The following is an 86,346-nucleotide window of genomic DNA, read 5'->3' on the forward strand; positions in this document are numbered from 1 at the left end:
CGATTATGAAGTAAATAAAAGCCTGATTTCTCCTTTAAATGTTGAGAAATTAGGCTTTTATTTAATTCCTCTTTAAATTTCAAATTCACCTAATGCTACCACTTAGAATAAAAAATTTATGATGAAAAATGATCGCTTGTAATACAATCCATCATTTTCTCCTGGTGACAGCTGCTCTGGAACTATCCAGAGATTCACTCCTTACGACAAATAATCTTGAAAATAATACGCCATTTATCACTAAAATTCACAGAATGCACTTATCAAATGCCAGGGAAAGTGTCTAAAACGTATCGTACTGATGGAAATAATACTTTTTACATTATATTGTGGTGATGGAGGAAGTTTGAAATAATGGATAAGAAGTATTAGAGTAGCTGTAGTTATGAAAGTGTCATCATGTAGAAGATGAGTTCTAAACTAAGAACTGAAGTATCAATCGAAGGAGTTTAAATAGCAATGATAGTTCCTATTCTTTATGAGGATAATCATTTACTTTTTGTCGAAAAGCCAGTGAATATACCAGTTCAAGAGGACCGTTCCAAAGATAAGGATTTACTCACTTTCTTGAAAGAAGATTTGAAAGTTCGTTATCAGAAACCGGGAAATGTTTATCTTGCACTGGTGCATCGTTTGGATCGTCCCGTCGGTGGAGCGATGGTGTTTGCAAAAACGTCAAAAGCAGCCTCTCGGTTATCTGATGCAATTCGAAGGAATGCTATTCAAAAGAATTATTTGGCTGTGGTACGAGGAAAACCACCGAAAAATCGTGATGTAATAGAAGATTACTTAATCAAGGACCGTCGGAAAAATAAAGTAAGTACTGCCCCTCCTCATCATAAAAACGCAAAAAAATCGGTATTGGAATATGAAATGATCGATAGCAGGAAAGATGTAAGTCTCCTCTCTATTCGGCTTCATACAGGAAGACCTCATCAAATACGTGTCCAGCTTGCTTCGCGCGGCTGCCCTCTTTACGGTGACCAAAAATATGGTAAAGACGTGAATCAGCCAGGCCAGCAAATCGCTTTATGGTCTCATACACTCGCTATAGAGCATCCGACAAAAAAAGAAGAAATAAAAATACATTCCAATCCGCCAAACGAATATCCATGGAACTTTTGACAGGGAAGGAAGTAAAGAAAAGACCTTAAAGTGGTACAGTTCACAGGTTCAGGGTCTTTTCTTTTTTTAACGGATTTCCAAAGGAAGCCCCCGCTTCAAACGCAGCGAAGCGGGGGGAGTTCACACAAGTGAGATGCTGCTATGTTCACCCAGGCCTTCATGCAGAAATTCCTATGGACAGCATGGTTCTAAGAGATGATAGGGTTGTGTTATTATGGGGAAAATAAGGAATCATCCTTATCGTAAAAGCGATGGATGATTTCTTTTTTTACGCTCTAATATCGTTTTTCTTAAACATGCATCAGAAAGGAGTAAGGTCATGAAAAACACTATCTATATCATTATCGGCACGCTGCTGTTTGCTATCGCTGTGACCCAGCTTGCGATGCCAAACTCTATTGCTGAAGGCGGCATTGTGGGCATAGCTTTACTTATTTACTACGGTATGGATATTTCACCCAGCATTTCCACTCCGATTATCTTTGTGCTGCTTTTGAGTATTGGTATACGCTACTTGCCGCGGCATATGGTGTATAAAACCATTTTTAACGTCGTGTTGTTTTCTGTATTTATTAGCATTTTTGAAGGGATGTATGCCCAGCCGATAGAAGATACGCTGCTTGCAGCGATTTTTGCCGGATTGATTACCGGAGTCGGCTTCGGATTTATTTATCAAGCGGGAAGTTCCGTTGGCGGGACGTCTATTGTAGCCCGTGTCTTTAACCAGCAGCTGGGCTGGGACTTAACCGGAACAACGCTTGTACTTGATGCAATCATCGTCATTGCCGGGATTTTCATTATCGGACCTGTGTACACGATGTATACACTAATTACATTGTACGTCGGCAAAGTTGTCACTGATTTTGTGCTTGGCGGCTTTGATTCAAAAAAGGCACTAAATGTCGTTTCACCGTACTCAGAAGAGATTTCCCAGCGGATTACAAGTGAACTTGCCTCTAGTGCGACTGTGTTTTACGGACGGGGAGAATACATGAAAGAGCGGCGTCGTGTTTTGTATATTGTGATTCATTCGCACCGTCTGCTGCGGCTGAAGCGGGTGATTAAAGAAGTGGACCCTGATGCGTTTATTGTGGTGCACAATGTCAAAGACGTTTCGGGCGGTTTTATCTCCGGTCCAACGCTAAAGTGACTGCTAAACGTTTACAAAATCTTTGTGATGGATGATTTTTATTTTGGGTTGGCTCGAATTACCTGCAGTAAAAAGCAATTATTGAAAGCAGAGGGAAGAAACGTGGAGAGATGCCTGACAAAGGGGATTTGACATGTCTTTTTGTTATATTTCCTCTATAAATGAAATGAAGAGAAAAAAACCAGTTGTTTCATGAGACGGTGATGGAAACAACTGGTTTTTTCTTTAGGTTACAATGTTTAAGGCAAATTCTAAATCTGCTTCTAGGTGCGCTTTCATTAAGTCGCCGGCTTTTTCAGGATTGTGATCAGCAATAGCCTGGCATATTTGTTCATGTTCTTCTACAAGAAATGGCCGTTTGTGGCTGACCACAGCTCGGCTGAACAAATAGATAATGGCTTGCATATGCTCTACGTTTTCAATCATGAGCGGGTTTCTGGATTCTTTCACGATAAGGTCATGAAACCTTTTATTTTGATAGATAATTTCTTCTGTGTCCGTGCTTGTTTTTGCTTGGTGCACACAGTCGCGCAGTTGTGAAATTTGCTCGTCAATCATGTAACGAGCTGCTTTTTTTGCCGAATAGCTTTCAATTAATATCCTCATTTCAAAGAGATAACGCATGTCCGTTTCAGTCGGCTTAAAAACTTTTTTGTTTTTAATTAAACCTTCTTGTTCCAGCCTCCGAATTGCTTCTCGCACCGGCGTCCGGCTTATCCCCATACTTTCAGCCAAATTCACTTCGGTTAGTTTAGTCCCGCCTTCGTACTCGCCATTTAGAATTTTGTCTCTGATTTGCGTATAAGCATGAAGCTGCGACGTCTTTTTTCCATTTTTGTTCATCCTCATTCTCCTGACTACCCGTGTATTTTTGTTTTTATTATACACAAAATTCACTGTCATCGTACAATCTATAAAATAATGTATGCAATTTGATATAAAAATGTATACAAAATCGCCATTTTGTATTAAAATATGAGTCAGAAAGCGTTAACAACTCAAGAAAAGGAGTTATGATTATGCAAATAGGTTTTATTGGTTTAGGTATTATGGGTAAGCCGATGGCATTAAATATTTTGCAAGCAGGCTATTCTTTGAAAGCGTTTGATATAAATGAAGCGGCAGCAAAAGCAGTCCAAGAGGCAGGAGCTGTGATGACTCATTCTAATGAAGAAACAGTAGAAGGCAGTGATGTCATTTTTACGATGCTGCCCACTGCCGCTATTATTGAAGATGTGTTGTTAAATCAACTTTTACCAGCAGTAAAAGAGGGAGCTATTGTTGTCGATATGAGTTCTGTTTCACCTGTTGATTCAAAGCGGTGGGCCGATGCATTAGCTGAAAAGCAAGTGGAATTTATCGATGCACCAGTCAGCGGAGGCGAACCAAAAGCAATTGACGGAACACTTTCTATCATGGCGGGTGGAAAGGAAGAAGCTTTTGAAAAAGTTCTTCCAGTATTAAAGACTGTAGGGGAAGATGTTGTTCGTGTAGGAGAAGCGGGAGCCGGTTCTACAACAAAGCTTGCTAATCAAATTCTTGTAAACGTTACAATGGCTGCGATGTCTGAAGCGGTGCTTCTTGCATCAAAAGCAGGCGTGGATATTGAAAAAATGTACGAGGCCATCCGTGGCGGGCTTGCTGGAAGCACTGTGCTGGATGCAAAAATACCGAAGATTCTTGAGCGTGATTTTGAAGCAGGCGGCCGTATCGATATTAATTTGAAAGATTTACGAAACGTATTATCGACTGGAAAAGAAATCGGTATGCCGCTGCCGTTAACTTCAGACGTAGCAGAAATGTTTGAGTCACTTGCTGCACATGGCAGACAAACCGATGACCACAGCGGTGTGCTGCAATACTATGAAACATTATCCAACTATCAAGTACCAAAAGGTGGGAAATCAGAATGACAAATGTAAAAGATTATATTCAGTCTTTGCCACAATACAACAAAGAAGAAGTGGATAAGCATTTTCAGGAACGATTCGACTCTTTTCGGCATAAGGTGATTGCTTTGGATGATGATCCGACTGGTGTACAAACCGTGCATAACATCCCGGTTTTTACAGATTGGTCGGAAGACACTATCGAGCAGGCTTTTGATGACCCAAGGCAGTTAGTGTTTATTTTGACAAATTCACGCTCTTTTTCAGAAGCAGAGACAAAACAAGTTCACCAAGATATAGCTGAGAGAATAGCTCGTATATCGCAAAAAAAGGACATGCCTTTTCTGCTTATCAGCCGTGGAGACTCTACGCTGCGCGGACATTATCCACTAGAGACCGAAGTATTGAAAGACACGTTAGAACAAAATCTAGATGAGGCAATAGACGGCGAAATTATCATGCCATTTTTCCGCCAAGGCGGCCGGCTGACGGTTCAAGATGTGCACTATATTCAGCAGGGAGATACGTTTACACCAGTAGGTGAATCGGAGTTTGCAAAAGATCGTATGTTTGGATTTCAAAGCAGCAGTTTGCCTGCTTATATTGAAGAAAAAACAAATGGTAGTTTTCCGAAAGAACAAGTAGAATGCGTAACATTAGAGGAATTACGAAACCTTGATATCGATGCCATTGAAGAAAAACTCCTTGGTTTAACAAACTTTCAGAAGCTAGTGGTGAACGCAATAGAAGATGAAGATATTCGAGTCTTTTGTATCGCTTTATATGGTGCATTGGCGAAAGGAAAGAACTTTTTATATCGGACAGCTGCTACATTCACGAAAGAAGTAGCTGATATTTCGGCCAAGCCGTATTTAAAAGCGGATACATTGTACCAAAAGTCAACAGAGCATGGCGGATTGATTGTAGTGGGGTCACACGTACAAAAGTCAACTGATCAACTGCACGTACTGCAGGAAAACAAACACATTCATTTTATCGAATTTAACTGTTTGACAGCCCAAGACAAAGAAGCATTTCAGCAAGAAAAAGAACGTGTGCAGCAAGAATTGGATCAACATATTGCAGATGGAACGACGGTATGTGTGTACACGTCTAGAGAACGTCTTGATTTAGGAGACGACCGCCGTGAGGAAGAATTAAAATTATCGGTGGACATTTCTAAAGCAGTAACAGAGTTTGTCAAGAAAAGTAAGTATGAGCCGAAATTTGTCATCGCAAAAGGCGGTATTACGTCAAGTGATGTTGGTACAAATGGCCTTGGTGTAACCAAAGCAGAAGTGCTAGGACAAATAGCTCCTGGTATTCCTGTATGGAAAACAGGAGAAGACAGCCGGTTTACTGGCATTCCATATATTATTTTTCCAGGCAACGTCGGCAGTGAAGATACATTAAAAGAAGTGGTTGAGATTTTAGACAACTAATTATAAGGAGGTTATTACAATGATGGAAGGGAATTTGCTCATATTTATTTTTATATTGTCTCTTGCAGCACTCTTTTTTCTCATTCTAAAGCTAAAAATAGATCCCTTTATTTCTCTGATTGTTGTGGCGTTTCTCACAGCGCTTGTCATCGGGTTTGCACCATCTGAAATACCAGTACTCATCACCGAAGGGTTTGGCAGTACACTCGTAGGTGTTGGGATATTAATCGGGCTTGGTGTGATTTTTGGTCAGCTTCTTGGTGCATCAGGAGCGATAGAAAAAATAGCCGAAGCTGTCTTGAAAGTATTTGGGATTAAGCGGTCCCCGGCTGGTTTATCCATCACAGGGGTCGCTGTCTCCATCCCCGTCTTTTTTGATGCCGCCTTCGTTATTTTGAGCGGGCTCGTAAAAAGTTTAACGAAGAAAACAGGTATTTCAATTGTGTCATTTGTAACCGCTTTAGGAGTAGGGTTGATTGTAGCGCATAGTATGATTGCTCCGACTCCCGGGCCAATGATTGTAGCGGAAAATACGGGAGCCGACCTTGGTTTGTTTATTGTTTACGGTTTGATTTGTGCGATTCCAGCGACACTTGTTGGCGGTTATATTTACGGGATGGCGATTGGAAAGAAAATTAAGCCTTCGATAGAAGACATTGAAGCACAGCTTCCTGAAAAACTAGATAAACCGAAAAAGGAAATTTCTACTGGATTATCATTTTTCTTGTTAGCGCTGCCAATTGCTTTAATTTTACTCAATACGATTAGCGGTTTATGGATTGCAGAAGGGTCGACAGCAGCGAGTATTCTTGGGTTTATTGGGGATAAAAACGTTGCGCTCCTCATAAGTGTACTCACCGCAATTGTTGTACTTCGGCCGTATATCAGCACACCTTATTCTCAACTGTATTCTGAAGCCATCAGTTCAGGCGGTATGATTATTCTTGTAACAGGTGCAGGTGGTGCATTTGGTGCTGTTATTAACGAAAGTGGAATTGGCGACTATCTTGTGGAGACGATGCAAAGCTGGAGTATTCCGGTTGTATTGTTAGTATTTATCTTCTCGCAAATTTTACGTGCGTCGTTAGGTTCTGCAACGGTAGCTCTTGTTACAACATCTACAATTATGGGACCGATGGCTGCTGACCTTGGTATTTCTCCAGTGCTTATGGGACTTGCGATTTGTGCCGGTGCGATTGGTCTTTCTCTTCCAAATGACTCTGGATTCTGGGTTGTTAACAAATTTGGAAGGCTGACCATCCCGCAAACCATTCAAGCATGGACGATTGGTGGTTTCATAGCTGGTTTAACTGCTCTTGCCATGGTATTAGTGCTCAGCCTCTTTAGCGGCATCCTCCCAGGTTTGTAATATGATAAGACAAGCGCAAGCGCCTTGAAAGAGGAACGTTCGGCTGTGGTGAAAGAACTTCTGTCAGGTGCTTGCGTTAAACCATGAAAAAGCCAAACTTTTATCCTTTCCTGCCTGATAAAAAAAACGAACCCGAACATCGTCTGATGTCACCCGGGTTCGTTTTTTTAGATTTTAAAAAGTGCAGCGCTGCGAAACGAACAAAATCTCACAAACTCGGCGGCGAGCCGAGTTTGTGAGAAGTTTTTAGTTATTAGCATGGTGATCTTCAATTTGTTTACGGATACGCTCTTCTTCTTGGCGTTTGCGAGTAGCTTTGTAATCGCGGCGTATCGTTTTTAATAAAGAAACAGCTGCAACGAAAAGAACAATGGAGAAAGGCAAGGCTCCTATTAATGACGCCGTTTGCAAACCGTCTAAGCCCGCGCTTATCATTAGTACAACTGCCAGTGATGCAATCAATGTTCCCCAGATGATTTTGACAATCAATGAAGGATTCGTATCTCCTTTAGACGTCATCATGCCTAACACGAACGTTGCGGAGTCAGCAGATGTTACCAGAAATGTAAACAGCAAGCCAATAGACAAAATCGATAAAATCGTTCCTAACGGAATATTTTCAAGCATGGAAAAGAGAGCGGTCGTCGTATCTTCCGCTACTGCACCAGCGATATTTGTTCCTTGGAAAAGGTCTAGGTGTACCGCTGTTCCGCCAAAAATGCCGATCCATATAATCCCGATAAATGGAGGCGATACCATGACCCCCAGGACAAATTCCCGCACCGTCCGGCCTCGAGAAATTCGCGCGACAAACATCCCGACAAACGGAGACCATGCAATCGTCCACGCCCAGTAATAAATCGGCCAGTCTTGGACCCAAGTTGTTTGCGTATAGTGATCCATCCGCAAACTTGCTTGGAAAAAGTTTTGCAAGTAGTCTCCGATTCCCATTGTAATAGTTTCTAATAGAAAGCCGGTAGGCCCGATAATAAGCACGGCAATCATAAGTATTAGTGCAAGCCCGAGGTTGATGTTACTTAAATATTTAATCCCGCGGTCAAGCCCGGATAACGTAGACACCATAAAGAAAAGAAACATGGCAATAACAATGAGTATTTGTGTACCTGTACCAGATGAGAAATCAAAAACAAAACCAAGACCGCCGCTGATTTGCAAAACGCTTAAACCGAGTGTTGTTGCAACCCCCATGACAGTCGCAATGACTGCGATGATGTCAACAGCGTTTCGCAGTGGTTTTTTCCCCGTATCACCGATGACATAGTTCATCGTGTCACTCATTAAACTGCGCTCTTCTTGTCGGTAAATAAAATAAGAGATGGCTAAACCGACAAAAGTAAAGGATGCCCATTGGTGAATACCGTTGTTAAAAAACGCACTCCACATCGCTTCACGAGCTGCTTCGGCTGTACCTGCTTGAATGTCTCCTTCAAACGGTGGAGGAGATCCAAAGTGGGTCATTGGTTCTGCCACACCCCAAAAGACAATGCTGACCCCAAAACCACAGCTGAACAGCATAGCCAGCCAGGTGAATAAAGAATACTTGGGCTTTGTGTTATCACCGCCAAGCCGGATACTTCCGTACTTGCTGAATGCTAGATAAAAGTTGAAAACAATAAGTGCTAACACAAATACAAGGTAAAACCACCCAAACGTGCTGGCAATAGATCCATAAATCGTATTTGCTTGTGTCGCAAGCGCTTCTGGAGCCAGTGCTCCCCATAAGGCGAACACAAAAATGATAATAAACGAAATCCAAAAAACGCTGTTCATAAATTTCAGCTTTTTTTTCTTATTTTCCATCATGTACCGTCTCCCTTAACCCGAAAGATAAATTCTGGCGTTTTAACTATTAGTATGTATACCCAGAATAAAGAAAATGAATGTTAAGATTTGTCTTAAATGAAAATTTTTATGTAATGGATTGTAGCATATAAATAAAAGAAAGGAAAAGGTAATGATAAAAGATGAGAGGTAGATAAGTGCTGTATTATTGTTTGTGTTTTGAATCAAAAATATCTATCATATTTTAATAAAGAGCGTTGATACACCCAGCACTTTCCGTGAACTGTGCTTTCGGGCTGCTTTGCAAGATCGTCATGCAGGTGTTTATGTGTGTCAACGATTTTACATTCCCCCTATATAAGTGAAAATAATCATGAAGCCAAGGCGTAAAAAAGCTGCCAAAAGGGGGTTCACCCCTTTTGGCAGCTTTTTGCATTTAGTTCAAATTTTCTAGAATGTTTTCAATAACATGGCTGGAGTTTTGAGCAGCTTCTTCGACGAAATTTTCTTGAATGTCTGCTGCTTCTTCTCCGGCATCATCAGAGGCGGAACGGATGACAACGTATGGAATGTCATTTAAATAAGCGATTTGTCCAACAGCTGCGCCTTCCATTTCAACAACATAAGCATCAAAGGTGTCACGAATCCATTGTGATTTTTCTTCACTATGGATAAATTGATCACCGGTGGCTACGTTTTCTGTAAAAACATCAACATAATCAGGAAGGCCAGTGGTACCTTCTTCAGCAAGAGAAATCAATTCCTCATCTGCTTTAAAATATAAGACATCCATATCAGGGATTTGTCCTGGCTCGTAGCCTTTCGCTGTTTCATCCATATCGTGATGAACCGTTTGGGTAGAAATAACAATATCTCCAAGTCCTACATCAGGATGGATGCTGCCGGCAACGCCGGAATTAATTAATGTATCGACATTAAATTCACTGATAAGTGCTTGTGCTGCAACAGATGCATTTACTTTACCAATGCCAGATTGTACCAAAACAATGTTCTGATCTTTTAACGTCCCTTCGTAAAACGTCAAACCAGCAATATCATGCTCTTTCTCAATATCCATATTAGAGCGCAGTATATCAATTTCTACTTCCATTGGACCAATGATGCCTACTTTGCTTTCATCAGCAGCTTCTGCCTCGGTGTCTGTTTCTTCCCCAACGACTTGTTCCGGATCTTGGCTGCAGCCCGCCATGAAAAGAACAGCTGCAACAATGAGTAACCCCTGTTTCCAAAAAAATGAAATGTTCACTTTTTATCCCCCTTCAATGATGTAGTTCATCAAAATTTGCTTATTGCAAATTTAAATGCGAACATTTTTGATTTTTATTAATATAATGTCCGTTTTTAATTTTACATTAATCGCATGAAAATGCAACCTTCATTCGTTAATTTTTAGTGGATCAATAGAAATGTGGCTGAATGAGGATACATCAAACAATCCAGTATCGGTTAATTTGAGCGCTGGGATCACAGGAAGCGTTAAAAATGACAAAGTAAGGATAGGATCAAACGCATTAGAACAACCGATCACGGTGAGAGCATCATTCACCTCCCGAAGGTGCTTTCCAACCACTGCGCTGTCCGTTTCACTGGACATCAGCCCTGCTAACGGCAATGGAAGAGCAGCCAGCGTTTTTCCGCCTTGAACAACAGCTAATCCACCTTGCATGCCGCCTAGTACACGAACGGCTGTAATCATATCGTAATCATTCGTTCCGGCAGTCACTACATTGTGGGAGTCATGGGCAATGGTAGAGGCAATCGCACCATGTTGAATACCGAATCCCTTGACGATGCCAAGGCCAATATTGCCAGTGCCGGTGTGCCTTTCTAATACCGCTATCTTGAGTTGATCGCGCTCTATAGAAGGCGAAAAAGTTTGGTTTTGTACAGTGACGGTTTCAGTCACTTTGTTGGTAATTAAACGATTCGGATTTACTTCAATAATATGAGCGCGCTCTCCTGATAGTGGAATCGATAAATCTTGTTCTGTTAATGCTGGCACATGAACCGTTTGAGTTAGAGAAGACGGCGGCGTGACAGCTGCCAGCGGTTTCCCTGCATAGGTGCCGTTTTCTGCCTGCAGCTCGCCGGAGATATAGACCGCACGAATAGATACTTGTTCAAGATTATCCAGCAGCAAAAAATCAGCTTCATAACCTGGTGCAATCGCTCCTTTTGTTTTCAAGCCGTAGCACTCAGCTGCATTCAGTGAAGCCATTTGAACAGCTGTTAAAGGAGAGAGTCCATGTTCGATGGAAAGCCGTACATGGTGATCAATACTTCCATTTTCCTGCAAGTCATCTAAATGCTTGTCATCCGTACAGAACAAAAAACGACGGGCATTATGATCGTTTACTAATGGAAGAATGGAAGTGAGGTCTTTTGCTGCGGATCCTTCTCGCATCATGACGTACATGCCGAGGCGTAAGCGTTCACGTGCTTCATGAACAGTGCTGCATTCATGGTCCGTTTTAATGCCAGCGCTGCCGTATACATTCAGTGCATCATAGGATAGACCAGCAGCATGTCCATCAATATAATCACTGTTTGCTTGAGCCATCGTTAATTTATTCATCATAGATTCTTCCGTGTGTAAAACGGAAGGGTAATCCATAACTTCAGCAAGCCCATGAACCTGAGGATTATTAAAAAAAGGCTCTAAATCTTCAGCGTGTAAGGCAGCACCGTTGTGTTCAAATGGGGTTGCTGGCACACAGGAAGGCAGCATAAGGCGGATATCAAGTGGTGTATTTTTTGCGTCATCCAGCATAAACTGAATACCGCTTGTTCCTGCAACATTGGCAATTTCATGCGGGTCTGTAATAATGGTTGTAACACCGTGAGGGAGTACTGTTTGTGCAAAGACGGATGGAGCCACCATCGACGATTCAATGTGTACATGACCATCAATAAAAGAAGGGCAAAGGTAGCGGTTGTTGGCATCAATTCGTTTTGTACCATCGTATTTGCCTATGCCGGCAATGTATCCATCAGCTATGGCAACATCTTCGCCTTCTATGATGTCGTGATTAAAAACATCGATGATTCGGGCATTTTTGATAACGACGTCTGCTTGGACTCGTCCCGAAGCAACATCGATTCGTTTTTTTAATATCTCTTTTTGTGTTGGCATGTTCTCTCTCTCCTCCTTGTTCGTTATAAAAAAAACTCCAGGCCGGCCTGGAGTTTGACATACGAAGAGAGAAAGACTTGCTATATATGATATACGTGTGGTGTCTTTCTCTCTCGTAGTCAAACTATTTACGGTAGTTTGGTAGAAACTTATGGACCATATTTCCAAGATTATACGAGAGGGTTTTGTTTGAACTTGTATAAAAGATGTTTTTATATTTTAAATATAACGTAAAACATGTGTCAATAAGCAGTTTTGGAATTTGTCGAATTAAAACTAATTGTGTCTATATAATGGTATATAAAAATAAAAGTGATAAAAACGGAAAATAAAGTATATATTTAAGAGGTGCTTACAAAATCAGTAATATTTAATCATGTTTTGTGACAGCAGTACATAAGGAATAGAAGTGTTATCAGGAAGGAAGAAGGCAATGAATAATGCAGAGTTGAACCATTTATTAGAAGAGGTTTGCATACCGGTGTCTTCATGTGAAAGGATTGTTATTTGATACGCTGTTGATTACGTATAAGGGTGCAAACGATGCTCCGGCTTGACGAAAATAGAGAAGGCACCGGCAAAAATAAATTTTTTCCACGGCGTCGTACGGCCTCATGGCTATGCTGAGTACTATGCGGGGTGGATTCCTTATAATTAATAGGCGCGCATGTTTGGGGGTTATTTTGTATAGCGGTTTGCATACGAGGAAGCAACGAACGAATCAGGTTTCACACGTGCTTTCATTCCATGCACTTTTAAGCGTGCCATCATTTCTTCGACATATACGCGTGTTTTATTGCGTTTTCCTTTTCCAACATCTAAATGTCCTTCCATTGTGAATGAACTTCCTTCATCTATATAAGGTAAAATAAGGTTGTACAATCTTTCTTGCTTTTCTGGTGTAAACAGCTGGGCCACTTCTTCTGTTAACCACGTTTCCATGGATACTTTCTCGTGGAGATGTTCAAATCTTCTTTTTACATCATGTTTTTTCAAGCAGGCCCACACCCCGTGGCCTTCCCGCCGAATCACAATACCTGTCACAAAACGTGTTGATTTGCGGTGAACTTGTGAATCGGTGCCTATCATTAACCGGTATTGTGCCTGTGGATTTTGTTTGATAAAGGATTCAATACGTTCAAACACCTCGGTAAATGACATGTTTTTCTTTGATAAATTATGAAACCTCAAATTTGCGTTCATACATTTGTCCCCCTTTTATATAGATATAGAAAAAGATGTGAAACAGACCATGATTTTTATACTTGTACCAATATATGCATAGCCGGTTATTAGAGAAACGGCTTGTTTACAGGGATTGGGAAGATATTGACATGAGAAAAGTGATATGTAAAATAGAAGTAGAGAAATTAGCACTTGCTTGCATGGAGTGCTAAAAACGATAAAAGCAAAAGAAGGAAGGGGCTGTACCGTCATGGCAACAAAGCAGTTTCAAGCAGAGTCGAAGCGTTTGCTCGAAATGATGATTAATTCGATATATTCTCAAAAAGAAATTTTTCTTCGGGAATTAATTTCCAATGCGAGTGATGCAATTGATAAGATGTATTATAAAGCACTCACGGACGATTCCATCACATTTAATCAAGAGGACTACTACATAAAAGTGCACGCAGATAAGGACGATCGAACACTCACTATAGAAGATACGGGAATTGGAATGACGGAAGAGGAGTTAGAAAATAACCTTGGAGTCATTGCGAAAAGCGGTTCTCTGGCGTTTAAAAATGAAAATGAAATCAAAGATGGCCATGATATTATTGGCCAATTCGGGGTTGGGTTTTACTCGGCATTCATGGTAGCGGATATTGTGACGGTATACACCAAGTCTGCAGACAGCACGCAGGCATATAAATGGCAGTCAAATGGTGCGGACGGATATACGATTGAACCGGCTGAAAAAGCAGCAGCTGGTACGGAAGTCATTATTAAACTTCGCGAAAACACAGAAGATGAGAATTATGATGAGTTTTTGGAAGAACATCGGTTAAAGTCCATTGTCAAAAAGTATTCGGATTATATTCGTTACCCAATTAAAATGGATGTGACTGTACAAAAGCCAAAAGATGAAGAGGAAAAAGAGTTTGAAGACGTTCAAGAAGAACAAACTATCAACAGCATGGTTCCTATCTGGAGAAAGAACAAAAGCGAGCTGGAAACAGAAGATTATGAAGCGTTTTACGCAGAAAAGCATTACGGTTTTGACAAGCCATTAACTCATGTTCATTTAAGCGTAGACGGAGCGGTTCGCTATCAAGCGATTCTGTTTATCCCGGAAAACACGCCATTTGATTATTATACGAGAGAATATGAAAAGGGGCTGGAGCTTTACTCCAATGGCGTACTGATTATGGAAAAATGTGCAGACCTTCTGCCGGATTATTTCAGCTTCGTCAAAGGAATTGTTGACTCTGAAGATTTATCTCTGAATATTTCCAGAGAAATGCTGCAGCATGACCGGCAACTGAAAATGATCGCCAAAAACATTAAAAATAAAATTAAAAGCCAGTTGAAAACACTGTTAAAAGAGGACCGGGAAAAATACGAAACGTTTTTCAAGGCATTTGGCCGCCAGTTAAAATTCGGGGTGCAGATGGATTTTGGGAGCCATAAAGACGATTTGAAAGACTTGTTGCTATTCTACTCTTCAAAAGAAAAGAAACTGGTCACTTTATCAGAATATGTGTCGAGAATGCCGGAAGAGCAGCAGTATATTTACTATGCAACTGGTGAATCGTACGACCGTATTGAAAAGCTTCCACAAACAGAAATGGTGCTGGACAAAGGATATGAAATTTTATATCTTAATGAAGACATTGATGAATTTGCGATAAAGACATTAATGAGCTATGATGACAAGCCGTTTAAATCTGTTGCAAGCGGTGATTTAGGCATTGAATCTGATGAGGACCAAGAAAAGGAGAAAGAAGAACAGCAAGACAACAAAGAGTTGTTTGAAGAAATTAAAAACCTCTTATCGGATAAAGTGAAGGACGTACGTGCTTCGAAACGTTTAAAAACCCATCCGGTTTGCTTAGCAGCAGACGGAGAAGTTTCGATAGAAATGGAAAAAGTATTACAGCAAATGCCGGATAACCAGAGCATTAAAGCAGATAAAATTTTAGAAATTAACGTTAACCACGATATTTACGAGTCTCTAAAAAACGCGTATAACAGTGACAAGGACAAACTAAAGCTTTACACGAATCTTTTATACAATCAGGCACTTCTTATTGAAGGACTGCCTGTTGAAGACCCGGTAGCATTCACAAATGATATGTGTAAAGTGATGGCGTAAAAAGGCAGAAGAGACTATCTTTTAATAGGAAGAAAGCCAACTGTGACTGGGGAAAAGTCGCAGTTGGCTTCTTTTGTTTGCAGGCAGACATGATAGAAAGGCTGACAGGTGCTGTCGACGGATGCGGCGACCTTAGCTGGCTGCTTTTAGACTGTTTGTGAAAATGAATCAATATGGTGGGTTTATTTATTCCTTTAAAACCAGTTAATAGGCTCAGGTGCGGTGTTTTCAAACACATGTTTGACTTCCGTATATTCTTCAAGTCCTTGTTTACCCAGCTCTCTTCCAATACCAGAGGATTTGTAACCTCCCCATGGTGCTTGGGCAAAGTATGGGTGAAAGTCATTGATCCATACTGTTCCCATTCGCAGTTTACCCGATACTCGTTCAGCTTTTCTAATATCTGTCGTCCATACTGCTCCAGCGAGGCCATATTTGGAATCGTTCGCCAGATGAACTGCCTCTTCTTCCGTGTTGAAGCGCTCAATGGTTAATAATGGACCAAATGTTTCTTCCTGTACAATCCGCATGGATGTATCACAGTCTGCAAAAATGGTCGGTTCAAAGAAGAACCCGTCCTGCAGTTCATCTGCTTCTGGACGTTTGCCGCCGATAAGGAGATTCGCTCCTTCTTCGAGACCAATTTCTACATAGTTTTCTACTTTTTCACGGTGTTCTTTTGAGATAAGGGGACCGGATTGGGTAGACTCATCAAATCCGTTACCAAGTTTAATTTTTTTCGTTCGCTCCACCAATGCCTGAACAAAAGCATCATGAATCGTGTCTTGTACGATTAAGCGCGCTCCTGCAGAACATACTTGTCCGGCATGGAAAAATACAGCATTTAATGCCTGGTCTACGGCTGTATCAAAGTCAGCGTCACCAAATACAACATTCGGATTTTTGCCGCCCAGCTCAAGCGCGATCTTTTTAAAGTTTCCTGCGGCGGCTGTCATAATTTTGCGTCCTGTTTCGACACCGCCTGTGAAAGAAATAAGGTCAACCGCATGGCTTTCTGCTAAGAGCTGTCCAGTTTTTGGACCAGCGCCCAAAATTAAGTTAACTACTCCGGCAGGGATGCCTGCTTCTTCCATCAGTTCGGTTACTTTAATAGTAGTTAATGGGGTGATTTCACTCGGTTTTACAATGATCGTATTTCCAGCAGCCAAAGCTGGGGCTATTTTCCATGCTGCCTGTAAAAGCGGATAATTCCACGGCGTGATTTGTCCGCAGACGCCGACAGGCTCTCGCACGACTTTGCTGTTGGAAGCTGGAATAGGCGATTCAATAACTTCTCCGCCGTCTTTATCAGCCAGGCCACCGTAATAGCGGAAGACTTCCGCGATGTCGGACATGTCTTCAAGGCTTTCGGTAAGAGTCTTACCTGTGTCGAGCGTTTCAAGTTCCGCTAACTCCTGTTTGTCACGTTCAATTAATTCTGCGATTTTTAAAACGAATTTCCCGCGCTCGGCCGCTGGAGTGTGCGGCCATGTTCCTTCATCGAAGGCTTTTCTAGCTGCCTCGATTGCAGACTGCGTATCCGTCTCATCGCCTTCTGGTACTTCTGCAACTGTTTCTTGGTTAAATGGATTAATAATGGTACGCGTTTGGCCGCTGGCTGCAGCAACCCATTCTCCGTTTATAAACATTGTTTTTGGGCTCATGATATCCCTCTTTCCTTTGCAAAAAATTTAACTAAAAACGCTGGTGCTGTGAGGAGGCTGAACTTTGGTGTTAGGGTCGATATAATGTTTCGCCTGGCTGATTGCAGTTGGAGCTTCCCCGAATCCCGTGGCGATAAGCTTTACTTTTCCTTCGTAAGTGGCAATGTCACCAGCAGCGTAAATTCCTGGAATACTCGTTTCCATCTTCTGGTTTACCAAAATCGAATTCTTTTCAAGTTCAAGCCCCCATTCTTTAATTGCACCAAGGCTCGAGAGAAAGCCGTGGTTAACAATGAGGGAATCTACCTCTAAATTTTCGGACGCTTCACCTTTGTTTTCTTTTAATACAATGGATTGAATAAAGTCATTTTCCCCAACTAATTCATCAATGACCACTGGCGTTTTCACGTTAACCGTTGAGTCTTTCAATTGATTAACACTGTGTTCATGAGCTCTAAATTTATCTCTGCGGTGAACAAGGGTTACTTCATCCGCAATTCCTTCAAGCATAAGCGCCCAGTCTACCGCAGAATCTCCTCCGCCTGATACGCAAACGCGCTGGCCTTTAAACGATTGCAGATCGGTAATGGAGTAGAACAGGTTATTTCCTTCGAACCTTTGCGCTGTTTCATCTTTAAGGCGCCGAGGTTGGAAAGCTCCTGCTCCGCCTGTAATTAAAATAGTCTTAGCATAGTGAACAGCTTTTGTCGTTGTTACTTTGAAAAGCTGTTCTTCAAGTTTTTCAACATATTGAACGTTTTCTTCCAAGCATATTTCAGGATCAAATTGCTTTGCTTGTTCTTCGAGGTTATCTACCAAGTCTTTTGCTAATACTTTAGGGAAGCCGGCCACATCATAAATATATTTTTCAGGATAAAGAGCTGCCAGCTGTCCGCCGACCTGCGGCAGGCTGTCAATCAGTTTCACTGACATTTGGCGCATGCCGCCGTAAAAAGCAGCAAATAACCCGGTCGGGCCTCCTCCGACAATAATAGTGTCAACAACATTATCAGAATGGTTCACTACTCATCACCTTCTTGTCCTTTACTTGTATACAATAACGTCTTCGTTTTCTACTCGTACTTTAAAGCTGGCGAGCTTTTTGTTTGGATTAGCCAGCATTCTTCCTTCGTTTTTCATATCGAATTCTCTTCCGTGCCAAGGACAGCGGAGGATTTCGTCTTGGTGGCAGTAATGATAATCGCCAGGATTGCTCTCGTCTGTCGTTGCTCCGCAAAGAAGCCCTTTGCCAAGAGGAGCCCCTTGGTGGATACATTGATTCATAAAAGCATAAAAGTTATCATTTTGTGTTCGGCAGATGACAATATTCTGTTTGCCAAAATACGCTTCCCGTATTTCCCCAGGCTGTAACTCAGATGTCTTACAAACAACTTGTTCCTGCATGGTTATTCCTCCCTTTTATCAGGCAATTTTGGGTAAAACGCTCTTGCATTTTCAGAAAATATCTTCTCTTTAAGCTCAGGTTCCATATTAGGAAGAGCCCGGTAAGGAGAGTCATAGTCCCAATGAGGATAATCCGTTGAGAAACAGAGCATTTCATCCGTGCCCATTTGATCGATGAGTGACATAAATTCCTTTTTCGTCAATTCTTCAGCAGGCTGGGTCGTAATTCGTACGTGCTCTTTCATGATTTCACTTGGTTTTCGTGTAAGCCACGGCACTTCATGACGCAAGTCCCGAAACTGCTGATCCATCTTCCACATCAAATGAGGAATGTGGGTAAAACCGCCTTCTATCATCATCAGTCCGAGTTTGGGAAACTTCTCAAACACCCCGTTATAGATCATATTGGCGATTATTTTCATATGAGCAGTAGAGATTAATGTATGCCACTCAATAAAATATCTCGGCCATTTGCCATAATAGACAGGCGGCTCATTGTGATGCATGCCAATCATTAAATTGTGTTTCTCAGCTGCTTCAAAAATCGGGTGATAGTACGGATCTCCCCACATAATGTCATCAATCGGGAGTAAAATTTGCACCATTTTCGGATGAGATCCTACGCGTTCAATCTCTTTTACGGCTTCCTCACGATCCTGTGCTGCAATATGAACGGATCCATATAAACGTTCGTCTTTTTCGAGCCAATGCTCAATTTGCCAGTCATTATAAGCTGTTGCAAGGGCAGCTGCCATTTCGTACCAGCCGTGCATAGACGAAGGGGAAGGATCTAGGGCGCCAGTTAAAATGCCAAACTCATGACCGACATCATCTAACAGCTGTTCTTGCATAAATGCTAAGTCCGACCCGGCAGGGCGGCCGTCTGGGAGAATAGCGTCTGCACGGTCTACACCTGCTGTCGCCGGCTGCGTGTACGGCATGTGTTTTTCTTGAATCCAATGACAATTTTTCATGTAGTGTTTGAACGGCTCATCCAGATACTCAAGGATATCTTTATATTGAACTCTTTCGTGAATATCTGTATCTATTAGCGGAATTTGTTTCTTAGCCAATGAAAAATCCTCCTTCTCGTTTGTTCGCGACTAGTTAAAATCCTAACAAGATGTAAAAATAGCGCCAAATCCACTGAGAACGATTGAATATAAATTAGATTACTCAGTGAAGCTCAGTGAAACTCAGTGAAGCTCAGTGATAGATTTATAAAAAATGAATAAAAAAAATTTTATAAGATTTATATAGAGGATGAACGAACAGAAGGAGAAGGTTGGTGTGCCAAGGGATCAGTCTGTATGAAGCAAACGAGTTATCTGTTTTATGAGGTAATTTTTCTATCAGAAAAGTTTGCAATTCATTATTATCATATGTAAGATAAGAAACTGTTGCAAAAATCCATCTGTTAATCACTGCTGCTTCTAAAGAAAAATCATTTAGACGAGAGGTGAGGATATGAAAAACGCAACGGTCGTTTTTTGGTACAGTATAGTTATTTGTGGATTAGTTGTGTTGTGGGGAGGAGTAGCTCCGCAGCATCTTGAGAATGTTACGACGAACGTAACTGGTTTTATATCAACTCGGTTTGGCTGGTATTATTTATTAATCATCACCCTAATGCTCGGGTTTTGTGTTTACTTAATATTTTCACGGTTTAGTAAAATAAAATTAGGGGCAGATGGTGATAAACCAGAGTTTAGTCTTCCGACTTGGTTTGCGATGTTATTTAGTGCTGGAATGGGGATAGGGTTAATTTTTTGGACAACCGCCGAACCAATTTCTCATGCATTTATAAGCAGTCCTAATGCAGAAGAAGGCACGTCACAGGCTGTTAAAGAATCTCTCGAGTTTTCATTTTTCCACTGGGGGGTCCATGCATGGGCCGTATATGCTCTTGTCGCGCTGGCACTAGCTTATTTTAAATTCCATAAGGGATACCCAGGTTTGGTTAGTTCAACGCTCATTCCTTTATTTGGTGAAAAACGGATGAACGGGGGCGCTGGAAAATTAATAGACATCTTGGCTGTTTGTGCAACAGTTGTAGGTGTCGCTGCGACGCTTGGTTTTGGTTCAGCCCAAATCAATGAAGGACTGGCCTTTTTATTCAATACCCCTAGTAATTATGGATTTCAATTGCTCATTCTCATTATTGCTACGGTTTTATTTATCATTTCCGCTTGGTCAGGTCTCAGCAGAGGAATTAAGTATTTGAGTAATGTTAATATGATTCTAGGATTCGTACTAATGATTCTGCTGCTGGCTGTAGGGCCTACATTGTTAATTTTAAATATGTTTACAAATTCGGTAGGCGGCTACATTACAAACTTTTTCGAGATGAGTTTTCGAATGGAACCGTTAAACGAAGATAACAGAACGTGGATTGACAATTGGACCATTTTTTATTGGGCATGGTGGATTTCCTGGTCGCCGTTTGTCGGTATTTTTATTGCACGAATTTCAAGAGGACGTACTGTTAAAGAATTTATGCTCGGCGTCTTATTTGTTCCAGCTGTCGTGTGTTTTATCTTTTTTGCCGTATTTGGTGTATCGGCACTGGATGTTCAGCAGCAGGGACTTGCGAATTTGACACAATACTCGATGGAAACGACAACCTTTGCTATGCTTGAACATTATCCACTTGGTGTGATGTTGTCATTAATCACTATCGTTGTTATTGCTATATTCTTTATAACTTCTGCTGACTCAGCGACGTTTGTGTTAGGGATGCTGTCTACTTCAGGTTCATTAAACCCATCAAAAGCAGTGAAGATTATTTGGGGACTTTCTTTATCAGCGATGGCTGCTATTATCGTTTATTTTGGTGGAACAAGCGGTCTGCAAAATATGCTTATTGTTGCAGCATTTCCATTCTCGGTCGTCGTATTATTAATGGGCTATTCGTTTTATAAAGCGGCAAATCAGGAAATTGCAGCTGTGAAGAAGAAAAAAAGAAAACGAGAAGCCAAAAAAGCCAGCTAAATAGAGAAGAACGCCTCGTACTAGAATATTTGCAGATTTAGTACGAGGCGTTTTTTGCATTGATAAGAAAGAACAGAGTGTTGGTTCCATAAAACTTGTTGAAGGTTATCATCCTTTTTTCCTTCTGTCTGGAAATGAAGCGGATGTCGCTGGCTTGTTTCTCCGCTGCTGTTATAAAAAAAACAGTAACACAGGTCATGGCTGTAATCTGCGTTACGAAACTTGACATGTTTTGGTTATATTAACAATATCGTGTTAATACTTCCGAGGAATTTGTCTTTTGTTGTGTGTTAAAAATCGAGCTCTTGGGGAGAATCACCTTTGCGGTTCATGAGGCGGATGCTGTCTGGTTTAATTTCAAGCACAACATAATCAGGATCATTCGGTCCATCGAGCCAACGATTCATTGAATCATGCCATATTTTTTCTTTTAAGTAATCGTCCTCTCGAATAGCTGCTTTTCCAATAACCTCTACGTATGCGTCTCCAAAACCTTCACCATCATAGCCCAGGAGTACATGAACATGTGGATTTTCTTCAATGTCTTCGGCTTTAGGAGTTTCTTTATTCGTTGGTGTATAAAGAATGAAATTGTCATTAAAAAAAGTCATATAGCGTGAGCGCGGTTGATTTTGTTCAACCGTTGCTAATACACCGATTTTATGATTATCAAGCAAATCAATCACTTTTTCCTTAACATCAGGCTGATTCATATTGCACTCCTCCATTCTGTAGATAAACATAGCCTATTGGTAAGTATGCCCGCTTACAGCTAATAATAATAAGTGAATAACTGAAGAAAAGACCGGGCAAACTAAGAAATCCATGGGAATAAAAAGGAGGAGAGGCAAAGGTGGCAAAAAATAAAAAAAATAAAAATCACCAGTTCAAAGAGAATAAACATCATGGGGAACATCGCAACGGGCGGTTGAGCCAGTTTAAAAACCACAGTGTCCATGGCGGTGACGTACCAAACGAATATATAAATAAATAATGACAAATAAGCGGTGTGCATAATTTATGCACACCGCTCGTATATATACGTTTATTTAGACACCTTGTTCTACCATTGCGTCAGCAACTTTGAGAAAGCCGGCAATATTGGCTCCCAACACTAAATTGTCAGGTTCACCGTATTCTTCTGCAGCTTTGACACTGTTGCGGTAAATGGTTGTCATAATGTCTTTTAATTTTGCATCTACTTCAGCAAATGTCCAGGATAAACGCATGCTGTTTTGAGACATTTCAAGCGCCGATACAGCAACACCGCCAGCATTTACCGCTTTAGCAGGACCAAATAATACACCTTTGTCTTGGAAAATAGAAATGGCTTCTAGTGTACAAGGCATATTAGCACCTTCTCCAACTGCTTTCACGTCATTAGCCACTAGAATTTTGGCAGCATTTGCATCAATTTCATTTTGTGTTGCACAAGGCAAGGCAATATCACATGGAATCATCCAAATGTCTGTACAATTTTCATGATATTCAGCGTCTGGATGTTCTTCTACGTATTCTGAGATGCGTTTTCTTTCGACTTCTTTTAAACGACGAACCGTATCAATATCGATTCCGTTTTTGTCATAAATATAGCCATTTGAATCACTACATGCAACGACAGTTGCGCCTAATTCAGAAGCTTTTTCTATAGCGTAAATAGAGACGTTGCCGGACCCGGAAACCACAACAGTGCTTCCGTTAAACGTAAGGTTTTTGTCTTTTAGCATTTCCTCGACAAAATAAACCGTACCATAGCCTGTTGCCTCTTTTCGCGTGAGACTGCCGCCATAGTCAAGACCTTTTCCGGTTAACACGCCAGCTTCAAATCCTTTTTGCATTTTTTTGTACTGGCCGAACATATAACCTATTTCCCTTGGGCCAACACCAATATCGCCTGCTGGAACATCAATATCTGGGCCGATGTGCTTGGCGAGTTCAGTCATAAAGCTTTGTGTAAACCGCATAACTTCACCGTCGGATTTTCCTTTTGGATCAAAGTCAGATCCGCCTTTTCCACCGCCAATAGGAAGACCGGTAAGTGAGTTTTTGAAAATTTGTTCAAATCCTAAAAATTTGATAATGCTGGCATTTACAGATGGATGAAAACGCAATCCACCTTTGTATGGACCAATTGCACTATTAAATTGCACGCGAAAACCACGATTTACTTGTACTTTTCCTTCATCATCAACCCAAGGTACTTGAAACGAAATAACACGTTCTGGTTCTGCCATTCTTTCAAGAATACCGTGTTCCATGTATTTTGGGTTTTTGGCAAATACTGGAACTAATGAATCAAAAATTTCTTTTACTGCCTGGTGAAATTCCGTTTCATTGGGATTGCGTTGTTTAATCGTTTCAAACACTTGACTTATGTAGTTTTCAGCTGCTTGTGTATCTGTCTTTGTTTGGTTCACTACCATTGCCATCGTTTCTCCTATCCCTCCACAACGTTACTCATCTGTCTCTCACAGACTCAAATCAATTTATAAAATTATTAAAAAATTTGTTATGGAATATTCTATAATTCATTGCGGAAAAGAAACAATATAAATAATAGATGAATTTTATGCATTTTTGAGATGAGTCTAAAAAGAGGAACGGAGGGAAGGGGGGAGAAACTATTTAACTTTAGCTGAATAGTAGGCAGATGAGAATGCGCGGAAACGATATTTTTTATTGATTTCCTGTATGCGTTTTTGTCTGTTTTTTTCTGCAATATCAGGGTCTACATATTCTTCGCGCAACACTTGTTTTTGCCAGGAGTTCCAGTTTTTTTTAGACATAATGACCACCTTATTTGAATCTTTCTAATATTCTTGATATTACTGTGAGAGAGTAAATAACGTTTTGGATTTATTTAAGAATAACTTTAAAACTATTTAAGAGTAACGATGGCACGTTGTGTATTAATTGATTTACGTGTATTTTATTATGTAGCCAATCATCTAATCAATATGGATTACAGATAATATCAATAGCACAATGAGATGATTAAAAGGAGAGAAAAGAACGTTGGAATTGAGGCAGTTGAAATACTTTATGGAAGTAGCGAAACGAGAACATATGACAGAAGCAGCAGATAATTTGCATGTTGCTCAATCGGCTGTCAGCCGGCAAATTTATAATTTAGAAGCGGAGCTTGGAGTTGATTTATTTGTAAGACAAGGGCGGAGGGTTCGCCTGACGCCCATTGGAAGAATGTTTTTGGAAAGTTCACAGCAAGCGCTGAAAATGCTGGAAAGTGCTAAGCGTGAAGTGAAAGAACATTTGGACCCTACTAGAGGTACAATACGTATTACCTATCCAATTAGTATGGCAGCTTACACGCTGCCGACGGCAATATCATCGTTTCGGGAAGAATATCCGGATGCCAGATTTCAATTGAAACAAAATATTTATTTTGATGTAATCGATGAAGTTGCAAATGGAGAATTTAATATAGGATTGCTAGCTCCTGTTCCAGAAGATGACAAGAATATAAAAGGGTATACGCTGTTTACTGAAAATGTGATTGCACTGCTGCCGCAAAATCATAAGTATGCAAATAAAAAGAGTTTAAGGTTAACAGATCTAGCAGATGAACCTTTTATTGTACTGCCTGAAGGGGCATATTTTCGTGAACTTGTGATTGATGAATGCAAAAAACAAGGATTTACTCCAGAAATTGCTTTTGAAGGTGATGATGTTGATGCATTAAAAGGTTTAGTGTCTGCCGGGCTAGGCGTGGCTTTAATACCAGAAGTAACGCTAGTAGATACAACCCCTCGTTTTACAGTGAAAAAAATGATTGAAAATCCAGAAGTAACACGTACGATAGGGGTTATTACTCCTCAGGAGAGGCAGCTGCTTCCAACAGAACGTTTATTTTTTGAGTTTTTACAGTCGTTCTTTTCCAATATGGGAGGATATTAACTGTTTGTCGTGCTAATAAAATTATATATATATAATTTCTGTTGGTATATAAGAAAAATTTATGCACGTGCTGCTGTCATAATAGAACGTTGTCATGAATACATTGTTTGGGAACGCCTTCTCTGTTTTTGCTTTGCCGAGACGGACTAGCTGTTTTATGAACATGAAGTCTGCTAATAAATGGTATTGATTTTCTAATGAGCAGGAGGGACTTCCTTGGACTTTCGTTATTCTGATGAACAAATGATGGTTCGAAAAATGCTGAGGCAGTTTGTGGACAAAGAAATCATTCCACATATGAAAGAATGGGATGAAAAAGGCCATTTTGAAGCCTCTATTTTCACACGTTTGAAAGAGTTAGGCATGATGGGAATATGCATTCCTGAACAATACGGTGGAAGCGGCATGGATTATAATACGCTTGCGATTGCTTGTGAAGAATTAGAGCGAGGGGATACTGCTTACCGAACAGCAATATCCGTGCACACAGGCTTAAACAGCATGACACTCCTGCAGTGGGGCAGTGAGGAGCAGAAGCAGCGTTTTCTCATTCCGCAGGCAAAAGGTGAAAAAATCGGCGCTTTTGGCTTGACCGAGCCGAATGCTGGGTCAGATGTAGCGGCTATTCAAACGACAGCAGAAAAACAGGGTGACTTTTATGTTTTAAATGGAGCGAAAACGTGGATATCGCTTTGTGATTATGCGGATCATTTTCTTATCTTTGCCCACACTGATAAAGCAAAAAAGCACCGCGGCATCTCCGCATTTGTTGTAGAGCGGGACCGTGCTGGGTTTTCTTCAAAAGCCTTAAAAGGAAAGCTCGGAATAAGAGGCGGTAATACTGGAGAGATCTTTCTTGATGGAGTGAAAATCCCAAAAGAAAATCGCATCGGTAACGAAGGTGAAGGATTTAAAATTGCTATGTCCGCACTTGACAATGGCCGTTTTACCGTAGCTGCCGGGGCGTGTGGATTAATTATGGCTTGTTTAGAAGCAAGCGTGAACTATTGTCGTGAACGCAAAACATTTGGAAAAGAAATCGGAAAGCATCAGCTTGTCCAGCAAATGATTGCCAAAATGGAAGCGGGATTAGAGATGAGTCGTTTGCTTGTATATAAAGCGGGGGAGCTAAAAAATACCGGCAAACGAAACACAAAAGAAACGTCACTGGCGAAATGGCAGGCTTGTGATTTTGCTAATGAAGCTGCAAACGACGCTGTCCAAATCCATGGGGCGTATGGTTATTCCAATGAATATCCAGTGGAACGCTATTTACGAAATTCCAAAGCTCCGGTCATTTATGAGGGAACTCGTGAAATTCATACAATTATGCAGGCACGGTATGTGCTCGGATATAATCAAGACAAACCATTACGCAAAACGCTTCCAGCTTGGCCGTTTACAGATAAATGATTACAAACTGCTTTCAGGAGGGACGTTCTTTGATGCTGCCGTTAGATGGGATAAAAGTGCTGGATTTGTCACGTGTGCTTGCAGGGCCGCTTGGGTCGATGCAGCTGGCAGACCTCGGAGCAGAGGTGATTCGTATCGAAGCGCCAGCAGGCAAAGATGATATTCGACACTGGTGGCCGTTTGTTGGAGACGAAAGCACGTATTACCTTTTAGCTAATCGAAATAAAAAATCGGTTACTATAAACTTAAAATCAGATGAAGGCAAAGCATTGTTTAAGCAGTTAGCCAAAGATGCGGATGTTATTATTGAAAACTTTAAAACAGGAACGCTCAATCGGCTGGGCTTTGGTTACGACACGCTGCAAAAGTTAAAAAAGGACATCATTTTATGCTCTATCACTGGATATGGACAAACAGGTCCTTATAAACAGCTGCCAGGTTATGATCCGGTCATACAAGCGGCAGGGGGTCTGATGGATGTGACGGGCCAGCCCGATGGAGAAGCTACGAGAGTAGGTATTCCTGTAGTTGATATTATGACGTCGCATTACGTGGCAATTAGTGTTTTAGCGTCTTTGCGAAAGCGTGACTTGACGGGGGAAGGCGAGCATATTGACTTATCCCTTTTGGATGTGCAGGTAGCTTCGCTTGCAAATGTGGCAAGCAGTTATTTGCTTAAAGGCCATGTGTCCACACGAGTTGGCAACACCCATCACAATATTACGCCTTATGAAACATTTGATTGTGCAGATAGACCCATTATGGTAGCAGTCGGGAATGACCGTATGTTTCAGCAGTTGGCGCAAGTAATGGGGCATCCGGAATGGAAAGAAGATTCTCGCTTTCAAACGAATGAACAACGTATTGCCCATCGCAAAGAGCTTCGTGAATGCCTGGTGGAAGTGTTTGCAGAAAAAAGTGCAGCAGAGTGGGAAACAAGGTTATCATCTGCAATGATTCCGTGTGGACAAGTGAACAATGTCGAACAAGTATTCCAACACCCGCAAGTAAAAGCACGAGAAATGGTAGAGACGACAGTACATCCTAAACTCGGTGAAATCAACATCGTAAAAAATCCCATTCGTTTTAAGCATGCAAAACTGAAAGCCAGAATGCATCCGCCCTTATTAGGCGAGCAAACAGAAGCGGTGTTAAAAGATTACGGTGTATCAGAAGAAGCAATTGCGGAGCTGCAAGACAAAGGCGTCATATAATTATGTGAAGCGGCGTCCTTAGCTGGACAATAAAGAAAATACGGCTAGACTGGTGCTCATTCCTTCATGCAGGCGATATTTTCTGGTACGAGTGACGTATATAGGGCTTTTCAACGTGTTGAGAATGCCGGTCGTTCATCCATTCCAACACTTGATATTTTTCTAGTATAAAAAAACCGTCCTATTCGATAGGACGGTAAGGCGGTAATTACTTCCAAATATCCGCAGCAATGGAGACAACGTGACGAAGTTTCTCCCATTGTTCTTCTTCTGTAAGCAAGTTGCCTTCTTCTGTGGATGCAAAGCCGCACTGCGGGCTGACGTTCAGCTGCTCCAGCGGGACATATGTAGAAGCTTCTTCGATGCGGCGTTTTACGTCGTCGGCATTTTCTAATTCACCAGACTTGGATGTGATGAGCCCTAGTACAATTTGCAAATCTTTTCGTTTTACAAAACGAAGCGGCTCAAACCCACCGGCACGGTCGCTGTCATATTCTAAGAAAAAGCCATCAACATTCAGACCGTCAAACAAAATTTCAGCTACGGGCTCATAACCCCCTGATGAAATCCAGGTAGAGCGGAAATTGCCGCGGCAGATGTGCATAGTAATCTTCATGTCTGCTGGTTTGTTCTCAAGAGCTGTGTTGATAGTATATTGATACCATTTCTTTAGCTTTTCTGGATCCTGCCCTTTTTCTCGTATTTTTTCTAGCTGCTCATCGGAACAAAAATAAGCCCAAGATGTATCATCAAGCTGCAAATAACGGCAGCCCGCATCATAAAAAGCTTTTATTGCTTGCTGGTAAGCTTTAGCTAAGTCAGTAAAGAAAGCTTCTTCATTGTCTTGATACATATCAGCCTCCATTTCACCGCGAAAATGCAGCATGCTTGGGCTCGGAATAGTCATTTTAGCAGTGTAATCTCCTGCTGCTTTTTGTAAAAAGGAAAAATCTTCTAACATTGGGTGATTGCTAAAGCCAAGCTTCCCAGTAATTTTAATAGAATGAGATTTTGTTTTGGTTGCTTGGAACTGAATACCGCTGTCTGTGTCGTATCCTTGTACGCCATCTAAGTTTTCCAAGAAGTCAAAATGCCACCAGCTCCGGCGGAATTCTCCGTCTGTGACGGCTTGCAAGCCAACTTCTTTTTGTTTTCCTACAATTCGTGTGATTTCTTCATTTTCTATGTCACGCAGCTGCTGTCTGGTGATTTGCTGCTTCTCATACTGACCGCGTGCTTCTTTAATGCGATTAGAACGCAGCAAACTGCCAACGTGATCAGCGCGATAAGGCGGTTGAAGATTGTCTGTCATGAAATATTCCTTCTTTCTACATCGTGATGTGAAAAGAGTAACAAAATATCCAGTACATGTAAAACGCTGCACTTTCCATCATTCTTTTTACCTAAAAAGTGGTAAGATAACCTTTTTATAGGTTTTATTTTCTAGAAAGCTGTACTGCCATACATCACTTTGGACAAGGAAAGATTAAATGAATATGCCTATGAAACAAATACAACAAAATAACCCCCATCCCGCCTTTTGCGGCGAAATGGGGGAAGATGGTTGAACAGGGGGACTGTGGAGGCATAATTTGTTTTATTGCAGGGCCTCTACGACTTTTTCTGCTGTACTTCTGCTTGACTGTGGATTTTGACCAGTGACGAGGCGACCATCAGCTACGGAGTAGTCTGTCCATTTCTCTCCTTGTTGGAAGTCAGCCCCTTTTTCACGCAGAGTAGATTCGAGCATGAATGGCATGTGCGTATCAAGCTGCATTTCTTTTTCTTCTTCATCGGTGAAAGCAGCTACTTTTTTACCGTCAACAATTGATGTGCCGTCTTGGTATGTTGCGTTGACGAAGCCGGCAGGACCGTGGCAAACAGCGCTAATCACCTTATTATTTTCCGCAAAGTGCTGCAGCACGTTTTGCAGCGTTTTATTTTCTGGGAAATCAAACATCGTTCCGTGGCCGCCCGGAAGGAAAATGGCGTCAAAGCCGTCCTTATCATCTTCGCTTAATGTTGCTGTGTCTTGTAATTCAGCTTCAGCACCTTTCCATTCAGCTTTGTCTTCTATACTGTTAGGATCAAGCGGTACTTCGCCGCCTTCGATGCTCGTTACTTTTACATCAAAGCCATTTTCTTTAAAAACGTTATATGGAACAGCAAATTCCTCGAGCCATAAACCGGTTTTGTGATCATCAGTAATCGTGGTGTGGTTCGTTACGACCATAAGAATACGTTTAGTCATGTTGCATGCCTCCTTTTCTTTTTGCAGAAACCATTTTATTATGATGTACAAATCGTTGTAAAAGATTCTGCTTCATAATGTGAAAAAGGAGGGACTGTCGGTGAAAGTAATTATTGTATCGGATACACATATCCCAAAAAAAGCCAAAGTGCTGCCCAATCGGCTGCTTCAGGAGTTAGAAGAAGCGGACTGTATCATTCATGCTGGAGACTGGCAGGCAAAAGAGGTATTTCATGAGCTGCAGCAATACGGCAAACTGTATGGTGTGTCTGGAAACGTAGACGGTGAAGACATCAAACAATTGATGCCGGAAAAACAAGTGGTAGAAGCTAACGGATGGAAAATCGGTATTGTGCATGGGCACGGAGATAAGAAAACGACAGAGAAACGCGCAGTTGAAGCATTTAACGAACATGTAGACATCATTGTCTTTGGCCACTCGCACTTGCCTGTATTGAAATTTACGGGCAAAACAATGTTATTTAATCCGGGATCTGTGACCGATAAGCGGAAATTGCCGTATTATTCATTTGGAAAGCTGATTTTAGACGACGAGATACATGCAGAGCATGTTTTCTTTAAAAATTAAAACGAAAACGTAAGCAGTAAACCTATCATTTAGTCTGCTTTCTTTCAGCGTGTGTTCATCATTGTTATTGTAGTATAAAAAACGGGGCTTCCATAATTAGCGCCCCGTTTTTGAAGAAGTATTTCCTGCTTATTAGTTTGATTCGCTAACAACGGTGAAACGTTCATTGATATGCTCTTCGTTTTCGATTTCATCGACAACCGCAATGGCATAATCGGCATAACTGATATAACTTTTTCCTTCATTATTTGTGATAAGGTGATCTTTGCCTTTTTTATACCTGCCGCTTCGCTGTCCTTCCGGGTCAAATTCAGCAGCAGGGCTTAAAAATGTCCAGCGGATAGAGGAAGTATTTTGCAAGGCTTCGAGGTTGCGCCCTTGTCCATTAGCTGTTGGTTTAATCGCATCAGGAAATGCAGGAGTGTCAATTAAGCGAGTGGTTTTTTCTTCATCTACATATAAGCTGCCAGCACCACCTACGACAAACAATCTTGTGTCGGTGCCTTGCAGGGCATCAATGAGCGTGTGGCCGGCATCCACATGTGGCTGCTCTTCTCCCAGCGGTGCGCCGAAACTATTAACCACTGCATCAAAACCAGCTATATCATCCGTACGAATATGAAAAATGTCTCGTTCGATAACAGGTATACTTTCCCTCACTTTCGCTGCGTCACGAACAATGGCGGTGACATCATGACCGCGGTTAAGGGCCTCTCTTACAATAAGTTGTCCTGCTTTTCCAGTTGCGCCAACAACTCCTATTTTCATTGTTATTCCTCCTATATCTTTGTTGTAACTGAAATTGTTACAAGTGAAGCGTGAAGAGACACCTTCTTTTAAGAAAAAAGGTGTTCTGTAATATCCTGCAGCGATTGATTGGCTAATTCGGTTTTCATTGCTTCTTCGACACGCACAAATGTATCATCTAATGTTTCTTGTATCCGCTTGCCTACAGGACAATTTGGATTAGGGTTTTCGTGAACAGAAAACAATGCATTGTCTGAAAAGACAGCTTCATATATATCCAGTAAACGGATAGAATCCGGCGGTCTGGCAATAACGGCACCTGCAGTTCCGGGTCTGGTATGAATGAGTCCTTTTTTTCTAAGTAACCCTGAAATTCGCCGGACAACGACCGGATTAGTGTTCACGCTTTGTGCGATAAATTCAGATGTTAATCTTTCGTGCGGATAAGCGGCAAGAAGCGATAAAATATGAATAGCTACACTTAAACGGCTGTTTATCATGATTGTTCCCCACCTTGTAACAAAAACAGTTACATTTTATACGATACAGAAAGCCATAATTATTGTCAAACGAATATGCAAAAAGCCAGCACCTGCGCTGGTGCCGGCTTACCATTACTATTTAGTGATATCTGCGACAATTTCATATGAACGCAGGCGTTTTTGATGCTCATATACTTGTGTATTAATCATGATTTCATCGGCTTGCGTGTCATGTAAAAATGTTTGCATTTTTTCTGCGACGGTATCAGGGCCGCCAAAAATGGAAGCGGAAAAACGCTGTTGAATGAGCATCTTTTCGTATTCTGTCGCAATGTCATCCATGTTTTCAATCGGCGGCTGCAACGGTTCTTCAACATTTCGCATTTGGTTTAATATACGCTGTTGATGGGTAGTGCTTAAGTATTCTGCTTCTTCATCTGTTTCTGCCGCGATAACATTTAGTCCAACCATAGCATATGGTTCTTCCAAAACATCAGATGGTGTAAAGGAGCGGCGGTACAAGTCGAGGGCAGGCAATGTATTTTCCGGTGAAAAGTGGCTGGCAAATGCAAATGGAAGTCCGAGCTGCCCGGCTAGTTGAGCGCTAAATCCACTTGAACCTAAGAGCCATACCGGTATGTCCAATCCTTGTCCCGGAATAGCACGCACCCGTTTCATCTTTTGGTTAGATAAAGGTTGTAAATAACTGCGCAATTCATCTAGAAGCTGAGGAAAATCACTTCCATCACTCCCTGTATGCCTGCGCAGGGCATGAGCAGTGAATTGATCGGTACCTGGTGCACGTCCTAAACCTAAGTCAATCCGTCCAGGATACAGCGTCTCAAGCGTTCCGAATTGTTCAGCAATGAGAAGGGGGGCATGATTTGGGAGCATAATGCCACCTGAGCCGACACGAATCGTAGAGGTATTCTCAGCAATATGTCCAATAAGCACGGACGTGGCAGAACTTCCGATAAACGGCATATTATGGTGTTCAGCCAGCCAATAGCGGCGGTATCCCCATTTTTCCGCATGCTGGGCTAAATCGCGCGTGTGATTGTAAGAGTCTCGGATGGTGTGTCCTGTCAAAATAGGAGATAAGTCTAAGACAGACAATGTTACGTCCTGCAATGTTTTATGGTTTGGCATCATTTCAACTTCCTTTTTATCGTTGTCTGTCGTTTATTCTAACAAGTGTTATGGATTTTCCAAAGCCATATGAATGGAAAAATGCGGAGAAGGTAGAGAAAAGCTCATACAATGATGTGAGAACGGTCATCAGCTGCAGTCCGTTGATAACCGTTCACAGCTATGATGAAAGAGCGAACGAAACAGGTTACGAAGAAAGTAATGAAAAAAGGTTTAAGAAGAGCTTGGCATGTTCGTTAATCGTTTTCGATATACGATTCGGCTAATCATAATGCTTATTTCATATAAACCTAATAAAGGAATAATAACTAGCACGTCGGACATAAAGTCAGGCGGAGTAATTAATACAGACAAAGCAACGAGTGCTAAATACGAGTATTTTCTTGCTTTTGCTAATTTGACTGGGTCGATAATACCCAGTTTTGTTAAAAACATAATAACCGCAGGCATTTCAAACAGAAAGCCAAATGGAACGGTAAGATGGAGCATAAATGTAAAGTATTTTTCGACTGTAAAGAAGGTAGCAAAATCATTACCGGCCAGTCCTTCTAAAAAAGAAACAACGAGAGGAAACAAAATAAAATATCCAAAACCAATACCTGCAAGAAACAAAAAAAACAAGGCAGGAATAAAACCAAGTGTCGTTTTTTGTTCGGTTTTTGTCAGTGCCGGCTGCACAAATTTCCATACTTGCAGTGCAGCAATAGGGAGGGTCACGGCGAGCGCAGAAGTGCCTGCAATCATCATGTATACCCACAAGATATCGGCTGGCCCAAGTAAAGCCAGCTGATCTTCTAAGTCTTTCACAAGAAAAAGATAGATATCACGTACAAAAATAAATGATACAACAAAGGCAATAAGAAAAGAGAACAACGTAATAAGTATTCTTTTGCGCAGTTCGCCTATATGGTCAACGATGTTCATTTCTTCAGACATAGTATGTAAAACTCCTTTCTGTGGTACATGCAAAAATGTAAGCAGGTAGAACCTGCCTACATTTTTTTACATTAACTTCCTGTTTTTTCTTCATTTTTTTCTACTGCCTGAAGGTTTCTTTCGGATGTTTTATTTTGTTCATCTCCATTGACAAGATCATTCGTTGCTTTCTTAAACTCTTTTAATGTACTTCCAAAAGCACGTCCAATTTCAGGAAGTTTTGACGGGCCAAAAATAATAAGCGCAATAACAAGTACGAGAATTAATCCGGGTATACCAATATTGGAAAGCATCGGTTTCCCTCCTTTTGTTTAATAGATGAGTATCGTTATGCAGCTCAACGCAGCAGTCCCTGTGCCATCTTTTTACACATGTCTGGTGTCTTTAAGTCATTTGCGTTGTACTAAAGAATAGGCATTCCATGGCGGTGGAAAGCAGCTGCTTCTAAAGCAGACAGACCTTTTCTTTCTGCGTATTCAGCTAATTTGTCGTCTATTTGAGGTGCATAAGCAGCAGGTGGTGCCGCATGTCCCATTTGACGTTGACGGCCTGCATTTCTGCGTCCAAACGGTCCCCAAATTGCAAACGTAATACCAGGGCTTTGGATATTTACAAAGAAAGTTCGTCCATCTGTGGAGAACGTAGGTCCGGCAAGTTCAGAACTATTCAGGCGGTTTTCTGCGAATGTATAGACTTCACCTTCTGGAGTCATACCAACGATACGGTCTGTACCGCCGCCATCTTCAGCAATCCACAAGTCTCCCCATGGTGTAATACAAATATTATCCGGCATTTCCAAGTCATTGCTGCTTGTGGACTCATAGAACAACTCTAATGTATTTGTAGCCGGGATGTAACGGTATACGCGGCCAAGGTTTTTATCCCCAGCAGATGTATCATCGAACCAGAATACACCGCCTGCGAAATAAGCTCCTTCTAAGCGGCTGAATTGAATACAGTCTTTTGCGATAGCATCATCACTTGGTTTTTCAGGATCCAAGTCTTTCCATACAATAGAAAAGTTTTGTCCGCTCTCAAAGTCTCCTGCAGAGGTAGAAGATGTTTCTTCGAGTGCAGCAGCTTGCAATCTTCCGCCTTTTTGCAGGGCACCAACCTTTTGACTGCGGTCGTTTGGAATAAAACGGTAAAAGAAGCTTGGGCTTGAATCTTCGGTTAAGTATACAATGCCTGTTTCCGGGTCAATAGCTGTTGCTTCATGAGAGAATGCACCCATGTCTCTAATTGGTGTTTTTGAAAGCTTTCCTTCTGGGTCATCCGGGTCCACTTCGAACACATAACCATGCCCGCGGTTGAGTGTTTCTTCACAAGTGAGCCACGTTCCCCAAGGCGTCGCACCGCCAGCGCAGTTTCGAATCGTTCCGGCAGATGTTACGTATTCTTCTTCAATTTTGCGGTTTGGTCCAACAACAAGTGCCGTAGTTCCCCCAGTTGCATCCTTATTATATGGATTTTTCCCTTCGACAGGGTGAGCATGGTTGCCGCTTAACTCATGGTTTCTTACAAGAACGGTCGAATTATGTTTGCCGGGGAAGGCTGCCATCCCATCGAACATTGCCGGAACAGGACGCCCATCACGGAGCTTGCCGCCTTCTTCGGAAATGATACGATACTGAAATCCCTTGGGAAGGTCTAAAATTCCGCCTGGGTCTTTTTGCAGCGGTCCAAATCCAGCTGTTGAAGCAATGTTGTTAGGAGCAGCAAGTGATGTTTGTTTTCCTCCAAACGAAAACAAGCCGGTTGTTCCTAGTGTGACTGCGAGCGTACTCATCCCGCCTGCTTTAATAAAATCACGACGATTCATGTGTTTATTCACGACAATAATTCCTCCCAAAATTGATTTTAGAGTGCCATCACTAAAGCAGCTCCAACTAAAAAATTACTAGATTAATGTTGATATATAGTGTAATGAATGTAAAAAATACTTAAATAGGTAATATAGGAAAAAAGATATAGGTATTCATGGAGGAAGGAAGGGGAGAAAGAGTATTTTGTAAAATAATAGATCTAAGAGATTGGGTAAAAAATAAATGAGTAGGTGGCAGGTAAGAGGACAATGGTTCAAATGTTATAAAGAGTATAAATTTTTTGTTTTCATTATGTGTATAAATCTTTATATTTTTCATGTCTTATTTACATATTCTTAAAACAGGAATATATGAAACGTGAAAAGACTTATTGGTGTGATAAGTGAAATTAGTAAACAAAAACGTAAAAGATATAAAGATGAAGGTAAATCCAAGACAGGTTGTTTAAAAACCATAGGGGATGAGCGTATACGGAAGCTCCGGCAAAAGTCCTTTCAGGGGCAGCCACATTTAATTGTTCGTTTGCTTGGTAAGGAATGTTAGCAGCTGCAGGCTGTCGACTGGGTACACTTATTAAATCTTTGGAGAATGTTTCATTTATCTGTTTTTCCGCTTATTGCAAGGACACCTGCGGTATGAATGACATTTGCTTAAACGAGAAGTGGACTTCGTTATTCGTTGAAAATGAGAGAATAATAGAAGCCTGCCTATACTACTTCGTTTTAAACACATAATCTATAAATAGAAAAGGAGGTGAATAGATTGAGTTATTATGGCAGGCGCGGTGACGTCTATAGTAGAAATGATAACGATAACTTCCTGAAAAGCGACAGCCGGTCAAAAAGTGAGAATGAAAACTTTTTAAAAGATAAAAACTATAACAATAATGAAGCGCGTGCAGTTATTGATAAGAGTGGTAATGCAAACGTTGATGTCCACGTAGACGCTGAGTCTTTCTCAAAAAGCCGTAACAAGGCACAGGCAGATGCTGATGCAGACCGAGGCGGTGGACGCAGAAAACGCTGCTGCTATTAAATAGTGTTTATAAGGGGGTGTGGTAATGAGAGAAGACAAAAGGGTGCACAGCATATCGCGTGTGGATAAAAGCGGCAATTCTGACGTTGATGTCACGGTAAACATCGATACGTCAGCACTGGCATATGCTTATGCGTGTATGATGTATGCAGAAGGGAAGCTGAATAAACGCCAGTTTGACCATATGGTAAGAGAAATGGACCAATTATATGACCGTAAGGAATACACGCGGCGCTTTCAAAAAGAAGAAACACGCAAGCCGGTACCGTGGTTATTTACGTAGACAGTGTCCGCCAGAAAACAGCTGCCCCCACAAGAGCAAGTAAATAAACCGGACGAACAACACTTGTTTTTCCCCTTATAAAATGAACGGTTAAAAACGAATGTTTTGATGAAAAAGTCCGCCCTCTCCGTTAAATAAATGAATCGGTTGTCAGCTTATATTTTACAGTACGTGCGCAGTTAGAAAAGAAAATATCCCCCATAGTATTCCCCTCCGTTAGAAGGAAAACTTCAAGCAACTGTTTTTAACGTTTGCTTGAAGTTTTTTGTTGCGTTTTATCATTATTTGGAACTGTTTTAAACGCTTTTATCTCTTTTAGAAGCCTTTGGTTGTGAATTGTTTGCTTTTCCATGTTTTTCCCTTCAAAATAATACATACCTTCTAACGAGAATGATATACCTTATATACTATTGTAAATACAAGGCACAGTATTTTTACTGCAATAGATAGCCAATGTTGCTTTGTATGAGGGGGGATGGCAGTGAAAGGTAAATATGTAATTCGTACAGTTGAAAATGCCATGCAAATACTGAGGCTGTTTACTTCGGAAAAACGAGAATGGACGTTGACAGAAATTGCGAAGAAAAAAGAAATGAATATTGCTAGTGCACAGCGCCTTGTAAAAACATTAGAAAATTATAAATATATAGAACGTTCATCTGAATCTAAAAAGTACAGGCTGGGATTATCAATCTTGCGATTATCAGGAATTGTAACGAGCACGATGGAAATTCATCAAGAAGCAAGGCCAATCGCTGAAGCGTTAGTAGAACAATTAGGAGAAGCAGTACACATAGGTGTGCTAGAGGGAAGTGAAACAGTTTATTTGGAAAAGATAGAAAGTCTTCATCCGGTTCGGCTTGCTTCTTACACCGGCAAGCAAAACCCTGGCTATTGTACGGGATGTGGAAAAGTGGTTTTAGCATATAAGGATGTTCGTGAACAAGAACGGATGATGCATGAGATGTCACAAAAGGGGTTCTATCCCTATGCATCCAACACCGTTACAACTATTAATCAATTATCAGAAGATTTGAAAGAAATTAAACGCCAAGGGCATGCCGTGTGTGTCAATGAATTTAGTGAAGGAATTACCAGTATTGCTGCACCTATCTATGATCATCGTGAAACAGTCATTGCAGCAATTAGTGTAACTGGTCCGCATAATCGTATAAATATTGCTGAAAGCATCAAAGAAGTCGTAAAGGCCGGAGAGCGTATATCAAAAAATTTAGGTTATATATTTTGATGCTGTGATTGGTAAGAACAAAATATTTGTAAAAGGGAGATGATAAGATGAAACAACAGCGGTACTCTTCACTGGAGAATGCATTGCGCCTTCTGGAACTATTTCGGGTTGAAGAATCAGAACTAGCGCTAAAAGTCATTGCCGATAAGCTTTCAATTGCTGAAAGTACAGCTCACCGGCTGCTTACTACACTAAAAGAAGAAGGTTTTGTTGCAAAAGATGATGTATACAATAATTATCGACTCGGGGTTTCTATTAGGGCACTAGAAGCTGTACTGATTAAGGATATAGAATTATACAATCAATCGCTGCCAATATTAAACGCATTAGCAGATAAAACAGGAGAAAACGCTTCAGTTTGTATCATATTTCGCGGCGAAACTTTGTATATAAACACAGTGGAATCACCTAATACTGTTTATGAAAATCTAACCTATCCAGGAAAATCTCAGTCTGTCCTGGATACAAGTGCAGGGAAAATCCTTATTTGCGAGTACAATGAATCACATATAAAAAAGGTGTTGAAGAATGTATCCCTGGAAAGTTATACGCAATATATATCAGAACAACCTGTGATTTGTGAACAAGGATATGCAGTTAGCTATAACAATTTTTCATCGGGATTAACATCGGTTGCTGTACCAGTAAAAAACCTTGAAGGCACTATTACAGCAGCTGTTGAACTGATTGGATTAGAACAACGTTTTAGCAGGGAAAAAATCCATTCCTATGTATTGAACGCAAAAGAAGCAGCTGTACAATTAAAAAAACAATTATTTCAAAAGAACAAACAGTCTTTTTTTATCGATAGAAAAATATAAAAATTCAAATAAAACATCGATGTCGTCAATATGCCGTGGATATTTACGTAAATGCAGTGAAGCAATTACCTGTGCTATCAGACTAGGGTAGCGCCAGGTTTTTTTCTGAAATTTTTTAAATTATCACATAGAAGAATTTAGTGTTTCCAGATGAAAAATAATGGTGTTAATATTTAGATAATTTAAAAAATAAATGCTGACATTCGGGAGGGAGAAAGCATGTTGTCGGAAAAAGCCAAAAAAGTTTTCGAAGAGCCTCAACTGCATGTAGAAGACATCCAGGCTGATAAGTTTCAGCAGCAAATCGATTATATATTTCAGCACTCTGAATTCTACCGCGAAAAGTTTCAAAAAGCAGGAATTGAGCGAGAAAATATTCAATCGCTTAACGACTTAAAAAAGCTTCCATTTACGTATAAAGACGAAATTAGAGCAAGCCAAAAAAAGGCACCTCCTCTGGGAACACACGCTGCAGCGGACATGGAAGATATTGTCCGTATCCATTCATCATCTGGAACAACGGGGCGTCCAACTTATACTGGTATTACAAGACAGGATTACGATGTTTGGACAGAAATGCTGGCAAGAGTTTGTTACACACATGGGATTCGGCAAGACAGTAAAGTTGTTTTTGCTATGGGTCTGTCGTTTTTTGTTGGAAGTGCAATGAAAGATGGAATTGAACGTCTTGGTGCCACCTTTATTCCTATTGGAACTGGGGCGTCGGACCGTGTTGTACGAAGCATTATCGATTTTCAAGCCGATGTATTATTTTGTACCCCGTCTTATGCAACATACTTAGCGGAGTTTGTGAAAAAGAATTACGGCATGCATCCGTCCGAGTTAGGTCTGAAGCTTATGTCTGTTGGTGGTGAGCCAGGTGGGGGACTTCCGGAAGTACGGAGAAAAATTGAATCAGAGTGGAATTGTAAAGTGATGGAGGCAATGGGAAATGCTGATATGGCACCAGTCTTGTTTAGTGAGTGTCCAGAACAGAAAGGGATGCATTTTATCGGGGCTGATAACGTTATTTGCGAAATCATTGATCCTGAAACTGGCGAAATTGTTCCTGAGAGTGACCACATGGAAGGAGAATTGGTATATACGGCAATTAATCGTGAATGTGTACCGCTGATCCGCTTTAGAACAAGAGACCTTGTTCAGGTAGATACCACACCATGTGCATGTGGAAAGAAGAGTTTTCGCCTGCGCTGTATCGGGCGGACTGATGATATGCTGATTATACGCGGGGTCAACGTGTTCCCATCTGCTATTAAAGACGTGGTGAACAGTTTTCGGCCAAAAACGACAGGAGAAATCAGGATTTTGCTTAAGGAAAAGCCGCCGTTGGTAAACCCGCCTCTGCCATTAAAAGTAGAAATTGCGAATGGTTTGTCGGAACGAGAACAAGAAGCTCTCCAAAAAGACGTCCAGGCAGCACTAAGATTCAAGCTATTTTTTACAGCTGAGGTGGAGCTGGTTTCAGAGGGTTCTCTGCCACGGTTTGAAATGAAAGCAAAACTAACAGAAAGGCTCTATTAAATACATGGTGATAGAAGGAGGATCTATATGGGAATAAAATTTGTTGACACAACGTTTCGAGATGGTTCACAAAGTCTCTGGGCCGCAGGGATGCCTCCAGGTATGATGGAAGCTATAGCAGAAGATGTGGGCAAGGCGGGATTTGATGTAGTAGAAGTGCCAGTCATGCCTATTAATTTCAAAAAAATTATACGAGATTTAAAGGAAGATCCTTGGGACATGGTTCATATGCTGGCGGAAAAAATGCCTGACGTAACCAAATCATTTATGGGGGAACCAGCTATATTTCCCTTTGAAATTATTGGAGCACCGAAAGAGGTAGTGAAATTATTTTATGAAAAAATTGTATCAACTGGTGTTTTAAATCGTGTACAAATTATGGCGAATATATTCGGCAATGTAGACAAGCTGTATCCATGGTATTTGCCATTTTTACGAAGCCAGGGGCTGCAAATTGCATTGGCATTGTCTTATACTATATCCCCGAGACACACCGATGAATATTATGCAGAAAAAACACGAGAATTAAGGGCAATGAAACCGGATGTCATTTATTTAAAAGATCAGGGTGGATTATTGACTGTTGACCGTTTACGCACATTGATGCCCGTCATTTTAGAAAATGCTGGCGGCATTCCGGTTGAAATTCATTCCCACGGAACCACTGGACTGGCAGAAGTCGTTTATTTAGAAGCTCTTCAAATGGGAGTGAAAATGGTCCACACAGGCATTCCACCCTTGGCTGATGGATCTGCGCAGCCGTCTGTATTGAGCGTAGCACAAAATGCAACGTATCTCGGTTATGAAAACAATCTTGATTTAGAGCGCATTCAAAGAGCTTCTGAGAGACTTTTGGAGATGGCAAAACAAGACGGCATGCCAATTGGTGCACCGCTAGGTTATGATTATTCACAATATGTTTATCAAATTCCAGGCGGCGTTATTTCAAATTTAAAACATCAATTAAAAGAACTCAAATTAGAAAATCGCTTGGATGAAGTATTAGAGGAAACTGTTCAAGTGCGTGAAGATCTTGGATATCCTGTAATGATTACACCATATTCTCAATTTGTTGTCAGCCAGGCGGCAATTAACGTAGCAACAGGAGAGCGTTATAAAGTTGTTATTGATGAAGTCATTCAATTTGCTAACGGTGTTTTCAGCGAAGATTCTGGTTACACGTGGATGGACCAAAATTTAAAAGATAAGATATTAGCTTCTCCTCGTGCAAAGGAATTGTCCACGGCGCATCAAGATGACACACCGCTTTCTAAAATCAGAGAACAGTTTGGCGGGCCGGATTTATCAGATGAAGAGTTTTTGCTTCGCTATATTATGAAAGGTACACAAGAAATAGAAGCGATGCGCCAAGCTGGCCCAGGAAGAAAATATTTGTCGGCATCAACGCCGTTAGTAACGCTGCTAGATCAATTACAGAAACAGCCAAGCATTACAAATATTCATGTGGTGAAAGAAAATAGCAAGTTGGTTCTTCGATAATTAATTATAGATATCCAAAGGAGGAAATATAAGATGAGCAATGATATTTTCAACACATTTAGTGAACATGATATCAATAGCCTAGCAGAAGTGATAGAGAAGTTAGAAAAGTCTCAGTTTGATTACTTGGAACTTGAAAACGATGGCATGAAAATTGTCATCGGTAAGAATAAATCCGCAAACAACGTTATGGATTTATCAGAAGTATCTGATAAGCAAGCGGTGGCAACTGTAGCGAAAGAAGAACAGAAAGAAACGGAACATCCGGCAGAAACTGTACAAAAAACAAGCTCGGCTTCATCTTCTGCAGCAGAAGAAAATTCGTTTGATGTAAAAGCAAAAGAAGACGAAGCATTAATCACAGCAAATACAGCCGGCCTTTTCTATGCGCAACCGGAACCTGGTGCACCACCTTATGTTCAAGTTGGTGATATGGTCGAAGAAGATTCTACGGTTGGCTTAGTGGAAATCATGAAAGTATACAGTGCGATTACAGCAGGGGTTTCTGGAGAAATCACTAAAATCCATGTAGAAAACCAAGAGCTCATTGAATATGGACAACCATTATTTACTGTAAAAACACATTAATCAGGGAGGCAATTGTATGGGGATTTCCCGACTCTTTATAGTCAATCGTGGAGAAATTGCTTTACGAATTATTCGCACGTGCCGTGTGATGGGGATTGAAGCCGTGTTGGCTGTTTCCGAAGCGGATAAAGACAGTTTGCCGGCAAGACTTGCCGATCGAACCGTAAGGGTTGGACCTGCCAGTGCTTCGGAAAGCTACTTGAATATCCCCGTGATTGTCACAACAGCGAAGGCAGTTGGGGCAGACGCAGTTCATCCGGGCTACGGTTTTTTATCCGAAGTACCTGAACTGGCGGAAAAATGTGAAGAGAACGGACTGATTTATGTCGGACCGCACCATGACCACATCAGAAAAATGGGGAATAAATTGGTTGCGCGTTCCCTTGCGATAGAGTGTGGTGTACCTGTCCTTCCGGGTTCAGAAAAAGTATCGAGTTTTGAAGAAGCGGAAACGGTTGTCGATGATATTGGATTACCGGTGATGCTGAAGGCTGCATCTGGTGGCGGTGGCCGCGGAATGAAAATCGTAACCAAAAAAGAAGAGGTAAAGAGCTTATTCGACTCAGCAGCTGCTGAAGCCCAGGCCGCATTTGGAGACGGCACTCTTTACGTCGAAAAATATATCGCTAATGCCCGCCACATTGAAGTGCAGGTCCTTGGCGATAAATATGGAAACGCCATCCATTTAGGAGAAAGAGATTGTTCCACCCAGCGCCGGCATCAGAAATTAGTGGAAGAAGCAATGGCTCCAAACATTTCGGAAGACCTGCGTCAGGACATTCGCAATTCGGCCGTTGCTTTGACAGAAAATATTTCCTATGAAAGTGTCGGCACCGTGGAATTTATCGTTGATCAAGACGAGGGAACGTTTTATTTCTTAGAAATGAACACAAGAATTCAGGTCGAGCATCCCGTGACAGAAATGGTGACTGGGATTGATTTGATTCAAGAACAGATTAAAGTAGCAAATGGGGAAAAGTTGTCTTTTTTACAGGAAGACATCGCCTTTCTTGGTCATGCTATTGAGTGCCGGGTCAATGCTGAATCTCCAGAAGAAGGATTCCGACCAACACCCGGATTGATTTCAGAATGGAACATCCCGCAAGGACCTGGGATAAGAGTAGATTCGCACTGCTATCAAGGATATATGGTACCTGTGTTTTATGATTCACTGATTGCAAAAGTAATCGTCTGCGGAAAAGACAGGCAAGATGCTATTTATCGTATGCTTGCTGCTTTAGAAGAATTCACCGTGGAGGGGGTTCAAACGACAATACCGTTTATAAAACAAATATTGCAAAGCAAAGATTTTTTAAGCGGGCATGTACACACTAGGATTTTAGAAACATTGGCTCTTGTTAAATAATTATACAAACGTACATGCTTAAGCTTTTTCCATACAATGAAACCTTCCTCCATGTCACCCCATCGGGTTAACAGTGGTAGCGGATGAATACAAAAATATCCATTGTTGTCCGTCAATACAGGTAGTAGATAAAAAGGAGCGGCAAACGATAAATCATACTTATCTTGCCGGCTCCTCTTTTATTTTTGCATAGATTAAATGGCGCAGCGATTAGGACCGACTTCCATTTCCCTGCGTTCATCCTGGTCTGGATCTATTTGTCCCATGTTAGTCTGTCGAATTTTTTCATGGCTGTTCGGCTGCGGCGGCAAGTTGTCTGTAACCAGATGTCGGAATTCTTTTTCGTCTTTTACTTGCAAGCGGTCATTTTTTTCATATAATGCACCGAGCTTTGCCTGAACGGTTCCATCTTCATTCATTTCCTGCATTTCCCCAAAATGAGCAGGGAGTACAATCAAGTCTTGAGCTAAATCTGGGTAACGCTCATAAAGAGTTTGGCGCAAGTCATCTACCCAATCCTCGGCTTTACCAGCGAGATCAGGCCGGCCAATCGAGTCAATAAAGAGAATGTCACCAGTCAATAAATATTGGCTGTCTACCAAAAAGCTGGTACTTCCTTTGGTGTGGCCAGGGGAATATACGGTAGAAATCGTTATATTATCTCCCACTGTAACCGTTGTATCATCTTCTAAAGGCTGATAATGAAATGTTAACCCTTCGTCATCTTTAGAAGGGAAAAAATAATTGGCTCCAGTCTTTTCCGCCAGTGCTTTTCCCCCTGAAATATGGTCAGCATGAAGATGTGTATCCAGCACATCAGTGATTACAGCTTGGTGTTGATCAGCGAATGTTTGAAAGATATCCGTCATTCTGGTTGGGTCAATGACTGCAGCTTCCTTGCCAGAAATAATCATATAGGAAAGGCAGCCTTTTCCAATACGAATAAATTGATACAACTCTCCGTTTTCACTAAGGTCTCCTACTTTTACTGGTTCAAGATGTTCACTCCAGGCTGTCATGCCGCCTTTGAGATAAGTAATGTCTGTGACACCAGCCTCTTTGAGTAAATTGACTGCTTTTTGTGAGGAAACCCCTTTGGCACATACAACGTACACAGGCTTATCATTTGGAAGTTGTGCTTTCACGTCCTCAACACCATTTTCCAATTGTTTAAATGGAATATTCAGGCTCTCTACGTTCCTTCCTTCAATCGACCAGTCGGTATAATCTTCTTCCTTGCGGATATCCAGCAAAAATACGTGTTCACCTCGAAGTATTATTTGTGCCAGCTCTTTCACGGTTAACGGCTGCATATTATCCCTCCGAATGTAAAAAGTGTCATTACCTGAGCTATAGTTTTCCCATTGTTTCTTCTTTCATGAGCTGTATCATGCTGTTATACACATACCCGCCTCCCTATGCCGTGAAACGTAAATAACTTGTAAGTAAACAAGACAGGTTGTCTCATAAGTATATAAATCCATTTGACGAATCTGCGATGCTGGAGCCATTTTAGGACGATGTTTGTTTTTTATCTGTCATAAAAGGTGAGAATATCAGTAAAAAGATGGTTTTGACATACGAACTTCGCACAAGCCACGCTTCTCTTATTTTTATCATGATGGTGGTATAGATGACTGGAAGGTTTGCGAAAAAATCACACACTTGACATATACCATATAGGGGTATATTGTGAAGGTGAAGGTAATAAGCAGTGGCTTTGGAGAAAAGTATGCTGTGTCCACATATACCTCTGGATCATGGAGTGATAAATAGTTCCGCCCATCTTTTGCAGAAGAGTTTGGACAGAGAGAAAGCGTGAAAAATAATAGATAACAAAACGAAAAGCTGACAAAGGAGGTAAAAGCAATGAGTGAAAAACAACAACATTCCACGCTTGGAATTACGGGGATGACATGTGCGGCTTGTTCGAATCGCATCGAAAAAGTATTAAATAAGATGGACGGAGTGAACGCACAAGTTAACTTAACAACGGAAAAAGCAAGTGTGGAATATAATTCAGAAGAAGCCTCCTTGGATGATATTACAGAAAAAATTGAAAAGCTGGGATACGGTGTGCAGACGGAAAAGACAGAGTTTGACGTCTCTGGCATGACGTGTGCAGCTTGTTCAAATCGTATTGAAAAAGTACTCAGCAAGCAGGAAGGCGTAAAAACGGCCAGTGTAAACTTAACGACAGAAAGTGCGGCAATTGAATATACCCCGGGGTTAATAGAAGAGAATGATCTTATCGGCAAAATTCAAAAGCTTGGTTATGACGCTAAGCCAAAAGCCGATAAAGAAACACAGCGAAACCAAAAAGAAAGACAACTGCAGCAAATGAAAACCAAACTAATGACATCAGCTGTTTTAACGGCTCCGTTGTTAGTGACTATGCTTGTTCATTTATTTGGCATGGAAATTCCAGCAATATTTATGAATCCGTGGTTTCAATTAGTGCTGGCTACTCCTGTTCAATTTATTATCGGCTGGCAGTTTTATGTTGGAGCTTATAAAAATTTGCGAAACAAAAGTGCCAATATGGATGTATTAGTCGCTTTAGGAACAAGCGCTGCTTACTTTTACAGCTTGTATGAGACGATACAAACAATTGGAAATCCAACCTATGTTCCGCATCTGTATTTTGAAACAAGTGCTGTTATTATTACGTTAATCTTATTCGGAAAGTATTTAGAGACTCGGGCAAAAAGCAGGACAACCGCAGCAATTTCCAAGCTGCTGCAAATGCAGGCAAAACAAGCACGTGTTATTCGTGACGGCAAGGAAGTGATGGTGCCGGTTGAAGAAGTCAAAGAAGGAGATGGCCTTGTCGTTAAACCTGGGGAAAAGATACCAGTTGACGGTGTTGTTGTAAAAGGTAAAACATCGGTGGATGAATCCATGATTACCGGAGAGTCGATTCCTATTGAGAAAGAAAAGGAAGCAAATGTGATTGGTGCTACCATGAATAAAAACGGGACGATTGAAATAAAAGCTACCAAAGTCGGTAAAGATACCGCTTTAGCCTCTATCGTGCAAGCGGTAGAAGATGCCCAAGGGTCGAAAGCTCCAATTCAGCGTATGACTGATGTCATTTCTGGTTATTTTGTTCCCATTGTTGTCGGCATTGCCGCGGCTACGTTTATGGTATGGATTGCTTTAGTATCTCCTGGCAATATGGAGGCTGCTCTCGTTGCAGCGATTGCAGTTCTTGTGATTGCCTGCCCATGTGCATTGGGACTGGCAACACCGACATCGATTATGGTGGGAACGGGAAAATCAGCAGAGAACGGTATTTTATTTAAAGGCGGAGAACATTTAGAGCGTACTCATCAACTCGATGCTGTCATCTTGGATAAAACGGGGACTCTTACCAAAGGGAAACCAGAAGTGACTGATTTTATAGGAGATGATACGTCCTTGCAGCTGCTTGCCAGTGCGGAAAAAGGTTCAGAACATCCTTTAGCAGAAGCGATTGCTGCGTACGCAACAGAAAAGCAGGTAGAGATTTTAGAGAACAACGACTTTCAGGCAGTACCCGGCCAAGGTATTATCGCATCCATTGAAGGAAAAGAAGTACTTGTTGGGAATCGAACATTAATGAAAGAAAAAAATGTGGACACAAAAGGAAAAGAAGCGGAATTAGCAGGCTATGAGGCGCAAGGAAAAACCGCAATGTTCATTGCCGTTAATGGAGAATATCACGGAATGGTCGCAGCAGCAGATACGTTAAAAGAAACAGCCAAAGAAGCCATTGAAGAGTTGAAAGAACAAGGGTTGGAAGTGATGATGTTAACCGGTGATAACGAACGAACGGCTCGTGCAATTGCAGAGCAGGCCGGCATCGACCAAGTATTTGCTGAAGTGCTTCCAGAAGAGAAAGCAGCTAAAGTGAAAGAAGTGCAAGAACAAGGCAAGAAAGTAGCCATGATTGGTGACGGGGTCAATGATGCTCCGGCTCTAGCGACGGCAGATATTGGCATGGCCATCGGGACAGGTACGGAAGTGGCCATCGAAGCAGCAGATGTCACTATTCTTGGCGGTGAGCTGCTGCTCATTCCAAAAGCGGTTAAACTAAGTAAATCCACCATCCGAAATATCCGCCAAAACTTGTTCTGGGCTTTTGCATATAACAGTGCAGGCATACCGATTGCCGCAGCCGGCCTCTTGGCACCATGGATTGCAGGTGCAGCGATGGCCTTTAGTTCGGTTAGTGTAGTTACAAACTCGCTGCGTTTAAAACGAGTGAAAGTATAAATGTACAGCTCCGTATAGCGTATAACGACCAGGCATAGCTGGTCTCCTTAAACACGGGAGACCGGCTTTTTTGCACGGGTGAAAAATAAAAACGGTCATTTTGCTTAGCTTGTACAAGGTTACCAGCACACCACGTGTGTTCGCTCAGCATTGCTGCAGGTTAAGGATGTCGTGATTTCTGTGGTACAGCACAAGTACCTTATAGAAGTTTCTTAACCTGAACCAAAGTTTTTTAGCTGGCTATACTAGTGTTCTTAGAATCTCCTATTGCAAACAAGTCGCAAGGTTATTAAGCCGGCGCCGTTCAAATGAATGAATATCAAGTATGTAACAGCTTGAAAGAGCAAAAGAATAGTAAGTCGTGAGGTGTCTCTAAAACAAGCATACTTTTGAAGCGTTATTGACATTGTATAAGAAAAAAGCTAGACTGAAAATTACTTGGGAGATGTTGGAATTATTTTTATCATTTGTGTCATCAATGTCAATTAAATACTGAATGAAAATAGGTGCAAGAGACAGCGAAATCCGCTGGATCTGCTGAAAAGGGAAGTCGGTGAGAATCCGGCACGGACCCGCCACTGTATTGGGTGTCAGCTGTTGTTAGTGACTCCTTTCAAGAACACCACTGGGCGCTTTGCCTGGGAAGGTTTGAAAAGGATGTGACCCTAAGTCAGGAGACCTGCCTATTTTAACATCACTGCTAGACCTACGGGATGATAGGGAGGTGGTCAGAATGCGTCAGTACGGCGTTTGTTGAGAAACGTGTATTTGTTAATGAATGAGAGATTCGTTATAAATGACAAGCATTTCTGTCCTCCTGTGTAGGAGGATGGAAATGCTTTTTTGTTTGTCTGGCATGACATAGAAATGATAAAGCATGATTGTCAACGGATGGCAGTGATGTATCAGGGGAAATCGCAGACATCGTTGAAGAATGGAATGTCAGCCAGTTGAAGCATCCATATTCGAGTTTACTAATAGAAACCGTGGAAGAAAAAAACTCGCTCTAAAAAGCTAAAAGATGCGGGTTAATGATTAAACAGAAAAGGAGAGGTTTACATTGAGTATTATAGAAGGACTGTATGCAAGGCGAGCTATTCGAAACTTTGATCATCGGGAAGTGGAACAAGAAAAAATTGAACGGCTGCTAGAAGTCGCAACTTTGGCTCCGAATGACCGGATGAGAGAGCCGTGGAGTTTTTATGTTATACGAGGAGAAGCCAAAGAAAAGTATGAACAAGTTGTATATGAATACTTACAAGAACGTTTTCCAACAAAACCAAAACTAATTGAAGGCTCCATGAAGTCTATCAAACAGACACCAGTCCTCCTTATTGTGACGTCTGATATTGCCTCTACAGAAGAAGATACAAAAGACAATGAATATGCTACTTGTTGTGCGATTCATTCCATGTGGCTGGCTGCCCAGGAATTAAACCTTGGATTTGTATGGAGAACAAGAGGAGTAGGACTTGTTCATGATAAGCGGTCTTATGAGTTTATCGGTGCTCCTGAAGGCAAAAAGATCATTGGCACCATTTGCTTAGGTTATCCGGATGCAGATCATTTGAATGACCAAAAAGAGAAGAAAAGGACTTCATTTCAAGAAAAAACCGTATGGTTGTAGGATCAGCATAGTTTATGGAAAAAATATTGATGGTAAAAAAACGAAAATATGAGTGACAGAAGAAATGGTCTTATGAGCATGTCAGGATCAAGTTATAAGAGAAGGTCAGCCAGCAGTTTACTGGTTGACCATTTTTTTATGGTTTCATATTCATTCTGTTTTAGGTTTAATCCAGGCTCCCGTTTTTTATGCTGCTGGTCTTTATTTTTTAAATACAATCTTCAGGTTGTTAATATTTGTGAAAAGATATTGAAAAGAAACAAAAAACATCACCTTTATGCTATGATGCGGTAATGTAAGGACTTTGTTAATAACTGAAAAGGGAAAGGTGATTCCAAGTGAAACGTTTTTTATTAAGCTGTGTTGTTGGCTTAGTTGCTTTTCCAACTGCAGCAGGAGCTCATACCCATCTTGAAAGTGCTGATCCTGAAGAAGGATCTATATTAGAAGAAACGACTACTATTACTCTTTCCTTTGACTCTATGGTTCAAGAAACGAACACTATGGTATTAATAGATGAAAGTGGAAACGAACTGGAATTAGATGAAATAAGACATAACCCTGAAGACACAATTGATGTTCAACTCCCCGAAGCTATGAATGAGGGAGAGTATACTCTGTTTTATAGTATTGTTGGAGAAGACGGCCATGTCATGGAAGACGAGCTGTCTTACACATATGAGGCTTCTGAAGAAGAATCTGAAAGTGGATCTGAATCAGAACGGGAGGAATCCATTTCATCGGAAGAAGCATCTCCTGAGGAAGAAGAGCAAGTCACTCAGCCAGAGGAAGCAGAGGATAATGGCAACGGAGTACTTTTGCCGGCTACCATAGGACTTATCGTCATAGCAGCAGGTTTTATCATTTTTTTCTCTAGGAAAAAACGTTCATGATTTTCGCGGTAAGTAATGGTTTATTGTACGTATGCTTTGCACTAGTTATTGGTCATTGTATACTCTCTATGCTTCCCGAGGACAAAAAACCTAGAGTCGTTGTACCAAAAAAATGGCAGGTTGGAAGCGTGCTGCTTATTCCAATGTTATCTCTTCCTCCAGTGCTGCATGTAACGTTAAACATGAATGAATACCGGGAAGAATCGTTTATTTCTAGTTTTATCTACGTGTTAATGGAAATAGAACTAGGCAGAGCTTGGACAGCGTTGCTGTTGTTGGTTATCATCTTTGCAGCTTTAATGTGGTTGCTGCCTAAAAGACGGGATGATTCATATGTGAACCTAGCAGGTCTGCTGCTCGTATTTGGAATGATTGTGACGCAGGGAGTAGTCGGTCATTCCGCTAACATGGCAAGTTATCCAGGTGCCACATCCCATATCCTGCATTTAATGGCTGTTAGTACGTGGGTTGGAATTTTAATGATTGTCAGTTGGTTTGCCGTAAATGATGAGAATTGGGAAGGATTTGTTGATTGGTTCACTCCAATTGCTGTTATATGTGTCATTGTTGTCAGTTTTTCAGGTGTGTTTATGACCTTTTTTCTTACGGAGAATATAATGAACTCTTGGATGCTGACATACGGGCAAGCGTTATTATTTAAACACTTACTGTTTATCCCATTGATGGTATACGCGTGTATAAATGGATTTTTGATGAGAAGAAAAGTAAAAAACACGCCAACTGTGTCCCCGCGCAGCTGGTGGCGGGCTGAAAGCTTGATTATAATGGCCGTATTTGTCATAACTGGTTTTATGAGTGAACAAGAACCACCACAAAATATAGCTCAAACATTAAATAGAGAAGGTTCTTCCATTTTATTCCAATCGTTAGTCACCTTTCCGGTCAATTCCGATACGGAACTGTTTTTTCACCTTCATTGGTTTAGCCTTTTGTTTTTTTTAATAGGAATTGTGTTTTTACTTCTAGTTATCTATGTTTTTTATAAGAATGATACGATTACAGGATCCATAGTGTTTGGGGTGCTGGCAGTTATTAGCATTTACTTTGGTATAATCAGCGGTGTAGAGGCGGCAACATACGTAGAAGAGACATCAGTAACTTCTTTGTTAAATAGTGGTTGGTAGTTACAGTGTTAGCTTTGCGGAATATAAACTGAAGCAAAAAACTAGAAATTAAGAAGCGTATATCAATTGACAGAAGAATGAGGAAAAGGGGATAAACTCATTAAAAGAAAAGAATAATGTTCGTCATCAGGCTTGTGTATGTAAGTAACCCTTCAACTAAAAAATGTAGTTGAAGGGTTTTTTACCTTTTTAAATGCCTTGTTAAAGGGGAGGGTGTTCATGCAAACATATGAAATGTGTAACAAGTGATAGACGGCGATGTCTGCGGGAAAAGCACGATCCAGCAATCACACGAGGATGGGCGGTTTATTACGTTTTGGGAAGGCAAGGCTGCGTTTGCCGCAAGCATCTACCGATAGTGCAGAAACAACAATAGAATGTAATAGAGTTTTTTAATAAAAAATTAATATAACGTTATTATAATGATTTTGATTGAGCGGAAAGGAGTTTACTGTGGAAGATATTTGGCAAATTGGTTCATTCATTATTCATAAGGAATGGGTTGCTGCTGGAGTTTCGCTGCTTTTAGCATTTGGGGTGCTGCGCTATATTGGCTGCTTTGCTAAAGATGATCATCGGAAAAAAGACGTGATTGGCAATATGTTATTTGTTTTTATTCTTGTTTATCAGTTATCATCGTTTCTTTTTCAAACATCGCTGGCGTTTCGTTATCCCATATCTGTATTAGCTTCACCTGGGACATGGAAAGAATGGACAGCTGGTTGGATTGCGGCAGGTATTTATTTAGCTGTTGCGTCAAGGAGTGAGAAAAAATTATATTTTGAAGCAGCTCTGTATTCGGTTCTTATCTATATATTAACGGAATTTTTCTTTTTGAGTTATCAAATATACAGTCAGACTGCGTCAGCCGCACTTGTGATGCATATGACGGCGGCGGGTCTTGTATTTTTAGCATTTTTGTTTCTCAAAAACAAATTGTCTTACGAATATCTTCTGTATATCCTTTTGTTTTTCTATGGGATGGTCATGAGCGCATACAGTTTCATCTTTCCGGCAAAAGCATTGTTCCTATATATGCCGGCGTGGTTTTTTGTTTGTGTGGCCTCAGTTGGAACAGCAGGCTTTCTGTCGGCTTGGATTAGAAGGGGAAAGGCGGTGGATAAAAAATGATGGAAACAGGAGACGTAACGATATGGCTGGCTTTTTGGGCTGGAGTTATTTCCTTTATATCACCTTGTACTTTGCCTTTGTTTCCTGCTTATCTTTCTTATATTACGGGGATAGGAGTAAAAGACTTACAAACACACCAAACAAAAGAGATACGGTTCAAAGTTCTGAGTCATTCCCTGTTTTTCTTAGGAGGTATTTCGCTCGTTTTTATTGGGCTTGGATTAGGAGCTTCTTATGCAGGCCAGTTTATTAATGATTTCCTGCGAGGAGACAGCGGCCAGCTCATTCAGCGAATCAGTGGTGTATTTATTGTTGTGATGGGTCTTTATATTATGGGATGGCTGAATATAAAGGCATTTGCGAAAGAAAAACGGTTTCGGTTTGCGAAAAAGCCGGCTGGTTATGCAGGAACAACACTGGTAGGAGTTGGTTTTGCGGCTGGATGGACCCCGTGTATCGGGCCAATTTTTGCTTCAATTTTGCTGCTTGCTGCTTCTAATCCATCTTCTGGCCTGTGGTATACCGGTTTTTATGTGATAGGCTTTTCTCTTCCTTTTATAACGTTAGGTTTTTTTGCAGGCACAACGAAATGGATTTTGAAATACTCGTCTGTGATGATGAAAGTGGGCGGAGGCATCTTAATTATCATGGGAATTTTATTGTACACTGGTGAATTAACGCGTTTATCGATTTATTTATTGAGGCTCGTAGAAGGTACATGGTTCGGACAATTAGGATAATAATAGAGGAGGTTCAGTAAGATGAGAACGGCTATTATTGGTGTTATACTAATAGCAATGTTAGGATGGGCGTTTTATGAAGCGCTCGTGACTGAAGAACAAGAGGGCGGGGCAACGTCTGAAACAACAGAGGAAGGAACAGGTCCTTCAGCGAATGAATTCGATATACAACAGGAAGATACAGAAGCTGATTCTCAAGGAGACTGGTTAAAAACAGGTGAAAAAGCGCCGGATTTTACCTTACAAACATTAGATGGAAAAGAAGTATCACTGTCTGATTACCGAGGGGAAAGGGTATTAATAAATTTTTGGGCAACCTGGTGCCCGCCGTGTCGTGCAGAAATGCCGGACATGCAAAAATTATACGAAGAGCATGATGTAAATATACTAGCTGTTAATTTAACGGAAACAGAACCTGGTGTTCAAAGTGTCGAAACGTTTGCGGAAGATTTTGAACTGACGTTTCCACTGCTGTTAGATGAAGAGATAGCGGTTGCAAACGCTTATGGTGTACAGCCGATTCCTTCCTCCTTTTTTATTGATCGTGAAGGAATAGTAAGACAAATTAGTTTAGGAGCCATGACGTATGATTATATGGTAAATGAGTGGAACGCTATGGATTAAGAGGTTGGTGTTGATAATGGGGGGAAGCATATGCAGCATACCGTACTAGTCGTAGAAGATGACCCGATGATCCGGGACTTAGTAAAAATATATTTGGAAAATGCGGGTTATCACGTAGTGACAGCCACAGACGGAGAAGAAGCGTTACAAATTATTCCCCGCTCCGATCCGTGCTTCATTATCTTGGACTTGATGCTTCCTAAGAAATCCGGCGAGGAAGTATGTCAATGGGTACGCGAACAAGGACTGGAGGTGGCGGTCTTAATGCTGACTGCCAAAGTAAGCAGCCGGGAAAAAATTGCAGGCTTAAAAATGGGCGCAGATGATTATGTCACGAAGCCATTTAGTCCAGAAGAATTGGTTGTTCGTGTAGAGACGATTCTTCGAAGAACCGGACATGCCTGCCAGAAAGTAACACATAATGGTTTAACTATTAAACCGAGAAAAGGAGAAGTAGAACTTTATGGTTCTGTTCTTTCTCTTACCAAAATTGAATTTACTCTGCTGTATCATTTTATGCGCCATCCCCACACCCTTTTTTCAAGGGAACAGTTATTGGAGCAAATTTATCCTTTGACAGAAAATATCGTACAAGATCGAACGATAGATGTTCACATTAAACATTTGCGTGAAAAAATAGAAGATGATCCGTCATCTCCTAAGAGGATTATAACGGTACGAGGAATGGGGTATAAGTTTGTCGTCTAAAAAATTATCTCTCGTCAGCCGGTTGACGCTTGGAAATATTCTTATCGTTAGTATAGTGCTTGGTTTAAGTGGATTTACGATGTACCAATTTGCCTGCCAGCTTGTTGGCGACATGAATGGAGTGAATCAAGCACAGCAGCAGTCCTTTAATCAGACGTTGTTTGGCTTTGTTGTTATGATTTTATTCTTTTCCATTATTTTTGGGGGGCTGTTTTATTTTTATTTTGTGAAAAAAGTCGTTACTCCCATTCAACGTCTTGCTGACTCAACAGAAGAGTTAATAAAAGGGGAATTTCCCACGATTCCAACAGAGAAGCACAACAATGAAATCAGCCGCTTAACGAGAAATTTTCAACGTTTATCCGACAAACTAAAAACATTGGAAGAGTCACGAGCACAAATTGTATCGACGACAGCACATGAGCTCAGAACACCTTTATCTAACATTAACGGCTATCTCGAAGGGTTAAAAAAAGGGGTAATAACCGGAAACGAGGCTTTGTATGATGCCTTACATAAAGAATCGGTCCGCCTCATTCATATGGTAGATGAGTTATATAAATTGTCAGAATGGGAAATTGAATCCACAGGCGGTTTGCAAAAAGAAAAGCTGAATATGAAGAGACTGATGGAGCAAGTCATCATCTTATTTCAATGGGAGCTCGAGGAGAAAGGGATTCATGTGGCAATGAATATGGAAACTGAACAGGTTTGGGGAGATCGAGAGCAGCTGCAGCAAGTACTGATCAACTTCATACAAAACGCAGTAGAGCACCAGCAAACCCCCTCCCCTATTTCCATTCAAGGCGTGAGAGAAGCTCACTATTACACTGTCTACGTAGAAGTAGAAGGAAAACCGATTTCCTCTCATGAGAAAAATAAAATTTTTGAACGTTATTTTTATAAAAAAGGAAAAAAACAAGCATCTTCTAGGGAGAAAGGAATCGGCCTTGCGATTGTAAAAGAAGTGATAGAAAAACACGGCGGTTTATTCGGGTTAGAAACCGATGGAACAAGCCATCAGTTCTGGTTTTCCCTTCCCATCACGAACGAATCATAAAAAGTCTGCATAGAGATGGCCAACAAGGCGGATCGTCTTGCGCTACGAGGTGTTTACATTGACATACATGCAGGCGTGCGGGGGAATCGGCTAAAAAAGAATCCCTGTAAAAATCACACACGTCCGGTATATGATGAAGAAGCCGCTGCATGTTGCACTCAGTATCAGTGTTCGTTAAAGGAATGGCTGGATGTTTACAAGAAGCGGCTTTTGCTCATGAAAAAGCTAAATGATTGACCGTTGAAAGCAGCGGATACGCCCCCTGTCCTTGTCCCTTTTTGGGGCAGCGTTCTAAACATGAGGAAAATTTTTAGCGGAGAGGGTTGACAAAATACTATAGGGGGTATAGTATAAAGACTGTAATTAAAAACAACAATATTTCGCATTGCTATAAATAAATAAAACGAAAAGGAGGGGAAGAGATGGAGTTTGATGAGCAAGTGAAGAATAGGATGAAACGGATTGAAGGACAAGTGAGAGGACTATCAAAAATGATAGAAGAGGAAAAAGAGTGCCGCGACATTGTTAATCAAGTAACAGCGGTAAGAAATGCATTGGATCGCACGGCTGCACTTATGGTCGGCCAAAATCTTGAGCATTGTATTCGAGAGCAGCAGGAAAACGGAGAAAACTCTGAGCAGCTTATTAAAGAAGCGGTGGATCTTTTAGTGAAAAGCCGGTAATAATATATTTTTTAATTATTTTAATACCATTACGGGTATATGTAATAATAGAGAGGAGAAGCTGATATGGCGGAAAACAAAAAAACAACCATTATTTTATTTAGTGGTGATTATGATAAAGCAATGGCTGCTTATATTATCGCTAATGGAGCAGCAGCCTATGGACATGACGTAACAATTTTCCATACTTTTTGGGGACTGAATGCATTGCGAAAAGAAAATCAAGTTCCTGTAAAAAAAGGATTCATGGAGAAAATGTTTGGGAAAATGATGCCTAGAGGCGTTGATAAAATGGGGCTTTCAAAGATGAACTATTTGGGAATGGGTCCTAAAATGATAAAGAAAGTGATGAAACAGCATAATGCTATGCCTCTTCCTCAATTGGTTGAAATGGCTCAAGAGCAGGATGTCAGTTTACTGGCGTGTACGATGACAATGGATTTGCTTGGGCTTAGAAAAGAGGAACTGATTGACGGTTTAGATTACGGAGGAGTAGCTGCCTATATTGGAGAATCGGAAGAAGCCAACATCACTTTGTTTATCTAATAATTTTTCGATATTTATATACCCTTACATGTATATGTATGGTAATAAAGGTTTCAAATGAGGGAAAGATAACCAAAAACGAGGAGGATGGATATTCATGAAAGAGATTCACACGAAAGAATTAGCAGAGAAAGTCAAACAAGGAGAAGACGTTAACGTAGTGGACGTTCGTGAAGATAATGAAGTCGCACAAGGGAAAATTCCTGGCGCCAAGCACATTCCGCTTGGAGAAGTCGAAGACCGGTTTCATGAGCTCGATCAAGACAAACATTATTATATGGTCTGCCGCTCTGGAGGGCGAAGCGGTAAAGCAAGTGAGTTCTTGATTGAAAAAGGCTATAACGTCACGAATGTCGATGGCGGCATGCTTGAGTGGGAAGATGAAGTAGAGAAATAGGAGGGATTTTTATGGATATCACAGCAAATGAAACGTTAGACGCAAAAGGATTGGCTTGTCCGATGCCAATTGTAAAGACAAAAAAAGCAATGACTGATTTAGAACCTGGCCAAGTGATGGAAGTGCAGGCGACAGATAAAGGATCAACTGCCGATTTGAAAGCTTGGGCGGAGAGTACCGGCCATCAATACCTTGGAACCGTAGAAGAAGGGGACGTCCTTAAACATTACGTTCGAAAAGCCAGCGAAGAGGAAGCAAAAGAAGACACTAAACATGAAGATGTGATTGACTTGGAAGAGCTTCGAAAAAAAATCGCCGGCAATGAAGATATTACGGTTCTTGATGTCCGGGAACCAGCAGAATATGCATTTGGCCATATTCCAGGGGCTGTTAATATCCCGCTTGGTGAATTGGATAACAGAATGGATGAAATCAACCAAGAGAATGATCTTCATGTTGTGTGCAGGACAGGAAATCGAAGTGACTTAGCATCTCAGAAGCTATCGGAAAAAGGCTTTAAAAACGTAAAGAATGTTGTCCCTGGTATGACTAAGTGGGATGGACCAACGGAAAAAAATCGTTAAAAATATGATCAGTACACAGGAGGAATTATAGATGGCAAATACAAAAGTAGCGGTTATTGCGGCAAATGGATCTTTATTTGATGCGTACAAGGTGTTTAATATCGCAAGCGCTGCTGCAGCGTCCGATGCAGAAGTAGGTATTTTCTTCACATTTGAAGGGTTGAATCTCATTCATAAAGAAGCCCACAAAGATCTTCCGCTTCCAGAAGGGAAAGAACATTTTCAAGAAGGATTTAAACAAGCAAACGTACCATCCATTGAAGAATTAGTGAGCATGGCTAAGGAAATGAATGTGAAGTTAATTGGCTGTCAAATGACGATGGATGTGATGAATTTAGAAAAAGAAGACTTTATTGAAGGGATTGAAGTTGGCGGTGCAGCTACATTTATGGAGTATGCAAAAGACGCCAATATCACATTGTCATTCTAAATAAGGAGGGAAACCGGAATGTCTAAAACGCTAAGTACAAAAGAGTTAGCAAAAAAGATTATCAATGATGAACAAACACTTATTTTAGATGTCCGCAATACCGATGAGTTTGATGACTGGAAAATCGAAGGCGGAAACGTAGAAGTTATCAATGAACCGTATTTTAACTTGCTGGATAGTGTGGATCCTGTTTCTGGTAAATTGCAAAAAGATCAAGAAGTGATCGTTGTATGCGCGAAAGGCGGATCTTCCGAAATGATTGCTGACATGCTGGAAGAAGACGGTTTTACAGATGTCTACAACTTAGAAGGCGGCATGAAAGCCTGGAGTGAACATTTAGAGCCAGTAAAAATTGGTGACTTAAGCGATGGCGGAAGCATTTATCAATTTATTCGTTTAGGAAAAGGCTGCTTGTCTTACTTCATTGAATCCAATGGAGAAGCTGCCGTTGTGGATGCCAATCGGATGACAGATGTATATGAGAAGTTTGCAGAAGAAAAAGGTGTTCAAATTAAATACGCTATTGACACACACTTGCATGCTGATCACATTTCCGGCGGACGGGAACTTGCCGAAAGAACAGGGGGGGTCTATTACCTTCCTGAAAAAGACGCGGCAGAGGTGACGTTTGAATATGCGGCTTTACAAGAAGGCAGTGATATCCATGTTGGAAACACATCCATTAACGTGCAGCCGCTGTATTCTCCAGGCCATACACTCGGAAGCACATCCTTAATTGTAGATAATCAGTATCTTTTAACAGGCGATATTTTGTTTGTAAAGTCAATCGGACGTCCGGATCTTGCCGGAAAAGCAGAGGACTGGGTAGGAGATCTGCGTGATACACTATACAGCCGTTACAAAGAACTTTCTGATGATTTGATTGTTCTGCCGGCCCACTACTCGTTTGCAGAAGAACTGGGAAAAGGCGGAAGTGTCTCTGCCCGTTTAGGAGATCTCTATCAGAGAAATGCTGGACTCAAAGTAGAAGATGAAAATGAATTTAGAAAAATGGTAACGGAAAATCTGCCGCCGCAGCCAAATGCATATGAAGATATTCGCAAAACAAACATGGGGAAAATCACCCCTGAAACAGAAGAACAAAAAGAAATGGAAATTGGACCAAACCGCTGTGCGGTGGAAGGATAATACATTTTAAGAGGAGGAATCATCATGGATGCAGCAAAAGTATTAGATGCGAAAGGATTGGCTTGTCCTATGCCAATTGTGAAGACGAAAAAAGCAATGGAAGAACTAAATATAGGAGACGTTCTAGAGGTTCATGCAACGGATAAGGGCGCAAAAAGTGATCTTGCTGCTTGGACAAAATCTAGTGGACATGAGCTACTGAAAGATACAGAGGAAGATGACGTACTAAAATTTTGGATTAAAAAAGCGTAAAGGAAGGCCCATGTTATATGGGCCCCTTTTCATGAAGGAGATAATTTGTTATGGAATACAGCATCTTATTTATTATCGTTCTTTTTCTTATCGGTTTTATTGGTTCTTTTATCTCCGGCATGGTAGGCATCGGCGGGTCTATTGTTAAATATCCAATGCTTTTATATATCCCGCCAATGTTTGGGCTGTCTGCTTTTACAGCTCACGAAGTATCTGGAATCAGTGCTGTACAGGTTCTGTTTGCAACGGTAGGCGGTGTATGGGCTTACCGCAAAGGTGGATATTTAAATAAAACACTGATTGCTTACATGGGAACAGCGATTTTATTAGGAAGTTTTATTGGTGGGTACGGTTCTGAACTCATGACAGAAAGTGCCATTAATGTAGTGTATGGCGTATTAGCTACCATTGCTGCTGTCATGATGTTTGTTCCGAAAAAAGGGCTGGATGATGTGTCTTTGCATCAAGTGACCTTTAATAAATGGCTGGCTGCTTTACTTGCCTTTATTGTCGGGATTGGAGCAGGAGTTGTTGGTGCTGCAGGAGCATTTATTTTGGTCCCTATTATGCTTGTGGTCCTTAAGATTCCAACGCGGATGACGATTGCATCCTCGCTTGCTGTCACCTTTATCTCATCGATTGGTGCAACAACAGGAAAATTGTTAACAGGACAAGTATTGTTCATTCCAGCTATCGTCATGATTGTGGCAAGTATCATTGCTTCGTCACTAGGAGCAAAGGCAGGTCAAAAAGTAAATACGAAACTTTTACAAGCCATACTGGCTGTTTTGATTTTAGGAACAGCGATTAATATTTGGATGGATGTGCTTGGATAACCAGTCAGAGCATATACGTGCAAGGAGAGGAGAAAACAATGGATATCATCCTGCAAGGAATCTTTATAGCGCTAATGCTGTGGTTTATCATAAGCCGGTTCGTCCCTGTTAAAGGGATAACTAATATTAATCCGGCAGAAGCCAAGAAACAGTTGAAAGGTAATAATACCCAAGGGATTGATGTTAGAACACCTGCTGAATATCAATCGCATCACAGTAAGTTGTTTCAAAACATTCCGCTTTCTAACTTATCCAGTAAATCAAAAGAGTTAGACCCAGAAAAAGAAATTATTGTGATTTGTCAAAGCGGAATGAGAAGTATGAAAGCTGCTAAGATGCTTAAAAAACAGGGATTTAAGCATATATACAATGTAAAAGGCGGAATGAGTGCCTGGCGGTAAAATTTTTAATATGTTTTATACCCTGGTGTGTATTTGTGGAGCCGCCAGGCTAAAGGAGGAGAAAAAATGTCGGAGAAACGATTCAACCCGGATAAAGCAGAATTGCTGTTGAGTGATGATAGAAAAGAACGTTTACGGCCGGATCACTTCGTGGACATGCATTTTCAACAAGAAGACGCCATTGCTGATGTAGGAGCTGGAAATGGTTTTTTTACATTGCCATTAGCGAAAAAAACAAATAACACAGTGTATGCGGTTGATATTGCACAGCAAATGCTTGATATGTTGAAAGAACGTGCCGGTCAAGAAGGGTGCAGCAATATTCAATATGTTATCAGTGATTTAGAAAACATCCGCTTAGAACAAAACTTGGTAAACAAGGTTCTAGCAGCATTTGTCATTCATGAAGTGGAAAGCATTGCTCAGGCACTTGCTGAAATGAAGCGTATTGTAAAACCTGGCGGAGAAATTGTGCTGATCGAATGGGAAGCAGTGGAAACCGAAGCAGGTCCTCCTCTTCATGAGCGTATTTCTTCTGCAAAAATGAAAGAAATACTGCAAGAAAATAATTTCGATGCCGAAATTATTCAAATCAACGAAGAGAATTATGCAGTGAAAGCCCGCCCGCTGTCCTAAAGAAAATGTTTCCTTGCCAAATCGATGAGGATGATAAGAAAGTCAATGAAAGACAAAAACCCGGCTGAGATGATCAGCTGGGTTTTTTATTAATGGAAAAATTTGATTCAGGTCATGGATTCTGTGTTCTCCTGATTTTTGTTGGTTTGTACACGAGGTTCTTGTATTCCAGGACGACCATTTTCTACGGTAAAACTAGCGAGTTTTTGAACTGGTGCACCTTTTTCGGTTACATAGGGAACAATAAGGTAATCCGTTGTCCATTGCTCCGGAGTGATAGAGCAACGAACATATCCGCGATGAGCATTGTAGAGTTTGACGTGTTCGTTATTTAGCCAGATAGGGGTGTAACCGTCTGTTTCAGATCCATCCATTCCTGAGGTGATGGAGCTGGTAACAAACTCTGCTCCTATATTAGGGGAATCAGGATGATGAAAGTTCTCTTTTAGGTTAGCAGCGACATGTCGGTGAACGTCTCCTGATAATACGATTGGATTTTTAACATTATGTTCCTTAATCGTTGAGAATATACGATTGCGGTTTGCAACAAAACCGTCCCACTGGTCCATGCTGAATTCTTTTCCAGGTCCTGTATTTCTATCAATTTGTGTCATCACTACTTGCTGGGCAAGAACATTCCATGTTGTTTGAGAATGTTTTAAGCTATTATACAACCACTGTTCTTGTTTTTCTCCGAGTATGGTTCTCTCTGGATCTAAGCGTTTCTTGGCATCGGGTCCGGAGACAAAAACGTTTGTATAATCATCTCGGTATTGGCGTGTGTCTAGCACGTGAAAGTTTGCCAGGTTTCCATAGGTTAGCTGTCGATACAGCTTCATGTCCGGCCCATTAGGCATTGAAGTGCTTCGAAGCGGCAAATTCTCATAGTAAGCTTGATAAGCGGCAGCACGCTGTTCAAGAAATTGTTGTTCGGCAGCCCCATATTGGGAATTTTCATCTGCATAATTGTTTTCTACCTCGTGGTCGTCCCAAGTCATGACCCACGGGAAAGCGGCATGAGCAGACTGCAGATCGGGGTCAGTTTTAAAGAGAGCATAACGAAGTCTGTATTGATCAAGTGTTACCACTTTAGCATTATGAGCATTGGACAGCTCTACAGGACGTACGAGATTATCGGAGTTGATAGCATACTCATAAATATAATCACCTAAAAAGAAGACAAGATCAAAATTCTCTTCTGCCATATGTTGATAGGCCGTGTAGTATCCGTGGTACCATGCTTGACAAGATGCTAAAGCAATGGAAAGAGAAGAAATAGGTGTTTTATCAGCGGGGGCTGTTTTTGTTCGGCCAATAGAGCTGATTTGTGGCCCGGCTTTAAACCGATAATAATAATGGCGCCATGGTTCCAGCCCATCTACTTCTACATGCACAGAATGGGCTAATTCTGGTAAAGCCAAGGCAGTGCCCTTTTTCACTACATGATGAAAGTTTTGATCCTTTGCGACTTCCCATTGAACAGGAACTTTTCTGTTAGGCATACCTCCTCGTCCATCTTCAGCTAATGGCTCTGGTGCTAACCTTGTCCATAATACGACACCATCGGGCAAGGGGTCTCCTGAGGCTACGCCTAGTGTAAACGGATTATTCTTAAATGGGGGAGTTTCACTGGGGTTGGCTAATATTTTTTCAGCCGGCATCAACCCCATGGCAATTAGAGATGCAAGAGAAAGACCAGATGTTTTAATAAAATCACGTCTACTTTGGTTTTGATAATCATACGTCATAACATTATCTCCTTTTCTATATTTGCAAGGATAAGAGGGGGTTATGCTGCTGCGCCAGGAAGAGAAGAATGTTCATTCGCTGCTTTTTAAAGACATGTCTCTAAGAAAAGATTCCCGCTGCCACTACAAATACTATTGAATACAATTGTCCCTCTTTGCTCTCAGTTAAAACTGTAAAGGAATTATATAAAGAGAAAATAAACAAAATTTAAAAATATTGTGATGCTAACGTAAATAATGTCAAGAAACAGGAGGAAAGAACAACATCTAACAGGAGGAAAGAGAAGATTTCTGTCAAAATATACAAGAAATAGTTAGGAAAAGTGGAAAAGACTCAGGTCTAAAGTTCCGTTAATAGTTGAAGAACGAGAATAGAAGAAGCTCGTTATCTAGCTGTTGGTTACAATACGTATAGAAAGAACGGAAATATACCAGGCTGTGCATAATCATAGGTATCTATTGCAAAGAAGCTGTTATAATGAAACAAAAAGGACGGAGAAGCGTGAAAAAACAAACAGAAACCATCAAACGGCGCTACAATCGCATTTCTAGTGTGTTTGATGTGATGGACCGAATGATTCGTGATAAATGGAGAAAAGAGTTGCTGCAGCAGGCCCGCGGCAAAATGTTAGAAGTGGGAGTAGGCACAGGTATTAACTTAAAATATTACCCAGATGACGTTCAAGTCACAGCGATTGACTTTAGTCCGGCTATGCTGCAAAAGGCACGTGACAAAGCCATGCACCTGCCGCAATCTATTCATCTGAAGGAAATGGATATCGAACAGCTCGCTTTTGATGACAACACATTTGATACAGTTGTTTCTACATGCGTATTTTGTTCGGTCCCCCAGCCGATTCAAGGGTTCAAAGAAATACGGAGGGTATTAAAGCCTGACGGAACAGCGATAATGCTTGAACACATGCGCAGTGATAATCAAATAGTCGGAAAAGTAATGGATCTTTTGAACCCTATCGGATTACACATTGTCGGGGCTAATATCAACCGTAAAACGATAGCAAACATAGAAAAGTCCGGGATGAACGTAGAAAAGCAGGAATTTTTAATGAGTTCGATCATGAGAAAGCTTGTCTTATCGCCAAACAAAGGGGAATAGTCTTTTTAATCCCCTTTGTTGCACCCTTGTTATACTGGAGACGCTATAAGAACTTTAATGAAACAGAATTGGGATATCCTTGTCATGGGATGTGGTGAGTCCTTTTTTTATGTTTTGTTTTTGAGTTAACTCTATCGTCTCTTGTAGGCACTTAGCAACTCTTAATAGTTTTATCAGTTAATCAAACGGAATAGTATGCTTGTTTTTTATTAAATCCATATGTATTTTTACTATTTCTGAATATTGGCTTAAATGCAGCATGTCAAAAACAGAAACTGCCCGAGATAGTTTTTGTAAGGCTTCTTCTTGTTTCCCTAGTCGGTGAAGGGATTCACCAAGCTGATAGTATAGTTCTCCAGCCAAATAAAAGTGCTCTTTATATATTGATAAGTTGAGCCCTTTGTTTGCATAATAAATAGATTCTTTATAATGCCCAGTATGATGAAAAGTCTTTGCTAGATTATAGTAGACACGTAAAAGAAGAGTAACGTTTTGGTCTCCTATTTTGTCTTTTATTAGAAGAAGAACATCATTTAATAGGCTTATACTTTCGGAATATGCCCTGTTCTCAGCATGTAATATAGCCAAACTAACAATAATACTCAGCTCTTGATCTGAAGCACTTCGCTTAGTAGAGTAGTTCGTGTATTCCAGTGCTGTGTCAATGAAAGATTTAGCCTCTTCTAGTTTGTCTTCTAAATAATATAAGCATAAGGCTTGATGCCAAATGAGAAATTGTTTTAATACGGGGGACGAGTTGAAAATTGGGTTATGCCTTTGTTGATTTATAATTTTTTGGACTTGTTGGTAGTCATCTATTCGTACAGCTTTGCGAATATCTTCTTTTATCCATTTAATCCCCTCATCTACTGGACTTTCTCCTTCATCAAAAAAGGCATGTAATGGAACCCCTAGCTTTTGAGCTAATTTAACATAAATATGTGTTGTTGCCTCGGTTTCTCCTTTTTCTATCCGGCTTAACATCGATTGCGAACAAATCCCAGAAGCCAAATCCACTTGACTGTATCCTTTCATTTGCCGTATTTCTTTTAATCTACTACCTGCCTTATTTGATTTCATTTACTTCCTCCCATATGAATATATTCATATGTAACTGTGCTACATAAAAAAGTATACATTATTTTCCATGGTTCGTAGTTTTACATATATATAACAGTATTTATGAAGGGTGCATGATTTCTATTTATTGCATAAAATTCAGATAGTTGTTGAAGGAGGTAATTCAATGAATAAAACAAAGTTAGCATTCTTTTTTCATACTGTTCGTTTTAATTCCTTGATTTTATCTAACTTTCCACAATCGTTTGCTTTTGGACACTTATCTGAAGGTGTAGTAGTGAAAGGCTTACCTTTTAAACATTAAATGTGTTGAATTCTTCTTCACTGTTATTTACTTCCAATTAATAAGCTAAAGAATGTAAACGAGTTTGTTAACTATATGAAGGAGGTGATACATATGGCACTTAAAGTAAAAGTTAAAAAGCTTGATAAGAAACCTGCTTTTGCAACTGCAGCTGTGAATACAACAATGTGCGGCTAATCTAAAGACGTTCACCTAGCTTTGCTAGGTGAACGCAAAAAATATTTAGGAGGCTTTACATATGAGCACATTCACCACTTCAGTTAAGTATCCTAGGTTGAGACATTGCACATTAATTGAAAAAGAAGACACAAACAGCATATTAATGATTGTAGGATCCAATTATTTTGAAATAGATGAAGAAATGGGGTCACGGGAGAAGTTTCTTGAGGTCAAAAGTTATTTTGACGGCAGGCATTCTATCAAAGAAATAAGCAATTTAACCGAGGTCTCGGAGGAAGACCTGATTTCTATTGTTACTGAATTTGAAGAAATGGGTCTCTTAAGATCAGAAGAATCTGTGCATCTAATAAAAAAAGAAGATTTTATTAATCAAATTGAAGAAAGTTGTATAATGTGGGCCCAACAAATTGGATACCATCGTTTGTTCGGTCAAATAGAAAGTGGTGAAGCCAGAAAAGAGGTTTTTCAAGGGTATATACTTGAAACATATCACTATGTAAAATCCGCAAGGAAACACATTTCTACGGCTTTGGCACATTGTACAAATGATCATCATGAAGAACTTTTAACAGATTTTTTTAATGATGAATACAATCATTATCCGTTAATGCTTGAGTCTCTAGAAAGAATGGGAATACCTAAGGATCGCGTTGAAAGTGCTCATCCTATTATTGGAACGATGTCTTTAATTAACATGTTATGTGAAATTGGAAGACAAAGTACATTGGCTTATATTGCCTGTACATCTTTATTTGAAGCAAGAGAAGAAGATTTTGAACAATCTAAAACGTCATTAGAACGATTAGCAGAAGCTGCAGGCTTTAAAGCATCTGATGTGGCTCCAGTCATTGAGCATATGCGAGGAGATGTGGAAGCTGATCATAATAGTTTATTAGAAGAAGCTTTAGCAGACATTGAATATATAAATGCAGAAGAAGCCCATTTTGCGGTTAATTGTCTTCATGATTTGAAACATTCTTTTGACCAGTTTCATGATCAAATTCTAGAGTATTACTCGGACATATCCAACTATATTCCACGGTTAAAAGTCGATTATTTCTCTCTATGAATAAAACAGATAACTCTACATCAATTTTTCTTCACTTGATGTAGAGTTCTTTATATTTTCAAGGAGCGCTTGTATATGCGTAATTTTTTATTGCTTTTTCACTCAACGATTTGGAATAAGAGCAACTTTATTAAGCTTTGGTTGGCACAGACCATCAGCTATTTGGGAGATCAAATATATTTACTGGCATTGCCATGGTTGGTCTACAATATTACGGGTTCTTCCAGTCATATGGCTATTGTTTATGGAATTGAAATGCTGCCGTATTTATTATTTAGTATTGTCGGCGGGGTTATTTCAGATCAATGGAATAAGAAATATTCATTAGTGATAGGTAATTTATGTGCTATTGTTCCACTAATTGCTGTATTCTTGCTTTATACCCAAGGTTTTTTGCAAATGTGGCACATATATATTGCAAGTTTTATATTATCCAGCTTAGTAGCTTTTACACTTCCTGCATTTGAATCTTTAATACCTGCACTGCTGAAAAAAGATGAATTGGTGCCAGCGAACTCATTAAGTGAACTAAGCTTATCTGGTTCTAGAATTGTTGGACCATTTATTTCAGGCGGTCTTATAGCTATGGTTGGAGTTGAAGCTGCACTTTTATTAAACGCTTTCTCCTATTTCGTTGCAGGTTGTTTAATATGTTTTGTTTCTTTCACTGTTAAAAACACCAGAAAGAACATAGAAGGAAATAAACTAAAAGAAACCCTGTCTCAATTGGTAGAAGGAATTATTTATGTTCCTAGGCATCATGTACTACGTTGGGGGATTATCATGAGTACTTGCGGCAACCTGATGTTTGGGGCATATGCTTCTGTTTTGATTTATTACATGCGTGATGAGTTAACGTTGAATTCCACAGCGGTAGGTACGGTGTTAACTTTTTCAAGTGTTATTTCTTTGCTGGCTGCAGGGTTATTATCTACTCTGGTGGGGAAGCACTTACCTAATGGGCTAGTCATGATACTATCTTTAGGATTACAGGGCGTCGGAGTCATATTTGTAAGTTTATCTAGTAACCTTTTGTTTTTATTGATGTCACAGGGGGTTTATACTGCTGCAGTTACTCTTTATACCATTAACTGGCGGACACTCCGACAGGCAATTACTCCAGAATCCAAGATCGGCAGAGTGTCCGGTGTATGCCGGGGAATAGCCTTTCTAGGCGCAAGTGCAGGTGGTTTTTTAACAGGCATTGTATTGACCATTCTTACGCCAAGCACACTTTTTCTTATTGAAGGTATATGTGTAATTGGATTAGCGTTCATAATCTTTGTGTCTTCAAAGGCGTTTAAAAGGGCTGGTCAGCCAGAAAAAAATATCAACCAATATACAGCTGTTAATTGATAGAAAAATATAAAAAAGATTGTTGTGCCGCACAAATGGCTTGCTGACTGTAACAAAAGAGTGGTGAGCCGACAAATATATGAAAGAACCATATGAAAAACTGGGTTTTGTCTTTATGAAAAAACAAGTCGGAAGCATATATATAAGGATGAAATAAATATCAAACGTGACAGGGAACGTAAAAGTTCAGGATAGAAAGGAGAGAGGAAATGGGAGTAATGAGCAGGCCGTCATCATTTAGAGCACTGATCAGTGCCAATTAAACATTAAGCAGATAATGACACGTCATGGTACTTTATTCCATCTTCGATTGATGATATATTTAATGGAAAACAATATTTTTGTTTTAAAACCATAAGCAGAAAAACGTATTAGGTTAAGAGTGGCATAATTATGACGTATTCGTCTTACAATATACAAACATCGTTTTTAGATAATTACACCAATTGTGATATTTGATGCCTGCATTTTTTCATGTCACCAATTTTTGTTTTGTATTCCTTTCACTTCAACGTTGTGTTGTGAATGGAAGATACAAGTTACTAGTATATACTCATGCAGGTGTTTTATGTAGGGAAATCGTTATTGGAGTTATTTTGTTGTCTCTCCTGCAACTGAATGGATAACTAGATAAGATAGCGATCAAATAAGTTGTGTCACATGATGTGAACCTTCAACCGCGTTTGGTAATTAACTGCAATCGAAGGAGGGACAAGATATGAAAGATGTTCGCCTAAAAGATCAATATGAGCGGCCGCTTCGTGATTTACGTATATCTGTGATTGACCAATGTAATTTTCGGTGTTCTTACTGTATGCCCAAGGAAATTTTTGGAGATGACTACCCGTTCATGAGTGAAGGGGAACTGCTTTCTTTTCAGGAAATTGTTGCCCTTGCCAAACAGTTTACAAAGCTGGGCGTGGAAAAAATACGAATAACGGGCGGAGAGCCTTTAATGAGAAAAAATGTCTCTCAATTAGTAGAACAACTGGCTGACCTAAAAGGTATTCATGACATTGGTATGACAACCAACGGTGTTTATCTCGTAAAACATGCTCAAGCCCTGAAGGAAGCAGGACTTAAAAGAGTAAATGTAAGTCTTGATGCGCTAAGTAATGCGGTGTTTCAAGAGATGACAGGAAGAAATACGAAGGTAGACGCAGTCTTGCGAGGAATAGACGCTGCCATACGAGCTGATTTAGAAGTGAAAGTAAACATGGTGGTAAAAAAAGGTGTAAATGACAATGAAATTACTCCTTTGGCAGCGTACTGCAAGAAAAAAGGAATCACTCTCCGTTTTATTGAATTTATGGATGTCGGCCAGACAAATGGCTGGAATTTTTCCAAAGTTGTCACTAAAAAAGAGATTTATGAACAACTGCAGCATATTGCGCCGCTTGTACCAATGGAAAAAGCCTATTTCGGGGAAGTCGCCTCGAGGTACCGTTATCAAGGGTCAAATGTAGAAGTGGGGTTTATTTCATCCATTTCTGAGACATTTTGTTCGAGCTGCACACGAGCAAGAATCTCAGCAGATGGAAAACTATTCACTTGTTTATTTGCTGAAACAGGATATGACTTAAGAAAATTGATACGTTCTACAGCATCGATGGATGATATCGGCAAGCATATAGAAGATATATGGAAGAGACGGACAGATCGTTACTCAGAGGAAAGAACAGAAGAAACAGCCAGAAACAGACGAAAAATTGAAATGTCCTATATTGGCGGATGAAGGAGAGGTGGCAGATGGAAGACAGATATGCCAGGCAGCAGCTTTTCTCCGGGATTGGAAAGGAAGGACAGAAGCACATTCGTGAGAAAAGTGTCTTGATTATTGGAGCCGGTGCATTGGGTGGTGCCAATGCAGAAATGCTTGTACGGGCAGGTGTCAGGAAAGTCACAATTGTAGACCGTGATTATGTGGATGCAAGCAATTTACATAGACAGCAGCTGTATACAGAACAAGATGCTAAAGATAACATTCCGAAAGCTATTGCAGCTGAACAGCGTCTGCGTGCTGTTAATACCGATACGGAAATAAAAGGGATTGCAATGGATGCAAAAGCAGATAATGTGGAAAGTCTGCTGGAAGATGTAGATCTTATCGTGGATGGCAGTGACAATTATGAAATACGTTTCATTATCAATGATTTGTCTCAAAAGCATCATATCCCGTGGATCATGGGGGCTTGCGCTGGAAGTAATGGAATGAGTTATACATTTCTCCCTGGGGAAACACCATGCCTTCAATGTGTTCTTCCTTCTATGCCCGATGTTGGAATGAGTTGTGAAACCTCAGGAATTATTGCACCTGCTGTTCAGATAACCGCATCGATACAAACAACAGAAGCTTTAAAGCTATTAGCAGGCCGTTGGAATGATTTGCGGAAGAAGCTGCTGCTGTTTGATGTATGGCAGGGGCAGCCGCTTTCTATCAATATGTTCCATGCTAAAAAGGCGGACTGTCCTTCCTGCGGAGAACAAAGAGATTATCCTTCTCTTCGTTATTCATTCGAAACAAAGCTCGAAGTCTTGTGTGGAAGAGACACCGTTCAAATTAGACCTTCCCATAAAAAGGAGTATGACTTTTCTTCCTTAGAAGGTGTATTGGAAAAACACGGCAAAGTCCGCCGTAATCCGTATGTGCTTACTTGCCTGTTACATGATTATCGTCTTGCTGTCTTTCAAGACGGCAGGGTGCTTGTGCATGGAACAAACGAGGTAGAAAAGGCGAAAACAATCTACCACCAGTTGTTAAGTTAAGAGAAAGGGAGCTGTCACATGGTTGAGAAAAGAACCCCCATCCCAGTAGAAGAAGCTGTACAAAAAGTGATGGAATCAGAGATTGTGCCAAAAACCAAATGGGTTTCTATTGAAAAAGCATACGGCCGCTACTTAGCAGAAGATGTAAAAGCAGATCATGATGTTCCTCCGTTTGATAAGTCGCCTTATGACGGGTTTGCCCTCAAAGCAGAGAATACCAAACAAGCCACAAGAGAACATCCGGTAACATTTGAAGTGGTCGGTGAAATAGGAGCAGGTTCGGTATTTGAAGGAGAAGTAGAGGATTTTCAAGCGGTGCGGATTATGACTGGTGCAAAAATTCCTGATGGTTGTGATTGTGTCATTATGCTGGAGCTGACAAAAGAAAAACGAAAAAACAATCAAGTATATATGGAAATAACACGGTCGTTAAAAAAAGGTGATAATATTTCCTTGCAAGGTGAAGATACGAAAAAAGGAAATTCATTAGTAAAAAAAGGAACGTTTATTAACCCAGGTGTTAGCGCGCTGCTCGCAACGTTTGGCTACAGCGACGTCCCGGTAGCTAAAAAGCCGGTTATCGGCCTGCTTGCCACGGGCAGTGAACTTCTTGATGTGTCTGAACCTCTTGAGCCGGGCAAAATACGTAACAGCAATGCATACATGGTTCTTGCCCAAATAGAAAAGGCGGGAGGAGAAGCTAAATATTTTGGAAAGTTCAGTGATGATTTTGAAGATTGTCTAGAAGCGGTAGAAAATGCTTTATCAGAAGTAGATATTTTAATTACAACAGGCGGCGTCTCCGTCGGGGATTACGATTACGTGCCAAAGATTTTAGAAAAACTAGGGGCTTCCGTGCTGTTTAATAAAATTGGAATGCGGCCTGGCAGCGTAACAACGGTGGCTCGTTTAGGAAACAAGCTCTACTATGGACTTTCGGGAAATCCTTCGGCATGCTATGTTGGATTTGAATTATTTGTACGTCCTGTTATTCAAAAAAGCCTGTTTCATCCAAGACCGCACTTACGAAAAACGAAGGCTGTATTAGGTGCAGATTTTCCTAAGCCGAACCCGTTCACACGTTTTGTGAGGGCGAAATTAGAAGAACACAATGGTCGCTATACAGTGATTCCTTCAGGTCTGGATAAGTCAGGAGTTGTTACATCTTTAGCAGATGCTTCGGCTTTTATTGTCCTTGCCGGGGGAACGCGGGGATATGAAAAGGGTATGGAAGTGGATGTCCTTCTATTAGAAGACTGGATAGGCAGTGAATGGCCATGGAACAATATTGTCCCGTCATACAGGTAGTAGGCTGCAAAAACAGCGGGAAGACGACACTGATGAATCAATTAATTGCCCGAAGTGCTGCGAATGGGTATAAAACGGCAGCTATTAAACACCATGGCCATGGAGGGAAGCCGGCTGAAGAAGTGGCTGAAAAAGACAGCAGGCAGCACCTTGGGGCAGGTGCAGCAGCTGCAGCAGTAGAAGGGGAAGGATCAGTGCAAATACAAATCAATCAGGCGGGCTGGACATTAGAAGATACTATCGCTTTGTATCAGTTTTTCTCGCCTGACATGATTTTTGTAGAAGGATATAAACACGCTGGTTATCCGAAAGTGGTCCTATTGCGTGGACAAAGAGATGCAGCGCTTTTAAAAGAATTATCAAATATTTTTTGTGCGGTGACGTGGGAACCAATCGAAAAGGAAGATGCTTTTTCGATTCCTGTCTATACATTCTACGGTGAAGACGACTATGTAAAAAATATATGGAAAAAGGTGAAAGCGTATTATGGCAGATGATTTATTTGCAGTCACAGATAAGCCTGTATCCATCGGAGAAATAACACAAAAAGTGATACGACCTGAGTGCGGAGCCGTCACGACTTTTACAGGCACTGTACGTGAATTAACAAATGGCAAACGAACGTTGAGTTTGGAGTATCACGCGTATAAAAGCATGGCAGTGAAAATGCTTGAGCAGATTGGGCAAGAGATACAAGAAAAATGGCCGGATACGCTGGCAGCAATCACTCATAGAACCGGTCATCTTCAGATTTCTGATATTGCCGTTGTCATCGCTGTGTCCTCGCCGCACAGAAAAGCAGCTTATGAGGCCAATCAATATGCCATCGAACGAATTAAAGAGATTGTTCCTATATGGAAAAAGGAACATTGGGCAGATGGTACAAAGTGGGTTGGCGATCAATTAGAAACGACCGCTTATCCACAAGGGAAACCACCGAAAGGAGATGCCTTATGATAAAAGTTTTATTTTTTGCCCGTTTACAGGAAGAGATAGGAAAAGAGTCAATGGAAGTGGAAAAGGCAGGGGTGAGTGTTTCCGATTTGAAAAAATGGCTGGCAGCCACTCATCACCTGCCCCATATGACACAAACGATGGCGGCTATTAATGAAAACTACGCAAACGATGATGATATTGTAAATGAAGGCGACACTATTGCTTTTATTCCTCCAGTCAGCGGAGGATAGTTACAGACTGAGGTTCACCAGGGATATTATTCATGGATGAGCTGTGCCTGTTGCAGAAAAGAAACAAAAACACTCGTTACCCAGGCTGATAAGAAAGAAAGCCATGGACTTTTTGCAAAGAAACTTTTATTCAATGTTCAGAGAAGAAAGAGCATAAAATATGGCTGCCTGTAGAACAAAAGCTGCAGGCATTCCCATATGTAACGAAAGAGGTGTATAATAATTGAAAATATCTGGGATAGTCCTGGCAGGAGGGAAGTCTTCCCGGTATGGCAAGCCAAAAATGTTTGAGCGCTACAAGGGGAAACAATTATATGAATATAGTGTCGACGCTCTGCTTTGTAACGGCATTAAACCGGTTTATATTCTCACCAATGAAAATCTAGTCAATCATTTTCATAAAAAAGATATTCGTTTGTATGTGGACCCCAGGAAGTACGAAGGCCCGCTTGCAGCCCTTTATTATGGAATAAAAGAAATCAGGAGTACGTGGTTTTTTGTATTAGCAGCGGACATGCCGTTTGTAACAGCAGAATTTGTTCATGAATGGAAAGTAATGGCAGAAAAGATGGATACAGAATACGAAGCTGTAATTCCGGTTGCAAATAGAAAGCAGCCCCTTGCGGCTCTTTACCATAAAAGCTCTGTGCCGAAAATGAAAGAAGTTTTACAAGAAGGTCATCGCAGTATGTATCATTTGCTAAAAAAATTAAAAGTCGAAGAGAAACCGTTTGAAAAAAAAGTGTTTACTAATATTAACCGGCCATCTGACTGGAAAAGCCCAGTGGGAGAGAGCAAAAGAAAACAACCTTTTGTATTGGATTAAAAAGACTGCCGCATGTTTTATCTTCTACAGAGTCCAGCTGTGCAGAGAACGTGAATGAAAGCAGCAGGCAGTGTCACAGCCATGGATGTGCGGAATGCATGCATTGACTGTGACGGCGCTCTGCCTCTTTCCGTCATTTCCATGAAAACGTGCTTATTGCACTAAAGTTTTTTCACACAGCTTATTTCCCGGGTAAAGCATGATGTATAAGAAGCATTAATTAGTGTCTGTAATTCTATGCCAGTGGGAATAGATATTAAACGAATCTCCACGGATAAAACCAACAGCAGTAATATGAAGGTCTTCAGCGAGTTTAACCGCAAGGTCAGTGGGGGCAGATTTGGATAAAACAATTCCTACACCTATTTTTGAAGCTTTCGTTAATATTTCTGAAGACAGCCTTCCACTGAATACGAGCACTTTGTCTTTTACGGGGACATTATTTAACAGGCAATGACCATACAGTTTATCAAGCGCGTTATGTCTTCCTATATCTGCACGGTCTACGATAATATCTTGTGGTGAACAGATGGCTGCATTGTGCACCCCGCCTGTCCCTTTAAACGTCAGGCTGTTGTCTTGCATTTTTTTTATTAGGCGAATACATTGTTCTGTGGTCAGGGTAACATTGGTCATAGATGTTTTCGTCGTCCGGACATCATTTTGAAAATAAAACTGCCTGCTCTTCCCGCAGCAAGAACCAATAAACCGCTTCGAGTAATAAGATGGAGACTGCATTCGATTACTGCGGACTTGAACATAAGCAAAACCATTATCTGCATCAATATCTAGAGCTTCGATTTCTTCTTTAAATAAAATAATTCCTTCCGAGGCAAGAAACCCTACCACCAATTCTTCATAGTGACGAGGAGAACATACCATCGTAGCAAATTCTTCTTGATTAATATATATCGTTAGAGGATGTTCCGATACAATATCATCTTCCATCTCTTGAAAGTCCCCATGCTGAAAGGAAATCATTGACTTTCTCACGCTGATTTTTCGTTCCATATAGTCACTTCCTCTTTCCAGGTAATTGAAAAAAGCATAATGTTTTTTCGTTGAAAAAAATAAAAACATAATGTATATTTTAACAAGAAATCAAAAGAATTTAAATATTAATGAAAGTAAGTTGTTCGCTGTGCATTGCTTAATAAAGGAGTGAAAAAAATGGGGAAAACAAAACATACTGGACCAATAAAACTGGATAAAAAACCTGCTCCAAAACTATGGGCTGGGAAAACACCAATGGGACTGGGAAAAATAAAACCCCATCATATACGAGATACGATGAAAGTAGCTTGGGAAAATAAAGATAATGCCCTTTATGCTTACCGTATTTTAACACAAGGGGTATGTGATGGGTGTGCACTTGGTGTGTCCGGGCTACGTGATCAGACATTGGATGGACCTCACTTGTGCACGACACGTTTGAACGTTTTACGACTCAATACGCAGCCTGCAATGGACCCGAAATGGCTGGAAGATGTGGAGAAACTAAGAGAGATGAGCAGCACAGAACTTCGTCAGCTTGGACGTATTCCTTATCCTTTATCACGAAAAAAAGGAGAAAATAAGTTTACTAGAATCTCTTGGGATGATGCACTGAATCGTATTGCAGAGAAAATAAAAGATATCAGCCCACAACAATTAGCGTTTTATTTAACAGCGCGGGGCATTACGAATGAAGTCTATTATACTGCAGCAAAGACGGCTCGTTTTTTAGGAACAAACAATATCGACAACGCATCACGCATTTGCCATTCCCCTAGTAAAACGGCTTTAAAGAGATCACTTGGCATCGGCGCTTCTAGTTGTAATTATAAAGACTGGATTGGAAGTGATGTCCTCGTTTTTTGGGGAAGTGTTGCTGCTAATAACCAGCCTGTTTCAACGAAGTATATGTATGCTGCGAAAAAGGCCGGCACGAAAATTATTATGATCAATCCGTACCGCGAGCCGTCGATGGAAAAATACTGGATACCGTCTATCCCGGAAAGTGCGGTGTTTGGTACACAGATTGTAGATGATGTGTACCAGGTAAATATTGGTGGAGACATCGCCTTTATGAATGGCATCATGAAGCATTGGTTTGAGATGGAAGAACAAGAACCGGGATGCGCGATTGATCATGATTTTGTTAAGGAACACACAAATGGATTTGCTTCTCTCAAAAAGCATATCGCACAACAAAATTGGCAAGATCTCGAGCAGTCTTCTGGACTTTCTAAACAGCGCATGTATGAATTTGCAGAGCTGCTGGCACAATCGAAATCTGGCGTGTTTATCTGGAGCATGGGGCTCACTCAGCATCGGTTTGGGACAGATAATATCTCCCAAGTAGCAAATCTCGCTATGCTGCGCGGATTTATTGGAAGAGAGCATTGCGGTTTGATGCCGATTCGCGGCCACAGCGGTGTGCAAGGATCAGGAGAAATGGGGGCGGACCCGTTTGTTCTTCCTGGAGGCGACTTTACAGAAGAGAACGCCCAACGCTTGGAAGATATTTGGAACTTTGATATCCCGCGCTGGCAAGGAGATACCGTCGGGCAAACACTAGAAAATAGTTTGCTTCCTGAAGACCATGAGCGGAAATTAAAATTATTCTACACGAGTGGCGGCAACTTCCTTGAAACGATGCCTGATCCGGATTTCATTCAAAACGTGTTGGAAAATATTGATTTACGTGTGCATCAGGATATTATTTTTAACACGTCAACGCTGGCTGACGCCAAAGAAGAAGTCATCGTCCTGCCTGCCATGACCAGGTATGAGCAGGCGGGTGGGGGAACATCGACTAGCACAGAAAGAATGGTCTATTTTAGTCCGGAAATTAAAGGTCCTAGAATAGAAGAAGCTCGTTGTGAATGGGAAATATATATCGACTTAGCCGCACGTGTCTATCCGGATAGAAAACATCTCATAGAGTGGGAAGATGCCGAGCAAATAAGAGACGAAATTGCTGTTAGTAATCCTAACTATGATGGTATTCAGCATTTAAAAGAAAAAGGCGACGTGTTTCAATGGGGAGGCGCTTGGCTTTGTGAAAACGGGGAGTGTCCTACTCCTGATGGAAAAGGCAACCTTCTCAGCATTGATATACCAGAAAACCGCCGCACAGAAGGCAAATTCTATGTGACTTCAAGACGGGGAAAGCAATTTAATTCAATGATTTATAGTGAAAAAGATCCCTTTAATGCGGCACAACGATACGATATTTTTATCAGTGAACAAGATGCTGATACGTTAGGTATTCAAGAAGGAGAATCCATTGTTGCCTACAATCAATTCGGAACCTATCAAGGAACAGCAAAATTTGAAGATATCTCTGCAGGCAATATTGCTGTCTACTGGCCGGAAGGTAATATTCTCCTGCCGAAAGGGGTCTATGAAGACCACGCGCAAATTCCTGAATACAACACCGCTGTTATTGTGGAAAAAGCTGAAACCTTTCATGCTCAAAAAGACCAATCTTACGTGGAGAAAAGAGTAGAAGAATTGGAAATGAGTGTTGAATAGACTGTATATGAAGTGAAAACAAGCACTGCAAAGATAAAAGCAGTGCTTGTTTTTTTGATTCGAAGATAGGAAAGGATAAAAGTTTGGCGTTTTCATCGTCCAGCACAAGCGCCTGCTCTTTTCTTTGTATGTTAAATGCGGAGGCAGAAATTGTTATTGTGCTTCTTTTTACAGCCGTTTTGTTATTTTTGTATGTAAACAGCATAAAAAAAATAGCGGCTGCTTAAAGACTGGCAAGAGAACAAGATGATTATGCTTTCAAGCAGATTTTCACAATAAAAAAACGCCCTCGAACGATATAATCAAAATGTTAACCATGTTGACTTATGTGGTTAACGGTTGTAGAATATTTGTTAACTTTAATAATTAAATGGTTTACAAAAGGGGAGAGGTGAAAAATGCAGGCACAAACCTATTTTAGCGTGCGAATGAGAGCGTCTCAGAACGGATCTCATGAAGAAGAAGGAAAGCACATCTCTGGCGGGGAATGCATGGCAACATATCACGATATACCAAAAAAAGCTGATGCTTTGCTAGACAAAGCATTACATCATGCCAGGGGAAATCCAGATTTTATGCAGATTACAGTTGAAAAGATTTCTAGTTCTATTGAACAAACAGAACCCCTGTCCATATCGACACACGAAGCAGCCACAGCAGAAGAAGGGCAGTTATTGGCAAAAGAATTATTAAAAAGAGAGGGCGTACCGGTGGAGGTGATAGACAACGCATATAAACAAATGGCTGAAAATTCAGTTATTAGAGGGGCGATGCTGTTTGACATATGCACCGGTCAGCGTGTCGATGCTGGAAACGATAGAGGGATCCGTGTTTCTCGAATGGACTGGAATACGGATAACTTTGAAAAGTGGGCACAACATCACAAGCTGCCTAATAGTCCGAGGGTGCAAGAAGCTCTGACTCTTGCAACAAAAGTCAGCCAGCATCCCGGTTCGGTTGCTGAATTATGCTGGTCTGATGACCCTGACTATGTAACTGGGTATGTGGCTGGAAAAAAGGGTGGTTATCAACGGATTACAAAGCTTAAACAGGCTGGAGATGAAACAGGCTGTCGCGTCTTTTTTGTGAATGGAGAAGAACTGCATTCTTATGTTCACTACTTAGAAAAACAACCGATGTTTATTCAATGGAGGGACAATCAATGACACATGAGTTGGTGGAAAAAAGTAAAAAGTATCTTTGGTTACCTTTTACACAAATGAAGGATTATGACAAAGATCCTCTTATCATTGAAAGCGGGAACGGTACGAAAGTGAAAGACAGTGCCGGAAAAGAATATTACGATGGATTTTCATCGGTGTGGCTTAATGTTCATGGTCATCGAAAAAAAGAGCTGGATGAAGCGATAAAAAACCAACTGGAAAAAATCGCTCACTCTACTTTACTGGGAATGACAAATGTTCCAGCAACTGAACTGGCTGAAAAGCTGGTGCAGCTAACACCTGAAAAGCTGACGCGGGTCTTTTATTCAGACAGTGGTGCAGAAGCGATGGAGATTGCGCTGAAAATGGCATTTCAATATTGGCAAAACAAAGGCAAGACGAAGAAACAAAGCTTTATTGCGATGCACAACGGTTATCACGGAGATACGATTGGTGCAGTAAGTGTAGGTTCTGTTGATCTTTTCCACGATATATATGGTCCGCTCATGTTTAAAAGTTTGAAAGCACCTATACCTAATGTCTATCGTTCCGAAAGCGAAGATCCGATTCAATGCCGAGACGAATGCTTACATATTCTTGAGGATCTTCTAAAGGAAAAGCATGAAGAAATAGCCGCGCTTTCTATCGAATCGATGATTCAAGGAGCAGCTGGTATGGTCGTATACCCAGATGGGTTCTTAAAAGGTGTACGGGAACTTTGCAGCAAATATGATGTCTTAATGATTGTAGACGAAGTGGCAGCGGGATTTGGGCGTACGGGAAAAATGTTTGCTTGTGAACACGAAAATGTCCAGCCGGACTTAATGGCAGCAGGAAAAGGTATCACGGGAGGGTATTTACCTATTGCTGTCACGTTTACTACAGAAGAAATGTATGAAGCTTTTTATGATGACTATGAAAAATTGAAAACGTTCTTTCACGGGCATTCCTATACAGGAAATCAGCTGGGCTGTGCGGTAGCTCTGGAAAATTTACGCTTATTTGAGTCCGAAAACATTGTCGGACAAGCTGCTGAAAAAGCTGATTATCTTCGGGATATCTTACAGGAGTTATATTCGTTAGCTCATGTAGGTGACGTCAGACAGCTTGGGATGATGTGCGGAATTGAACTTGTTGCTTCTAAGGAAACGAAAGAACCGTTTCCATTTGAAAAGCGCGTCGGTTACCATGTGTCGTTGAAAATGAGAGAACTTGGCATGCTGACACGGCCTATGGGAGATGTCATCGTATTTATGCCGCCGCTTGTCAGTACAAAAGAGGAGCTGGCTGATATGACAGCTATTATGAAAGAAGCAATTACAGAGGTGACGGCTGTTGTTGTTTGATCAATGGCTGCGAGGAAGGCTTTATCAAACGAAAAGAGCCGGCTTGTATCGAACGATGCGAACAATGCACACAGCACCCGGATCTTCAGTGATAATAAATGGCCAGCAAAAGCTTGTATTTTCATCCAATGATTATGCAGGGCTGGCTAATCATAAAAAATTGATTGATGCCTCAAAAGAGGTGCTTAATGAATGTGGTTGTGGAAGCAGCGGTTCCCGTCTTATTACAGGAAATACTGCGTGGCATGAAAGGCTGGAAGATAAATTAGCAGCTTTCAAGAAAACGGAGGCAGCACTTCTGTTTTCAAGCGGATACTTAGCAAATATAGGTGTCTTGTCTTCGATACCGGAAAAAGGAGACGTTCTCTTAAGTGATGCGCTCAATCACGCCAGTATCATTGACGGCTGCCGTCTTTCGTCAGCAGAAACGGTCATTTATAACCATATAGACATGGATGACTTGGAAGAAAAACTAAAAGAAACACAATCGTACCGGCGTCGTTTTATCGTGACGGATGGTGTGTTTAGTATGGATGGCACCATTGCCCCGCTTGATCAAATGATGAAACTAGCGAAGCGTTATCAAGCATTCGTTATTGTCGATGATGCCCATGCCACAGGTGTGTTGGGAGAAAACGGCAGAGGAACGAGTGAATATTTTCATGTTGTGCCTGACGTTATGATGGGAACGCTCAGTAAAGCTTTGGGGAGCGAAGGCGGTTTTGTTGCTGGGTCACAGGAGTTGATTGAATTTCTGCTTAATCATGCAAGAACGTTCATTTTTCAAACTGCCCTGCCTCCAGCGAATTGTGCAGCATCGGTGGCTGCTATAGACCTTATCGAAACACAAACAGAACGGCGAAAGAAACTATTGTCTCATGTAAAAGAGATAAAAAGCTGTCTGTCACATATGGGATATACCGTTATCGGAGATCATACGCCGATTATTCCGGTCATTATCGGGGATGCACAAGACGCCGTTGTATTTGCAGACGAACTCATGGAAAAAGGTATTTATGCACCGGCCATTCGCCCGCCGACTGTAGCACCGAAAGAAAGCCGTATCCGCCTTACAGTGACAGCCAATCACCATTGGAGTGATATCCATTACTTAATAGACTGTTTTCGCCGCATTGGGAAGGAGTTGAATGTTATATCGTGAAAGGCTTTTTTATCACAGGAACAGATACAGACGTCGGAAAAACGATAATAGCCGGAGGGCTGGCAGCGGCTCTTTCAGCCAAAGAAGTGGATGTTGGGGTGTTTAAGCCAATGTTAAGCGGAATAGCAAGAGAAGCTTTGGAAAGTGATACATCTTTTTTAAAAGCTATGTCTAAAACATTTCTCTCTTTAGAGGAAATTACTCCATTTGTTTTTACAGAACCTGCTTCGCCGTATGTAGCAGCTAAACAAGAAGAGATAAGTGTGCGTCTAGAAGACGTGCTTAAGCATTGGGAAGCCATGAAAGACAAACATGATTGTTTCATTGTTGAAGGTGCAGGCGGTATTTCTGTGCCAATGGGCGAGAATTTCTTAGTCAGTGACATCATACATGCATTGCAATTACCTGTTATTATCGTCGCGCGCCCGGATCTTGGCACCATCAATCACACGTTTTTAACGGTTCACTATGCCAAAAGTATAGGCGCTAGAATAGCTGGAATTGTGATAAATGGAAAAAGAGAAGGGGCAGGACTTGCTGAACGTACCAACCCGACATTGATAGAAAAACTAACCGGGGTACCAGTTATCGGCATCACCCCGCAACAAAACGAAATAACGAAAGAGAATGTGCGTGACATGGTCATTGAACATGTTGATATCCCCTTTTTACTAAATGAGATGGAGGCGAATGTGTATGAATAAGTGGATGGAATATGCAAACCGCGTATTAGCTGGAGAAAAATTAACCAATACAGAGGCTCATGCGATTTTGGAATGTCCGGATGATGAGGTATTACTGTTGATGCATGCGGCTTTTCAAATCAGAAAACAATATTACGGCAAAAAAGTAAAGTTAAATATGATTATGAATGCAAAATCGGGGTTGTGTCCAGAAAATTGCGGCTATTGCGCACAGTCTTCGATTTCGACTGCACCCATAGATTCATACAGAATGGTAGAAAAGGACACCTTGTTAGAAGGCGCAAAGCGTGCACATGACTTGAACATCGGAACTTATTGTATTGTGGCCAGCGGCAGAGGCCCTTCGAATAAAGACGTTGATCATGTAGTAGATGCGGTAAAAGAGATCAAAGACAGCTATGGACTGAAAATCTGTGCTTGTCTCGGCTTGTTAAAACCAGACCAGGCTGAGCGGCTGAAAGAGGCTGGTGTGGACCGCTACAATCACAATGTAAATACATCAGCAAGTAATCATGACAATATCACGACATCCCATACGTATGATGACCGGATTGATACAGTACAAACCGTAAAAGACAAAGGAATGTCCCCGTGCTCTGGTGTGATTGTAGGAATGAAAGAGACAAAACAAGATGTTGTTGATATGGCAAACAGTTTAAAAGCACTGGATGCTGATTCGATTCCGGTGAATTTTTTACATGCGATTGACGGAACGCCTTTAGAAGGAGTTCGTGAATTAAATCCGCTTTATTGTTTGAAAGTGCTGGCACTGTTTCGCTTTATGAACCCAACAAAAGAAATTCGCATCTCCGGCGGACGAGAAGTGAACCTTCGTTCTTTGCAGCCGCTGGGACTTTATGCAGCAAACTCTATTTTCGTCGGGGATTATTTAACAACTGATGGACAAGAAGAAAGTGACGATCACAAAATGCTCGTTGATTTAGGATTTGAAATAGAGACGGTAGAGGAAATGAAAGAAAGCATGGCAGCAGAAAACCATTAAGAGAGGAGAATACAGCGTTGGTGAAAGCAACTGCAATTTCTTTGGCGTCACAGACGTTTGCAGAAAATCCGTATATGTTTTATGAACAGCTGCGCTCTACCCACCCGGTCACTTGGAATAATACTTTTCGCTACCCAGGTTGGTACGTAACAGGATATGAAGAGGCAAAAATCATTCTTAAAGACGCCCGCTTTAAAAATCGGATTCCTCTGCCGCAGTCATCAAAGAAATACGAAAGGTTAAAGAACGTTCAAAATGATATGATGTTGTTTCAAAATAACATGAATCATCAGCGGCTGCGCGGAATTGTAAGCAAGGTGTTTACACCTAAAGCGGCGGCATCTTGCCGTCCTTTAATCCAAGAGACGGCAGCAGATCTCTTGAATCAAGTGAAACAACAAAAACACATGGATATTATATCTGATTTTGCCTTTCCATTACCGAGCCTTGTTATCGCAAACATACTAGGAGTGCCGACCGAAGACCGCAGCCTGTTTAAAGAATGGACCAAACCTTTAATTGAATCGATTGATTTTACACGCTCTAAAAATGTATTAACTAACGGGAACGAAACAACCAAGCATGTATTGGATTATTTTCAAGACATGATTCAGCACAGAAAACGCCGGCCAAAAGATGACCTTATCAGTATGTTAATCAACGAGGAACAAGACGGGGAAAAGCTGACTGATAACGAACTGCTTGCTACCTGTATACTGCTGATGGCAGCAGGCCATGAAACCACAGTGAACCTAATCAGCAATACCATTCTTTGTTTCCTGCAACATCCTTTTCAACGAACAAAACTAATGGAAAATCCAGCCCTGTTGGAAACAGCAGTTGAAGAAAGTTTACGCTTGGAAAGCCCAACCCAGATGATTGCTCGTGTAGCATCAGAAGACATTGAAATAAGCGGAAGTCATATCCAATCAGGAGAACATGTCTATATTCTGCTCGGCGCTGTTAACAGGGATCCACGTGTATTTGAAAATCCGGATGCTTTTGATATTACCCGGCATCCTAACCCGCACCTTGCTTTTGGGTATGGCAGCCATTTTTGTTTGGGAGCACCACTTGCTCGATTGGAAGCGCAAATCGCTGTGAAGAGCCTGCTTGCGACATTCCCAGATTTGCGATTAGAAACAGAAAACGTCAGATGGCGAAAACTTGCTGGATTTCGCTCTCTGCAAGACCTTCCAGTGATATGGAATAAAATCGAAAATCATACTGCACGCAAGCAGTGACGATGCCATCATGAATATTATTTGTCGTTTAAATGAAGGAGGAAAAGACATTGGAATAGTGGCTGAAGAACCCTCAATGTCCTCCTGCAGCATATGATAAAGCAGTACGGCCATACTGAATGCAACAAAGGGTTTATTGCTGTTAAGGAAGCTGTCCATCCGCAAATAAGATATGTTCATATAAAGACTGTGTGATGACAGGATTCAAACATGATCGAGTTTGGTGTGTGATTGTTTTGTGTATGGCAACAAGAACAGGGGAACGTTTCTCCTAGATGAGGCATGAATAATTATATTGAGAAAAACTGTTGACATATTTTCTAAAGAATAGCTTGATTCTGATAGTTTGACGCGATTTACCTGGCATTGCGAATAAATTGCCCTGACATAATACTGTTTATTCTGCAATAATGAGTGTATAGCATATAAACATATCGATTCAGGGGTGATAAGATGGCTGAGATGGTAGAAGCCAACATGAATAGGAAAAGCCAAACAGAGAATAAGCCAATTCAAACAAATCTTGCAAAGCGTAAGGTGGCAGATTTACAAGGAATAGTGGAGTTTTTAAGACAGGAAAATATGCTTGTGCGCACGAAGTCTCCTGTTGATATAAAACATGAAATGGCTGGAATAGCAAACAACTATGAAGGGGGAAAAGCCGTATTTTTTGAAAACATCAATGAGTCAGAAGTTCCCTTGCTCACTGGCTTGTACTGGAATCGAAAACTATTAGCCAAAATACTGGATGTAACAGAAAAGAAGCTTCCTTTTCTCACAGCGCAAGCAATAGAACAATGGAGTAAACATCCTGTGGATCCTGTCGTCGTTGATCAAGGCCCTGCCAATGAAGTAGTGGTGGAAGATAAGGAGGATTTGCTGCGTGACATTCCCATTCCAACCCACGGATTAAAGGATGGAGGTCCATATTTGGATTCTTCTGTGTTAATCG

83 protein-coding genes and 2 riboswitches are annotated in these 86,346 nt (G+C 40.9%); of the genes, 59 read left to right on the top strand and 24 right to left on the bottom strand.

What is annotated here, in order from left to right:
• Window positions 1–459: 459 nt before the first annotated feature.
• The gene (locus BLT18_RS10910) at window positions 460–1,125 is read left to right on the top strand and encodes an RluA family pseudouridine synthase (RefSeq protein WP_091273878.1); all 666 of its coding nucleotides are present in this window, start codon (window positions 460–462) and stop codon (window positions 1,123–1,125) included.
• 319 nt (window positions 1,126–1,444) lie between these two features.
• The gene (locus tag BLT18_RS10915) at window positions 1,445–2,275 is read left to right on the top strand and encodes a YitT family protein (protein WP_091273879.1); all 831 of its coding nucleotides are present in this window, start codon (window positions 1,445–1,447) and stop codon (window positions 2,273–2,275) included.
• A 225-nt stretch (window positions 2,276–2,500) separates the two neighbouring features.
• Here BLT18_RS10915 and BLT18_RS10920 read toward each other — a convergent pair whose 3' ends face one another.
• Window positions 2,501–3,118 carry a GntR family transcriptional regulator gene (locus tag BLT18_RS10920; protein WP_091273880.1) on the bottom strand — a complete coding sequence of 206 codons (618 nt, stop codon included), beginning with the start codon at window positions 3,116–3,118 and terminating at the stop codon, window positions 2,501–2,503.
• 170 nt (window positions 3,119–3,288) lie between these two features.
• On the opposite strand from BLT18_RS10920, the gene garR reads away from it, so the two are divergent.
• Genes garR through BLT18_RS10935 form a run of 3 tightly spaced genes read left to right on the top strand, consistent with a single transcriptional unit; the run spans window position 3,289 to window position 6,975 of the window.
• Complete coding sequence (gene garR, locus BLT18_RS10925) at window positions 3,289–4,188, top strand: 2-hydroxy-3-oxopropionate reductase (RefSeq protein ID WP_091273882.1); 900 nt, start codon at window positions 3,289–3,291, stop codon at window positions 4,186–4,188.
• A complete protein-coding gene (locus BLT18_RS10930) occupies window positions 4,185–5,606 on the top strand; it encodes a four-carbon acid sugar kinase family protein (protein ID WP_091273884.1) in 1,422 nt (473 codons plus the stop codon). The genes garR and BLT18_RS10930 overlap by 4 nt, the downstream gene beginning before the upstream one ends.
• Window positions 5,607–5,625: 19 nt before the next feature.
• On the top strand, window positions 5,626–6,975 hold the full coding sequence (locus BLT18_RS10935; RefSeq protein ID WP_091273886.1) for a GntP family permease: 1,350 nt from the start codon (window positions 5,626–5,628) through the stop codon (window positions 6,973–6,975).
• 246 nt (window positions 6,976–7,221) lie between these two features.
• Here the strand turns inward: BLT18_RS10935 and BLT18_RS10940 are convergent, their stop codons facing one another.
• The 4 genes from BLT18_RS10940 to BLT18_RS10955 all read right to left on the bottom strand — a co-directional run bounded on the left by BLT18_RS10940 (window position 7,222) and on the right by BLT18_RS10955 (window position 13,135).
• Window positions 7,222–8,796 (bottom strand): BCCT family transporter, encoded by a 1,575-nt coding sequence (locus tag BLT18_RS10940; RefSeq protein ID WP_091274003.1) that lies wholly within the window; start codon window positions 8,794–8,796, stop codon window positions 7,222–7,224.
• Window positions 8,797–9,214: 418 nt separating this feature from the next.
• Entirely contained in the window at window positions 9,215–10,045 is an 831-nt protein-coding gene (locus BLT18_RS10945; RefSeq protein WP_245705247.1) for a 5'-methylthioadenosine/adenosylhomocysteine nucleosidase, read from the bottom strand.
• A 129-nt stretch (window positions 10,046–10,174) separates the two neighbouring features.
• Entirely contained in the window at window positions 10,175–11,932 is a 1,758-nt protein-coding gene (gene ade, locus BLT18_RS10950) for an adenine deaminase (RefSeq protein ID WP_091273888.1), read from the bottom strand.
• Window positions 11,933–12,028: 96 nt separating this feature from the next.
• Window positions 12,029–12,130: riboswitch (purine riboswitch) on the bottom strand.
• 480 nt (window positions 12,131–12,610) lie between these two features.
• The gene (locus BLT18_RS10955) at window positions 12,611–13,135 is read right to left on the bottom strand and encodes a ribonuclease H-like YkuK family protein (RefSeq protein WP_091273889.1); all 525 of its coding nucleotides are present in this window, start codon (window positions 13,133–13,135) and stop codon (window positions 12,611–12,613) included.
• A 232-nt stretch (window positions 13,136–13,367) separates the two neighbouring features.
• On the opposite strand from BLT18_RS10955, the gene htpG reads away from it, so the two are divergent.
• Window positions 13,368–15,248: a molecular chaperone HtpG gene (gene htpG, locus BLT18_RS10960; protein ID WP_091273891.1), complete on the top strand. Its 1,881-nt coding sequence runs from the start codon at window positions 13,368–13,370 to the stop codon at window positions 15,246–15,248.
• A 194-nt stretch (window positions 15,249–15,442) separates the two neighbouring features.
• Here the strand turns inward: htpG and betB are convergent, their stop codons facing one another.
• From betB to BLT18_RS10980, 4 genes are read right to left on the bottom strand one after another with little or no spacing between them, the layout of a single operon-like run.
• Window positions 15,443–16,912: a betaine-aldehyde dehydrogenase gene (gene betB, locus BLT18_RS10965; protein ID WP_091273893.1), complete on the bottom strand. Its 1,470-nt coding sequence runs from the start codon at window positions 16,910–16,912 to the stop codon at window positions 15,443–15,445.
• Between the two features lie 27 nt (window positions 16,913–16,939).
• On the bottom strand, window positions 16,940–17,935 hold the full coding sequence (locus BLT18_RS10970) for an NAD(P)/FAD-dependent oxidoreductase (protein WP_091273895.1): 996 nt from the start codon (window positions 17,933–17,935) through the stop codon (window positions 16,940–16,942).
• A 21-nt stretch (window positions 17,936–17,956) separates the two neighbouring features.
• Window positions 17,957–18,316, bottom strand: a complete 360-nt coding sequence (locus BLT18_RS10975) for a Rieske (2Fe-2S) protein (protein ID WP_091273897.1) — start codon at window positions 18,314–18,316, stop codon at window positions 17,957–17,959.
• Window positions 18,317–18,318: 2 nt separating this feature from the next.
• Complete coding sequence (locus tag BLT18_RS10980) at window positions 18,319–19,389, bottom strand: amidohydrolase family protein (protein WP_091273899.1); 1,071 nt, start codon at window positions 19,387–19,389, stop codon at window positions 18,319–18,321.
• A gap of 394 nt (window positions 19,390–19,783) precedes the next feature.
• Between BLT18_RS10980 and BLT18_RS10985 the strand changes: the two genes are divergently transcribed.
• Window positions 19,784–21,307 carry a BCCT family transporter gene (locus tag BLT18_RS10985; protein ID WP_091273901.1) on the top strand — a complete coding sequence of 508 codons (1,524 nt, stop codon included), beginning with the start codon at window positions 19,784–19,786 and terminating at the stop codon, window positions 21,305–21,307.
• Window positions 21,308–21,597: 290 nt separating this feature from the next.
• Here BLT18_RS10985 and BLT18_RS10990 read toward each other — a convergent pair whose 3' ends face one another.
• Entirely contained in the window at window positions 21,598–22,020 is a 423-nt protein-coding gene (locus BLT18_RS10990) for a pyridoxamine 5'-phosphate oxidase family protein (RefSeq protein ID WP_091273903.1), read from the bottom strand.
• Between the two features lie 140 nt (window positions 22,021–22,160).
• On the opposite strand from BLT18_RS10990, the gene BLT18_RS18220 reads away from it, so the two are divergent.
• A complete protein-coding gene (locus BLT18_RS18220) occupies window positions 22,161–22,301 on the top strand; it encodes a hypothetical protein (RefSeq protein WP_175487475.1) in 141 nt (46 codons plus the stop codon).
• A gap of 55 nt (window positions 22,302–22,356) precedes the next feature.
• Here the strand turns inward: BLT18_RS18220 and gdhA are convergent, their stop codons facing one another.
• A complete protein-coding gene (gene gdhA, locus BLT18_RS10995) occupies window positions 22,357–23,736 on the bottom strand; it encodes an NADP-specific glutamate dehydrogenase (protein WP_245705248.1) in 1,380 nt (459 codons plus the stop codon).
• 192 nt (window positions 23,737–23,928) lie between these two features.
• Complete coding sequence (locus BLT18_RS18225) at window positions 23,929–24,093, bottom strand: hypothetical protein (RefSeq protein WP_175487476.1); 165 nt, start codon at window positions 24,091–24,093, stop codon at window positions 23,929–23,931.
• A 229-nt stretch (window positions 24,094–24,322) separates the two neighbouring features.
• On the opposite strand from BLT18_RS18225, the gene BLT18_RS11000 reads away from it, so the two are divergent.
• The 3 genes from BLT18_RS11000 (at window position 24,323) to BLT18_RS11010 (ending at window position 27,849) form a co-directional block, all read left to right on the top strand.
• The gene (locus tag BLT18_RS11000; protein WP_091273906.1) at window positions 24,323–25,222 is read left to right on the top strand and encodes a LysR family transcriptional regulator; all 900 of its coding nucleotides are present in this window, start codon (window positions 24,323–24,325) and stop codon (window positions 25,220–25,222) included.
• Between the two features lie 243 nt (window positions 25,223–25,465).
• Complete coding sequence (locus tag BLT18_RS11005; RefSeq protein WP_407639929.1) at window positions 25,466–26,635, top strand: acyl-CoA dehydrogenase family protein; 1,170 nt, start codon at window positions 25,466–25,468, stop codon at window positions 26,633–26,635.
• 32 nt (window positions 26,636–26,667) lie between these two features.
• Entirely contained in the window at window positions 26,668–27,849 is a 1,182-nt protein-coding gene (locus BLT18_RS11010; RefSeq protein ID WP_091274007.1) for a CaiB/BaiF CoA transferase family protein, read from the top strand.
• Window positions 27,850–28,057: 208 nt separating this feature from the next.
• Here BLT18_RS11010 and BLT18_RS11015 read toward each other — a convergent pair whose 3' ends face one another.
• The gene (locus BLT18_RS11015) at window positions 28,058–29,161 is read right to left on the bottom strand and encodes a 5-methyltetrahydropteroyltriglutamate--homocysteine S-methyltransferase (protein WP_091273910.1); all 1,104 of its coding nucleotides are present in this window, start codon (window positions 29,159–29,161) and stop codon (window positions 28,058–28,060) included.
• A 285-nt stretch (window positions 29,162–29,446) separates the two neighbouring features.
• Complete coding sequence (locus BLT18_RS11020; protein ID WP_091273912.1) at window positions 29,447–30,100, bottom strand: type 1 glutamine amidotransferase domain-containing protein; 654 nt, start codon at window positions 30,098–30,100, stop codon at window positions 29,447–29,449.
• Between the two features lie 100 nt (window positions 30,101–30,200).
• Here BLT18_RS11020 and BLT18_RS11025 point away from each other — a divergent pair, with 100 nt between their 5' ends.
• Window positions 30,201–30,689 carry a metallophosphoesterase family protein gene (locus BLT18_RS11025; RefSeq protein ID WP_091273914.1) on the top strand — a complete coding sequence of 163 codons (489 nt, stop codon included), beginning with the start codon at window positions 30,201–30,203 and terminating at the stop codon, window positions 30,687–30,689.
• A 132-nt stretch (window positions 30,690–30,821) separates the two neighbouring features.
• Here the strand turns inward: BLT18_RS11025 and BLT18_RS11030 are convergent, their stop codons facing one another.
• The 6 genes from BLT18_RS11030 to BLT18_RS11055 form a co-directional block, all read right to left on the bottom strand.
• The gene (locus tag BLT18_RS11030; protein WP_091273916.1) at window positions 30,822–31,457 is read right to left on the bottom strand and encodes an NAD(P)-dependent oxidoreductase; all 636 of its coding nucleotides are present in this window, start codon (window positions 31,455–31,457) and stop codon (window positions 30,822–30,824) included.
• Between the two features lie 68 nt (window positions 31,458–31,525).
• Window positions 31,526–31,936 carry an Rrf2 family transcriptional regulator gene (locus BLT18_RS11035; protein WP_091273918.1) on the bottom strand — a complete coding sequence of 137 codons (411 nt, stop codon included), beginning with the start codon at window positions 31,934–31,936 and terminating at the stop codon, window positions 31,526–31,528.
• A gap of 117 nt (window positions 31,937–32,053) precedes the next feature.
• A complete protein-coding gene (locus tag BLT18_RS11040) occupies window positions 32,054–33,067 on the bottom strand; it encodes an LLM class flavin-dependent oxidoreductase (RefSeq protein WP_407639928.1) in 1,014 nt (337 codons plus the stop codon).
• Window positions 33,068–33,280: 213 nt separating this feature from the next.
• Window positions 33,281–34,003 carry a twin-arginine translocase subunit TatC gene (gene tatC / locus BLT18_RS11045; RefSeq protein ID WP_091273922.1) on the bottom strand — a complete coding sequence of 241 codons (723 nt, stop codon included), beginning with the start codon at window positions 34,001–34,003 and terminating at the stop codon, window positions 33,281–33,283.
• A gap of 71 nt (window positions 34,004–34,074) precedes the next feature.
• Window positions 34,075–34,296: a twin-arginine translocase TatA/TatE family subunit gene (locus tag BLT18_RS11050; protein ID WP_091273924.1), complete on the bottom strand. Its 222-nt coding sequence runs from the start codon at window positions 34,294–34,296 to the stop codon at window positions 34,075–34,077.
• A gap of 110 nt (window positions 34,297–34,406) precedes the next feature.
• On the bottom strand, window positions 34,407–35,837 hold the full coding sequence (locus tag BLT18_RS11055) for an alkaline phosphatase PhoX (protein ID WP_245705249.1): 1,431 nt from the start codon (window positions 35,835–35,837) through the stop codon (window positions 34,407–34,409).
• A 754-nt stretch (window positions 35,838–36,591) separates the two neighbouring features.
• Here BLT18_RS11055 and BLT18_RS11065 point away from each other — a divergent pair.
• The 8 genes from BLT18_RS11065 (at window position 36,592) to BLT18_RS11100 (ending at window position 44,213) form a co-directional block, all read left to right on the top strand.
• A complete protein-coding gene (locus tag BLT18_RS11065; RefSeq protein WP_091273927.1) occupies window positions 36,592–36,864 on the top strand; it encodes a hypothetical protein in 273 nt (90 codons plus the stop codon).
• 25 nt (window positions 36,865–36,889) lie between these two features.
• Window positions 36,890–37,147 carry a hypothetical protein gene (locus tag BLT18_RS11070; RefSeq protein WP_091273929.1) on the top strand — a complete coding sequence of 86 codons (258 nt, stop codon included), beginning with the start codon at window positions 36,890–36,892 and terminating at the stop codon, window positions 37,145–37,147.
• Window positions 37,148–37,628: 481 nt separating this feature from the next.
• The gene (locus BLT18_RS11075; protein WP_175487478.1) at window positions 37,629–38,396 is read left to right on the top strand and encodes an IclR family transcriptional regulator; all 768 of its coding nucleotides are present in this window, start codon (window positions 37,629–37,631) and stop codon (window positions 38,394–38,396) included.
• Between the two features lie 47 nt (window positions 38,397–38,443).
• Window positions 38,444–39,217 (top strand): IclR family transcriptional regulator, encoded by a 774-nt coding sequence (locus tag BLT18_RS11080; RefSeq protein ID WP_091273933.1) that lies wholly within the window; start codon window positions 38,444–38,446, stop codon window positions 39,215–39,217.
• A gap of 219 nt (window positions 39,218–39,436) precedes the next feature.
• Complete coding sequence (locus BLT18_RS11085; RefSeq protein WP_091273934.1) at window positions 39,437–40,759, top strand: phenylacetate--CoA ligase family protein; 1,323 nt, start codon at window positions 39,437–39,439, stop codon at window positions 40,757–40,759.
• Window positions 40,760–40,786: 27 nt separating this feature from the next.
• Window positions 40,787–42,259: a hypothetical protein gene (locus tag BLT18_RS11090; RefSeq protein WP_091273936.1), complete on the top strand. Its 1,473-nt coding sequence runs from the start codon at window positions 40,787–40,789 to the stop codon at window positions 42,257–42,259.
• A gap of 33 nt (window positions 42,260–42,292) precedes the next feature.
• Entirely contained in the window at window positions 42,293–42,847 is a 555-nt protein-coding gene (locus BLT18_RS11095) for an acetyl-CoA carboxylase biotin carboxyl carrier protein (RefSeq protein ID WP_091273938.1), read from the top strand.
• Between the two features lie 16 nt (window positions 42,848–42,863).
• Window positions 42,864–44,213 (top strand): acetyl-CoA carboxylase biotin carboxylase subunit, encoded by a 1,350-nt coding sequence (locus BLT18_RS11100; RefSeq protein ID WP_091273940.1) that lies wholly within the window; start codon window positions 42,864–42,866, stop codon window positions 44,211–44,213.
• Between the two features lie 194 nt (window positions 44,214–44,407).
• On the opposite strand, the gene BLT18_RS11105 is transcribed toward BLT18_RS11100, so the two are convergent.
• Complete coding sequence (locus BLT18_RS11105; protein ID WP_091273942.1) at window positions 44,408–45,526, bottom strand: MBL fold metallo-hydrolase; 1,119 nt, start codon at window positions 45,524–45,526, stop codon at window positions 44,408–44,410.
• Window positions 45,527–46,082: 556 nt separating this feature from the next.
• Between BLT18_RS11105 and BLT18_RS11110 the strand changes: the two genes are divergently transcribed.
• The 20 genes from BLT18_RS11110 (at window position 46,083) to BLT18_RS11200 (ending at window position 62,312) form a co-directional block, all read left to right on the top strand.
• Window positions 46,083–48,470 carry a heavy metal translocating P-type ATPase gene (locus tag BLT18_RS11110; RefSeq protein WP_091273943.1) on the top strand — a complete coding sequence of 796 codons (2,388 nt, stop codon included), beginning with the start codon at window positions 46,083–46,085 and terminating at the stop codon, window positions 48,468–48,470.
• Window positions 48,471–48,957: 487 nt separating this feature from the next.
• Window positions 48,958–49,171: riboswitch (cobalamin riboswitch) on the top strand.
• Between the two features lie 180 nt (window positions 49,172–49,351).
• On the top strand, window positions 49,352–49,480 hold the full coding sequence (locus BLT18_RS18680; RefSeq protein WP_281242356.1) for a hypothetical protein: 129 nt from the start codon (window positions 49,352–49,354) through the stop codon (window positions 49,478–49,480).
• A 50-nt stretch (window positions 49,481–49,530) separates the two neighbouring features.
• Window positions 49,531–50,097: a nitroreductase family protein gene (locus BLT18_RS11115; RefSeq protein ID WP_091273945.1), complete on the top strand. Its 567-nt coding sequence runs from the start codon at window positions 49,531–49,533 to the stop codon at window positions 50,095–50,097.
• Between the two features lie 338 nt (window positions 50,098–50,435).
• A complete protein-coding gene (locus tag BLT18_RS11120) occupies window positions 50,436–50,990 on the top strand; it encodes a copper resistance CopC family protein (RefSeq protein ID WP_091273946.1) in 555 nt (184 codons plus the stop codon).
• Window positions 50,987–52,135: a copper resistance D family protein gene (locus BLT18_RS11125; RefSeq protein WP_091273947.1), complete on the top strand. Its 1,149-nt coding sequence runs from the start codon at window positions 50,987–50,989 to the stop codon at window positions 52,133–52,135. Before BLT18_RS11120 ends, BLT18_RS11125 begins: the two co-directional genes overlap by 4 nt.
• A 453-nt stretch (window positions 52,136–52,588) precedes the next feature.
• On the top strand, window positions 52,589–53,266 hold the full coding sequence (locus tag BLT18_RS11130) for a hypothetical protein (protein WP_091273948.1): 678 nt from the start codon (window positions 52,589–52,591) through the stop codon (window positions 53,264–53,266).
• Window positions 53,263–54,006, top strand: coding sequence for a cytochrome c biogenesis CcdA family protein (locus tag BLT18_RS11135; protein WP_091273949.1), 744 nt, complete (start codon window positions 53,263–53,265; stop codon window positions 54,004–54,006). The genes BLT18_RS11130 and BLT18_RS11135 overlap by 4 nt, the downstream gene beginning before the upstream one ends.
• Before the next feature lie 21 nt (window positions 54,007–54,027).
• Window positions 54,028–54,630 (top strand): peroxiredoxin family protein, encoded by a 603-nt coding sequence (locus BLT18_RS11140; protein WP_091273950.1) that lies wholly within the window; start codon window positions 54,028–54,030, stop codon window positions 54,628–54,630.
• 30 nt (window positions 54,631–54,660) lie between these two features.
• The gene (locus BLT18_RS11145) at window positions 54,661–55,338 is read left to right on the top strand and encodes a response regulator transcription factor (RefSeq protein WP_091273952.1); all 678 of its coding nucleotides are present in this window, start codon (window positions 54,661–54,663) and stop codon (window positions 55,336–55,338) included.
• Window positions 55,328–56,398, top strand: coding sequence for a sensor histidine kinase (locus BLT18_RS11150; RefSeq protein WP_091273954.1), 1,071 nt, complete (start codon window positions 55,328–55,330; stop codon window positions 56,396–56,398). The genes BLT18_RS11145 and BLT18_RS11150 overlap by 11 nt, the downstream gene beginning before the upstream one ends.
• A gap of 422 nt (window positions 56,399–56,820) precedes the next feature.
• Window positions 56,821–57,081, top strand: a complete 261-nt coding sequence (locus BLT18_RS11155; RefSeq protein WP_091273956.1) for a metal-sensitive transcriptional regulator — start codon at window positions 56,821–56,823, stop codon at window positions 57,079–57,081.
• A gap of 66 nt (window positions 57,082–57,147) precedes the next feature.
• Entirely contained in the window at window positions 57,148–57,627 is a 480-nt protein-coding gene (locus BLT18_RS11160; RefSeq protein WP_091273958.1) for a DsrE/DsrF/DrsH-like family protein, read from the top strand.
• 97 nt (window positions 57,628–57,724) lie between these two features.
• A complete protein-coding gene (locus BLT18_RS11165; RefSeq protein WP_091273959.1) occupies window positions 57,725–58,024 on the top strand; it encodes a rhodanese-like domain-containing protein in 300 nt (99 codons plus the stop codon).
• Between the two features lie 11 nt (window positions 58,025–58,035).
• On the top strand, window positions 58,036–58,608 hold the full coding sequence (locus BLT18_RS11170; protein WP_091273960.1) for a sulfurtransferase TusA family protein: 573 nt from the start codon (window positions 58,036–58,038) through the stop codon (window positions 58,606–58,608).
• A 31-nt stretch (window positions 58,609–58,639) separates the two neighbouring features.
• Window positions 58,640–59,038 carry a DsrE/DsrF/DrsH-like family protein gene (locus BLT18_RS11175; RefSeq protein WP_091273962.1) on the top strand — a complete coding sequence of 133 codons (399 nt, stop codon included), beginning with the start codon at window positions 58,640–58,642 and terminating at the stop codon, window positions 59,036–59,038.
• An 18-nt stretch (window positions 59,039–59,056) separates the two neighbouring features.
• The gene (locus BLT18_RS11180; RefSeq protein ID WP_091273964.1) at window positions 59,057–60,187 is read left to right on the top strand and encodes an MBL fold metallo-hydrolase; all 1,131 of its coding nucleotides are present in this window, start codon (window positions 59,057–59,059) and stop codon (window positions 60,185–60,187) included.
• Window positions 60,188–60,211: 24 nt separating this feature from the next.
• Entirely contained in the window at window positions 60,212–60,439 is a 228-nt protein-coding gene (locus BLT18_RS11185) for a sulfurtransferase TusA family protein (RefSeq protein WP_091273965.1), read from the top strand.
• 50 nt (window positions 60,440–60,489) lie between these two features.
• On the top strand, window positions 60,490–61,275 hold the full coding sequence (locus BLT18_RS11190) for a sulfite exporter TauE/SafE family protein (protein ID WP_091273966.1): 786 nt from the start codon (window positions 60,490–60,492) through the stop codon (window positions 61,273–61,275).
• A 38-nt stretch (window positions 61,276–61,313) separates the two neighbouring features.
• Complete coding sequence (locus BLT18_RS11195; RefSeq protein WP_091273967.1) at window positions 61,314–61,676, top strand: rhodanese-like domain-containing protein; 363 nt, start codon at window positions 61,314–61,316, stop codon at window positions 61,674–61,676.
• 66 nt (window positions 61,677–61,742) lie between these two features.
• Window positions 61,743–62,312, top strand: coding sequence for a class I SAM-dependent methyltransferase (locus tag BLT18_RS11200; protein ID WP_091273969.1), 570 nt, complete (start codon window positions 61,743–61,745; stop codon window positions 62,310–62,312).
• Between the two features lie 107 nt (window positions 62,313–62,419).
• Here BLT18_RS11200 and BLT18_RS11205 read toward each other — a convergent pair whose 3' ends face one another.
• Entirely contained in the window at window positions 62,420–64,060 is a 1,641-nt protein-coding gene (locus BLT18_RS11205; RefSeq protein WP_091273970.1) for an alkaline phosphatase D family protein, read from the bottom strand.
• 502 nt (window positions 64,061–64,562) lie between these two features.
• Between BLT18_RS11205 and BLT18_RS11210 the strand changes: the two genes are divergently transcribed.
• Entirely contained in the window at window positions 64,563–65,177 is a 615-nt protein-coding gene (locus BLT18_RS11210; protein ID WP_245705250.1) for a class I SAM-dependent methyltransferase, read from the top strand.
• 177 nt (window positions 65,178–65,354) lie between these two features.
• Here the strand turns inward: BLT18_RS11210 and BLT18_RS11215 are convergent, their stop codons facing one another.
• The gene (locus tag BLT18_RS11215) at window positions 65,355–66,257 is read right to left on the bottom strand and encodes a helix-turn-helix domain-containing protein (RefSeq protein WP_091273973.1); all 903 of its coding nucleotides are present in this window, start codon (window positions 66,255–66,257) and stop codon (window positions 65,355–65,357) included.
• A gap of 166 nt (window positions 66,258–66,423) precedes the next feature.
• On the opposite strand from BLT18_RS11215, the gene BLT18_RS18230 reads away from it, so the two are divergent.
• The 10 genes from BLT18_RS18230 (at window position 66,424) to BLT18_RS11260 (ending at window position 75,253) form a co-directional block, all read left to right on the top strand.
• Complete coding sequence (locus BLT18_RS18230) at window positions 66,424–66,561, top strand: hypothetical protein (RefSeq protein WP_175487479.1); 138 nt, start codon at window positions 66,424–66,426, stop codon at window positions 66,559–66,561.
• A 238-nt stretch (window positions 66,562–66,799) separates the two neighbouring features.
• The gene (locus tag BLT18_RS11220; RefSeq protein ID WP_091273975.1) at window positions 66,800–67,810 is read left to right on the top strand and encodes a thiaminase II/PqqC family protein; all 1,011 of its coding nucleotides are present in this window, start codon (window positions 66,800–66,802) and stop codon (window positions 67,808–67,810) included.
• 75 nt (window positions 67,811–67,885) lie between these two features.
• The gene (locus BLT18_RS11225; RefSeq protein ID WP_091273977.1) at window positions 67,886–69,166 is read left to right on the top strand and encodes an MFS transporter; all 1,281 of its coding nucleotides are present in this window, start codon (window positions 67,886–67,888) and stop codon (window positions 69,164–69,166) included.
• A gap of 718 nt (window positions 69,167–69,884) precedes the next feature.
• The gene (gene moaA, locus BLT18_RS11230; protein ID WP_091273978.1) at window positions 69,885–70,901 is read left to right on the top strand and encodes a GTP 3',8-cyclase MoaA; all 1,017 of its coding nucleotides are present in this window, start codon (window positions 69,885–69,887) and stop codon (window positions 70,899–70,901) included.
• A gap of 14 nt (window positions 70,902–70,915) precedes the next feature.
• On the top strand, window positions 70,916–71,932 hold the full coding sequence (locus tag BLT18_RS11235) for a ThiF family adenylyltransferase (protein ID WP_091273980.1): 1,017 nt from the start codon (window positions 70,916–70,918) through the stop codon (window positions 71,930–71,932).
• An 18-nt stretch (window positions 71,933–71,950) separates the two neighbouring features.
• On the top strand, window positions 71,951–73,240 hold the full coding sequence (locus tag BLT18_RS11240; RefSeq protein ID WP_091273982.1) for a molybdopterin molybdotransferase MoeA: 1,290 nt from the start codon (window positions 71,951–71,953) through the stop codon (window positions 73,238–73,240).
• Between the two features lie 32 nt (window positions 73,241–73,272).
• A complete protein-coding gene (locus BLT18_RS11245) occupies window positions 73,273–73,737 on the top strand; it encodes a molybdopterin-guanine dinucleotide biosynthesis protein MobB (protein WP_245705251.1) in 465 nt (154 codons plus the stop codon).
• Window positions 73,727–74,197 (top strand): molybdenum cofactor biosynthesis protein MoaE, encoded by a 471-nt coding sequence (locus BLT18_RS11250; protein ID WP_091273985.1) that lies wholly within the window; start codon window positions 73,727–73,729, stop codon window positions 74,195–74,197. The genes BLT18_RS11245 and BLT18_RS11250 overlap by 11 nt, the downstream gene beginning before the upstream one ends.
• On the top strand, window positions 74,194–74,427 hold the full coding sequence (gene moaD / locus BLT18_RS11255) for a molybdopterin converting factor subunit 1 (RefSeq protein ID WP_091273987.1): 234 nt from the start codon (window positions 74,194–74,196) through the stop codon (window positions 74,425–74,427). The genes BLT18_RS11250 and moaD overlap by 4 nt, the downstream gene beginning before the upstream one ends.
• Window positions 74,428–74,650: 223 nt before the next feature.
• Window positions 74,651–75,253 carry a molybdenum cofactor guanylyltransferase gene (locus BLT18_RS11260; RefSeq protein ID WP_091273988.1) on the top strand — a complete coding sequence of 201 codons (603 nt, stop codon included), beginning with the start codon at window positions 74,651–74,653 and terminating at the stop codon, window positions 75,251–75,253.
• Between the two features lie 216 nt (window positions 75,254–75,469).
• Here the strand turns inward: BLT18_RS11260 and fdhD are convergent, their stop codons facing one another.
• On the bottom strand, window positions 75,470–76,264 hold the full coding sequence (gene fdhD, locus BLT18_RS11265; protein WP_091273990.1) for a formate dehydrogenase accessory sulfurtransferase FdhD: 795 nt from the start codon (window positions 76,262–76,264) through the stop codon (window positions 75,470–75,472).
• Window positions 76,265–76,423: 159 nt separating this feature from the next.
• Between fdhD and BLT18_RS11270 the strand changes: the two genes are divergently transcribed.
• The 8 genes from BLT18_RS11270 to BLT18_RS11305 form a co-directional block, all read left to right on the top strand.
• Window positions 76,424–78,772, top strand: coding sequence for an FdhF/YdeP family oxidoreductase (locus BLT18_RS11270; RefSeq protein WP_091273992.1), 2,349 nt, complete (start codon window positions 76,424–76,426; stop codon window positions 78,770–78,772).
• A gap of 398 nt (window positions 78,773–79,170) precedes the next feature.
• Window positions 79,171–79,938, top strand: coding sequence for a 6-carboxyhexanoate--CoA ligase (bioW, locus tag BLT18_RS11275; protein ID WP_091273994.1), 768 nt, complete (start codon window positions 79,171–79,173; stop codon window positions 79,936–79,938).
• Window positions 79,935–81,281 (top strand): adenosylmethionine--8-amino-7-oxononanoate transaminase, encoded by a 1,347-nt coding sequence (gene bioA, locus BLT18_RS11280; RefSeq protein WP_091273996.1) that lies wholly within the window; start codon window positions 79,935–79,937, stop codon window positions 81,279–81,281. Before bioW ends, bioA begins: the two co-directional genes overlap by 4 nt.
• Complete coding sequence (gene bioF, locus BLT18_RS11285; RefSeq protein WP_091273998.1) at window positions 81,271–82,443, top strand: 8-amino-7-oxononanoate synthase; 1,173 nt, start codon at window positions 81,271–81,273, stop codon at window positions 82,441–82,443. The genes bioA and bioF overlap by 11 nt, the downstream gene beginning before the upstream one ends.
• Complete coding sequence (gene bioD / locus BLT18_RS11290) at window positions 82,440–83,147, top strand: dethiobiotin synthase (RefSeq protein WP_091274000.1); 708 nt, start codon at window positions 82,440–82,442, stop codon at window positions 83,145–83,147. The genes bioF and bioD overlap by 4 nt, the downstream gene beginning before the upstream one ends.
• Window positions 83,140–84,150: a biotin synthase BioB gene (bioB, locus tag BLT18_RS11295; RefSeq protein ID WP_091274002.1), complete on the top strand. Its 1,011-nt coding sequence runs from the start codon at window positions 83,140–83,142 to the stop codon at window positions 84,148–84,150. Before bioD ends, bioB begins: the two co-directional genes overlap by 8 nt.
• Before the next feature lie 17 nt (window positions 84,151–84,167).
• Window positions 84,168–85,394 (top strand): cytochrome P450, encoded by a 1,227-nt coding sequence (locus tag BLT18_RS11300; RefSeq protein WP_281242357.1) that lies wholly within the window; start codon window positions 84,168–84,170, stop codon window positions 85,392–85,394.
• Window positions 85,395–85,847: 453 nt separating this feature from the next.
• Window positions 85,848–86,346, top strand: a 499-nt coding sequence (locus BLT18_RS11305; RefSeq protein WP_139184732.1) for a UbiD family decarboxylase, incomplete at its 3' end; no start/stop codon positions are given.

Origin of the sequence: Alteribacillus persepolensis (assembly GCF_900099605.1) — a bacterium.
Taxonomy (GTDB): domain Bacteria; phylum Bacillota; class Bacilli; order Bacillales; family Marinococcaceae; genus Alteribacillus; species Alteribacillus persepolensis.

Bases quoted from the DNA above. Each gene is read 5' to 3' on its own strand.
- BLT18_RS11270 (WP_091273992.1), top strand. From the start codon at position 76,424: ATGGGGAAAACAAAACATACTGGACCAATAAAACTGGATAAAAAACCT.
- moaD (WP_091273987.1), top strand. From the start codon at position 74,194: ATGATAAAAGTTTTATTTTTTGCCCGTTTACAGGAAGAGATAGGAAAA.
- BLT18_RS11190 (WP_091273966.1), top strand. From the start codon at position 60,490: ATGGAATACAGCATCTTATTTATTATCGTTCTTTTTCTTATCGGTTTT.
- fdhD (WP_091273990.1), bottom strand. From the start codon at position 76,264: ATGGAACGAAAAATCAGCGTGAGAAAGTCAATGATTTCCTTTCAGCAT.
- BLT18_RS11005 (WP_407639929.1), top strand. From the start codon at position 25,466: ATGATGGTTCGAAAAATGCTGAGGCAGTTTGTGGACAAAGAAATCATT.
- BLT18_RS11215 (WP_091273973.1), bottom strand. From the start codon at position 66,257: ATGAAATCAAATAAGGCAGGTAGTAGATTAAAAGAAATACGGCAAATG.
- BLT18_RS11070 (WP_091273929.1), top strand. From the start codon at position 36,890: ATGAGAGAAGACAAAAGGGTGCACAGCATATCGCGTGTGGATAAAAGC.
- BLT18_RS11085 (WP_091273934.1), top strand. From the start codon at position 39,437: ATGTTGTCGGAAAAAGCCAAAAAAGTTTTCGAAGAGCCTCAACTGCAT.
- BLT18_RS11110 (WP_091273943.1), top strand. From the start codon at position 46,083: ATGAGTGAAAAACAACAACATTCCACGCTTGGAATTACGGGGATGACA.
- BLT18_RS11155 (WP_091273956.1), top strand. From the start codon at position 56,821: ATGGAGTTTGATGAGCAAGTGAAGAATAGGATGAAACGGATTGAAGGA.
- BLT18_RS18230 (WP_175487479.1), top strand. From the start codon at position 66,424: ATGAATAAAACAAAGTTAGCATTCTTTTTTCATACTGTTCGTTTTAAT.
- betB (WP_091273893.1), bottom strand. From the start codon at position 16,912: ATGAGCCCAAAAACAATGTTTATAAACGGAGAATGGGTTGCTGCAGCC.
- BLT18_RS10955 (WP_091273889.1), bottom strand. From the start codon at position 13,135: ATGAACGCAAATTTGAGGTTTCATAATTTATCAAAGAAAAACATGTCA.
- BLT18_RS10975 (WP_091273897.1), bottom strand. From the start codon at position 18,316: ATGCAGGAACAAGTTGTTTGTAAGACATCTGAGTTACAGCCTGGGGAA.
- BLT18_RS11240 (WP_091273982.1), top strand. From the start codon at position 71,951: ATGGTTGAGAAAAGAACCCCCATCCCAGTAGAAGAAGCTGTACAAAAA.
- BLT18_RS11160 (WP_091273958.1), top strand. From the start codon at position 57,148: ATGGCGGAAAACAAAAAAACAACCATTATTTTATTTAGTGGTGATTAT.
- BLT18_RS10910 (WP_091273878.1), top strand. From the start codon at position 460: ATGATAGTTCCTATTCTTTATGAGGATAATCATTTACTTTTTGTCGAA.
- BLT18_RS11035 (WP_091273918.1), bottom strand. From the start codon at position 31,936: ATGATAAACAGCCGTTTAAGTGTAGCTATTCATATTTTATCGCTTCTT.
- BLT18_RS11020 (WP_091273912.1), bottom strand. From the start codon at position 30,100: ATGACTAAACGTATTCTTATGGTCGTAACGAACCACACCACGATTACT.
- BLT18_RS11095 (WP_091273938.1), top strand. From the start codon at position 42,293: ATGAGCAATGATATTTTCAACACATTTAGTGAACATGATATCAATAGC.
- BLT18_RS11220 (WP_091273975.1), top strand. From the start codon at position 66,800: ATGAGCACATTCACCACTTCAGTTAAGTATCCTAGGTTGAGACATTGC.
- BLT18_RS11250 (WP_091273985.1), top strand. From the start codon at position 73,727: ATGGCAGATGATTTATTTGCAGTCACAGATAAGCCTGTATCCATCGGA.
- BLT18_RS11245 (WP_245705251.1), top strand. From the start codon at position 73,273: ATGAATCAATTAATTGCCCGAAGTGCTGCGAATGGGTATAAAACGGCA.
- gdhA (WP_245705248.1), bottom strand. From the start codon at position 23,736: ATGGCAATGGTAGTGAACCAAACAAAGACAGATACACAAGCAGCTGAA.
- BLT18_RS10985 (WP_091273901.1), top strand. From the start codon at position 19,784: ATGAAAAACGCAACGGTCGTTTTTTGGTACAGTATAGTTATTTGTGGA.
- BLT18_RS10935 (WP_091273886.1), top strand. From the start codon at position 5,626: ATGATGGAAGGGAATTTGCTCATATTTATTTTTATATTGTCTCTTGCA.
- BLT18_RS10920 (WP_091273880.1), bottom strand. From the start codon at position 3,118: ATGAACAAAAATGGAAAAAAGACGTCGCAGCTTCATGCTTATACGCAA.
- BLT18_RS10915 (WP_091273879.1), top strand. From the start codon at position 1,445: ATGAAAAACACTATCTATATCATTATCGGCACGCTGCTGTTTGCTATC.
- BLT18_RS11125 (WP_091273947.1), top strand. From the start codon at position 50,987: ATGATTTTCGCGGTAAGTAATGGTTTATTGTACGTATGCTTTGCACTA.
- BLT18_RS11080 (WP_091273933.1), top strand. From the start codon at position 38,444: ATGAAACAACAGCGGTACTCTTCACTGGAGAATGCATTGCGCCTTCTG.
- BLT18_RS11175 (WP_091273962.1), top strand. From the start codon at position 58,640: ATGGCAAATACAAAAGTAGCGGTTATTGCGGCAAATGGATCTTTATTT.
- garR (WP_091273882.1), top strand. From the start codon at position 3,289: ATGATTATGCAAATAGGTTTTATTGGTTTAGGTATTATGGGTAAGCCG.
- BLT18_RS11225 (WP_091273977.1), top strand. From the start codon at position 67,886: ATGCGTAATTTTTTATTGCTTTTTCACTCAACGATTTGGAATAAGAGC.
- BLT18_RS11170 (WP_091273960.1), top strand. From the start codon at position 58,036: ATGGATATCACAGCAAATGAAACGTTAGACGCAAAAGGATTGGCTTGT.
- BLT18_RS11010 (WP_091274007.1), top strand. From the start codon at position 26,668: ATGCTGCCGTTAGATGGGATAAAAGTGCTGGATTTGTCACGTGTGCTT.
- tatC (WP_091273922.1), bottom strand. From the start codon at position 34,003: ATGTCTGAAGAAATGAACATCGTTGACCATATAGGCGAACTGCGCAAA.
- BLT18_RS11100 (WP_091273940.1), top strand. From the start codon at position 42,864: ATGGGGATTTCCCGACTCTTTATAGTCAATCGTGGAGAAATTGCTTTA.
- BLT18_RS11040 (WP_407639928.1), bottom strand. From the start codon at position 33,067: ATGCCAAACCATAAAACATTGCAGGACGTAACATTGTCTGTCTTAGAC.
- BLT18_RS11200 (WP_091273969.1), top strand. From the start codon at position 61,743: ATGTCGGAGAAACGATTCAACCCGGATAAAGCAGAATTGCTGTTGAGT.
- moaA (WP_091273978.1), top strand. From the start codon at position 69,885: ATGAAAGATGTTCGCCTAAAAGATCAATATGAGCGGCCGCTTCGTGAT.
- BLT18_RS10930 (WP_091273884.1), top strand. From the start codon at position 4,185: ATGACAAATGTAAAAGATTATATTCAGTCTTTGCCACAATACAACAAA.
- BLT18_RS11195 (WP_091273967.1), top strand. From the start codon at position 61,314: ATGGATATCATCCTGCAAGGAATCTTTATAGCGCTAATGCTGTGGTTT.
- BLT18_RS18225 (WP_175487476.1), bottom strand. From the start codon at position 24,093: ATGTCTAAAAAAAACTGGAACTCCTGGCAAAAACAAGTGTTGCGCGAA.
- BLT18_RS11050 (WP_091273924.1), bottom strand. From the start codon at position 34,296: ATGCTTTCCAATATTGGTATACCCGGATTAATTCTCGTACTTGTTATT.
- BLT18_RS11205 (WP_091273970.1), bottom strand. From the start codon at position 64,060: ATGACGTATGATTATCAAAACCAAAGTAGACGTGATTTTATTAAAACA.
- BLT18_RS11185 (WP_091273965.1), top strand. From the start codon at position 60,212: ATGGATGCAGCAAAAGTATTAGATGCGAAAGGATTGGCTTGTCCTATG.
- BLT18_RS11105 (WP_091273942.1), bottom strand. From the start codon at position 45,526: ATGCAGCCGTTAACCGTGAAAGAGCTGGCACAAATAATACTTCGAGGT.
- htpG (WP_091273891.1), top strand. From the start codon at position 13,368: ATGGCAACAAAGCAGTTTCAAGCAGAGTCGAAGCGTTTGCTCGAAATG.
- BLT18_RS11030 (WP_091273916.1), bottom strand. From the start codon at position 31,457: ATGAAAATAGGAGTTGTTGGCGCAACTGGAAAAGCAGGACAACTTATT.
- bioA (WP_091273996.1), top strand. From the start codon at position 79,935: ATGACACATGAGTTGGTGGAAAAAAGTAAAAAGTATCTTTGGTTACCT.
- BLT18_RS11140 (WP_091273950.1), top strand. From the start codon at position 54,028: ATGAGAACGGCTATTATTGGTGTTATACTAATAGCAATGTTAGGATGG.
- BLT18_RS11235 (WP_091273980.1), top strand. From the start codon at position 70,916: ATGGAAGACAGATATGCCAGGCAGCAGCTTTTCTCCGGGATTGGAAAG.
- BLT18_RS11090 (WP_091273936.1), top strand. From the start codon at position 40,787: ATGGGAATAAAATTTGTTGACACAACGTTTCGAGATGGTTCACAAAGT.
- BLT18_RS11015 (WP_091273910.1), bottom strand. From the start codon at position 29,161: ATGACAGACAATCTTCAACCGCCTTATCGCGCTGATCACGTTGGCAGT.
- BLT18_RS10940 (WP_091274003.1), bottom strand. From the start codon at position 8,796: ATGGAAAATAAGAAAAAAAAGCTGAAATTTATGAACAGCGTTTTTTGG.
- BLT18_RS11135 (WP_091273949.1), top strand. From the start codon at position 53,263: ATGATGGAAACAGGAGACGTAACGATATGGCTGGCTTTTTGGGCTGGA.
- bioW (WP_091273994.1), top strand. From the start codon at position 79,171: ATGCAGGCACAAACCTATTTTAGCGTGCGAATGAGAGCGTCTCAGAAC.
- BLT18_RS11180 (WP_091273964.1), top strand. From the start codon at position 59,057: ATGTCTAAAACGCTAAGTACAAAAGAGTTAGCAAAAAAGATTATCAAT.
- BLT18_RS11145 (WP_091273952.1), top strand. From the start codon at position 54,661: ATGCAGCATACCGTACTAGTCGTAGAAGATGACCCGATGATCCGGGAC.
- ade (WP_091273888.1), bottom strand. From the start codon at position 11,932: ATGCCAACACAAAAAGAGATATTAAAAAAACGAATCGATGTTGCTTCG.
- bioB (WP_091274002.1), top strand. From the start codon at position 83,140: ATGAATAAGTGGATGGAATATGCAAACCGCGTATTAGCTGGAGAAAAA.
- BLT18_RS11165 (WP_091273959.1), top strand. From the start codon at position 57,725: ATGAAAGAGATTCACACGAAAGAATTAGCAGAGAAAGTCAAACAAGGA.
- BLT18_RS10990 (WP_091273903.1), bottom strand. From the start codon at position 22,020: ATGAATCAGCCTGATGTTAAGGAAAAAGTGATTGATTTGCTTGATAAT.